This is a genomic window from Paenibacillus sp. BIC5C1, from assembly GCF_032399705.1.
Taxonomy (GTDB): Bacteria; Bacillota; Bacilli; order Paenibacillales; family Paenibacillaceae; genus Paenibacillus; species Paenibacillus taichungensis_A.
Window position 1 is genome coordinate 461374 of the sequence record NZ_CP135922.1, and the last position, 115343, is coordinate 576716.

The 115343-nt window shown below is 48.2% G+C and carries 107 protein-coding genes, 1 pseudogene and 3 riboswitches (2 of these 111 only partly in view); of the genes and pseudogenes, 87 read left to right on the plus strand and 21 right to left on the minus strand.

Annotated elements, in window-relative coordinates; all coding sequences use genetic code 11:
* The 7 genes from RS891_RS02225 to nfsA form a co-directional block, all read left to right on the plus strand.
* A protein-coding gene (locus RS891_RS02225; protein WP_315794305.1) for a GNAT family N-acetyltransferase crosses the window boundary here: on the plus strand, positions 1 to 385 show its 3' portion. 98 nt of this gene lie to the left of the window's left edge; only the last 385 of its 483 coding nucleotides appear in the window; its start codon lies beyond the left edge, outside the window; the stop codon is at positions 383 to 385.
* Positions 386 to 539: 154 nt separating this feature from the next.
* On the plus strand, positions 540 to 941 hold the full coding sequence (locus RS891_RS02230; protein ID WP_315794306.1) for a metal-sensitive transcriptional regulator: 402 nt from the start codon (positions 540 to 542) through the stop codon (positions 939 to 941).
* Positions 942 to 989: 48 nt separating this feature from the next.
* On the plus strand, positions 990 to 1190 hold the full coding sequence (locus RS891_RS02235) for a copper ion binding protein (protein WP_113055216.1): 201 nt from the start codon (positions 990 to 992) through the stop codon (positions 1188 to 1190).
* Between the two features lie 182 nt (positions 1191 to 1372).
* Positions 1373 to 3883, plus strand: a complete 2511-nt coding sequence (locus tag RS891_RS02240; RefSeq protein ID WP_315796131.1) for a heavy metal translocating P-type ATPase — start codon at positions 1373 to 1375, stop codon at positions 3881 to 3883.
* Positions 3884 to 4222: 339 nt separating this feature from the next.
* A complete protein-coding gene (locus tag RS891_RS02245) occupies positions 4223 to 5383 on the plus strand; it encodes a YhgE/Pip domain-containing protein (protein ID WP_113055213.1) in 1161 nt (386 codons plus the stop codon).
* Between the two features lie 227 nt (positions 5384 to 5610).
* Positions 5611 to 6219: a TetR family transcriptional regulator gene (locus RS891_RS02250; RefSeq protein WP_063566247.1), complete on the plus strand. Its 609-nt coding sequence runs from the start codon at positions 5611 to 5613 to the stop codon at positions 6217 to 6219.
* Entirely contained in the window at positions 6203 to 6946 is a 744-nt protein-coding gene (gene nfsA, locus RS891_RS02255) for an oxygen-insensitive NADPH nitroreductase (RefSeq protein WP_315794307.1), read from the plus strand. The genes RS891_RS02250 and nfsA overlap by 17 nt, the downstream gene beginning before the upstream one ends.
* 117 nt (positions 6947 to 7063) lie before the next feature.
* On the opposite strand, the gene RS891_RS02260 is transcribed toward nfsA, so the two are convergent.
* From RS891_RS02260 to RS891_RS02290, 7 genes are all read right to left on the minus strand, one after another.
* Positions 7064 to 7870: a TatD family hydrolase gene (locus RS891_RS02260; protein ID WP_113055209.1), complete on the minus strand. Its 807-nt coding sequence runs from the start codon at positions 7868 to 7870 to the stop codon at positions 7064 to 7066.
* Between the two features lie 95 nt (positions 7871 to 7965).
* Entirely contained in the window at positions 7966 to 8865 is a 900-nt protein-coding gene (locus tag RS891_RS02265; RefSeq protein ID WP_315794308.1) for an ABC transporter ATP-binding protein, read from the minus strand.
* Positions 8866 to 8908: 43 nt separating this feature from the next.
* On the minus strand, positions 8909 to 9667 hold the full coding sequence (locus RS891_RS02270) for an ABC transporter permease (protein WP_063566244.1): 759 nt from the start codon (positions 9665 to 9667) through the stop codon (positions 8909 to 8911).
* Positions 9667 to 9957 carry an MTH1187 family thiamine-binding protein gene (locus RS891_RS02275; protein WP_113055206.1) on the minus strand — a complete coding sequence of 97 codons (291 nt, stop codon included), beginning with the start codon at positions 9955 to 9957 and terminating at the stop codon, positions 9667 to 9669. Before RS891_RS02275 ends, RS891_RS02270 begins: the two co-directional genes overlap by 1 nt.
* A 223-nt stretch (positions 9958 to 10180) precedes the next feature.
* Positions 10181 to 11221 carry an ABC transporter substrate-binding protein gene (locus RS891_RS02280; protein ID WP_315794309.1) on the minus strand — a complete coding sequence of 347 codons (1041 nt, stop codon included), beginning with the start codon at positions 11219 to 11221 and terminating at the stop codon, positions 10181 to 10183.
* Positions 11222 to 11441: 220 nt separating this feature from the next.
* A riboswitch (TPP riboswitch) is annotated at positions 11442 to 11554 on the minus strand.
* Between the two features lie 144 nt (positions 11555 to 11698).
* Complete coding sequence (locus RS891_RS02285) at positions 11699 to 12454, minus strand: NAD-dependent epimerase/dehydratase family protein (RefSeq protein ID WP_315794310.1); 756 nt, start codon at positions 12452 to 12454, stop codon at positions 11699 to 11701.
* A gap of 16 nt (positions 12455 to 12470) precedes the next feature.
* Positions 12471 to 12857 carry a VOC family protein gene (locus tag RS891_RS02290; protein WP_315796133.1) on the minus strand — a complete coding sequence of 129 codons (387 nt, stop codon included), beginning with the start codon at positions 12855 to 12857 and terminating at the stop codon, positions 12471 to 12473.
* Between the two features lie 186 nt (positions 12858 to 13043).
* On the opposite strand from RS891_RS02290, the gene RS891_RS02295 reads away from it, so the two are divergent.
* On the plus strand, positions 13044 to 13532 hold the full coding sequence (locus RS891_RS02295; protein ID WP_315794311.1) for a DUF2798 domain-containing protein: 489 nt from the start codon (positions 13044 to 13046) through the stop codon (positions 13530 to 13532).
* Between the two features lie 449 nt (positions 13533 to 13981).
* Here the strand turns inward: RS891_RS02295 and RS891_RS02300 are convergent, their stop codons facing one another.
* Positions 13982 to 15217, minus strand: a complete 1236-nt coding sequence (locus tag RS891_RS02300) for an MFS transporter (RefSeq protein ID WP_315794312.1) — start codon at positions 15215 to 15217, stop codon at positions 13982 to 13984.
* 584 nt (positions 15218 to 15801) lie between these two features.
* On the opposite strand from RS891_RS02300, the gene RS891_RS02305 reads away from it, so the two are divergent.
* From RS891_RS02305 to RS891_RS02475, 35 genes are all read left to right on the plus strand, one after another.
* The gene (locus tag RS891_RS02305) at positions 15802 to 16818 is read left to right on the plus strand and encodes a hypothetical protein (protein WP_315794313.1); all 1017 of its coding nucleotides are present in this window, start codon (positions 15802 to 15804) and stop codon (positions 16816 to 16818) included.
* A 68-nt stretch (positions 16819 to 16886) separates the two neighbouring features.
* Positions 16887 to 17798 carry a S8 family peptidase gene (locus tag RS891_RS02310; RefSeq protein ID WP_315794314.1) on the plus strand — a complete coding sequence of 304 codons (912 nt, stop codon included), beginning with the start codon at positions 16887 to 16889 and terminating at the stop codon, positions 17796 to 17798.
* 2 nt (positions 17799 to 17800) lie between these two features.
* Positions 17801 to 18421 (plus strand): hypothetical protein, encoded by a 621-nt coding sequence (locus tag RS891_RS02315; protein ID WP_315794315.1) that lies wholly within the window; start codon positions 17801 to 17803, stop codon positions 18419 to 18421.
* A 292-nt stretch (positions 18422 to 18713) separates the two neighbouring features.
* Positions 18714 to 20012 carry a serine--tRNA ligase gene (gene serS, locus RS891_RS02320; protein ID WP_315794316.1) on the plus strand — a complete coding sequence of 433 codons (1299 nt, stop codon included), beginning with the start codon at positions 18714 to 18716 and terminating at the stop codon, positions 20010 to 20012.
* A gap of 217 nt (positions 20013 to 20229) precedes the next feature.
* On the plus strand, positions 20230 to 20877 hold the full coding sequence (locus RS891_RS02325; protein WP_113055195.1) for a response regulator transcription factor: 648 nt from the start codon (positions 20230 to 20232) through the stop codon (positions 20875 to 20877).
* Positions 20870 to 22255: a sensor histidine kinase gene (locus tag RS891_RS02330; protein ID WP_315794317.1), complete on the plus strand. Its 1386-nt coding sequence runs from the start codon at positions 20870 to 20872 to the stop codon at positions 22253 to 22255. The genes RS891_RS02325 and RS891_RS02330 overlap by 8 nt, the downstream gene beginning before the upstream one ends.
* Before the next feature lie 168 nt (positions 22256 to 22423).
* On the plus strand, positions 22424 to 23449 hold the full coding sequence (locus RS891_RS02335) for a polysaccharide biosynthesis protein (protein ID WP_315794318.1): 1026 nt from the start codon (positions 22424 to 22426) through the stop codon (positions 23447 to 23449).
* Positions 23398 to 24495: an undecaprenyldiphospho-muramoylpentapeptide beta-N-acetylglucosaminyltransferase gene (locus tag RS891_RS02340; RefSeq protein ID WP_315794319.1), complete on the plus strand. Its 1098-nt coding sequence runs from the start codon at positions 23398 to 23400 to the stop codon at positions 24493 to 24495. Before RS891_RS02335 ends, RS891_RS02340 begins: the two co-directional genes overlap by 52 nt.
* 344 nt (positions 24496 to 24839) lie before the next feature.
* Positions 24840 to 25946, plus strand: a complete 1107-nt coding sequence (locus tag RS891_RS02345) for an Ig-like domain-containing protein (protein WP_315794320.1) — start codon at positions 24840 to 24842, stop codon at positions 25944 to 25946.
* A gap of 132 nt (positions 25947 to 26078) precedes the next feature.
* Complete coding sequence (locus tag RS891_RS02350; RefSeq protein WP_315794321.1) at positions 26079 to 26630, plus strand: GrpB family protein; 552 nt, start codon at positions 26079 to 26081, stop codon at positions 26628 to 26630.
* A gap of 3 nt (positions 26631 to 26633) precedes the next feature.
* Positions 26634 to 27035, plus strand: a complete 402-nt coding sequence (locus tag RS891_RS02355; protein WP_113055186.1) for a ribosomal maturation YjgA family protein — start codon at positions 26634 to 26636, stop codon at positions 27033 to 27035.
* Between the two features lie 18 nt (positions 27036 to 27053).
* On the plus strand, positions 27054 to 27611 hold the full coding sequence (locus RS891_RS02360; protein ID WP_315794322.1) for a GNAT family N-acetyltransferase: 558 nt from the start codon (positions 27054 to 27056) through the stop codon (positions 27609 to 27611).
* A 51-nt stretch (positions 27612 to 27662) separates the two neighbouring features.
* Positions 27663 to 27992 (plus strand): DUF952 domain-containing protein, encoded by a 330-nt coding sequence (locus tag RS891_RS02365; protein WP_064642662.1) that lies wholly within the window; start codon positions 27663 to 27665, stop codon positions 27990 to 27992.
* Positions 27993 to 28019: 27 nt separating this feature from the next.
* A complete protein-coding gene (locus RS891_RS02370) occupies positions 28020 to 28616 on the plus strand; it encodes a DUF1572 family protein (RefSeq protein ID WP_397386884.1) in 597 nt (198 codons plus the stop codon).
* Entirely contained in the window at positions 28613 to 29203 is a 591-nt protein-coding gene (locus tag RS891_RS02375) for a histidine phosphatase family protein (RefSeq protein WP_315794323.1), read from the plus strand. Before RS891_RS02370 ends, RS891_RS02375 begins: the two co-directional genes overlap by 4 nt.
* Positions 29204 to 29206: 3 nt before the next feature.
* Complete coding sequence (locus RS891_RS02380; RefSeq protein WP_315794324.1) at positions 29207 to 30037, plus strand: DUF2785 domain-containing protein; 831 nt, start codon at positions 29207 to 29209, stop codon at positions 30035 to 30037.
* Between the two features lie 39 nt (positions 30038 to 30076).
* Positions 30077 to 30787 carry a 5-oxoprolinase subunit PxpB gene (gene pxpB, locus RS891_RS02385; protein WP_113055179.1) on the plus strand — a complete coding sequence of 237 codons (711 nt, stop codon included), beginning with the start codon at positions 30077 to 30079 and terminating at the stop codon, positions 30785 to 30787.
* Positions 30784 to 31809 carry a 5-oxoprolinase subunit C family protein gene (locus tag RS891_RS02390; RefSeq protein ID WP_113055177.1) on the plus strand — a complete coding sequence of 342 codons (1026 nt, stop codon included), beginning with the start codon at positions 30784 to 30786 and terminating at the stop codon, positions 31807 to 31809. The genes pxpB and RS891_RS02390 overlap by 4 nt, the downstream gene beginning before the upstream one ends.
* Positions 31809 to 32576 (plus strand): 5-oxoprolinase subunit PxpA, encoded by a 768-nt coding sequence (locus tag RS891_RS02395; RefSeq protein WP_315794325.1) that lies wholly within the window; start codon positions 31809 to 31811, stop codon positions 32574 to 32576. The genes RS891_RS02390 and RS891_RS02395 overlap by 1 nt, the downstream gene beginning before the upstream one ends.
* A gap of 63 nt (positions 32577 to 32639) precedes the next feature.
* Positions 32640 to 33098 (plus strand): NUDIX domain-containing protein, encoded by a 459-nt coding sequence (locus RS891_RS02400; RefSeq protein WP_113055174.1) that lies wholly within the window; start codon positions 32640 to 32642, stop codon positions 33096 to 33098.
* A gap of 466 nt (positions 33099 to 33564) precedes the next feature.
* Complete coding sequence (locus RS891_RS02405; protein ID WP_113055173.1) at positions 33565 to 33981, plus strand: pyridoxamine 5'-phosphate oxidase family protein; 417 nt, start codon at positions 33565 to 33567, stop codon at positions 33979 to 33981.
* A 478-nt stretch (positions 33982 to 34459) separates the two neighbouring features.
* A complete protein-coding gene (locus tag RS891_RS02410; RefSeq protein ID WP_397386885.1) occupies positions 34460 to 36718 on the plus strand; it encodes a bifunctional 2',3'-cyclic-nucleotide 2'-phosphodiesterase/3'-nucleotidase in 2259 nt (752 codons plus the stop codon).
* 212 nt (positions 36719 to 36930) lie between these two features.
* Positions 36931 to 37974: an EAL domain-containing protein gene (locus RS891_RS02415; RefSeq protein WP_113055170.1), complete on the plus strand. Its 1044-nt coding sequence runs from the start codon at positions 36931 to 36933 to the stop codon at positions 37972 to 37974.
* A 217-nt stretch (positions 37975 to 38191) separates the two neighbouring features.
* The gene (locus RS891_RS02420) at positions 38192 to 40288 is read left to right on the plus strand and encodes a methyl-accepting chemotaxis protein (protein ID WP_315794326.1); all 2097 of its coding nucleotides are present in this window, start codon (positions 38192 to 38194) and stop codon (positions 40286 to 40288) included.
* Between the two features lie 188 nt (positions 40289 to 40476).
* The gene (locus tag RS891_RS02425) at positions 40477 to 41769 is read left to right on the plus strand and encodes an arsenic transporter (RefSeq protein WP_315794327.1); all 1293 of its coding nucleotides are present in this window, start codon (positions 40477 to 40479) and stop codon (positions 41767 to 41769) included.
* A 716-nt stretch (positions 41770 to 42485) separates the two neighbouring features.
* Complete coding sequence (locus RS891_RS02430; protein ID WP_113055165.1) at positions 42486 to 43409, plus strand: phosphate ABC transporter substrate-binding protein; 924 nt, start codon at positions 42486 to 42488, stop codon at positions 43407 to 43409.
* Between the two features lie 139 nt (positions 43410 to 43548).
* Entirely contained in the window at positions 43549 to 44457 is a 909-nt protein-coding gene (gene pstC / locus RS891_RS02435; protein ID WP_099858708.1) for a phosphate ABC transporter permease subunit PstC, read from the plus strand.
* A gap of 2 nt (positions 44458 to 44459) precedes the next feature.
* On the plus strand, positions 44460 to 45347 hold the full coding sequence (gene pstA / locus RS891_RS02440) for a phosphate ABC transporter permease PstA (protein WP_063566305.1): 888 nt from the start codon (positions 44460 to 44462) through the stop codon (positions 45345 to 45347).
* Between the two features lie 12 nt (positions 45348 to 45359).
* Positions 45360 to 46115 (plus strand): phosphate ABC transporter ATP-binding protein PstB, encoded by a 756-nt coding sequence (gene pstB, locus RS891_RS02445; RefSeq protein ID WP_113055163.1) that lies wholly within the window; start codon positions 45360 to 45362, stop codon positions 46113 to 46115.
* Between the two features lie 188 nt (positions 46116 to 46303).
* Positions 46304 to 47440, plus strand: a complete 1137-nt coding sequence (locus tag RS891_RS02450; RefSeq protein ID WP_315794328.1) for a phosphotransferase enzyme family protein — start codon at positions 46304 to 46306, stop codon at positions 47438 to 47440.
* Between the two features lie 29 nt (positions 47441 to 47469).
* Positions 47470 to 48747, plus strand: coding sequence for an MFS transporter (locus RS891_RS02455; protein ID WP_315794329.1), 1278 nt, complete (start codon positions 47470 to 47472; stop codon positions 48745 to 48747).
* Between the two features lie 337 nt (positions 48748 to 49084).
* Positions 49085 to 49208, plus strand: a riboswitch (glycine riboswitch).
* A gap of 4 nt (positions 49209 to 49212) precedes the next feature.
* A riboswitch (glycine riboswitch) is annotated at positions 49213 to 49354 on the plus strand.
* A gap of 111 nt (positions 49355 to 49465) precedes the next feature.
* Positions 49466 to 50155: an L-serine ammonia-lyase, iron-sulfur-dependent subunit beta gene (gene sdaAB / locus RS891_RS02460; RefSeq protein WP_024632230.1), complete on the plus strand. Its 690-nt coding sequence runs from the start codon at positions 49466 to 49468 to the stop codon at positions 50153 to 50155.
* The gene (gene sdaAA, locus RS891_RS02465) at positions 50145 to 51089 is read left to right on the plus strand and encodes an L-serine ammonia-lyase, iron-sulfur-dependent, subunit alpha (protein WP_113055159.1); all 945 of its coding nucleotides are present in this window, start codon (positions 50145 to 50147) and stop codon (positions 51087 to 51089) included. The genes sdaAB and sdaAA overlap by 11 nt, the downstream gene beginning before the upstream one ends.
* A 251-nt stretch (positions 51090 to 51340) precedes the next feature.
* Positions 51341 to 52558 carry a YhgE/Pip domain-containing protein gene (locus tag RS891_RS02470; protein ID WP_315794330.1) on the plus strand — a complete coding sequence of 406 codons (1218 nt, stop codon included), beginning with the start codon at positions 51341 to 51343 and terminating at the stop codon, positions 52556 to 52558.
* A gap of 122 nt (positions 52559 to 52680) precedes the next feature.
* A complete protein-coding gene (locus tag RS891_RS02475; RefSeq protein ID WP_113055155.1) occupies positions 52681 to 53193 on the plus strand; it encodes a PadR family transcriptional regulator in 513 nt (170 codons plus the stop codon).
* Positions 53194 to 53344: 151 nt separating this feature from the next.
* On the opposite strand, the gene RS891_RS02480 is transcribed toward RS891_RS02475, so the two are convergent.
* Positions 53345 to 55099, minus strand: coding sequence for an alpha-glycosidase (locus RS891_RS02480; protein WP_315794331.1), 1755 nt, complete (start codon positions 55097 to 55099; stop codon positions 53345 to 53347).
* 217 nt (positions 55100 to 55316) lie between these two features.
* Here RS891_RS02480 and RS891_RS02485 point away from each other — a divergent pair, with 217 nt between their 5' ends.
* The 6 genes from RS891_RS02485 (at position 55317) to RS891_RS02510 (ending at position 62968) form a co-directional block, all read left to right on the plus strand.
* Entirely contained in the window at positions 55317 to 56000 is a 684-nt protein-coding gene (locus tag RS891_RS02485) for a response regulator transcription factor (RefSeq protein WP_099858628.1), read from the plus strand.
* Positions 55997 to 57541, plus strand: coding sequence for a HAMP domain-containing sensor histidine kinase (locus RS891_RS02490; protein ID WP_315794332.1), 1545 nt, complete (start codon positions 55997 to 55999; stop codon positions 57539 to 57541). Before RS891_RS02485 ends, RS891_RS02490 begins: the two co-directional genes overlap by 4 nt.
* An 83-nt stretch (positions 57542 to 57624) precedes the next feature.
* Positions 57625 to 58539, plus strand: coding sequence for an ABC transporter ATP-binding protein (locus RS891_RS02495; protein WP_315794333.1), 915 nt, complete (start codon positions 57625 to 57627; stop codon positions 58537 to 58539).
* Positions 58536 to 59252 (plus strand): ABC transporter permease, encoded by a 717-nt coding sequence (locus RS891_RS02500; protein WP_315794334.1) that lies wholly within the window; start codon positions 58536 to 58538, stop codon positions 59250 to 59252. The genes RS891_RS02495 and RS891_RS02500 overlap by 4 nt, the downstream gene beginning before the upstream one ends.
* Position 59253: 1 nt before the next feature.
* Positions 59254 to 59988 carry an ABC transporter permease gene (locus RS891_RS02505; protein ID WP_113055148.1) on the plus strand — a complete coding sequence of 245 codons (735 nt, stop codon included), beginning with the start codon at positions 59254 to 59256 and terminating at the stop codon, positions 59986 to 59988.
* A 271-nt stretch (positions 59989 to 60259) separates the two neighbouring features.
* Positions 60260 to 62968 carry a PAS domain S-box protein gene (locus RS891_RS02510; RefSeq protein ID WP_315794335.1) on the plus strand — a complete coding sequence of 903 codons (2709 nt, stop codon included), beginning with the start codon at positions 60260 to 60262 and terminating at the stop codon, positions 62966 to 62968.
* A gap of 131 nt (positions 62969 to 63099) precedes the next feature.
* Here RS891_RS02510 and RS891_RS02515 read toward each other — a convergent pair whose 3' ends face one another.
* A complete protein-coding gene (locus RS891_RS02515) occupies positions 63100 to 64053 on the minus strand; it encodes an L-lactate dehydrogenase (RefSeq protein WP_064642616.1) in 954 nt (317 codons plus the stop codon).
* 500 nt (positions 64054 to 64553) lie between these two features.
* Here RS891_RS02515 and RS891_RS02520 point away from each other — a divergent pair, with 500 nt between their 5' ends.
* From RS891_RS02520 to RS891_RS02535, 4 genes are all read left to right on the plus strand, one after another.
* Positions 64554 to 65207: a MerR family transcriptional regulator gene (locus tag RS891_RS02520; protein ID WP_315794336.1), complete on the plus strand. Its 654-nt coding sequence runs from the start codon at positions 64554 to 64556 to the stop codon at positions 65205 to 65207.
* Positions 65208 to 65341: 134 nt separating this feature from the next.
* Complete coding sequence (locus tag RS891_RS02525) at positions 65342 to 66163, plus strand: serine/threonine protein kinase (RefSeq protein WP_315794337.1); 822 nt, start codon at positions 65342 to 65344, stop codon at positions 66161 to 66163.
* 546 nt (positions 66164 to 66709) lie between these two features.
* A complete protein-coding gene (gene map, locus RS891_RS02530) occupies positions 66710 to 67456 on the plus strand; it encodes a type I methionyl aminopeptidase (RefSeq protein WP_315794338.1) in 747 nt (248 codons plus the stop codon).
* 174 nt (positions 67457 to 67630) lie between these two features.
* The gene (locus RS891_RS02535) at positions 67631 to 68644 is read left to right on the plus strand and encodes an NADP-dependent oxidoreductase (RefSeq protein WP_113055138.1); all 1014 of its coding nucleotides are present in this window, start codon (positions 67631 to 67633) and stop codon (positions 68642 to 68644) included.
* 102 nt (positions 68645 to 68746) lie between these two features.
* On the opposite strand, the gene RS891_RS02540 is transcribed toward RS891_RS02535, so the two are convergent.
* Positions 68747 to 69232 (minus strand): CcdC family protein, encoded by a 486-nt coding sequence (locus tag RS891_RS02540; protein WP_175382111.1) that lies wholly within the window; start codon positions 69230 to 69232, stop codon positions 68747 to 68749.
* Positions 69233 to 69449: 217 nt separating this feature from the next.
* On the opposite strand from RS891_RS02540, the gene RS891_RS02545 reads away from it, so the two are divergent.
* The 3 genes from RS891_RS02545 to RS891_RS02555 are packed head-to-tail and all read left to right on the plus strand — an operon-like array spanning position 69450 to position 73205.
* A complete protein-coding gene (locus tag RS891_RS02545) occupies positions 69450 to 70610 on the plus strand; it encodes a HEAT repeat domain-containing protein (protein ID WP_315794339.1) in 1161 nt (386 codons plus the stop codon).
* A complete protein-coding gene (locus tag RS891_RS02550; RefSeq protein WP_315794340.1) occupies positions 70591 to 72024 on the plus strand; it encodes a glycosyltransferase family 2 protein in 1434 nt (477 codons plus the stop codon). Before RS891_RS02545 ends, RS891_RS02550 begins: the two co-directional genes overlap by 20 nt.
* A gap of 50 nt (positions 72025 to 72074) precedes the next feature.
* Complete coding sequence (locus RS891_RS02555; RefSeq protein ID WP_315794341.1) at positions 72075 to 73205, plus strand: hypothetical protein; 1131 nt, start codon at positions 72075 to 72077, stop codon at positions 73203 to 73205.
* 98 nt (positions 73206 to 73303) lie between these two features.
* On the opposite strand, the gene RS891_RS02560 is transcribed toward RS891_RS02555, so the two are convergent.
* From RS891_RS02560 to RS891_RS02570, 3 genes and pseudogenes are all read right to left on the minus strand, one after another.
* Positions 73304 to 73693: a TetR-like C-terminal domain-containing protein gene (locus RS891_RS02560; RefSeq protein WP_258530778.1), complete on the minus strand. Its 390-nt coding sequence runs from the start codon at positions 73691 to 73693 to the stop codon at positions 73304 to 73306.
* Positions 73694 to 73744: 51 nt separating this feature from the next.
* Positions 73745 to 73873: pseudogene (locus tag RS891_RS02565) on the minus strand (TetR family transcriptional regulator); the annotation flags it as partial.
* The gene (locus RS891_RS02570) at positions 73870 to 74595 is read right to left on the minus strand and encodes an MBL fold metallo-hydrolase (protein ID WP_181586703.1); all 726 of its coding nucleotides are present in this window, start codon (positions 74593 to 74595) and stop codon (positions 73870 to 73872) included. The pseudogene RS891_RS02565 and the gene RS891_RS02570, both read right to left, overlap by 4 nt.
* Before the next feature lie 435 nt (positions 74596 to 75030).
* On the opposite strand from RS891_RS02570, the gene RS891_RS02575 reads away from it, so the two are divergent.
* The gene (locus RS891_RS02575) at positions 75031 to 75495 is read left to right on the plus strand and encodes an Rrf2 family transcriptional regulator (protein ID WP_113055130.1); all 465 of its coding nucleotides are present in this window, start codon (positions 75031 to 75033) and stop codon (positions 75493 to 75495) included.
* A 247-nt stretch (positions 75496 to 75742) separates the two neighbouring features.
* On the plus strand, positions 75743 to 76369 hold the full coding sequence (locus tag RS891_RS02580) for a nitroreductase family protein (RefSeq protein ID WP_113055128.1): 627 nt from the start codon (positions 75743 to 75745) through the stop codon (positions 76367 to 76369).
* 115 nt (positions 76370 to 76484) lie between these two features.
* On the opposite strand, the gene RS891_RS02585 is transcribed toward RS891_RS02580, so the two are convergent.
* Complete coding sequence (locus RS891_RS02585) at positions 76485 to 77168, minus strand: S-layer homology domain-containing protein (RefSeq protein WP_315794342.1); 684 nt, start codon at positions 77166 to 77168, stop codon at positions 76485 to 76487.
* Positions 77169 to 77494: 326 nt separating this feature from the next.
* Here RS891_RS02585 and RS891_RS02590 point away from each other — a divergent pair, with 326 nt between their 5' ends.
* The 6 genes from RS891_RS02590 (at position 77495) to RS891_RS02615 (ending at position 84533) form a co-directional block, all read left to right on the plus strand.
* Positions 77495 to 78550, plus strand: a complete 1056-nt coding sequence (locus RS891_RS02590; RefSeq protein WP_315794343.1) for a lactonase family protein — start codon at positions 77495 to 77497, stop codon at positions 78548 to 78550.
* 248 nt (positions 78551 to 78798) lie between these two features.
* On the plus strand, positions 78799 to 80673 hold the full coding sequence (locus RS891_RS02595) for a rhamnogalacturonan lyase (RefSeq protein ID WP_315794344.1): 1875 nt from the start codon (positions 78799 to 78801) through the stop codon (positions 80671 to 80673).
* Between the two features lie 479 nt (positions 80674 to 81152).
* Positions 81153 to 82232 carry a sulfate ABC transporter substrate-binding protein gene (locus RS891_RS02600; RefSeq protein ID WP_113055121.1) on the plus strand — a complete coding sequence of 360 codons (1080 nt, stop codon included), beginning with the start codon at positions 81153 to 81155 and terminating at the stop codon, positions 82230 to 82232.
* A gap of 82 nt (positions 82233 to 82314) precedes the next feature.
* On the plus strand, positions 82315 to 83151 hold the full coding sequence (cysT, locus tag RS891_RS02605; protein WP_063566191.1) for a sulfate ABC transporter permease subunit CysT: 837 nt from the start codon (positions 82315 to 82317) through the stop codon (positions 83149 to 83151).
* A 40-nt stretch (positions 83152 to 83191) separates the two neighbouring features.
* Complete coding sequence (gene cysW, locus RS891_RS02610) at positions 83192 to 84067, plus strand: sulfate ABC transporter permease subunit CysW (RefSeq protein ID WP_315794345.1); 876 nt, start codon at positions 83192 to 83194, stop codon at positions 84065 to 84067.
* A gap of 226 nt (positions 84068 to 84293) precedes the next feature.
* Positions 84294 to 84533, plus strand: coding sequence for a YezD family protein (locus RS891_RS02615; protein WP_113055120.1), 240 nt, complete (start codon positions 84294 to 84296; stop codon positions 84531 to 84533).
* Positions 84534 to 84681: 148 nt separating this feature from the next.
* Here RS891_RS02615 and RS891_RS02620 read toward each other — a convergent pair whose 3' ends face one another.
* Positions 84682 to 85602, minus strand: a complete 921-nt coding sequence (locus RS891_RS02620) for a hypothetical protein (RefSeq protein WP_315794346.1) — start codon at positions 85600 to 85602, stop codon at positions 84682 to 84684.
* 216 nt (positions 85603 to 85818) lie between these two features.
* Between RS891_RS02620 and RS891_RS02625 the strand changes: the two genes are divergently transcribed.
* The 4 genes from RS891_RS02625 (at position 85819) to RS891_RS02640 (ending at position 89209) form a co-directional block, all read left to right on the plus strand.
* On the plus strand, positions 85819 to 86232 hold the full coding sequence (locus RS891_RS02625; RefSeq protein ID WP_090999435.1) for a GNAT family N-acetyltransferase: 414 nt from the start codon (positions 85819 to 85821) through the stop codon (positions 86230 to 86232).
* A 265-nt stretch (positions 86233 to 86497) separates the two neighbouring features.
* Positions 86498 to 87130, plus strand: a complete 633-nt coding sequence (locus RS891_RS02630; protein ID WP_113055118.1) for an NAD(P)-dependent oxidoreductase — start codon at positions 86498 to 86500, stop codon at positions 87128 to 87130.
* A gap of 141 nt (positions 87131 to 87271) precedes the next feature.
* The gene (locus RS891_RS02635) at positions 87272 to 88942 is read left to right on the plus strand and encodes an NAD(P)H-hydrate dehydratase (protein ID WP_315794347.1); all 1671 of its coding nucleotides are present in this window, start codon (positions 87272 to 87274) and stop codon (positions 88940 to 88942) included.
* 21 nt (positions 88943 to 88963) lie between these two features.
* Positions 88964 to 89209: a hypothetical protein gene (locus RS891_RS02640; protein WP_315794348.1), complete on the plus strand. Its 246-nt coding sequence runs from the start codon at positions 88964 to 88966 to the stop codon at positions 89207 to 89209.
* Positions 89210 to 89580: 371 nt separating this feature from the next.
* Here the strand turns inward: RS891_RS02640 and RS891_RS02645 are convergent, their stop codons facing one another.
* The 4 genes from RS891_RS02645 to RS891_RS02660 form a co-directional block, all read right to left on the minus strand.
* Positions 89581 to 91233, minus strand: a complete 1653-nt coding sequence (locus RS891_RS02645) for a methyl-accepting chemotaxis protein (RefSeq protein ID WP_113055117.1) — start codon at positions 91231 to 91233, stop codon at positions 89581 to 89583.
* Positions 91234 to 91260: 27 nt separating this feature from the next.
* Positions 91261 to 92268 (minus strand): BMP family lipoprotein, encoded by a 1008-nt coding sequence (locus tag RS891_RS02650; protein ID WP_315794349.1) that lies wholly within the window; start codon positions 92266 to 92268, stop codon positions 91261 to 91263.
* A 422-nt stretch (positions 92269 to 92690) separates the two neighbouring features.
* Positions 92691 to 94301 (minus strand): gamma-glutamyltransferase family protein, encoded by a 1611-nt coding sequence (locus RS891_RS02655; protein ID WP_315794350.1) that lies wholly within the window; start codon positions 94299 to 94301, stop codon positions 92691 to 92693.
* Positions 94302 to 94503: 202 nt separating this feature from the next.
* Positions 94504 to 95403 (minus strand): glucose 1-dehydrogenase, encoded by a 900-nt coding sequence (locus tag RS891_RS02660; RefSeq protein ID WP_113055114.1) that lies wholly within the window; start codon positions 95401 to 95403, stop codon positions 94504 to 94506.
* A 170-nt stretch (positions 95404 to 95573) separates the two neighbouring features.
* Here RS891_RS02660 and fosB point away from each other — a divergent pair, with 170 nt between their 5' ends.
* Both fosB and RS891_RS02670 read left to right on the plus strand, forming a co-directional pair.
* On the plus strand, positions 95574 to 95993 hold the full coding sequence (gene fosB, locus RS891_RS02665) for a metallothiol transferase FosB (protein WP_315794351.1): 420 nt from the start codon (positions 95574 to 95576) through the stop codon (positions 95991 to 95993).
* Between the two features lie 102 nt (positions 95994 to 96095).
* Positions 96096 to 96323, plus strand: coding sequence for a hypothetical protein (locus tag RS891_RS02670; RefSeq protein ID WP_315794352.1), 228 nt, complete (start codon positions 96096 to 96098; stop codon positions 96321 to 96323).
* 85 nt (positions 96324 to 96408) lie between these two features.
* Here the strand turns inward: RS891_RS02670 and RS891_RS02675 are convergent, their stop codons facing one another.
* Positions 96409 to 97659 (minus strand): helix-turn-helix domain-containing protein, encoded by a 1251-nt coding sequence (locus tag RS891_RS02675; RefSeq protein ID WP_181586701.1) that lies wholly within the window; start codon positions 97657 to 97659, stop codon positions 96409 to 96411.
* Positions 97660 to 97842: 183 nt separating this feature from the next.
* On the opposite strand from RS891_RS02675, the gene RS891_RS02680 reads away from it, so the two are divergent.
* The 17 genes from RS891_RS02680 to RS891_RS02760 form a co-directional block, all read left to right on the plus strand.
* Positions 97843 to 98109 carry a hypothetical protein gene (locus RS891_RS02680; protein WP_315794353.1) on the plus strand — a complete coding sequence of 89 codons (267 nt, stop codon included), beginning with the start codon at positions 97843 to 97845 and terminating at the stop codon, positions 98107 to 98109.
* 112 nt (positions 98110 to 98221) lie between these two features.
* A complete protein-coding gene (locus tag RS891_RS02685) occupies positions 98222 to 99232 on the plus strand; it encodes a 3-oxoacyl-[acyl-carrier-protein] synthase III C-terminal domain-containing protein (RefSeq protein WP_113055107.1) in 1011 nt (336 codons plus the stop codon).
* Positions 99171 to 100559 (plus strand): preATP grasp domain-containing protein, encoded by a 1389-nt coding sequence (locus tag RS891_RS02690; RefSeq protein ID WP_315794354.1) that lies wholly within the window; start codon positions 99171 to 99173, stop codon positions 100557 to 100559. Before RS891_RS02685 ends, RS891_RS02690 begins: the two co-directional genes overlap by 62 nt.
* Entirely contained in the window at positions 100560 to 101846 is a 1287-nt protein-coding gene (gene lysA / locus RS891_RS02695; protein ID WP_315794355.1) for a diaminopimelate decarboxylase, read from the plus strand.
* Positions 101847 to 101864: 18 nt separating this feature from the next.
* Positions 101865 to 102125, plus strand: coding sequence for an acyl carrier protein (locus tag RS891_RS02700; RefSeq protein ID WP_068964052.1), 261 nt, complete (start codon positions 101865 to 101867; stop codon positions 102123 to 102125).
* A gap of 44 nt (positions 102126 to 102169) precedes the next feature.
* The gene (locus RS891_RS02705; protein WP_315794356.1) at positions 102170 to 103003 is read left to right on the plus strand and encodes a hypothetical protein; all 834 of its coding nucleotides are present in this window, start codon (positions 102170 to 102172) and stop codon (positions 103001 to 103003) included.
* Between the two features lie 18 nt (positions 103004 to 103021).
* Positions 103022 to 103966 carry a 3-oxoacyl-[acyl-carrier-protein] synthase III C-terminal domain-containing protein gene (locus RS891_RS02710; RefSeq protein WP_113055101.1) on the plus strand — a complete coding sequence of 315 codons (945 nt, stop codon included), beginning with the start codon at positions 103022 to 103024 and terminating at the stop codon, positions 103964 to 103966.
* 28 nt (positions 103967 to 103994) lie between these two features.
* Positions 103995 to 104726: a hypothetical protein gene (locus RS891_RS02715; RefSeq protein ID WP_315794357.1), complete on the plus strand. Its 732-nt coding sequence runs from the start codon at positions 103995 to 103997 to the stop codon at positions 104724 to 104726.
* Positions 104726 to 105883, plus strand: coding sequence for an acyl-CoA dehydrogenase family protein (locus RS891_RS02720; RefSeq protein ID WP_315794358.1), 1158 nt, complete (start codon positions 104726 to 104728; stop codon positions 105881 to 105883). Before RS891_RS02715 ends, RS891_RS02720 begins: the two co-directional genes overlap by 1 nt.
* Complete coding sequence (locus RS891_RS02725) at positions 105876 to 106844, plus strand: hypothetical protein (RefSeq protein ID WP_113055097.1); 969 nt, start codon at positions 105876 to 105878, stop codon at positions 106842 to 106844. The genes RS891_RS02720 and RS891_RS02725 overlap by 8 nt, the downstream gene beginning before the upstream one ends.
* A gap of 19 nt (positions 106845 to 106863) precedes the next feature.
* A complete protein-coding gene (locus RS891_RS02730; protein ID WP_315794359.1) occupies positions 106864 to 108249 on the plus strand; it encodes an MATE family efflux transporter in 1386 nt (461 codons plus the stop codon).
* 27 nt (positions 108250 to 108276) lie between these two features.
* Positions 108277 to 109458, plus strand: coding sequence for an arginase family protein (locus RS891_RS02735; RefSeq protein ID WP_315794360.1), 1182 nt, complete (start codon positions 108277 to 108279; stop codon positions 109456 to 109458).
* Positions 109455 to 110435, plus strand: coding sequence for an LpxL/LpxP family acyltransferase (locus RS891_RS02740; protein ID WP_113055094.1), 981 nt, complete (start codon positions 109455 to 109457; stop codon positions 110433 to 110435). Before RS891_RS02735 ends, RS891_RS02740 begins: the two co-directional genes overlap by 4 nt.
* A 22-nt stretch (positions 110436 to 110457) precedes the next feature.
* Positions 110458 to 111756: a M16 family metallopeptidase gene (locus RS891_RS02745; RefSeq protein ID WP_315794361.1), complete on the plus strand. Its 1299-nt coding sequence runs from the start codon at positions 110458 to 110460 to the stop codon at positions 111754 to 111756.
* Between the two features lie 16 nt (positions 111757 to 111772).
* Complete coding sequence (locus tag RS891_RS02750) at positions 111773 to 112996, plus strand: M16 family metallopeptidase (protein ID WP_315794362.1); 1224 nt, start codon at positions 111773 to 111775, stop codon at positions 112994 to 112996.
* Positions 112997 to 113106: 110 nt separating this feature from the next.
* The gene (locus RS891_RS02755; RefSeq protein WP_315794363.1) at positions 113107 to 113805 is read left to right on the plus strand and encodes a 4'-phosphopantetheinyl transferase family protein; all 699 of its coding nucleotides are present in this window, start codon (positions 113107 to 113109) and stop codon (positions 113803 to 113805) included.
* Between the two features lie 129 nt (positions 113806 to 113934).
* Positions 113935 to 115343, plus strand: the 5' portion of a protein-coding gene (locus RS891_RS02760; protein ID WP_315794364.1) for a S9 family peptidase. Its footprint extends 403 nt past the window's final position; the window shows 1409 of its 1812 coding nt (coding positions 1-1409); the start codon lies at positions 113935 to 113937; its stop codon lies beyond the right edge, outside the window.

Below are 115343 nucleotides of genomic sequence, written 5' to 3' on the forward strand. Positions count from 1 at the left end.
AGACGTATACAGAGAATTGCAGACGAGAATGAGCCATAAGGAATATGAACAACTGCTGAAAGAGGATCATCGTTTTCTCTATGTTGCGGAATGGCTCGATCAGGGTGAGATTGTTGGATATGCGAGCGCTCAGTTGAATGTTATTCAGAATGTGGATTTGTTAAAGGATCGGAAGATGTTATACATCAATGAGATCATCGTTGGCAGCAAACATCGCGGACATGGGACAGGCAAACTGTTGATGCAGGAGTTAATCGAACTTGGCAAAGGAATACAGATCGACAGTGTTGAACTGACCGTATCTACATTTAATACCGGTGCTCAGGCTTTCTATGAGCAGTTAGGTCTGGCTGTACGCAGCAGTAGAATGGAATACATACTATAGAGCGCCTGTACAAAGACTAATAGGATGTCTGGCGCAGTAATCAGCTCAAGAAGTATGGTAAACATCCATTTTGAGAAAAATAATAAATCACCCTTGCATACCCCCATGGGGTATGTTACTCTTATAACAGAACGAAAGAAAAGGGGTGTTCGCAATGGAACATCAGAGCCATCCCAAGGAACCTTTGGAGTCATCCGAAACAGAGGTGAACGAAGTCTCGCAGATTGATGATCAGCAAGCCGATTCATGTCATACGGCAGGCAGTGACGGGAAGCATGTGCGGAAGAGCCATCACTCCCAAGAGATGAAGGGCAACCTGATATCTCGCTTGAACCGTGTTGAAGGACAGATTCGCGGAATCAAGGGATTGATCGAGAAGGATACTTACTGTGATGATGTGCTGACGCAGATCGCGGCGGCTCAGTCTGCTCTTAATTCGGTAGGCAAGCTATTGCTGGAAGGTCATATGAAGAGCTGTATCGTTGAACGCATTCAGGCCGGAGAGCATGAGGTTGTGGATGAATTATTGGTAACGGTAAGGAAGTTAATGAAGTAATTATTTTTGAATGAACTCATCATTTATATATCCAAGGAGGAACTACACATGTCTAATATTACGTTGAACGTTACAGGAATGTCTTGCAATCACTGTGTGAAATCGGTTGAAGAAGCCGTGAAGAATGCGGGAGCGAATGGTCAAGTTGATCTGGCAGCAGGAACTGTCGCAATTGAATATGACGAGCAAAAAGTCAATGTGGATCAGATCAAAGCAGCCATCGAAGATCAAGGATATGACGTAGTCTAATTATTGCAGGCTTAAACTGAACTTCCCTTTGCATGGAAAGGAATGCAACAGATCTCTTTTCCAATAAATGAGTTCATTGTTTAAGCCTGATTTTTGGTCTTTTATATACCCCTTGGGGGTATTGGGATGAGAGCCAATATTTCATAGAGAAAGGAGCTAACAACATGGATAAGTCATCGACAATGGAAAACACAACAGCATCAGAACCCGTACCTTCACCGGAAGCGGCGGGATTACAGACAACACTGCAAATTACAGGCATGACCTGTGCTGCCTGCTCTACCCGGATTGAGAAGGGTTTGTCCCGAATGGAAGGGGTCAATCAGGCGAATGTTAACCTTGCTATAGAACAAGCAACGGTATCCTATGATCCGAAGACAACGAACATCAATGCTTTGCGGGATAAGGTGGAGGCGCTTGGTTATGGTACTGTAACGGAATCCGTGGATCTGGACATTACAGGCATGACCTGTGCTGCCTGTTCTGCTCGAATCGAAAAGGGTCTTTCCCGGTTACCAGGCGTATCCCGTGCAAACGTGAACCTGGCGCTGGAAACGGGACATGTGGAATTTGCAGCAGGAGCATTGAAGGCATCCGATATTACGGCGAAGATCAAGCAGCTCGGTTATGGCGCGGAATTGCAGCAGACACAGGAAGATACCCAATCGGTGCGTGAACGTGAACTACAGCGCAAAAAGTGGAAATGGATGATCTCCGCCCTGTTATCTTTGCCGCTGCTTTGGGCCATGGTGGGTCACTTCTCATTTACCTCGTGGATCTGGGTACCGGATCTGTTCATGAACCCATGGTTCCAACTGGTGTTGGCAACGCCGGTACAGTTTGTCATCGGATGGCAGTTCTATGTGGGAGCCTATAAAGCGCTCCGTAATGGCAGTGCCAATATGGATGTACTGGTTGCTTTGGGTACAAGTGCGGCGTTTTTCTACAGTCTGTATCTGACCCTGACCAGTGGCAATGCAGCTTCAACCATGATGGATCATGGTGGGACGGGAATGGCTGCAGCAGCCATGCCAACCGTGGAGCTTTATTATGAGACGAGTGCAATCCTGATTACGTTGATCCTATTGGGAAAATGGTTCGAAGCCGTAGCTAAAGGGCGCTCCTCTCAGGCGATTAAAAGCCTCATCGAACTGGCTCCGCGTGAAGCCAGAGTGATTCGTGATGGACAGGAAGTTATTGTACCGTCGGCATATGTTGCGGTTGGTGATCTGGTTCTGGTCAAACCCGGGGACAGCATTCCTGTCGATGGCATCGTGGAGGAGGGGCAGTCTTCTGTCGATGAATCCATGTTAAGCGGAGAGAGCCTGCCCGTGGATAAAAAACCAGGGGACGCCGTTACAGGCGCTACGTTGAACAAAAATGGAGTATTAAGACTGCGTGCGACCCGAGTAGGATCGGACACGGCGTTATCGCAAATTATTAAAGTGGTTGAGCAAGCACAGGGCTCCAAAGCACCCATTCAGCGGATTGCAGATGTAATATCAGGTATCTTTGTTCCGATTGTTGTAGGGATTGCGGCAGTGACGTTCCTGATCTGGTACCTGTTCGCCAGTCCCGGTGACTTTGCCGGTTCGCTGGAGAAGGCCATTGCTGTACTTGTCATTGCCTGTCCTTGTGCGCTTGGACTTGCAACCCCAACGTCCATTATGGCTGGATCCGGACGTGCGGCAGAATACGGTGTGTTGTTCAAAGGCGGCGAACATTTGGAATCGGCGCAGCAGATCCAGACGGTTGTACTGGACAAAACAGGTACAGTTACCCAAGGCAAGCCCGTGCTTACGGATGTGGTGACGGCTCCGGAATGGACGGAAGCAGAGCTGCTGCAGCGGGTGGGAGCGGCAGAGCAGAGTTCGGAGCATCCTTTGGCTGAGGCCATTGTAGAAGGAATCCGAGGTAAAGGTCTGGAGTTAACCCCATCAGAGCAATTTGAGAACATACCGGGATATGGCGTGCGAGCTCGAGTCCAGGGACAAGAAATCCTGGTCGGGACACGCCGGCTGCTTACGGATGCGAAGGTGAATGTCTCCGAGGAAACCATGCAGCAGATGAATAACCTTGAAGAACAAGGACGCACAGCGATGCTGGTCGCGGTGGACGGTCAGTGGGCTGGGGTTGTTGCTGTAGCTGACACCATCAAGGATACTTCACGGGAAGCCATTCAGCGGCTTCATGCTATGGGAATCGATGTCATCATGATTACGGGAGACAATGAGCGGACAGCACGCGCCGTAGCGGAGCAAGCCGGAATTAATAAAGTTCTGGCTGAGGTACTGCCTGAGGGTAAAGCGGCAGAAGTGAAAAAACTTCAGGAGAGTGGCCTCAAGGTAGCGATGGTTGGAGATGGAATCAACGATGCTCCGGCCCTTGCTACAGCCGATATTGGAATGGCGATTGGAACCGGAACCGATGTAGCGATGGAAGCAGCGGATATTACGCTAATGCGCGGCGATCTGAACAGTATTGCAGACGCAATCGAGATGAGCCGGCGCACGATGGGCAATATCAAGCAGAACCTGTTCTGGGCACTTGGTTATAACGTGATTGGTATTCCAATTGCAGCAGTGGGCTTCCTGGCTCCTTGGTTGGCAGGTGCGGCCATGGCGTTCAGCTCCGTGTCGGTTGTACTGAATTCGCTGCGTCTGCAACGAATGAAACTGAAAAGCAATGACTGATGTCCATTGAGGGACGTGAATCAACTTTTCATTTTGCTCAAAAGTAAGTATAGGGTGCGGTCCGCTACGGCGGATCGTGCTTTTTTTTTTTTGTTGGGGGGAAGGTGGTTGAGATATGTTAAAGGTGCTGTCCTTTCCTTGTTAACAGAGGTGAGGATGTGAAGTGATGTTCTCTTATGAAATGGAATTCATTGTTTGCGAAACACATCTTTATCTTTCTGAAGCTTTCAGAAATAGATTGACAATATAGACATATAGACTTAAAATTTAAAACGATCGTTTGATTTAAACAATCGTTTACATCAAATTCGAACTAATAAGTAATGGAGGACATCATTTATGTTGCAGGCTTTACGTATATTGTTGAAAAAACCGCCAGTAATTGTGGGGATCGTGACGGCGCTTATGTTCCAAGTGATCTTCAGCGTGATCTGGATGACAGCATATTCCGGAGTGAATGACCGGATGAATGAATTGACGGTTGCCGTTGTCAATGAGGATGGAGAGCAGTCCAAGGGGATCGCAGATCGCATGGCTGAGACGCTTCCTTTTCATACCGTAACGAATCTGAGTGCTGCTGAAGCACTTGACCAGTTAAATCACCGCAAGATTCATATGGTACTGAATATCCCGGCAGGGTTTAACGAGCTGATTCAGACAGCCGGTTCCACTGCCGAAATCAAGTACACCATTAACGAGGCGAACCCGGTTACGATCAAAAGCATGATGCAAGGTGTATCGCAAAGTGTGACGAACACGATTAACAAGCAAGCAACCGCTCAAGGTGTGCAAGCTGTGTTGACGGCTTCCGGAGCGCCTGCAGATCAGGCAGCTGAAGCTGCTGCCAACCTGACTACCCGCGTGGAAGGTAAAACGACTTCCATTAATCCGGTTAACGGCATGAACAACCAGATGGTGCCGATGATGATGGTACTCGCTTCTTATGTGGGAGCCATGATTATGGGGATGAACCTGCAGACAGCGATGGGTATGCTGTCCGCTACTCACTCCCGCTGGACGTTGTTTGGTGCCAGAGTAGTCATTAATCTGGGGTCTGCTCTAGTGGTTTCCCTGCTGGGATCATCACTAATTGTTTCGCTTGGCGGACAGATCGAGCAAGGATTTATCGCATTCTGGTTGTTCCAGGCGTTATTCCTCTGCACGTTCATGTTCTTCTCCCAGTTCTTCCTGATCTGCTTTGGACCGGCAGGAAGCTTGTTCAACATCATTTCACTGTCGCTGCAACTGGTATCTTCCGGTGCAATGGTGCCACGTGAACTGCTGAACAGTTTCTACAGTGGTATTGGTCAGTATCTGCCAGCCACATATGCCGTTCAAGGTGTTCTGAGTGCTCAACTGGGCGGACCTGGAGTTCAAGCCGCTGCTGGCTCGATTGTTATCGTATTGCTGGTTGCTGTAGCCCTCTCCCTGGTGGTGACGTTGTTGAAAAAACAACGCATGCCAGCTGGGGCACCAAGCCCGGCTCAAATGAACAGCTAATATTTCAGACATCATGGTTGTTCTTCATAGGTTATGATCAAGCGCCCCGGTGATTTTCACCGGGGTGCTTGGTTTAATAGTAGGTTGAGGTGGATAGCTTTGAAGGAACACAGGCTGCACACCTTGCGCTTTGATGCACAAACTTTCATAATGAAACGATAGAGTAGTCTCGCTGCAGCCCGGTGAGCTGGAGCAAATGAATAGAACGGACAAGAGGAGCGGACGGAATGACGGAACCGGAATTGGATATAAAAACGAGGATTTTGCTTGCAGCCAAGAAACTTTTTGCACAGCAGGGGTATGACGGGACGAGTGTTCGTCAAATCTGTGATGAGGCGGGGGCGAATGTATCGCTGGTCTCGTATCATTTTGGCGGAAAAGAAAAGGTGTTCGAAGCATTATTTGAGCACTTTTTTCCTGATCATATGATGAATGAGTTGGCTGAAGAGTCCATGTCCTCCCCCGTGGAGGGTATCCGACGAATCATAGGTGAAGTTGTAAAGTTCACAATGACGGACCGGGAGATGAGCGATATTGTGCAGCTTGAAATCACGCTGCGTACCCATCGCACAGCTACCGTATTTCGTTTTTTGGACCCCGTCTGGACCAGAGTGAGAGAACTGCTGCAAGAAGGCAAGGAGCAGGGAGTATTCCAGATCGAGTCCGTATCTTATGCAATGCTTCAGGTCATGGGTGTGGCTTTGGCACACAAACGGGCCAAGAACTCACGATTTAGCTTTGACTATCAGGATATGAACACAGATGAGCTGGCCGAGCAGACCATTGAATTCGTACTACGAGGATTGGGAGTGAATAGCAATGAACGAAACCATTGAATTGATGATGAAGCACCGCTCTGTGCGGAAATTCAAGCCAGACCCGGTAAGTGAAGTGCAGCTGGCAGCAATCGTGGCGGCCGGGCAGATGGCTTCTTCTTCAAGTAGTGTGCAGGCCTATACTGTAATTGCTGTTACCGAACAGGAGCAAAAGGACAAATTGGCTGAATTGGCAGGCAATCAGTCTTACATCAACGAATGCCCTGTATTTCTCGTATGGTGTGCTGACCTATATCGCCTGAGTAATGCTGCGAAGCGTCATTTACCTGAAAAGGAATCCTATGAGGATTCCACTGAAAACTTTATGGTGGCCACAATTGATGTTGCACTCGCATCGCAAAATGCTGCGCTTGCAGCAGAGTCACTAGGTTTCGGAATTGTATATATTGGCGGGCTGCGCAACCGCATTGGGGAAGTTAGCGATGTATTGGGCTTGCCTGACGGCGTCTATCCAGTATATGGCATGTGCATTGGTGTTGCTGATCAGGAGACGGGGATTCGTCCGCGTCTACCTCTGGATGCGGTCTTACACCATGGCCGCTATAACGCCGAGCAGACCCTCAAAGGCGTCGAGAGCTATGACGAAACGACTGCTGCATACATGAAGGAGCGCACCCAAGGGGAACGTACTACACCGTGGTCCGAAATGATGGCGAAACGCCTCACAGAACCGGTACGTCTACAGATGAAGCCATTCCTCGAAGGCAAAGGATTCTTGAAACGTTAAGCGTAAATCCAAAAGAAGTCAGTTCGGCGGATGCCGACTGACTTCTTTTTTTGATACTCTGCAGTGCCTACTTAGTGGAGAAAGTGAACCAGAACAAGACTGAACGCCAATTCCAATCTAAGGAAGACCGTAGAAGCGTTTTGTATTCTGATAGAAGAGACGCGCTGCCCGCTCCGTTCCCATACCTGTCACTTCACTCCACGCCTGAATAACCTGTCTTGTCATGGCTGGATGCGTCATTCTTCCCTGGAAAGGTCCCTCGAAAGGCCAAGGTCCATCGGTCTCTGCCATAACCTGCTCGGAAGGATACTGACGGGCCAGTTCGCGTATTTCCTCTTCGTATATGATATCAGGTGTAAATGAGACGAAGTATCCGTTGTCAGCCATTCGCTGGACGGTCCGCTTGGAGCCTTTGAACCAGTGAAAGTGAGCCCGGCGATGATGATATTGCTCCAGCAGATCACAGGCGATATCGGCATCCTCATATACAGCGTGCAGTACAATCGGTTTACCGTGCCGTTTCGCCAGCTGGATAAATCGCTCCAACAGATCGATATAACCGCTCTGATCAAAGCGTTGCCCTGCCAGTTCGGCTTCCTGTCGGTTGTAATAGGGCAACCCAACTTCCCCAATGGCTGTAGCTTGTCCCATATGCTTTTCGATCCAGTCAAAGAACAGATCCTGCTCTGCCAGGGACGGCAGGGGCTGCTCGGGATGGAACCCAAAGGCTGGATATACGGTGCGGGGGTATTGTGAAGCTAGCTCCAGGTTGGTCTGGGCTGATGCCAGATTCATGGAAACGGCAATGACGGCTTCAACCTGCTGGGATGGGAAGGAATGCAGCATCTCACGTTGTTCTTCGGTTGTATATTTGTCCAGGTGAAGATGAGCATCGATCAAGGGTGCAAAAGCGGTTGATTGCATGGATGGACCCCTCCTTTTTATCTTTTACCAATGATACGCAATATTGTATATCTCGGATCACCCATTTTAGGGAAATAATAACTTAAAAACCCGCACTATTTAGATAGGCGGGTTTTCTGCTGTTCTTCTCTCATCCACTGGGAAATCTGCCGTTTGCGTTCAAGAAAAGCGGATTCCTCCGTGATCGCTTCGCGACGTGGACGATCAAAGGGAACATCGACTTCGTGAAGTACAGCTGCAGGCCGATTCGATAAAACATAGATACGGTCAGCGAGCAATAACGCTTCCTCAATATTATGCGTGATGAACAGCACCGAGCGGCGGTTCTGTTCCCAGATATCGAGCAGCCAGCGCTGCATGTCGCTGCGGGTCAATGCATCAAGTGCACTAAATGGCTCGTCCAGCAGCATCAGCTCCTGCGGACTGAGCAGCGCGCGCAGAAAGGCAACCCGCTGCTGCATGCCACCCGATAACATATGCGGATAGGCTTGTTCAAATCCGGCCAGTCCGACACTGCTCAGCCACTTCCGGGCATCTGCAAGCGCTTCTGCTCGGGGTGGTGCATCTGCAGACACTTCACCAGCAAGCAGCACATTGTCCTCAATGGTACGCCATGGGAAGAGGGCAGGCTGCTGCGGCATATAGCTAATCTTGCCGCGTTGTCCGGTAACATCCTGACCATTCATCAGGATTTGGCCCCCCTGTGGTTTCAGCAGACCGCCGATGATGTGAAACAGGGTGCTTTTGCCACAGCCGGAAGGGCCAACGATGGCTACGAATTCTCCTTGCTCCACGGTCAGTGACAGGCCATCCAGAACGGGCAATGTGCTGCGTCGCTCGCGGAACGAAGCATGCACGTTCAGAACTTCGAGCGCTGGTGATAAATGATGTGCAGGTAAGGCCGCGGCTCCATTCTCAGAAAGTCCACTACCTTTTGGAATGGTTGCACCTTCATTCGGTGCAGCAGCTATCTGCTCGTTGTGTTCGGGTGTCATCTTTTCATCACTTCCTAACCGTTATATGGTGCATATTTCAAAGTTATCGTTTTTGTGGCCGCCAGCGTACGAGCAGCTTCTCCAATAGCGCAATGAGCAGGAAGAGCAGCAGGCTCAGTGCCACAATAATCATGATTGCCACGAAAAGACGATCCGTCCGATAGGCCGATTTTTGCAGCATCATATAATAACCGATACCCTTATCTGCACCGATCCATTCGGCGATAATCGCACCCATGACGCTGTACGTAGCGGCAATTTTAATCCCCGAGAACACTGAGGGTAATGCATGTGGGAGTTCGAGCTTCCAGAAAATTTGGCCGCGTTTTGCACCAGCCATGCGCATATAGTTCATCATCGCTGCATCGGTGCGGGTCAACCCGTCCATGGCAGCTACAGCCACCGGGAAGAAGCAGACCAGGATGATGGTAATCAGTTTGGGCAGCAGCCCAAATCCGAACCAGATCAGCAAGAGCGGCGCAAGCGCGATGGTCGGTATATTTTGACTAAGAATAAGTAATGGATAGAGTGCAGATTTCAAAAAGGGAATTAAATGCAGCACCATCGCAATCAGTAATCCCACAAGTGTACCTGCTGCAAACCCTATCAAAGTCAACTGGATTGTTGCCCATGCATGCATGCCAAGTCGCTCGGCCTGGGACGCTGCTTCATGGGCGATGTCCGAAGGTGCAGGCAGCATCCATTTCTCAATATGGAACAGGGAGACGGCTCCCTGCCATATCGCTATAAAGAGAATAACCGCCACAAAGGGCGGCCAAACGCTTTTCCAATAGGCATGCATTAGCGATATTTCTCCGTCAGGGTGTCCATGCTGAAGCCACTTGGGCTATGGGCGATCTTGATCTGTGAGATGATGCTCGGACTGCCGGCTTCCACAAGAACTTCGTGCATTTTGCGAACAACCTCCAACAGCTCATCCAGTTCTCCTTCCATCGTGGTATCCAGTGGATTAACCTGATATTTCAAACCAGACTGCTGAATAACTTCGATGGCACGATCAACGTAAGGATAGGAATTTTCGCCATTGGGCGTTTTGGGAATGACTTGAATGCTAAGTAGTGTGCTTGCCATGAGAGATCACTTTTCCTTTCGAAATATATAAAACGAACTAATGACTGTTACACTTGCCACTTCGATGACAGAATAACCTTCCAATCGCTGTTATCCCCAGATTTTTTTGATTCCCTTCTCCAAAGGGAAAATCCGGTGATAAAGGCGAACGCTTCGCTTTTTCACGTTATTTCTGTCCTCTTCGTTCTCGTGTAAATACTAAGTTCATTTTATATGGATAATTTTATTGGGGTAAGAACTCGTTCGTATATGCTTTGGATACATCTACCTGCTCGTCGAGCAGTTTTTTGCTAAACATCCAGTCCGTGTAGTTCTGCCATACTTCCTGCTTTTGCTCACCCCAGCGCGGTGCGTCATCCTGATATTTCGGACTCAGCCACTTCTGGCTTGCGAGTACAAGGTCCTTATCCAGATCCGGTACGGCCATGATCAGAATGTTGGCAGCGTCTTCGGGATGTTCAATCGCATATTGATATCCTTCGGAAGTCGCTTTCAAGAACGCTTTAACCAGCTCGGGATCGTTCTGAATCGTCTTTTCATTGGTAACAAGTACTGGAGTGTAGTAGTCCAGTGCCTCGGAATAATCCTTCACATATAGCATGTCGATCGGTTCGCCGCGCAGTTCGGCTTCAATGCCCGTCCATGCGTAGAAAATCCAGGCAAAGTCGATATCGCGTTTCACAGCGGTGAAGAAATCTGCATCGCCCATGCTGATATTTTTTACTTTGGATACATCGGCGCCTTCGCCTTCCATAATGGACTGCATCACAGCTTCTTCTACCGGGGAGCCCCAGCCACCATAAGTTTTGCCTTCAAAATCTTTGGGGGACTTGATGTTCCGATCCGCCGGAGCGGCAAATCCGGACGTGTTATGCTGAATAACCGCAGCGATGGACACGAGTGGTACGCCTTGTGTGCGGGCCTGGGTCACACTCTCCTGATAACTTACGCCAAAAGGCACTTCGTTCGAAGCTACCATGGTATCCGCGCCTCCGGCACCTGGCTGTACAATCTCGACATTCAAGCCTTCGGCTTTGTAAAAACCTTGATCTACGGCCGCATACAGGCCGGTATGATTCGTATTTGGTGTCCAGTCCAGCACCACTTTAACGTCCTTGAGGGCTGCATTGTCACCTTCATTGCTGTTTTCGGTGTTGCTGCTACCATTTTCTCCTGAAGGTGCAGCTTCTTTGCCGCCACATGCAGCCACAGCCACTAGTAGTACGCACAAGAGCATTAGGCCCATCATTTTACGCCATCTCATCTTTATTTCTCTCCTTCATGTTGTCCGGCCAGTGGCGCGGGGTACTCCTTGGCTTCATATCCAAGCTTCTTGCATAAATCGACAGATTTATACCAGCTATGATCCGGATGACGTCACTTTTTTAGCTCTCTGGCTATATAAAAGAACATTAAAAAAGCGCCCCGTTAATCCGGGACGCGTGCAGGCGTTAGAGATGTGGCACTCAGCAAAGAGGCTGGGCCAATTCGATATACTCCGATTCCTACGCTGGCATGATCCAGATCAGGTCTAAGGGTCAGTATCTTGGTGGGATACACTCTCAGCCGGCCTATTCCGACTCCCCTGGGAAACTATGAAGTTACGGGCATTACTAGGTGTAATTATAGGCCAGAGGCCCATGCATGTCCAGTCAGGAACTGGATAGGGGCACGTATGAAATAGTCAAAAGGCCGTTATACATGCGTATAACGACCTCTCTAGATGTGTTATTTTCAATAATTATCGTGGCGAATCATATAAGGAAATCTGACTGAGTGCAAAAGCATCGGATTTCGGGTCATAGCCTACCTGTTTCTGAGTGGTTTCCAGATTCAATCGTTTAAACCGATTATTCGAGATTCCATGCAGTATGGTGAAGGGTTCCAGATCTGGAGCTGTAATTGCTTTGAACATCAAATCACACAAGTCAGCCGGACTAATATACGCGCTCATATCCCTTGCCTCCAGCGCGGGTCCATCCGGTTGAAAATCATCATATGCCCCTATACGTATTGCAACACTTTGTAAACCTTCGGTATACGCAAAATAGGAAGCGAGCGATTCTCCAAAACATTTGCTAACCCCGTACAAATTCCGTGGGCGTGTCGGCATGTCCGGATAGATTTGAGCATCAATGGGATAACCCTCAATCGTCTGTGCACTGCTTGCCAGAATGACTCTCTGCACACCTTGGTCTTGAGCTGCACGGAATACATTAAATGTACCCTTGATATTGATATCCAACAACGATTCATAAAACCCTGCATGTGGGGAAGGGTCTCCCGCCAGATGTACAACCACATCCATGCCTTCGCAAGCGTGCTGACAGGCTTCGGGATCTGTCACATCCAGTGTCATGATCTCATGGCTTGTCCCTTGATACGTATGCAGTCTGTCGATACTCAAATCCGTAAGTCGCAGGTGAAATGCTTCTGACAAGTGATGGGACAAGTCACGTCCAATTTTTCCGGCTGCGCCGGTAATTAAAATGTTCATAAATCAGCTCCAATTCTTAGCGCTGGAAGAACTCGATCCATTCCTTTTCAGGTCCATAGATGAAGAAATAACGGTAACCGTTAGGCAGTGTAATCATCTCTCCATCAATAAACTCGGCCTCGGTTTCCTTAATGCGGTTGTACTCAGACTCAAGGTCATCGACATGGATGGCAAAATGGTGCACCGTACCTTCGGCAGGCAGCTTGTCGCTGTATCCCTGAATCAACTCAATCTCGGTCTCATGGCTTCCGTTGAAGCCGAGAAAAGCGAGCTGAATGACACCGTTGGTATGAGTTACCCGGTCTTTCAATTCAAGACCAACAATCTCCGTATAGAAACGCAGCGTGGTCTCCAGATCACGAACGGCAATGCCGACGTGGTCAATGCGCTTTTGAAAACTCATCATCCAAATCCTCCTTATATGTAGCGAATATTCCCTACCATTTTAAGGGATATGATAGGGCTCTAATACGAGGTTGTCAAATCCGATTTTAATTTGGAAATATTATATTTGTTCACAGAATGTTCACTTATGTAGAGGGGTTTGTCATCTCTATAATTACGAAGGTAAACAGAGAGGATGAGAGAATTGCCAACAACGAAAAAAGAACAGATTGTTTTTGGAATAATGATGTGTACAGGGATGGTTGTCGTCATGATGACTTTCAATTTATGGCACAATGGGTTATTGAGCAAGATGTCCGCGTTTGAGATACTGCTTCAGTTCATATTGTGCTTTATCATTGCGTTCCTGGTGGAGTCCTTCATTGTGGGGCCTGTAGCGAGAAAAATTGCCTTTGCCTTACCTTTTGACAAGTCCAACAAAATCCTGGGTGTGCTCGCCATGTCATTTTTCATGGTTATTGGGATGGTTCTGATCATGTCCTTGTATGGAATGATTTCCGCTTATCTTGCAAATCAGTTAAATGGAGCATCTGTACTAAGTACGTATCTTCATACAATTGCTCGTAATTTCAGCCTGGCGCTACCTTACCAAATTATTATTCTGGGACCACTCGTTCGATATGTATTCGGTAAATTCATTAAGGATAAGGGGAATGTAGTCCCTTCAACCTAAATAATGTTAGTTCCGATTCAAAGCACCTGAAAGTATTTCCTGGGCAATCTTGTGTAAATAAATAGATCGTATGATCACCTTTAATGAAAGGTGATCTGAGGCAAAGATAGGACACTTTCTGCCATGATTACAGCGCTAACGAATCGGGAACATCTTATTAGGCCGGTTTTTAAGGAATGAAAAATCTAACGAATCTCAGCGGCGTTATTATGCTAAGAAACTGCAACGAGACCTTGATTTGGAGCTAATTATCTAGAATAACGTCTCTAGGATTCGTTAGATTTCAAACATGCAGAAATGGGGATGAATAGCGTGTACCAGGTTCGTTAGAACAGAATAACGCTACAACAAAATGTCCACCGCCAATTCATGGCGATGGACATCTCAATCTCTATAATAGGTATTCTATTTCTGATTCTAATTCTCAGGTCTGCCTCGACACATAACTGTTAAGTCACTGTATCGACCACATGTTTGTTCTGCCATTGATAGGTGATCACGCTGATAATCAGCAGACCAACTGCAAAAATGGCAAGCATCCATGCGGACTGGTTAACCTCCAGATGATCCAGGCTCCAGCCTGTAACCAAAGGCAGAATGGCACCGCCAACACCACCTGATGCAATCAGGATGCTGGGCGTCGATTCTTCTGTTCCAGGCAGCATTTTGCTGGCGAAGACGAGGGCGATGGAGAATACGCCCGATAATGCGAGCCCGAGCAACAGAATGATCAGAAATGCCGACCAGATCTGGTTGGTAAAAGGAAAGATCATCAGCAGCACAACTGCCGCAAGGCAGCTGTAGAGAACGTAGACGCGATATTGGAATTTCTCGGCGATATATCCGGCAAACAGTCGTCCAACAGACATGGCGATCCAGAAGCAGGTAACACTAAGCGCGGCACCTGCTTCCTTCATGTTCATTTTCTCAATCAGAATGGCTGGCATGAAGTTGGCAAGGCTCATTTCGGTGCCGACATAAAGAAAGAAAAATAGAACAAATAAAGACAGAAGAGCCAAATTACGGCCGTAATAGGTTGAACGAGTTGGCTTGATGTCTGCAGGGTTCGTTCCCATTGGCGACTCAGCAGCGTGAGTGTGTACAGGAGTCTGGCCTGAGCTGCTTCGACTAAGCTCGCTGTCCAGCTCACCGAATGAACTTTTGGCCCAGAAGATAAAAGTCATCGCTGCACAGACGGCTACCACGAGGAACGACATACGCCAGTACTCGGCAGAAATCAGACCGCTGGCAATGAGCGGCATGACCATGGCTCCGATACCAAATAACACTTCAAGTCGGCTCATGGCAACCGCCGTATTATCTTTAATTGCAGCAATGATGATTGTACCGATGACGGCCTCAATCATGCCGAATCCGAATCCGGCTGCAGGTGCAATGACGAACATCCAGCCCCAAGGAGGCAGCAGCATATAGGATAACTCTGCAATGCAGAGCAGAGCTGCGGCAATTAATAGGCCGCCTCGCTTACCAAAGCGTTTATTCAACCACGGAGATAACAGTACACCGCCCAGGAACCCCGCAAATTGGGCAAAGATCAGTGTGCCTCCCTGACTATAATCCTTGCCATAATATTCAAGGGCAACGGGCAGGATCGAACCGAGAACGACGTGGGCAAGCCCGATGAGGAAATAGGATAGACATCCGATCCAAAGCAATTTTTTCATGAAGAAAAACTCCTTCTAGATATTATGTTATGTAATAAGTCTGCCATTCAGGAGTATTTCCTAAAAACAAACAATCTCTATCATAACAGGACATGTAAGGGTGTGCACGGATAACTTGCAATGGGGGCTAAAGTTCGTATATACTGAAAAACAACAATTACAGATCGGACCATGCCGTTGAAGAGCATCCAACTCGGAGGCGTTTTCGCCAGGGGAGCGAACATTCCCCAAGTTAACCGGAACCGCCCGTTATCGCGGACCAAGAGGCTGAACCAGAATATTCTGGTTTGGCAAGTTGGGTGGCACCGCGAGCAGAGCGCTCCTCGTCCCAAGGGATGAGGGCGCTCTTTGTATTTTTACAGCCTCTTGAAGTTAGATTGCAATATACGTTAGTTGAGATCTAATATCTTAATTTAGAATTACTGTGTTTTCATAGAGTTTCAAAAATTATACTCTGATGTTTTTTTTGAAAAAAAGAAGATTGTTATTAACCAAAAAAGGAAATCTATTGAAATAATAATTATTATATTGTATAATATACATATGTTGTCGACATACATAATTTTCTTAAGGAGGATATATTTATGAAAAGAAAACTAATAACACTTTTATGCACTGCTTCACTTGTTGCTACACTTGCATCTCCAGCATATGCATCGGACCAAAAGACTGAAGAAGATTTTCAGATTAATTACGACGTTGAAAAAGGTCATAATAATAAATCGAAATCTCAGTTAATGGATGAAATGATTGCTAACGGACTAACTATTGAAGAAGCGAATTATTATTCTGATTTTGATATTTTGATTGCTAGTATGGAAAGAAGAGGAGAGAAGATTGATTTAAATGAAATTTCCTCATATCCAAGTGACTATGTGGCGCTGAATGAATTGGATGTAAAAGAAAAGGCCCTTAATAATGATAAACGTGCAATAAAGAGTCTGCTGGAGCGAAGTTCTAGCCTAGTCCGTGGTAGTGGAGATATGGAAGAGCTAAATAGACGTGATTCTATCAATAAAGGAGATAAAATCACAATAAAATATCCGGATGGAAGTTCTGTAACAAAGGAAGCTAAAACCATTCTTGAAAGTTCAGATGACGAATACACTCTCGATACAGCAATCGGAGGACCTTGGAATTCATCAAGGGGAGAAGATGATATGTTCAAACAAGAGAATTTGTCTTCGTCAGGTACATACTCATCTTATACAGATGTGACATTTAAGTCTGCTACACATTATGCTGCAGTTAATGATACTTTTCGTTTTAAAATTTTAAATAATGGTACAACAGATAAATCTAAATGGTCAGTTGAATATATAAGTGACCAAGGCTCATCAGGAGGATCAGGAATAGTAACTGCAGAAGAAAGCCCCTCAAATCACAATGGAGAAAAGGCAACTGGAAGTAACGGCTTTATTCAAGGATTTACAGATGTGAAATTTACTTTAAGCTCGACTGTTACCGGTAGCATATCGTTTTTTCATGATATAGCTGGTATTTCGTTTTCAGTAACAGCGGGAACGTGGTGGCACGAATATGCTATTACTGAGGTTTCCGGCAGTGGTTCGGTGCTACATTGGTTAGCATATTATAAATAATAGAACTTATCTAAGAGCGTGGAAATAGTTTGAATTTTCCACGTTCTTTTTTCAAAGAAGAGGGGATTATGAAACGGTTATTTACTGTAATATTAGTCTTTATTTTTTTAGTCTTTTCTCAGTCTAAGTCTCAGGGCACTTCCATGTTCATTTTAAATAATCAATTCAACAGTAAATCTCTTCTCATGATGGGAACAGACCGCATTAAAACAAATGTGTACCTAGATGATCTCAAAAAAGTTAAAATAGGTATAATTGATAATGGTATTAAGTCAATTCCTAACCTTAACGCTATCAATTTATCTCAAATTATGAGTCAAAAAATTGGTCATGGAACTATAGTAACAGCAATAATTAATTCTAATCGCACAGTCGATAATAGCTTCTACGGACTCATCCCTGGAATCCCTATATACGCTTACAATCTAGAGAGAGATTTCTCTACAGAGGACTTGGTGGAAGGAATACATGCCTTAATTAATGAAAATGTCGAAATTATAAGTATTTCGGTAAGTAACAAAATACCAAATAGCATTTTAAATGATGCTATGCGAAAAGCTATAGAAGAGCATAATGTTATTTTCATAGTTTCAGCTGGTAACACCGGCCAACAAGAAGAAACCTATCCTGCTTCATATGGGATAGAGGGTATAGTATCAGTAGGATCATTGGATGGTTTTTTTAATATTTCTGATTTTTCAACTTATAATCCGAATATAACATTTTTCGTCCGTGGAGAAGGTATTGTATCTCTTGGACCTGAAGTTGATCAAATAACAAGCTATGATGGAACTTCAGTTGCAGTTCCTTTTGTTACCACTATCTTTGCTATATTAAAAGTTCGCTATCCACATTTAGATAATCTCGAATTAATAAGTCTCTTAAAGGAAAATAGTGAATACTATATAGCTAATTGGCGCAATACTAAAAGGCCTATCAACATTCTTAATATAAAGCACATTTTTGAGGAGGAATTGTAGGAATGAAAAAAATTGTTATTATTTTTACTGCACTTACGTTATTTACTGGATGTAGTGTTCAAAAAAATCAAGGTGGTCAGGTTTCTTCCTCTCCTAATGATTATAGTACTAGTACCACAAAAGTAGATGAATCAACAGCAATTAAAGCAGGGAATTTACAAGATCTGGTTATTGAAGGATTGGAGAAAAGAATGCAAATAAAAGAGGGAGCAAAAGAGGTTAAAATTGATATTATTTCTTATGAAGGTAACTCCATATTTGCTACAATATATAACGATAAAAGTAAAACCGCTGAGGTTGGGGTGATCTATGCTGAGAAACTTGACGATGAATATATTCTGCAGTATATAGACATTAACCCTATTGATGAGAAAGCTCCGTTCTGGTTAGTCAAATCTTCAGGTACTATGATTGATGGGAAAAGAAATTTCAAGATTAATTATGGATATATTAATAATGATTCAATAGATGAGATTAGAATACAGTATTCAAATAGTATAACTAACTCGTTAAAAGTAGATCACCGAAAAACTTTCCTTGATGTAATAACGGGGCAAAAAATCACTGAGAAATTAGTTGAGGGTAGAGATAGTGATGATAAGGTGATTTTTAGCTATAAGTAAAAGGATAGTAGCGCATTTTCTTATAACTTGCAATGCAGGCTAAAGTTCGTATATACTGAAAAACAACAATTACAGATCGGACCATGCCGTTGAAGAGCATCCAACTCGGAGGCGTTTTCGCCAGGGGAGCGAACATTCCCCAAGTTAACCGGAACCGCCCGTTATCGCGGACCAAGAGGCTGAACCAGAATATTCTGGTTTGGCAAGTTGGGTGGCACCGCGAGCAGAGCGCTCCTCGTCCCAAGGGATGAGGGCGCTCTTTGTATTTTTACAGCCAAAGGAGACGGTGACCATGTTGGAAATGAAGTGGATTCGGGAGCATGCAGAAGAGGTGCAGGCTGCGGCAGTCGGCAAGAGAATGGATATCAGTATTCGCGAATTGTTGGAACGGGACGAAGAGCGCAGAGCTCTTTTACTGGAAACGGAAGAAGGGCGTAGAGTACGTAATTCGTTATCTGCTGATATCGGTAGACTGATGCAAGCTGGTGAGCGTGAACAGGCCGAAGGTTTAAGGGAACAGGTGAAACAGCTGAATGGTCAGTTAGAACAAGTTGAAGCCAAGCTTGCTGTTGTGCAAGAGGAAGTGACACGGCTGCAATGGTTGGTACCCAATGTTGTATCGCCGGATACGCCAATGGGCGCATCGGATGAGGATAATGTGGAGCTGAGACGTGTGGGTGAGCTGCCGGTATTCAATTATGAGCCCAAGGATCACGTGGAGCTGGGTGAACGGTATGATCTAATCGATATCCCGCGTGGGGTAAAAATCGGCGGCACACGAAGCTATGTGCTCAAAGGAGCAGGGTTGCTCCTGCACCGGGCTGTACAGCAACTTGCGCTTGATCTGCTAATGAAGCATGGATTTACGCCAATGGAAGTTCCTTTGATGGTGAGAGAGAATACACTCTTGAACACGGGGTTCTTCCCAACAGGACGGGATCAGGTCTATGAATTGCAAGGTGAGAATAAATGGCTGGTGGGAACATCGGAAGTGCCGCTGGTTTCGTATTATGCGGATGAGATAGTGGATGTGCAGGAGCCGATCAAGCTGGCTGCCGTATCGACGTGTTTTCGCAGTGAGGTCGGCTCGGGCGGTCGGGATGTGCGCGGGTTGTACCGGGTGCATCAATTTGCCAAAGTGGAGCAAGTCATTCTCTGTGCACCGGATGCGGAAGAATCGGAGCGAATGCTGCAGGAAATTACGGGACACGCCGAGGAATTACTGCAATTGCTGGAACTGCCTTATCGCGTGGTGGCTGTCTGTACAGGGGATATGTCGCAGAAAACGTACAAACAGTACGATATTGAGACCTGGATGCCAAGCCGCAATGCTTACGGGGAGACACATTCGTCGTCGAATCTGCATAATTTCCAGGCTCGGCGTTCGAATATTCGTTGTCGCGATGCCCAAGGCAAGCTTGCATACTGTCATACGTTGAACAATACGGCTGTGGCTTCGCCACGCATTCTGATTCCATTGCTGGAGAATCACCAGCAGGCGGATGGAAGCATTCGCATTCCAGCCGCACTTCAGCCTTATATGGGCGGTGCCGAATTTTTGGTTTTGCCGCATCAGGACGAAGAAAATTAAAAGGACTAGAAGCTGTGTTGAGAAACAAAAGGGAACTCTGCTCCGGGGTTCCTTTTTGTTTTGCCTGTGATGTTGGGAGCAGTTAAGAGTGTTCAGCGCTTCTATGGTATGGGTGGCGCAGTACAGGGATGTGGGAATGGCCAAACCAGCGGGTATGTCACACAGCTGTAACGTACAGATTGTATAGTAGAATCCAGTTTGGAAAGGAGGCGCAGATATGAACCTGCTGCTCGCGGATGATGAGCCGTTGATGCTGCAAATATTAAAAGCCTATTTCGTTAAAGAGGGCTTTCAGGTATTTTTAGCCGAGGATGGGGAAGCAGCCCTGAATCTCTTTTATACTAATCAAATCGATTTGGCGGTTTTGGATTGGATGATGCCAGGACGCAGCGGTGTCGAGGTATGCCGGGAAATCAAGCGTACGAGTCGGGCGAAGGTATTGCTGCTGACAGCCAAAGGGGAATCGGATGATGAATTTCTTGCCTTGAAGGCCGGGGCGGATGATTATCTGCGCAAGCCATTTGATTCGCGTATCCTGCTATTGCGTGTAAAAAAGCTGCTGCAACTTTCCGCCAAAATTATTGTGGGAGAACTGACTGTCGATCTGGAAGGCCAGAAGGTCTACCGTGGTGGAGTGGATGTAGGGGCTACCCATAAGGAATTCGAATTAATGAAAGTTCTGGGAATGAATAAGGGGCAGATTGTAACCCGTAAAATTTTGCTGGATCAGGTGTGGGGTTTCGATTATTTCGGCGAGGAACGCACCGTAGACACTCATATCCGCAGACTGCGTGAGAAAATTGGAGAAGATTCGATCAAAACGTACCGGGGAATGGGCTATTGCCTAGAGGATCAAAATGAGTAAACTGACCCGAAAACTGCTCGTGCGTATTATCGGTGCATTGTGTGTTGTCTTTTTCCTATCCTTTATCGTCAATACGTTTTTCCTGCCCAGCTATTTTTTGTATCAGAAAAAGCAGAAGCTGGCCGAGTTAACGACTGAAATCTCTGCTTCAGAACATGACGTTCCAATACAACGAATTGAGAGCCTTGAGACGCAGTACGAGGTCGCTATCGCTTATGCTTCGTTGAAGGATAGTGTAAATGATATTAACGATCAATTGTTATGGCAATATAACCGCAAGGGGATTGCCCTCAGTAAATTTTGGCTCACAGAAGAGAGTATCTCTGCGCTGCGTGAGGGTGCCCGGGTTAATAAATTCTATGATCAGACCAAGCTGAAATCCAGCTTTCTCGTGAACTTTGTTATGGTGGGGGATTCCGTGTTTGCAGTCGGCGAATCCATCTCCCATTCATCGGAGACGATTCGAATTATTAATCAATTCAATGCGTACATATGGCTCGGTATGCTGCTGATGCTTATCCTGCTTTCCGTGCTGTATACCGCCCGGATCGTTAAACCGCTCGCAAAACTAAGCGAAACGGCTGAAGCCATTTCCAATTTATCGTTTGCGAAGGTTGATATAAAGACAGGAGATGAGATTGAGTCTTTAGGACACAGCATCAATGTGATGAGCGACAAATTGCAGCAGGCGCAACATTCGTTGGAAATGAAAAATGCCAATCTGCGAACGTTCATCTCGGACATCTCGCATGAATTAAAAACACCGCTCTCCCTCATTCGTGTCTATGCCTCTGGCATTCAGGATGGCCTGGATGATGGAACTTACGCCGGGGTTATCCAGCAACAGAGCGAAGAGCTGGCTGGTTTAATTGACCGTCTGTTGGAGTTATCCCGTCTGCAGGCCGAAGTATACGATTTTGAACCCGTTGATCTTCGTCAATTGCTCACAGAGACCCTTCATACCTATGAAACCGTATTTCAGCAGCATGGCTTGCATGTGGAAGTGGAGGATGGATGGACTGCAGAGACCTGGGTGCTGGCTGATCGACGGAAGCTGGAGTCTGTTCTGCACAATTGGATGACCAACGCGGTGAAATATACAAGCGGTGACCGAATAACCATTACACTTGAATTGAAAGGGGAAACGGCATATTTCGGTATCACCAATGAAACGGATAAGGAAGAGCACGAACAGTGGGATCAGGTATGGGAGCCCTTCTATGTAATGGATAGTTCGCGCAGCAAAAAGTTTAGCGGGACGGGATTGGGCTTATCTATCGCCCGGACGATTCTTGAGAACCACCATGCCGACTATGGCCTTAGCGTAGCCGATGGAAAAGTAAAGTTTTCTTTTTCTTTACCTTTAATACAACGTTAACTAAGGATGCCACCATGCAAATGGTGGTTTTTTTGTGTGAGAAGCAACCTGATTAAAGCATGTACACGTTGGAAAAAGCCGGTTGTTCCCTTGTCATACTGATGTAACACAATTGCCTTAGGATAGGCCTATCACCAAAGCAGAACTTAATTGATGGAGGGATATCCGATGTTCAATAAAACCTTTTTAATAACGGGAGGCACAGGCTCATGGGGAGAAGAGTTGGTCAAACGATTGCTCGTTCAGGAACCGAAAGAAATTCGTATTTTTTCACGAAATGAATCGCTTCAGGCTCAAATGAGACAAACCGTCTCTGACCTGAGAGTGAAGTTTGTACTTGGAGATATCAGAGATCGGTGGGAGCTGGCTGGCGCCTGTAAGGGTGTAGACTATGTCTTTCATCTTGCGGCGCTTAAACATGTTCCGGTCTGCGAGGACCAACCGGATTGTGCGGTCAAAACCAATATTGTCGGAACGCAGAACGTCATTGATGCTGCAATCGAGAACGGCGTGCGGAAGGTGATATATATATCTACGGACAAAGCTGCGAATCCTTCCAGCATGTACGGGATGACCAAAGCCATCGGGGAAAAATTGATTTTATTAGCTGACAGTCGTTCCGCTACAAGCTTTGCTTGTGTACGAAGCGGAAATGTTCTTGGATCCACGGGCAGCGTAGTACCGTTATTCAAACGCCAGCTTGCGTTGGGGCAGCCACTCAGCATTACCGATTCCAGAATGACACGTTTTTTTCTTCCCCTTGGAGACGCCGTGGAAATTCTTCTATCGGCCATGGAACAATGCGAGGGCGGCGAGATTATTGTCCCCCGAATGCCATCCTGCAAAATAACGGATATCGCGCAGGTATTGGCAGAGGATGCTGGACAAAAGGATGTCCCGATACATTTTATCGGTGCCCGTCCGGGTGAACGGCTTTATGAAACGTTGATTTCAAATTGGGAAAACGTTTGGGAAGTGGAAGAAGAGAAGTCCTACTTTGTTGTCACCGCCTCCTCTGCACCCAAATTAGCGGATAAAGAGGGTTGTGAGACTTTTGCTCTTCCTGGCAGAGGATATCATTCGGAGGATGTCATCATGACCAAGGCGGAAGTACGCGATATGCTGTGGAGAGGGGGATTTCTGTGTTCAAAAAGAGGATCATATTTACAGGAGGCGGCTCCGCCGGTCATGTGACAGCCAATCTCATTCTGATCTCCAGATTGCTTCAGGAGCAATGGGAGATTCATTATATCGGTTCCAAGCAGGGCATCGAGCGTCAATTAATTGGCAAAATTCCGGCAGTTCACTACCATGCGATTGCAACAGGCAAGCTGAGAAGGTATTGGGCGTGGGCAAACATTTCCGATGTGTTCAAAATTATGCTTGGAGTGCTGCAGGCTTATCTACTCATTTTACGAATTAAACCTCATGTTTGCTTTTCGTTAGGGGGATTCGTGGCTGTTCCTGCTGTAGTGGGTGCCAGGTGGAACCGGGTGCCGGTGCTGATTCTGGAGCCGGATCTACATCCGGGTCTGGCCAACAGGCTGTCACGGCGATACGCTCAAATGATGTGTACCACGTTTATGGATACCACGACATTCGTCTCCTCTAAGGCGTCAGACAAGACAGTATACGTGGGACCTGTAATCAGGGAGGAGTTGAAACTTGGCAGCCGAGCACGGGGGATTCATTTTTGCCGATTTGTCTCCGACAGGCCTATTCTGTTGATTATGGGTGGCAGTCAGGGTTCGGAAAAGCTCAATCGTATGGTACTTGAAACACTGCCGGAACTGCTCAAGCGTTATCAAATCATTCATATATGTGGCACAGGTAAATTGAACTCAGCTTTTCCGCGGTTTGCAGGCTACAAGGCATTTGAATACGTGCATGAAGAACTTGCCGATTTAATGGCTATGGCGGATATGGTTGTGTCACGTGCCGGCTCCAATGCGATCCATGAGTGGCTGCTGCTGCGCAAGCCGATGCTCCTGATTCCCCATGCCAACGGCGGGTCTCTTGTTGGACAGACGCTGAATGCAAAGTATTTTCAGGAGCGAGGTTATGCGAGGGTTCTCCAGGAAGAGGATTTAACTGCTCAGACATTCCTGCGAGATATTGACCTTGTATATAAGGAGAGGGATCATATGGTGGGCCATATGAAGGCGAGTGGAACGGACAACGCCGTTGACAAGGTTCTGCAGCTTATTCATACAACGGTTTCTTCGGTGGAAATGAGCTGAACATGAATAAAAGATTTCCCGAACTGCTGCTGGTCATGTTCTTTTTGCTCATCGTATCTATCCTGATTATCTCAAAACGTTTATTGTATTAAACAATATAATCTTCCAATCGCTGTTATCCCCAGATTTTTCTGAATATAGAGGCATTCTTCAGTCACTTCTTAATGACTTGGAGAATGCCTCTGCTTATTTTGGGAATATAGGGGGAGGGCCGTAGCATGTAACAAATGTCGAATGTTCCTCTTATCCGCGATTCTGCTCCAACAGGATTCATTTTTATGTAATGAGTTTCCGATATAATATAATAGAAGTAAAATATTGGATTACAGGAGATGAAGATTGCAATGAATGGAATGAAATTAGCAATACGAGGCGCCTTGGCCTTTATTTTAGTATTGGCAGTACTGGGTCCTTCCTTTGCCCTGGCAGCCACGGGTGACGTGACATCCATCGAGATTACCAACAGTAGTCCGCAGCAGATGAGTGTGTCCCAGACAACGACGCTTCAAGTGATGGCGGTTATTGAAGGGTTTGATAACAAGCAGGATGTTACGGGTGGCGCCACATGGTCCACGAGTAACGAAGCTGTTGCCACCATTATTAAAGGCAAAGTGAAGGCTGTGGCAGCAGGAGAAGCAACGATATATGCACAGGTAGATGGCGCCAAAGCGCAATTGCTGGTTAAGGTTCAGGATAAAATTAAAAGCATCAAAGCTTCGCCAAGTTCCTATAATTTTGTCAAAGGTAGTGAAAGTACGCTCCCCAAAGTAAGCATTGTACGCGCTAATGGCAAGGAAGAAGACGTCACATCTGAGATCGTATGGACCGTATCGAGTGCCTCCGCGGTGCTGGAGAGTGGTAAAATTAAAGGAATTACGACTGGCAGAGTGCTGTTACAAGGCAAATATGGCTCAGAGACGGTTAAAGTCCCCGTAGCGATTACAGACGAGATTACCAAAGTCGAAGTAACACCTGCTGTCATGCAGCTGAATATTAAGAAATCGAAAGCGTTGAAGGTAATCGGTACATATGCCAATGGGAAAACAATTAATCTTTCAAAACAGGTGATATGGACCTCTTCCAACAATAATGTAGCAACCGTCAAAAATGGTACAGTCAAAACACTGACGGAAGGACAAGCCACCTTGACAGGAACTTATCAAAATCAGACAATAAAGGCAGAGGTTACCGTTGTTCCTTTGCTCAAAAAGCTGATCACAGGCCAGAAAACACTCGTCTTATCGCCACAAGCAAGTACAACACTGAGTGTGATGGCGCAGTATGATACAGGCAAAACCACGATTGTAACGAGCAGTGCTGTATGGAGCAGCACCAAACCAAGTGTAGCCACAGTATCGGGCGGCAAGATTGTGGCCGTGGGTAAAGGCAAGACATCCATCACCGCCAAGTGGGGTAATAAAAAAGTTACTATACCGGTAACGGTAAAATAAAGTTTCAACAATGAAACATATCAATTAAGATAAATTCATCATCGTGAACAGAAACAGATGGGGCGTAGACATACGCCCCTTTTAAGTATAAAAAATTCTATATAGTAATTACATAAAGGAGGGAGCATCTGAATGACAGATCATCTGCAACCGGAAAACTGGCCTGCGTGGGCGACAGAATCGATAGAGATTGTAGAGGCCAATCCCATGTGGGACTCGCAGGCTCAGGAAGAAATTCGACAACTCAAAGAACTATTACAGGAGCTCAATATTCATAAATTTGAACATATCGGAAGCACATCGATTCCGGGATTGCCGGCAAAGCCCATTATTGATTTGATGGGAGAGGTGAAGTCGTGGGAGGACATGGACTTAATTGCCAATCAGCTGAATCCGGCAGGCTGGAACTACGTTCCACCTGAACTGGATGGTCGGGAATACAGACGATTCTGGGTCAGAGTGAAGGATGGCAAGAGGGCTGTACATCTTCATCTGATGCGCCCAGGCGAGGAACGTTGGGGTCGCCAAATCCAGTTCCGGGATGTGCTGAGACAGCGCCCGGATCTGGTAGAGGTTTATTCGGCCTTGAAAGCTAAACTTGCGGATGAGAATAAGGACGACAGGGAAGCGTATACCGCTGCCAAAACGGAATTTATTATACAAGTGCTTGATGAAGGCATTTGATCCATGAGGAAGGCATTTTTCAAAGACAGATTGATTTATTTCATTGCAGTGATCATAACCATGGCGGCAGGACTGGCGTCCAGACACTTTGGTGAACTTTTACCGGATTTTGTACGTGAGCATTTTGGTGATGCCTTGTGGGCAGCGATGATTTATTTTGGGGTACGCATGGTTTGGATGAATCGCAGCAAAGAGTTGGCGCTGATCGTAAGCCTGCTTTTTAGCTGGGCCGTCGAATGTTCGCAAATGATTCAGATCGCTTGGCTGAACGAAGTGCGTTCAACGATGCTGGGTGCGCTTATTTTGGGACGTGGATTTCTGGTGATGGATCTGTTGAGGTATGCTGTCGGCATTCTGTGCGTCTATGGGATCGATCGTTATTTCCTGAGCAATAAGAAGGCTTGATAATGGGGAGGGACTTAAGTGAATGTAGAGAAGCTTTTTACGGAATCACCCGAATTTGAGACAGAGCGTTTGATACTGAGACGTCTTACGCTCAACGACCTCGATGATTATTTTATGTTTGCCTCTGATCCGAAAGTGAGTCAGCAAAGTTTGTGGAACTGCCATGAGACGTTGGATGATTCCGTTCAATATATTCAAAGAGTGTTAGACAATTATGAGAAGAAAACGGTCTATATATGGGCCTTTATTCTGAAAGAAACGGGGAAACTGATCGGGCGAGGTGGCATTTTTCATCTAAATGAATCCATGCAAAGTGCGGAACTGGGGTACGCGATTGCCAGCAGTTGTTGGGGCAAAGGCCTTGCAGCAGAAGCGATGCAGCCGATTGTTGAATACTGTTTTCAGGAACTGGACTGCAATCGGCTGGAGGGGAAATGCAATGCAGGCAACATCGGTTCTGCACGAGTGATGGAGAAGCTGGGCATGTCATATGAAGGTTTGATGCGTAAACAATTGAAGATCAAAGGTGTGTTTACGGATCAAAAATTGTACTCCCGTATCCGGGATGATCTATAATACTTCCAATGACTTGCACGATACATAGAAGAAATTGAAGGAGGCGGAACAATGATCTACAGTATTATTTCCCGAGCGGTATGGGAGCAGGTATCCAAGCAGAGCGTGTATGCACCGGATAGCCTGGAGACGGACGGTTTCATTCATTGTTCCACTAAAGAACAGATTCCATGGGTAGCGGCTCAATTTTATCAAGGGCGTACGGATTTGTTATTGATTGGCATTGATGAGAGGGCCTTGAAGCCGGAACTGGTGTATGAGGACCTGTATGAGTTGAATGAACTGTTTCCACATATCTATGGTGAACTTAATTTGGATGCTGTACGGAAAGTCATTTCTTTTGAACCGAATGAAGACGGGACGTTTTCTTTTCCTGAATAAAAACATTTTGTGAAGGGTTGTGAACGTGTGGATATGAATCAGGTATTTCTGGATACAGCCGAGAAGCAATTTTTGTATTACAAACAGCTTGGGGAAAAGGCCATGGAGCAATTGGAATCCGAGCAACTGTTTCAATCCTGGAATGAAGATGCCAACAGCATTGCGGTTATTGTGAAGCATCTATGGGGCAATATGCTGTCCCGTTGGACGGATGTGCTGACAACCGATGGAGAAAAGCCGTGGCGTGAACGTGATGCGGAATTTGTGAATGATATTTCGACCCGGGAAGAGCTGCTCGCCAAATGGGAGGAAGGCTGGAACTGTTTGCTTGGAGCCATTCGTTCTTTTACACCGGAGCAACTGTCTCATATTATATATATTCGCAATGAAGGACATACCGTCATGGAGGCAATCATCCGGCAATTGGCGCATTACCCTTATCATGTGGGGCAGATTATCTATGCAGCCAAAATGCTCAAAGAAACCGCGTGGAACAGTCTTTCCATTCCGAGAAATGGTTCGGACCGATATAATGGCGGCAAATTTGCCAAGCCGAAGGCACGAAAACATTTTACAGATGATGAATTACGCATAGAAAAAGGTAAAGGTGAGGAACAGCAATGACACAGATCGCATTGATTCGCCATGGAAGCACGGCGTGGAATAAGGAGAAACGTTCGCAAGGCCAAACGGATAATCCGTTGGATCGGGAAGGAAGAGAACAGGCACTATTGCTTGCTGCAAGACTGAGTGAGGAAACGTGGGATGCCATCTATGCAAGTGATCTGGAGCGTGCAAGTGAGACGGCTCGCATCATTGGAGATCGTTTGGGAATACAAGAGATTCATTTGGACCCGAGGTTGCGTGAAATGGGCGGTGGGCAGGTGGAGGGTACGACCGAAGCTGAGCGTCTAGCCAAATGGGGAGCGGATTGGAATACTCTGGATTTAGGGCGGGAACTTGCGGATGCAGGTACGAGTCGGGGCAGTGCCGCGATAGAAGATATTGTACGACAGCATCCCAATGGAAGAGTGATCGTTGTCAGCCATGGCGCTATTCTTCGTAATACACTGCGAGGGTTGGTTCCTGAACTTGATGTGAGCGCAAAGCTGTCCAACACGTCGATCACCCGGATTTCTTGGGAAGCTGAGTCTTGGCAATGTGATCTATACAATTGCAGCGTGCATCTGAATTCCTCCAAGGAGTTGTGATAGATGGATGCTCTGGCATTAAAACAGAAATTGCGGCAGATTGATTCGGCTAATTTATCCGCCCATGAAGTAGAACATCCTTACGAATTGGCTCTGCATATGATGCAGCATATTGGCAGTCCAGACCCGGTTTTGCGGGATGAATTGATCTATGTTACGTTTGCGACCTGGATTGGACAGGGTGTATTTTCGGAAGAACAGCTCAGTCAGCTGTTACATATGGCGCTGGATGATCAGCATCTTTTTCATGGTATTGGAGAACAAGGCACGGACAGTGTGTTTACCCGAACCTTCTCTGTGCTGCTCCTGCCTCCAATTCTGAGTGTAGATCGTCAACGGCCTTTTCTGAAAAAGGAAGAGATAGAGGTTATTCATCATCGGTTGACTACGTATCTGGAACGTGAAAAAGATGTTCGCGGCTATGTCGATGATAAGGGCTGGGCGCACGCTCCGGCACACGCGGCAGATGCAGTTGAAGATCTTGCACAGTCGCCTTATATGGAGCGGGTAGCCTTACGGGAGCTTTTGCATGCACTCACTGTGAAAATTACCGAATCGAGTGTGGTCTACATCCATGATGAGGATCAGCGGATTGCTCATGCAGTGGTCACCATCCTTTGTCGCAATCTGCTGGAGCAAAACGATATTTCGTCTTGGATCGATTCACTGCATCCAAACGATAAGACGGAGGGGAAATCGCTTCTGGAGATCAGCCAGATGAGCTTGAATTTGCGCGTCTTTCTGCAGACGCTCTATCTTGCCATACGGACAGAAGACGTAGAGCCCTTTCCCGCTGTGCGTTCATTTATTTTGCAGGCTTTGGAGAAAAAATGATCAAGGGATTATAAACTTGTGAACAAGGAGGGGGATAGCATGACTGAACTGCCGTATTCATGGACTGAGGATGTGCTGTCTCCTCTGGGAGAAACAGGGGTTATGATCCGGTGTGGGGACAACATATCCGAAGCGGTGCACCGGAGGGTGATGTCGATATGTACTTTGCTGGAAAAGAGGCAACTATCGGGCATCTTGGAGTGGTTACCTTCATTTGCATCGGTCACGCTGTTCTATGATCCGTTGATTTCCTCGTACGACGAGGTATGCGGAAGGCTGCTTCATGAATTGAACAAGATGGAAGAGGCAACGCTGGGTGAACCCAGAACGATCATTATTCCCGTATGTTATGGTGGTGAACTGGGTCCTGATCTGGAATATGTCGCTACTGAACATGGGCTTACGCCGGATGAGGTCATAGCTATTCATACATCCGGCGATTACCTGGTTCACATGATTGGATTTGCACCAGGTTTTCCTTATCTGGGCGGGCTATCGGAGAAGATCGCTACACCCAGACGATTCACACCTCGGCTTCGTGTAGAAGCGGGAACAGTGGGTATTGGTGGCAAACAAACGGGAGTTTACCCGGTGACGACTCCTGGCGGATGGCAATGTATCGGCCGAACACCACTGGAGCTATTTCGTCCGACGGAAAATCCGCCAAGCCTGCTGGCAGCAGGTGATCGGGTTCGTTTTGCAGCGATATCACTGCAGGAGTATCTGGAACAAAAGGAGGGCGAAGGATGAGTATTGAAGTTATTCGCCCAGGTTTGTTATCCACCGTTCAGGACGAAGGAAGGACGGGATTTCGTCGGTATGGAATTCATCCGGGCGGGGTTATGGATTCCTTTGCAGCCAGAGCAGCCAATGCATTGGTTGGCAATTCCCGTGATGCAGCTGTGCTGGAGATGACGATGACGGGACCGGAGCTTCGTTTTCATGACAATCGGCTGATCTCTTTATGTGGCGCGGATCTGACGGGAACGGTGGATGGCCTGCCTGTTCCGCTATGGCGTCCGGTCATGCTACTTGCTGGAAGTGTACTGAGATTTGGACGATGCCGTTCCGGTTTGAGGTCTTATATGGCGATTGCTGGTGGAATCGCAGTACCTGAGATGATGGGCAGCCGCAGTACGGATCTTAAGACAGGTTTTGGTGGGGTTGAAGGACGTGCCCTGAAGGTGAGTGACAGGTTGTTTGTGGGGGAAGCTTCTTATGAAGCGCAATCGGCGTTGCATGGATGGAGTGTGGAAGCTGGAAAGAATAATCGGCGGATGCACGCACCTGCATGGTACTTGTCCAGCAGGGAATGGCCCGCCTACCATGCTGAACCTGTTATTCGTGTCATGCCGGGCAAAGACAGTACAGCGTTTGATGAAGACAGCCTGGAACGATTCCACAAAGAACGATATGTAATCTCTCCTCAATCGGATCGGATGGGTTATCGATTGGAAGGTGCAAAGTTGGAACTCGTTCAACCCATGGATCGGCTGTCCGAAGCCGTCACCTATGGCACAGTTCAGGTGCCAGCAGATGGTCAGCCCATTATATTGATGGCCGATCATCAAACCATTGGGGGCTATCCTGTGATCGCACAAGTAGCGCGGGTAGATTTGCCGATACTGGCACAGGCAAGGCCAGGGGCGCGGGTTACTTTTGAACGGATTACGTATGAAGAAGCACAGCAATTATTCCTTGAACAGGAGTTGGAGTGGCGGCTAACCGATCAGTTGATTCGCAGGAAATTGGCAGAAATGGGGAACCTTTAATGAACACGGTGGATATCAATTGTGACCTTGGCGAGAGTTACGGAGTATACCGTATGGCGTCGGATGAGGCAATTCTGCCGCTGATCACTTCAGCCAACATCGCTTGTGGATTTCATGCGGGTGATCCGGCAACGATGCGGCAAACGGTGCTACAAGCATTGGAGCATCATGTCGCGATTGGCGCCCATCCCGGCTTGCCCGATTTGCAGGGATTTGGCAGAAGACGTATGGATATTTCACCACGAGAAGCCTATGACATGGTTGTGTATCAAATGGGTGCGTTGGATGCTTTTGTCCGTTCATACGGGGGGCGCATGCACCATGTGAAACCCCATGGAGCCTTGTATAACATGGCTGCTGAAGATGATCAGCTCGCTGAGGGAATCGCCGAGGCTATCTATAAAGTACAACCGGAACTGTATCTCTATGGCCTGGCCGGCAGTGCAATGATACAGGCAGCGGATCGCATTGGGCTGCGCAGTATCGGTGAAGTTTTTGCAGATCGAACCTACGGACCAGATGGGAGACTAACCCCACGCAGTCATCCGGGGGCTGTCATTCAGAAGACGGAACAAGCTCTTGCTCAAGTACTGCGTATGGTGAAAGAGGGCATTGTTGTGTCGACGGAAGGTTCACCTGTATCCATAAAGGCAGAGACAATTTGCATCCACGGCGACGGAGCGCATGCTCTTGTATTTGCTCAAGAGATACGTTCGTTGCTTGAATCTGAGGGAGTTAACCTGACTGCACCTGGAGTTGCTAGATGATTGCTACAGTAACCGAGGGTCAGAGGTCGAACTATACGAGTTTGTAAGGAGTGAAAGTAGAACATGAAACCGATACGTAATTCGGCGAAGGCTGTTATTGTACAGGATGGACGTTTGCTAGTGATCCGGTTGGAGGATCAATATGGTGACGCTTATGTTTTCCCTGGCGGAGGACAGGAGAAAGGCGAAGAACTAAAGGATGCCGTTGCCCGTGAATGTCTGGAGGAAATTGGACAGGCGGTGACTGTGGGAGATTTGCTGCATATCCGGGAGTATATCGGAAAAAACCATGAATTTGCCGATTGGGATGCCGATGTCCACCAGGTTGAATTTTATTTTGAATGCAAGTTAGTTGATCCGAATGCGACGATTTTTGAAGGCTCCAGCCCGGACGATCATCAGGTAGCCGTAGAATGGATTCCTCTCGAAGCGCTGTCACAGATACGTCTATATCCGAAAACCATTGGTGAACTGTTACTGGATCAGGCGTCTTCACGTATTTATCTTGGGGATTTGAATTAAAAATTAATCCATATGGTCACGAAATGCTTCCTTTATGTACACATTTTTATAAATAACTTTTCCAAAACTGTCACGTTTACGAACCGGTTCATGGATTCACCATAGATGAGGTGGGTACACTATAAGTACAGGCTTATTACACCTAACGTAAGCTGACTGTACTTATACACGGCAGCGGAGTGGATAAAAACCTAAGGAAGCAAAACCTGCAAAGTTGAGGCGTCAACAGGTTTTGATTTGAACTTTAGCTTACCCACTCCTCAATTTGAAAGAACAGTAGACGTAGTGAAGGGGACGGAATCGATTCTGTAGAAGCGAAGCGTTCGCCTTCATCCCCAGATTTTATCCTATGAGATAGGATTTCAAAAAAATCTGGGGATAACAGCGATCGAAAGAACGATCCGTACCCGTAACGGCCGCCTACAAGGCTCTTCAAATATCCCCTAAATCGAAAGGAGCATTTCCCATGAACCAGACTGAATTGGAACAAAACATTGTAAAAGCATTGGAAAACAACCCTTTTTGCAGTTTCTCCACGGTGGAGAACGGTAAACCGAAATCACGCTACATGGCGCTTTTCAACGATGGAATGAACATTCATCTGGCGACAAACCGCCGTACGCACAAGGTAGAGGAGCTGGAGAATAATCCGAATGTCAGCCTTTTGCTAGGTTATGAAGCGGGTGGCTCCAAGGAAGTGGTCGAGATTGAAGGAACATGCGAAGTGACGAAAAATGAAGGTTTGCGCGAACAGGTATGGAATGATGAACTAAAAGCATGGTTTGACGGCCCAAACGATCCCAATTATGTCATTCTGGACATTACCCCAAATCGGATTGAATACATCGGCAAAGATCATGAGCATCAGGTGTGGGAGCAGTAATTTCGCATATTGAAAATCACCTTTTCTGAGTGGGAGGCCATGCCAACGATTTGGAAAAGATATAGCCAACCGTGAACGCCAGAAGGCGTCACGGTTTTTTGATATGGGTCGATTCAGCTAATATGGATATAGATGTAAGCCACATGTAATATACGTTTTTAACAGCGTGAGTAAACTATTTTCATCCAAAAACATGCAAAAGATGTCGAAATCACGCATGTTATTGTAAACTGGGCCATGTATGTGCGGATAACGTAAAAAATAATGCTTTTCAATGGTTGAACATTGCGTTATGATTTGGAATGTAAACGATACGCACAGATATGAATAGATGTTCATGTGAGATAAACTAACCTGAGATTCTGAACCATACGATCGGAATATCAGTACGCACAACCCATGAGATCTTTCGCATTTCTGCGCTTATTCGTTTGCTCACTAATGCATGATTCAATGTACATAACCGGGAGGGGTTATTTTGAGAAAGAGTAAAAAAGTATTATCAAGCCTGACTGCCGCTTTGGTTGCATTAAACGTGCTTGCGGTATTTCCGGTACCTGTATCGGCTGCGGACGCTACCAAGGTTAAATTGCGGATCATGGAAACAACGGACATTCACGACAACCTGATTAACTATGACTACTATTCCGACAAAGAGACAGACCAGTATGGTCTGGCGAAAACAGCTACGCTGATCAAAAAAGCCCGTGACGAAGCGAAGAACAGCTTGCTGTTCGACAACGGTGACCTGATCCAGGGTAACCCACTCGGGGATTATGTAGCGAAGATTGATCCACTCAAAAAGGGCGAAACTCACCCTGTATATAAAGCGATGAACCTGCTCGATTATGATGCAGGAAACATCGGTAACCATGAGTTTAACTATGGTTTGGATTTCCTTGACATGACACTGGAAGGTGCGAACTTCCCTTACATCAATGCCAACGTATATGTAGATGACGGTGACGACGATGAGACGAATGACAAGAACTACTTTACCCCATATAAAATTTTAGACAAAAAAGTTACTGATGAGAGTGGCAAAGAGCACACCATCAAGGTGGGTGTCATCGGATTTGTACCGCCACAAGTTATGCAGTGGGACAGTGCTAATCTGGAAGGCAAAGTCATTGCCAAAGACATTATCGCTACTGCGAAGAAATTCGTTCCTAAAATGAAGGCTGAAGGTGCCGACATTATTGTAGCTATTCCTCACTCCGGTTTTGAAGATATTCCTCAAACGGATCTGATGGAAAACTCGGTATTGTACCTGAGCCAGGTTGAAGGCATTAATGCCATCCTGTTTGGACATGCCCATAAAGTATTCCCGAGCGCTGATTTTGCCGGTAAAAAAGGTGTAGACCTTGAAAAAGGTACAATCAATGGTGTTCCTGCTGTAGAGCCAGGCTTCTGGGGTGACCACCTTGGAATTATCGATTTGGATCTGGAACTGGTAGACGGAAAATGGAAAGTGGCAGACTCCAAAGTAGAGGCACGCCCTATCTATGACACAGCTAACAAAAAGGCTCTGGTAGATGCTGATCAAGAGATCGTTGATGCTGTTCATGACGAACATGAAGGTACGCTTGAGTATGTGCGTGGCCCAGTCGGCGAAACGACGGCTCCAATCAACAGTTTCTTTGCACTTGTTCAGGATGATCCATCCATTCAGATCGTAACAAATGCACAGAAATGGTATGTTGAAAAACATATGCAAGGAACAGAATATGAAGATATTCCTGTATTGTCTGCAGGCGCTCCGTTCAAAGCAGGCGGACGTTCAGGAGCTTCGTATTATACGAATATCCCTAAAGGCACCATTGCGATCAAAAACGTAGCTGACTTGTACGTGTATCCAAATACGGTACATGCCGTGTTGGTTAATGGCGCTGAGCTGAAAGAATGGTTGGAATGGTCTGCTGGCCAATTTAACCAGATCGATCCGGCAAAAGGTGGACAACAACAATTGGTCAATATGGACTTCCCAACGTATAACTTCGACGTTATCGATGGTGTCACGTACCAAATTGATGTAACTCAACCAGCGAAATATGATGGCAAAGCTACGATCGTAAATGCTTCAGCTAACCGGATTAAAGACCTGAGTTTCAATGGTAAACCAGTTGATCCAGCTCAAAAATTCATCGTGGCAACGAATAACTATCGTGCTTCTTCATCCAAACTGGCTAACCCGGACGGTAAACGCATCGTCTTGGCTGCACCGGATGAGAACCGTCAAGTTATCATTGATTACATCCGTGAGAACAAAACGATTAACCCGACAGCTGATGGTAACTGGTCGCTTGCACCAATTAAGCCTTCTGCAGGTGTAACGGCAGCTGCACTCAACGATCTTGAAGTCGTGTTCGCGTCTTCCCCGGATGCCAAAGCATTGGTTGAAGCGAACCCGGCGATGTCCTTTATTGGGACAAACAAAGACGGCTTTGCTGAGTATGGCTTGAAATTGACAGGAGAAGCAACAACGACTCCAGAAACAGGTACGGAGCCTGCTCCAACGCCTACGAAGCCAGACCCAACTCCAACTAAACCTACAACCAAGCCACAACCTGAGAAACCAACAGGCGGCAAAGTGGTACATGTAGTGAAAAAAGGAGATAACCTCTACCGCATCGGCTTGAAATATGGTGTGGACTGGCGCAAGCTGGTTTCCGTAAATAAAATTACAAATGTGCACAATCTTAAAGTTGGACAGAAAATCGTAATTCCCGCGTCTTAAGATTAATTAGCGGTAAATGAAGACCGACAGTCAGCAGACTGTCGGTCTTTTTTATGCTATGACAATGCGAACGTATGCCGGAACCATTATCATTAAAGTCATCAAAACAGTAGAGATAAATTTCAATACCCATGCTATAATATTTACAAACTTTGGGTATATACCAGTAAACATTAATGAGATAGAATCACAAACTGGCAAGGGGGTTCTACATGAATTGCAGTGGCTGCAGTCCAATTCATCCTATAGAGGATCAAGGTACCCTGTATATGCGTCCCATCTCCCCCGCTTTGCTGGAAGCACTGCAGATGCAGGGAAGACATGTCGAACATTCGGATGAACTCATCTGGATGCATTTTTTGAACCTTGAATCTGCACAGCAATGTATAGAGGATATTCTGAACATTGAAGCGACCCTGCCGGATAAGGTAACGGTACAGGTCACTCCACTGTATGGGCAGGTAAATGCGGATAGTTGGATTAGTCTCTCCATGCAGGAAGCTCGACTCAAACATGCGGATCTGGTTTCCATTATCCTGGAGCATCAATTTAGCAGTCATATGCAGCCAATCGTAGATGCATCGGAGCAGATTATCGGATTTGAATTTTTACTTCGTCCTGCTGAACAGGGTAGACCCTTCAGTGCGTATGAATTATTTGAAGTTGCACGGGATACCGGATTGCATTCTTTTCTAGATCGGACAGCACGTATTGCTGCCATTGAGACGAGTGCCGTTCTTTTACCGCATGGTGTCAAACGTTTTGTGAATTTCCTGCCTTCCTCCATCTATAACCCCGAATATTGTCTGACACACACATTTGAGACGATTGAACGCCTTTCGCTAGACCCTAAGGATTTTGTGTTTGAAGTGGTGGAAACGGAACAGATTCAGCATATGTCCATCTTGCAGCATATTTTTGAGGTGTATCGTTCTCATGGAATGTCAGTTGCCTTGGATGACGTGGGGGCCGGATTCTCAACGATCGAAGTAATGAATCGGCTGAAGCCGGATTTTGTCAAAATAGATCGGAGTCTCATTGATCATTGTGATCATGATTTGAACAAACAGCAGCAAATTATTGATATTGTTGAGATGTCGCGTCGTTTTAGCGGGCGGGTACTTGCTGAGGGCATTGAGCGAATCGAGGAATTTGAATTCTGTCGATCCGTGGGTATTGATTTGGCACAAGGGTATTATTTTGGTAAGCCAACCGCCTATCCGCCACAAGGTCCCTACGGAAAAACCTCTGCGTGAATGCAATAAAATATAGTCGTACCACAAGTCACTTCGCTTGATCGGAGTGGCTTGTTTGACATGCCATGAAAACTTTTCATTCAAATAAATAAGCTTATTCAGCCGATATATAGGGTAGGCCTTTGAATAAATTGTTGTCTATATGGCACCTTATTTAATCGGGTCGGAGGGGTCTTACATAAAAAGGTAGATTTAAATTTAGAGGGGGAGAAGCAAGATGGGTAACATTCGGGGGAATGAGCAAGAAAAGGCAGCAACCGAGCCAGCCAAACCAAAAGATAATAAACCTAAAAAGAAAAACAGAAAGAAAAAAGGCTTCGTTTGGAGCATAAGGAACAAATTATTGGTATCCTTCCTGGCTGTTCTACTCTTACCGAGTCTAACCATTGGGATCGTTACGCTAATTATCGCTGATGATACGGTGGAAGACCAGCTGATGGATAGTGCGAAACAAAGTGTAGACACAACGAATTCAATTATTGGAACACATGTGGATGCGAAGATCCATGATATCAATTATTTTGCCAGTTTGATTGTGACTGACATGATTAAAGGACAGGATGAAAGCCCTGAGCTTGAGACGAAATTGAAAGAGTATCTTGGGCTACATCCGGATGCTATAAATATCTTTGTGGGGACCAAAGAGGGAGTCATGGTTCGTGGCAAGGAATCTGCGGGAAGCTCACAAGGGTCCGCTTATGATCCTCGGGAACGAGAATGGTACAAGCTCGCGATGGAGAAGCCAGGTACTCCAGTAGTTTCACCTGTTTCCAAGAATACAGACGGCATTGCTGTTGTCTTTGTCTCCAAAACGCTTGAGGATCAATCGGGTGTCATTGGTTTGTCCATGGATCTAACAGAGTTGCAAAAGCAGGCATCTATTAAGGTTGGCAAGGAAGGGTATGTCGTCATCTTGGATGCAGACAAAAATTATGTCGTATCCCCAGTCGTGGAAGCCGGCACACAAGAACAAACAACAACGCTCGATCCAATGTTCGAGAGCAAAGAAGGCGAATTTAGCTATATCTATCATGACGATCCCAAAACCATGATCTTCTCTACTAACGAGGAAACCGGATGGAAGATTGGCGGCACTTTGTTTAGAAGTGAAGTATCCAATGCAAGTAAAGACATTCGGATGGCAACCCTGTTGGTCATTCTGGCAGCAACCTTCTTAACGTTGATATTTATTATCTGGTTTACACGTTCAATGCTGCGTCCGATCAAACGTCTACAGGAATCCGCTAGAGCCGTAAGTAAAGGCGACCTGACGGTGAAAATGGAAACAGGACGCAAAGATGAGGTAGGCGACCTGGCGAAGTACTTCGAACGGATGGTCGATAATCTGCGCATGATGATTCTGGGTGTGCAGGAAACGGCAGAGCAGGTCTCTGCTTCCTCACAGGAATTGTCCGCAAGTGCGGATCAAACAACCAAGGCCATTGAGCATTCAACGATGGCGATTCAGGAGCTTGCCGAGGGTGCCGAACAGCAAGTGAAGAGTGTGACGGATGGATCAGGGCAAATGAGCCAAATGGCGGAAGATGTTCGTATGATGTCTGAGCGTGTGCAATCCATTACAACAAACATGCGGCATACATCCGGTGCAGCATATTCAGGCAATGAGGCTGCTGGTCAGGCGGTAGAGCAGATGAATAGCATTCAGGAAACGGTAGAACAGCTGGCAACGGTGGTTCAGTCACTGAATGCACGGTCCGTTGAGATTGGCAGCATGGTAGATGTGATTGCCACGATCTCAAAACAGACCAATCTGCTTGCTCTGAACGCCTCCATTGAAGCGGCAAGAGCGGGAGATGCTGGCCGTGGATTCGCCGTCGTAGCGGGAGAGGTGCGGAAGCTTGCTGAGGAATCGGGAAGCTCGGCTGCGCAGATCGGTGAACTCGTTCATAATATCCGTCAGGATATGGATGCGGCCCTGAACGCTATGAATGCAGCCCAGACTCGGGTTGGAGATGGGATTCAGGCTGTAAATACCTCGGGACAATCCTTTGCACAAATTCGGGAGGCTGTAGAGGATGCTGTTCATACGCTGGACGATTTGTCCGAAACAACGAAACAGCTGGAGAGTGGTGCTTCCCATGTTGCCAAAGCAATGAACGATATTTCAATTGTGACCCAAGAATCTGCGGCAAATACGGAATCCGTCTCAGCCTCTTCTCAGGAACAGCTGGCATCTGTGGAGGAGATCGCTTCTTCTTCAGCACATCTGAACAGTATGGCGGAGCAATTACAAGGGTTGTTGGGTATGTTCAAAATGGTAGGGGACTCGCCGAAGGATGGGAATAAATCCTAATCATTAGGTCATATTTTTTACCGCAGTTCCTATAGAATTAGAAAGAAATAAAGATAGACAATTCTCCTGCAGCCATGTATAACTATAGCGTCTGGTTTATCCGCAAGAATTGCGGTGTAATCATATCTGGCAAACCATTCTCATATCATGCCTCAAAACATGATGAATATATCGGCGCAGGAGGCTTTATGACATATGTAGCAATTCTGATTTTTGTACTGACCATCACATTGGTTATCTGGCAACCACGCGGATTAGGCATTGGTTGGTCCGCCATGGGCGGGGCCTTGCTAGCATTGATGTGTGGTGTCGTCAGTCTGAACGATGCTTCTGATGTGGCATCCATTGTATGGAATGCAACGCTCGCTTTTGTCGGCATTATTATGATTTCATTAATACTCGATGAGACAGGTTTCTTCGAATGGGCTGCCCTTCATATGGCGAGGTTGGCAGGAGGAAATGGGCGCAGGCTGTTTATCTATTCCATTTTGCTCGGGGCGGCGGTGTCGGCGCTCTTCGCCAATGATGGTGCAGCGCTCATTCTTACCCCAATTGTGCTCGCGATGGTACGTGCATTGAAGTTCGATGAGCGCATGGTGCTTGCCTTTGTCATGGCTAGTGGATTTATCGCCGATACAACATCGTTGCCGCTGGTCGTAAGCAACCTGGTAAATATCGTATCTGCGGATTATTTTGGTATTACATTTGTGGAGTATGCGGTGCGGATGATCGTACCCAATCTCTTTTCCATCGTGGCGAGTACAGGGATGTTGTTCTTGTTTTATCGCAAAAGTATCCCGCTTCGCTATGATATCTCTGCAGCACGTGATCCAAGGGAAGCTATTCGTGATCCGCGGATGTTTCGCATCGCCTGGTTCATGCTGGTGCTGCTGCTCGTGGCCTATGCTTCCAGTGAGTTTTTGCCAATTCCCGTATCGGTTATCGTTGGTGCCGTAGCTCTTTTGTTCGCCATATTGGCAAGAAAGAGCGAAGCAGTGGACTTGAAACGCGTGATCAAGGAAGCCCCATGGTCCATTGTCGTGTTCTCGGTGGGCATGTACATCGTGGTGTATGGACTGCGTAATGCCGGTTTAACCGATCACTTGAGCCGCTGGCTTGATACTATCGCAGACCATGGTCTGTTGGCCGCCTCAGTGGGAATGGGCATGATCGCAGCGATATTGTCATCAGTAATGAACAATCTGCCCACCGTGTTAATTAACGCACTCGCGATTCAGGGTGCACACACCGAAGGTATAGTGCGTGAGGCGCTGATCTACGCGAATGTGATTGGTTCCGATCTGGGTCCCAAAATGACGCCAATTGGTTCACTTGCCACATTACTGTGGCTGCATGTGCTGTCCCGTAAAGGTGTAAAAATTACTTGGGGATATTATTTCAAGGCAGGCATAATCTTAACCATTCCCACACTATTAATTACCTTGGCCGGATTAGCGTTATGGCTATGGATTCTGGGTTAGTAAAATCGTATTTGTACATTAACAATTATCGTATGATCCAACTTATTGTAAAAAGCTGCTCTTACACGCTGGTGCTACATACCAGCGATGAGGCAGTTTTTTTATTTCTTCTATAGAAGAAACAAATTCTCTTTCTACATTAAGCATGTACACAAAGGCCAGCATCTATAGTGCTGGCCTTCTTTTTTTACCTTCCCTCAGGCTGAGGATTAAAATGCCTGAGACCCCACCAGCGCTGACACAGCGCAGGGAACGGAACGATTGTGTAAAGTCAAAGCGTATTCTGTTTAAGAATTGTTTATGAATTTTAAACACCGAACGTAGTGGAGGGGACGGAATCGATTCTGAAGAAGCGAAGCGTTCGCCTTTGTCTCCGAGTTTTAACATTATACATATCAAATCAAAAAAAATGGAGACAACAGCGATCGGAAGAACGATCCGTAACCGGAACGGCCACTCGAAAGTATTATCGACTTATTCATTATGTGATTAAAATCTGGACACAATACGGATTGAAACAACGTCCGTTCCCGGAGCGGTCAATTCAGCGAAGCTTTTCTCAAATTCATTTCAATTCACAGCCCAACATTTTTAACATTGCGTTTACAAAACATTGATTTTGAGATGACATAACGAAACTACAATGAATAAAGAGTTGATGGTGAACAAAAATAAAAGCAAATCACCGTCACTAAATTGGGGGAGGAAAACAAAACATGTTTAAAAAGTTGCCGTTCATTTTGATGACCTTAACATTCGTACTGGTACTCGCAGCATGCGGATCGAAAAATGACGCTGGTACAGAGGGAAGCAACAATTCCACAGGAGAAACTGCTACTGAACTTAGCGGTAACATTCTGGCTGTTGGTTCAACAGCACTACAACCTCTGGTAGAGCAAGCTGGACAAAAATTTATGGCAGTTGATGAATATAAGAACGTAACAGTACAAGTGCAAGGCGGCGGTAGTGGTACTGGTTTGACACAAGTATCCGACGGACAAGCTACAATCGGTAACTCTGACGTATTTGCAGAAGAGAAAATCGATGATGCAGCAAAAGTAAGCGAACTGAAAGATCACCAAGTGGCTGTTGTAGCCATCGCTCCAGTAAGCAACAAAGATGCAGGTGTGCAAGATTTGACGAAGCAACAACTGATCGACATTTTCTCTGGTAAAATCACAAACTGGAAAGATGTTGGCGGTGCAGATCAAGCGATTGTTATCGTAAACCGTCCTAGCAGCTCCGGTACTCGTGCAACATTCGAGAACTTTGCTCTGGGAACAAAAGTAGAAGATATCCAAGGTTCTATTCAGGAAGATTCCTCTGGTACAGTTAAAAAGCTCGTAGCTGAAACGCCGGGCGCAATTGGTTACCTGGCTCTGTCCTACCTGGATGACAGCCTGCAAGTTTTGAAATACGAAGGTGTAGAAGCAACGGTTGAGAACGTAGAAGCAGGAACATATCCGGTATGGGCTTATGAGCACATGTACACTAAAGGTGATCCGGATGCAGCAACACAAGCATTCCTCGACTACATCCTGAGTGATGAAATTCAACAAAACGACGTGACGGAGCTTGGTTACATCCCGGTATCCGGCATGAAAGTAAAACGTGACGCAGCAGGCACTGTGACTCAATAATCTTTGAACTTGCGCATACAGCGAGAGAGGCGGACCCAGGTCCTGCCTCTTTGCGCGGTTTGCTCTGGAATAATCCCATATTTATGAATTCTACTATAGAAGGATGGTTGTTATGGAACAGACCGAAGGGGGAACGGTAATGAACAACAAGTTGAAACCACGCCGGCCCTTGAGAGAGAAGCATTATTGGGAAGAGTGGACGGGACGGATCTATACGTCGATTTGTGTCGTTTTCCTGATCGTTGTCATGTTTTCCATCGTTTATTTTGTAGCGTCCAAAGGCTTGTCGACCTTTTTCCAGAATGGCGTAAGTTTACGCGAATTTTTATCTGGAAAAACGTGGAATCCAACGGGGGAACCCGCTGCCTACGGAGCGTTGCCGTTCATTACCGGTTCATTCATAACAACTTTGCTTGCAGCTCTGATTGCAAGTCCGCTTAGCTTGTGTGCAGCGCTCTTCATGACCGAGATTGTACCAGGTAAAGGTAAAAAGATATTGCAACCTGCGATTGAGTTGCTGTCCGGTATTCCTTCCGTAGTGTACGGGTTTATCGGTCTCAGTGTGATCGTTCCTTTATTGCGCAGCATGTTTGGCGGAGCCGGCGTCGGGATTGCAGCCGGATGTTTGGTTCTGTCTGTTATGATTTTGCCTACCGTAACAAGCATTATGGCAGATGCACTGTCTGCACTGCCGAAAGGTCTGCGTGAATCATCCTACGCACTGGGTGCAACCCGCTGGCAAACAATCTACCGTGTCATTATCCCGACGGTTCTTCCAGCTTTACTGACAGGGATTGTACTGGGTATGGCTCGCGCATTTGGTGAAGCTCTTGCTGTACAGATGGTCATCGGGAATGCACCGCACGTACCGACATCACTGCTCGAATCGGCTTCAACGTTAACGAGTGTAATCACCCTGAGTATGGGGAACACCACGATGGGATCTGTTCATAATAATGCACTGTGGAGTATGGCGCTTGTCCTGCTGGTGATGACCTTTGTCTTCGTCATTCTGGTTCGCCTGCTTGAAAGGAGGAACCGGGTATGAAAATGAAGGCTAAAACGGTAGATAAAGTTGCCACATCCGTTATCGTTGTTCTGGCACTGTTCATTGTTGTTCTCTTGCTCGGTTTGCTTGGCTTCATTCTGGTACGTGGAATCGGACAGATTAACTGGCACTTCCTGACCAGTGCACCACAGTTGCTCAAAGGTGGAGGCGGGATTGGACCGCAATTATTCAACTCGATCTTCCTGCTTGTCCTGACATTGATTATTACGATTCCGCTCGGATGGGGCGGCGGTATTTATATGGCCGAGTACGCCAAGCCGGGCCGGATCACAAGTTTTATTCGACTGGTTGTCGAAGTGTTATCCTCGTTCCCGTCTATCGTTATTGGTTTGTTCGGACTCTTGTTAATTGTTAATACATTTGGTCTTGGATTCTCCTTATTATCAGGTGCCATGGCCTTGGCAATATTCAATCTTCCACTCATGGTGCGGACAACGGAGCAGGCGTTCCGGGCCGTTCCGAAAGAGCAGAAGGAAGCGGGTCTTGCTCTCGGGTTGTCCAAATGGAAAATTATCACTTCCATTCTGCTGCCTGTGGCATTGCCAAGCTTAATCACGGGTACGATCCTGGCATCGGGCCGGATCTTCGGCGAAGCAGCAGCCCTGATGTTCACAGCGGGTATGAGTAGTCCACCGCTGGACTTCACGGACTGGAATCCAACGAGTCCAAGATCGCCAATCAATCCATTGCGTCCGGCAGAGACACTGGCCGTGCACATCTGGAAAGTAAACAGTGAAGGCATTGGCCCGGATTCCAAAGAAGTAGCCGCTGGCGCTTCAGCCGTGCTTGTACTTCTCGTACTGGCGTTCAATCTGAGTGCACGCTGGATCGGTCGGGTGGTTTACCGCCGCATGACAGCTTCGAAATAAGGAGGAACCAACATGGCCATACCTTTTGGTACGGAACAGTTAAGCATATATTATGGACATTTTCAGGCCGTCAAACAGATCAGCCTGACGTTTCCCGAAGCCAGTGTGACCGCACTCATTGGACCATCCGGCTGTGGTAAATCCACGTTCCTGCGGTCGCTCAACCGGATGAATGACGAGATTGCCGGTTCCCGCACCGAGGGACATATCTGGATGGATGGCAATGATCTGAACGAGCCGGGCACAGACGTAATCAAGCTTCGTCAGAAGATTGGCATGGTGTGGCAGAAGCCGAACCCTTTCCACAAGTCTATCTACAACAATATCGCGTTTGGCCCCCGCTACCGCGGTATCAAGAACAAGAAGGCACTGGATGAAATTGTGGAAAAAAGCTTGCGCCGCGCTGCGCTCTGGGACGAAGTGAAGGACAGACTGAATGAGTCTGCCCTGGCCCTCTCGGGTGGACAACAGCAGCGGCTCTGTATCGCCCGCGCGTTGTCGGTTGATCCGCAGATTTTGCTGCTCGATGAGCCGGCATCTGCGCTTGACCCGGTATCTACGGGTAAAGTGGAGGAGTTGATCTCGGAGCTTAAGAAAGAGCTGCGGATCGTAATTGTTACCCACAATATGCAGCAGGCGGCACGCATCTCGGATTATACGGCTTATTTTTATCTGGGAAGCATGGTTGAGCACGGAGATACGGAGCATATTTTCACCAATCCGGACAATCGTCTGACTCAGGAATATATTATGGGACGTTTCGGTTAATTGTTATATTGGATGGAGTATGAGATCGAGATAGATTTATAGAGATACAAGGAAGCATAACACTCGGGCGAGGTCGTTCGGGGGTTATGCTTTTTTACATCTTCGTACATATGGAATAGTTTGCCAAAGCAAAAACAATCATGCTACGATATTTGTAAATACTGCCTTTAATTTGATAAGAGAAGGAGATGTGGATCATAACTATTCATAAGATTGCCCATGACACCATGGCAACTGAAATTATCTCGCATTATTCCATAGCGAAGCCTTCGGTTTCCTTTATCCGACATAATGAAAATCTAACGTATCAGGTGGTTGATGAATCGACCGGACAGAAGTATCTATTGCGAATACATAAGGCCGCTTTTGCAAGCATGACGGGCATCCAGCATACACGACCTGCACTTGAAGCAGAGATGAATTTACTTCATGAATTACGAGCTACCAGCCCATTGCGGGTGCAGATACCTGTACGCAATACATTGAATGAGTGGGTCACTGTCTATTTGGACGAAACAGGAGAAGAGATCTGTTGTACTGTTCTGGAATGGATTGAGGGCAGGGATATCAAGCAGGGAGAACGTCTGACAACAGCGCAGATTCATGATTTGGGTGTACAGTTGCAGATATTGCATCAATATGGACGACGACCTAAGGAAACTCCCAAGCCACTTGAGGGTTCACAGGTGTCTGAAAGCGGACAGCAGATGAATGACCGTGATCAGCATGCTGATAAGGCGATCATCGCAGAGATGTATACCGATAGCGACAGCCCTGCCTTGGAGCATACAGAAGTAAGACCAGCCTACGGCTCGATCAAAGAGAATCTGGTCATGCTGAAGCAATTGGAGGAAGGCGTTAGACGTGGCATCTTTACTCCTGCAGATTTCGATATGATTCGTGAGACGTTTGAGAACATTAACGGTCAACTCGAAACGTATCCGCACAATGCCGAGACATGGGGAGTGATTCACGGGGACATCACCCGCGGCAATCTGTTAGTGACGGAACAGGGGATATCCATGATTGATTTTTGTTTATACGGTTATGGCTACTATCTATTTGATGCCGGAGGTGCGGCTCTTATTTTCAATCGGGAGGAACGGGATGTCTTCTTATCGGGTTATAGTGAGAAGACAGGACCACTAACGAAGCGTGATATTCGTTTAATGGAAGGATTCATGCTGATCTTTACGTTCGGCTATTTTGCATTCCAGATGGAGAATGAATCCAGGTACGAATGGATGAAAGAGCGAATGCCTCTTATATGCAGCAAATTTTGCAAACCATATGTACAGAATGAGAGTATTTTCTATGAGTTATAATTTGTGATTTCTAGTGGGTGGGTAGCGCTATGAAGAACATTCGTGCAAAGAGAGTTGCATCGAAGGGGCAGTCTGGTGGCTGGAAGCATGCCGGATTGCTACTTAGCGGAGTGGGCATATCCAATCTGGGTGATTTCATATATATTGTGGCGATTAACCTGATGGTATTGAATATGACACAGTCTCCAGCGGCAGTCGCAGGGTTGTGGATTATCTCGCCGATTGCTTCGGTGTGCACTAAGTTTTGGTCAGGCAGCCTGATTGATCGTTATGATCAGCGACAGCTGATGATTGGTGCTGATATGCTACGGGCATTGTTGGTGGCGGCGCTCCCACTGATGTCCAGCCTATGGATGATGTATGCAGTGATGTTTTTGATCAGCATGTCTTCATCTATATTTGTCCCTTCCTCTCAGGTATACATTACCCGGTTGGTACCTGCTGAACGGCGCAAGCGCTTCAATTCCCTACAAGCCCTGATCAGCTCAGGGGCATTTATTACCGGCCCAGCAGTTGCAGGAGTGATGCTGATTTATCTATCTCCGGCGGCAGCCATTTATGCCAATGCGATTTCCTTTGCTGCTTCTGCGTTGATTCTAATGTTTCTTCCCAAACTGGGCATTGGAGAACAGAATATAGGGACGGGAAGCAGACTGACACCTCGGATGATTGCCCAGGATTGGAGAGCTGTACTGAGCTTCAGCCGAAAGTCGGGCTACGTGGTCGGTATATATGCCCTGTTCCAGATTATTCTGGTGGTCGGCATGTCGCTGGATGCTCAGGAAGTGGTGTTTATCCGTCAGGTGATGAACCTGCCTGAATCACAGTACGGAGCATTAATGAGTATCACCGGAATCGGTTATTTGGCAGGTTCCATGCTGGTTTGGATGTTCGCCAAACATTTGCCGATCCGTCACATGATGGGTGGCGGTGTACTTCTGGTCGCGCTGGGTTATTTTCTGTTCGCCCGTTCATTCTCGTTTGAGCTGGCGGCGGTTGCCTTTATTCTGCTCGGTCTGTGCTCCGCACTGGCGAATACGGGCCTGGTTACCTTTTATCAAAATAATATCCCTGTCGATCTGATGGGGCGAATGAGTAGTGTACTTGGACTTGTGTTAAGTGTGTTGCAAGTAGCTTCCATTTTGATTGCAGGGGTAATAGCAGAGCAGTTGTCGCTTCGTATGGTATATACAGTTGTTTCTGGGGTCATGCTGTTAGCTGCGTTGGGATTGTGGGTGACGAGCATGTTTCCTTCCCGAAGCAGGTATTACGATGAACCGGCGAAGCCCAAGGCGATGGTGGGGTGACAGGCAGAAATACGGCAATTCTAGTACAGAATAAAGGTTGCCTGAATACCCGAACCGTTCACTGGAACATAACATAAATAGTATTAAACACAGATATTGGCTAATAGAAAATGAAAAATGTATACGCTTTCGAGATGAAACGCATTAACACATTCATGTGATGAAAGTTTACAGTTTATTCGTTTATCTTGTGTATAAAATGGGAATAAGCAAATATTCGCAAAGAAATCGTTAAGTTTGTTGACACTGATCTTCCGGTCGATTAATCTTAATGAGAAAGTATTAAAAACTTCAATTATCGTTCTGGTACAAGATCAGAATGGTTCCATACAGCGAATGATAGCGAGCGGGAGAGACCTGAGCTTGTCGAGTAAAATGGCAGCTGTCGGGCACCGAAGGAGCAAGCTGCTACGCACCCGGCGCAGCGGTTAATCTCTCAGGTAAATGTACCATCGTTGGACGCAACTCTGGAGAGTGCGCGAACTGCGCCACCCAAGGGGTATATGGTCAAGCAGCACAGTGTGCAGGGTGACATCACCTGTGAATACAGGAATGCATCGATCCGCCGCGCTGCTTATCATGAAACTCTCAGGTATCGAGGACAGAGAGAGGGCCTAGAGCCTTCTTCTGTCCTTTTCTCATGTCATCATTCAGTAATAAAGGAACATTATGGGTGTACGTCTGGATGAAAATGACGATTATAAATGGAGGGTTTGCGATGCGTTTTAAAGACGTTTTTTCAATTATTGGTCCGTCCATGACAGGTCCATCAAGTTCACATACGGCTGGAGCGGCAAGATTGGGGCGAATTGCCCGTCAGTGGCTGGGATGCACGCCTGAACGCGCCCGATTAACTCTATACGGCTCGTTTGCTGATACGTATCAGGGGCATGGTACGGATCTTGCGTTGATTGGTGGCCTGCTTGATTATGTGACTGATGATCCACGTATACCGGATGCAGAACAATATGCAGAGGAAGCGGGTATGGAAGTAGAGTTTTTCACAAGCGGCCTGCCTGCTCCTCATCCCAATACGGTTAAGATTGAGCTGTGGCACGGAGACCGTGAATGCTCATTAATTGGTGCTTCCATCGGCGGGGGCAGTGTTTCCGTGCATGCATTGAATGATTTTCGTGTACAGATCAGCGGAGAGTTCCCCACACTTGTACTGCGACATTCGGACAAAGCAGGGGTTCTCGCTTCGGTAACCTCCACCATCAGTTCGTCCGGGGTGAACATCGGGTACATGCAAGTGGATCGGAAAGCCCGGGATGGTGAAGCACTGACAGCGATGGAGATGGATGGTGTGCCGAATCCTGAGATGTTGAACCGCCTACGGTCGCTGGATCATATGCTGGACATTCGCGTGATTGATTTGAAGAGAGGGGTCGAGCCTGATGCGGTTTAAACATCTACATGAACTAAATACCATCTGTACAGCAGAGTCCAAGACCATTGCCCAGCTGATGATCGAAGAGCAGGTTCAGGAGACGAATATCCCGGAAGCGGATGTTGTGCGGCAGATGTCGGATTACTACCAGGTGATGAAGGAAGCTGTACACAAAGGGCTGACAGAAGATACGACATCACGCAGCGGCTTGACTGGTGGAGATGGCAAAAAAATGGCTGAGTACATTCGTAAAGGTGAGACTTGTTCTGGAGATGCCTCTGCACTGGCCATGGCGTATGCCCTTTGTGTATCGGAAGTGAATGCCTCCATGGGTCGGATCGTTGCGACACCGACAGCCGGTTCCTGCGGCATCATTCCGGGTGTATTTATCAGCTCCCAGGAGCGTTTTGGCTGGAGTGACGAGCACCTGGTGAACGGTCTGTTCTGCGCGGGAGCGATCGGTTATGTCATTGCCAACAATTCATTTATCTCCGGTGCAGAGGGTGGCTGTCAGGCTGAAGTGGGTTCTGCTATCGGTATGGCCGCTGGAGCCATGGTGGAGCTGCGTGGAGGGACGCCGGAGCAAGTGGTTCATGCGGTTGGTCTCGCGTTAAAAAATACATTAGGCCTTATCTGCGATCCGGTCGCAGGCCTCGTGGAAATTCCGTGCATCGTCCGTAACGGACTGGGTGCGGTAACCGCTTTGGCTGCGGCCGATATGGCGCTTGCCGGGGTGCGTAGTGCCATTCCGTCTGACGAAGTCATTGATGTCATGCTGGAAGTGGGCAGTGCGATGCCAAGCAGGCACCGTGAAACGGCCCAAGGTGGGCTTGCTCAAACGCCGACAGGACGGAAAATGATGGAGAAGCTTGCCAAACCAAAGGCGAAGCGTGCTGAGCCTGAGGCTGAAGCCGAGACTCCTGCTGAAAATAAACCAGAAGCCAAGGCATAGTACCCATCAAAATGAACTGAATTTAACTCGTGGAGCCTGAATCATTAACGGTAATGATCTGCTCTCTCATGATATGAAAGCCGATATGAATTCTTCTTGGTGAAGAAGCGTATCGGCTTTTTGTTGTTCCAACAAAGAAAAATAAAAAGGTATTGACGTTTATATATCGTATTGATATATTACTTATTGTTATATATCGAAACGATATATATGACCGAGAATAAGTTATACAACTTAAGGAGATGGATAATATGAAAAGTGTTTTTCAAACGAGTATTCTGTTTTTGAAAAATGGAGCTACAGTGGTCGGGTTAATTACAGCCGTACTGTTCCAGGTTTTTTTTAATACCATTTGGCTTAGTGGATATGATCAGGTAAATGCACGGATGAATCAGCTTGCAGTAACTATCGTAAATGAAGATGGGGCTGCGGCGGAGCCTGTGGCAAAGTCTCTTGCAGAGGGCCTTAATTTCGCGATCAAACCCTCGGCAACTATGGAAGAAGCAAGGCGGATGTTGACGGACCGGGATGTATACATGATTATCGAGATTCCATCCGGTTTCATGCAGCAGGCGGGAGACTTGTCGAGCCCGGTGGCGGTGAAGTATGTGATGAATGAATCCAATGTAGCTACCGTAAAAAGTGTGATGCAGACCGTATCCGCACAAGTTACAGCGACGTTGAACCGTGAAGTACAGCAAAACAGCATTCGGGGAGTGCTGAATCAATCAGGTATGGCTGACGATCAGGCGAATGTTATGGCAGCGGGGTTATCTTCCCGGGTGGAGGCAGAAGTGGAACGGCTGAATCCAGTTCATAATTTTGCTTTTTCCATGGTACCGATGTTGATTGTGACGGCTACGTTTACAGGTGCAATGCTGCTTGGCATGAATCTGCAAAAGGTTTCTGGTGAACTCAGTAGCAGGGCAGGGAAATGGGAACGTTTCTGGGCACGAAATATCATCAATGTTGGTGCTGCATTTATCGTATCGCTCGTTGGAGCAGGAATGATGCATGTGATGGGTGTATCATCAGCAGACGGATGGTGGATGTTATGGTTATTTCAGTTGTTGATTACTTTATCTTTTCTATTCGTGGCGCAATTGAGCTTGCTGCTGCTTGGAAATGCTGGGGCATGGTTAAATAGTGCCTTGTTGCCTCTGCTGATGTTGTCATCAGGCGCAACCATTCCTCGCGATGTCATGCCTGATTTCTATCAACAGATCGGACATTATCTGCCGGCAACCTACGCGGTGGAGGGGATGATGAATCTGGTGCTTGGCGGCAACGGGATTAGTCGTGATGTTATGCTTCTGGTGGTGATTGGAGCGGCGACGTTGGTTCTGGGAGTGATATGCACGTGGATCAAACGTTCAGGTCCTGCACAATCCGGCATTCCTTTGGAGTCCAAGTCTGCACCGACACCTGTCGCTCTGACTGGGAACCTGCCATCACCTGATCGTGGATAACATGGATGATAATGATACACCCCCGTTTAACCAGATAAACTAATCCGTGAGCGGCTTATGATGTTGAACGTATAAGGGAGGATGTGATACGTTAAGAGGAATTGGAAAGGAGCGGTACACCGATGAACACGCAGCAGGTCATCCTCGGAATACTGCACAATCAGCCATGTTCCGGATATGAGATTAAGCAGTACTTTGAACAATACTTTTCATTTTTCTTCGATGCCAGCTTTGGCACCATATATCCTACACTTGCCAAGATGGAAAAGTCAGGGTTGTTAACCAAGGAATCCGTTAGACAAGAAGGGAAACCTGACAAAAATGTGTATACCTTAACAGCGGAAGGGTCTGCGGAGTTCAATACCTATTTGATGAGTCCCCTGGAAGCCGAGGTGTTCCGTTCTGATTTTCTGATGCGTCTGTATTTCGGAGAGCTGGCGGATGAAGATACTGTCACAGGCTGGGTACGGTCAGAGTTGAATCGTAAAGAATTGCTGTATGCTGAGCTGCAGCGCCAGATGAAGCAATTTGGCGAACAGATCTCACCTGCACAGCGTTTATGTATGCAAGTGGGGCTTGTGCAATACGAAGCTACCATCCGATTGCTCAAGGAGCAGTTAGCCTCGCCACAATAGTTTTCAATAGTATCCATCCATGTCTCAAATCAATTGACGATCCATCCATAACGCAGAAAAGCGCTTTACAGATCAATAACAGGTCTGTGAGCGCTTATTCGGCATTGCTTTCAGTACGTTGGAATTGCAAGGGTATAACAAAATTAAGAAGCTACGCGATATCTGTACTTAGTACAGCATATCCATATGCGGGCAGCTCAACGGCCAAGATTCCCTCTTCCTTGGCTGTGCGATAATTCTCGCCAAATAACTCCGTCCATTCTCCGGCGCCTGCCTCCAGCTCGACAATAGCAGTTTCTTCCGAACGATTGAACAGGATCAGAATGCGCTCTTTCTCATCCTGTCGTTCCATCACAAGCTGGCTTCCGCCTTCGCGGGCCTGCAGGAAGCGAATGCTGCCTTCTGCACGCAGGGCAGGGTGGGCATGGCGAAGTGCGATTAGCTTCTGATAAAAGGTGAACAGCTCGCGGTCCTGCTTCGTCTCGTCCCACTCCATACATTTCCGACAACCGGGATCATGATCCCCGTCCAGCCCAATCTCGTCTCCATAATAAATGCACGGAGTGCCCATATAAGTGAATTGGAACAGCGCGGCCAGTTTCATCTTCCGCTGGTCGCCCTCACATAAGGTGAGCAATCGTGGTGTATCGTGGCTGTCCAACAGATTAAACGCCACTTCGCTGGCTTGCAGCGCATAGCGGGACAGCTGTCGACCGATCGAGTTCGCGAACTGTTCGGCGTGCATGATATCTTTTACAAAAAAACGATTCACGGCTTCCGTAAATGGATAGTTCATCGAGGCATCGAACTGATCGCCTTGCAGCCAGGAGGAGGACTCATTCCATACCTCACCCAAGATATAGGCATCCGGATTCGCAGCCTTGACCACACGGCGGAAGTCACGCCAGAACGCATTATCCACTTCATCCGCGACATCCAGCCGCCAGCCGTCGGTACCCACTTCCTTGATCCAGTATTCGGCCACCTCCAGCAAATATGCCTTCACCTCAGGATTTTCCGTGTTTAGCTTCGGCATGTGGGCTTCGAATCCGAAGGTTTCATACGTAGGAACGCCATCCTTCACGTCCAGCGGAAATTCATGTACATGGAACCAGTCCTTGTATTTGGACTTCTCCCCGTTTTTTTGTACATCCACAAACGGCGCAAACGTCTTCCCGGAATGATTGAACACCGCATCCAATAGCACCCGGATTCCGCGCGCATGGCACAGCTCAACAAGCCGTTTGGCTGTATCTGCATCACCAAAATGCCGATCTACTCGCAGATAATCTTCGGTATCGTATTTGTGATTGGTTGTTGCCTCGAAGATCGGTGTAAAATAAATGGCGTTGATGCCCAACTCTTCAAGGTAATCCAGATGGTCGATGACGCCCTGGAGATCACCACCGAAAAAGTTAAATGGGGTCGGCTCACCACCCCACGCTTCCACATTTTCTGGATCAAGGTCAGGGTTGCCATTGGCGAATCGTTCAGGGAAGATCTGATAGAAAATCGCATCCTTCACCCATGCAGGCGGTGTAAATACAGCTCCGGGGTGGATATACGGGAACTGGAACATGTGACCAGGATCGTCTGGTTCATGCGTTTGGAAATCCGTTTCGGTCATCCAGATCTGTTCTGTGCCACTTTTTAGCAGGAAGGAGTACTTCAGACGGTGATACGGAGGCTTTACTTGCCCCTCATAATAATCAAACATGGAATCGGATGTATATTTGGTTAAAGGAACCAGTTCTTTGGTACGATCCCAGGCGTATTTGTCCCCAGTCAGGGCATGTACCTCGGTGAGATCATTCTTTTTGGCACGCAGACGAAGACGAATGGTATCCTTATCGTAGGCATAGGCCCAGTTCCGTTTCGGTTGATGAAAGATGGCTTCCAGCAGCATGTTGAATTTCCTCCCGTCGTATACACATGTATTATGTGAGCAAGTCGCAACATTCGATGCAGAATCATGCGAGGCGGATAATTAAGGTATAATTTAAAATAAAAGGACATCAATGATCGCGAGATCACCATTCGTACATTTTATATAAGTAAGATACTTCATTATGTTTCAAATATATAATTAACCCAAAGGGTGGAGAAAGGAAACGGATGCGGGCATGAAAACGAAACTGTTATACATTGAAGACGATACGGAAATTGCTACATGGGTTAGGGCCGACTTGGAGGAGCGCGGATATGAAGTGGTATGGCTGGGAAGTGGTGAAGGTGCGGCTGAAGCTGCCGGGGGCTGTTCGTTGGTTATTCTGGATGTCATGCTGCCGGGACTGGATGGATTTACGGTAGGACAACGACTCAAAAAGGAACATCCTGAAGTGCCCATTGTTATGCTTTCGGCCAGAACGTCCATTGACGACAAGCTGCACGGGCTTGATTTTGCCGATGATTATGTAACCAAGCCATTCCATCCCGATGAACTCGCCGCACGGATTGAAGTCCAGCTTCGGAAGGCAGGTACTGCAATCTCAGCTGATACGGTGGTGAAACTGGACCACTTGTCCATCTATGAGAAGGATCACCGGATTGTGAATGAGGAGACGGGGGAAGAGATTATTTTATCAGGCAAACAGTTTCATATCTTCGCCTACCTGCTCAGGCATATGGGCATGATTCGAACCAAGGAACAGATCTACGAAGCCGTTTGGAACGAGCCTTACCTGGACGGTGATAAGACATTAATGGTACATATTCGGCATCTGCGCGAGAAGCTGGAGCGTGACCCGGCGAACCCGACCATCATTCAAACCGTTCGTGGTGTCGGGTATCGTGTGAAGAAGCCATGAGCAAAAAGGCGATGATGCCCGATCCATCCAATAGAGACAGAGGAGTGAAACGGAGCTTTTCGGGTAAACGTAAAATGCGTTTTGGACGTACCTTGATGTCCCGGTATATTCTCCTGATCCTGGCGGCAGTTTTGTTTGTGCCAGTCGTTCTCCCGATTACATCCATCATCTATGTGGTGGTGGTGAACAATACGAATACGGGGAATACGGCACCTTATGGGGATGTCACAAAAATCAGCAACCTGTGGACGCGAGAATCCGAGAAGCTGGGTGGGGCGACCTCTGACGAAATTAATCAACGTATGGCACAGCTGCACCACAAATATCCCAAATCTTCGATGTACCGTGTGGACCAAAACGGTGAAACGGCATTTATTCTCGCTGGAGAGGACGTTGATGTATCGGAATCCACCGTGGATGGAACAAGGATGACGACATTGAAGTGGACGTTGAATCATCAGAGAACAGAGACCCAGATTCCAGCGATATGGAATTCAAACACTACCCTGGAATTTATGAAGGAAGCGTCTTATCGTGATCCGCTAACAGTGGTTTCTTTTGTAGGGGGAGATAGCGAAGACAAGGGACAAGGGTTTATGGTAATTGAGGTTCCAAGGTATCTTTTGCAAAAGCCGCAGAACAACTGGCCTATGGAACTCTTGTATTTGGGTGGATTGATGATGATTATCTTCCTTTTATTTATCATCATGTCTATCCTGTTCTTTGCGCGAATTCGCAAGCGGCTTATCCGGCTCCAGACGGCGATGATCACTCCGGGCAAGGAAGGAATCCCACTTCCAGTCGAAATCCGCAGATCGGACGAGATCGGACAGCTGGAGGAATCGTTTAATGAAATGGTGCATCAGTTAACAGACAGCCGCCACCGGGAGCGGGAGGAGGAACAGCTGCGCAAACGTCTAGTTGCGGGATTGTCACATGATCTCCGTACACCGCTGACGGTCATTCGCGGGCATATGCATTCCCTTCACAAAGAACCATTAAGCATGGCTGCGGATACCTCATTGCGTCGTATGGAAGCCAAGATGGATGACTTGAGCGGACTGATCGATAACATGTTATCGTACAACCTGCTCACCAGCGGGAAATATACATTGAAGCTGGAACAGAAGGACGTCCTGCGAATCGTTAGAGAAACAGCGGCGGCCTGGTATCCCGTATGGGAGAAAGAGCAGTTTGAGATCGATATCGATCTGCCGGAAGAACCGTTGATCTGGCAGGTGGATGAGCAGGGATTACGTCGTGTTCTCGATAACCTGTTTCAGAATGTCATCCGTCATGCAGTGAGTGGAAAATATATTGGCATATCAACAGAACAGATCCATGGGGAGACAGCTCTTGTTATTCATGATAGGGGCCCAGGATTGCAGGAAGATTCGGATACCAAAGGAACGGGTCTGGGGTTATCCATCGTGGATCTGCTGATTCGTGAGATGGGACTGCGGAAGAGGGTGCACAGCTCCGAGAATGGATTGCGGGTGTTTCTCTATAGCGGCGGGGAAGCTGGCAAACCGAGGCCCTAACCTTTTTTTAAACTAAACTTAAACTTCAGGCAGCTTCAGCTTTAACCTTGGAAGGTTACGATGATATCCGAGGTGATCAAACAGTGAGTGATAACATTATTCAAACCGCTAACTTATGGAAAACATACCGGGACCGTGCGGCGGTCCGTGAACTTGATCTGCATATTAAAAAGGGAGACATCTACGGCTTCCTTGGTCCCAACGGGGCTGGTAAAACAACAACCATTCGTATGCTCCTTGGCTTAATCAAGCCGACCAAAGGAGTCATCCGTATCTTCGACAAGGATATCCGCAAGGATCGCATGGACATTCTGCGACGTGTAGGGTCATTGGTTGAGTATCCTTCATACTATGGTCATCTGAACGCGGTGGAGAATCTGGAAACCTTGCGCCGGATATTAAATGTACCCAAATCGAGGATTGCCGAAGTGCTATCCATCGTGGATCTGACCCGGGATGCCAAACGTTCCGTAAAAGGTTACTCGCTTGGCATGAAACAGCGTCTGGGGATTGCAAGTGCCTTGTTGGGTCAGCCGGAGCTGCTGATTTTGGACGAGCCGACGAACGGTCTTGATCCAGCGGGCATCCAGGAGATTCGGGAATTAATCAAACGCATGCCCCTGGAACACGGCATTACCGTCCTAGTGTCCAGCCATTTGCTGAGTGAAGTGGAACAGATGGCGAGCCGGGTCGGCATTATCCGTGAGGGGAAAATGGTACTTCAGGATACAATCGCCAATCTGCATAGCCAGACGGGTAGCTCCATTCGATTGACGGTTTCCGAGCCCGAAGAGGCGATGAAGCTGGCAAGAGAGCAGGGACAGTTCGGTCAACGTGAAGGAGCCGCGCTCACGTTCCCGTACATGGATAATAGCGCCATTGCCTTGCTGGTCCGTCGATTGGTTGAGCAGGACCATGCGGTCTATCGTGTGGAAGAGCACCGTCAATCTCTGGAAGACTTGTTCATGCGGGTTATCGGCGAGGGGGCGGCGATATGACGGGCCGTGCGTTATCGTCTGACTGGCTCAAAATTCGTGGTAAAGGCATCTGGTTTCTCGTTTTTCTGGCACCCATTGGACTGACAGTAATGCAGGCTCTGAACTTCGGGCTTCGTTTGGGCTATCTGAAAGAACAGTATGGGGATCATTTGTGGGAGGGTTTGCTGGACAATGTGGTTGTTTTTGTACCACTTGCCTTGATGCTGGGGGCGACGATTCTCAGTTCGATGATCGCAAATGTTGAACATGAGCAGGGATCATGGAAGCAATTGCTGGCGATGCCAATCCCAAGACCTGCGGTGTACCTGGCCAAGTTCCTGCTCGCTTGTATGCTGCTCATCATCTCCTGTTTGTTATTAACAACAGGCATTATTGGTCTGGGACTGGTGCTTGGATTCAACGCGGGTGAGATTCCCTGGATACATGCAATCAAGCTGGGCTTACTGCCACTGGCTGGAGCACTTCCAGTGTTATCACTGGAGCTATGGCTGACGATGGTAAGCAAAAATCAGGCTCTTCCGGTCACTCTCGGTATTGTACTCGCGGTAATGGGCATGTTCGCACTCAGTATCTCACCATACTTTCCGCTTGCATGGGCACAGATGGCTTGGGTCAGCCCAAAACCATTTTTGTACGTCGGTTTGGGCATAGGTTCGGGTCTCCTGATCATGTTGCTGGGGATGATGCATTTTAGCCGGAAGGATGTGGCCTAAGATGAGTTTTGCAACAACCTATTTCCGAATCCTGTCCTCTGAGCGACTCAAAATGGGCAAATCACCTGTCTGGCTTCTGATTCTGCTGAGTCCGTTAATTGCGCTGCTGATTGGGCTATTATCCACACCTTCAGATCAATGGAGTGTGCTTATGGGCTCAATGGTCTTTCTGCACGGTTTGTTATTGCTGCCCATCCTGACCGGCGTATTTACGTCTTTCGTCTGTCGTTTCGAGCATGCGGGTGGAGGCTGGAAGCAAATGCTGGTGCTGCCGCTCACCCGTACGGGCGTATATGCGGGCAAATTGACCATCGTGATTCTGCTTCTGGCAGGTACACAATTGCTGTTGCTCGGGTCCATCCTGCTGGCAGGTATGATCCAGGGCATGACGGATCCTATCCCATGGGGATTCCTTACAGGAAAGCTGCTGCTGGGGCTATTCGCTTGTGTGCCGCTCGCTGCTCTTCAAATGTTCGTTTCCTTGGTATGGAGCAGCTTTGCAGCACCGCTAGCATTGAACTTTGCGTTAACCGTACCGAACATTCTGATCGTGAACTCGGCTACGTTTGGCCCGTATTACCCTTGGGCGCAACCAATGATTTTAATGACACCGCTTGAAGGTGGAGGATTCGGAGCGTACAATGTTCCGCTTGGGACTATGCTGGCAGTGGTTGGGGGTAGTGCAGTTCTCTTCATTTTAATCGGAGTGTTATATTTTAGAAAAAAAGAAATTTAATTTTCGCAATTAAGTTGTCTAATAAATTCCTTTTAAGCAAACATAGACCTCAGTTATTGACGAGCTATGTCGCTTAAAGGGGATTTTTTTGTCGTTTATACATGGTTTTTGGTGAAGAGATTGTAAGCAAATTTGAACTGGAATCTGGTAAAATAAAAAAAGCTGTTTCTAGGAAGGCTTACATGGTTATTCGAGGGTAGGCCCATTTCTCCGAAAATTATATTTTTTGGTTGTTAGATGAAGATATAGGCTAAGAAAAGAGGGGTAAGCCTTGGATATTAATAAAACGGAAACCCTAAAGCGCATTATTTCTGAGGGAAGTTCTTACCAATCATTGTTTTTTAATCACCCGGATGCCATATATGTGATGGACATCCATGGAAATTATATTGATGCCAATCCCTCGATTGAGAGGATCTCAGGGTATACTTTTGAAGAACTCCGTAGCTTGAATCGAGATAGAATATGCCCTCCCGAGAGTGAGGAGTCACGTAAAGAATACATTCGCGAGGTACTGGCTGGACATTCAGTCAGTAAATCGATCACGTTTTATCATAGAGACGGTTCTCTGAAACAGGCCGAGATTACCTATGTACCCATAACGGAACAAGAAGTTATCGTGGGGATATACGGTATTGCCAGGGATGTAACCGAGATCGTAGAAGTCGAACGTAAGTTGCATGAAACGCAGGAGAAATATCAGATACTGGCGGATCATGCCCAGGACCTGATCACCACGACGTCCATGGATGGCAAGTTGCTTTATGTTTCACCTTCTGTCTATCCTTTGCTCGGATATCGTCCGGAGGAAGTCACAGGCAAGCTCCTGAAGGATTACTGTTACCCCGGGGATTACCCTGAACTTCTGGAGATGTCGTCGAGTGGGAATGGCTGCAAGATGCGGGTGCTTCATAAGAAGGGGCACTACATCTGGATGGAAACACTGGCAAAGCCTGTGGCCGGAGAAGAGGGTAAGAATACGCAGATTGTAAGCGTCAGCCGGGATATTACCCAGCATAAAAACGCAGAAAGACGTCTTAGAGAGAGCCGTCAACGATACAAATCTCTGTTTGAACATAATCCAGCAGCGGTATACTCGCTGAATCTCGAAGGCAAATATACTGCAGTGAACCGGAATCTGGTCAAAATGCTGGATGTACCTCGAAGCAAATTGATCGGGCAGTCCTTTCTTTCGCATTTGGATAAATGTGAAGTACACGGCGGGCAGGCATATTTCGAACTGGTGAAGCAGGGGAAACCTCAACATTATGAAACGCGGATCGTGAATTCCAGTGGCCGGAAGGTAGATGTATCTATCATTAATGTTCCCATCATTGTGGAACAGGAACTTGTGGGTGTGTATGGAATCTTGTCTGATATTACGGAGCGTAAGGACTATACGGAACAGATTCAGGAGCTTAGCAAACAGCATGCCCTGATTCTTAACACGGTTACAGAGGGCATCTACGGATTGGACGCAGATGGCATCACCCGATTTATGAATCCGGCTGCTGCTTCCATGTTCGGCTACGAAGCGGAAGAGTTTGTCGGCAAAAGCTCGCATCCTATCATTCATCATTCACGTGCAGACGGCAGCTATTTCCCAAAAAATGAATGTCCTATTCATATGACAGTGATGGATGGGCAGCGCCGTACAGTGAAGGAGGATGTGTTCTGGCGCAAAGACGGAACCAGCTTTCTGGTGGAATACCAGGTTACACCGATTATCGATGAGGGTCAGATTCGTGGCGCCGTTATCGTGTTCAATGATGTGACTGGTGATCGCGAAATTGTGCGCGCCAAGGAAACCGCTGAACTTGCAGCACAGGCCAAGTCGGAATTCCTGTCCATGGTCAGTCATGAAATTCGGACACCAATGAATGGAATCGTAGGCATGACTGAATTGCTGATTGGCACGGATTTATCAGAGGAACAGCGAGAATACGCCGAGATCATCCGTGAGAGCGGCGATGCACTCTTGAATATCTTGAATGACATCCTTGATTTCAGTAAATTGGAATCCGGGAAAATGGCTTTGGCCTATGAACCGTTCTCGCTGAGGATCATGTTGGAGCAGGTTGCGGAACTTTTCTCCCCTAAAGCGGAAGAGAAGCAGTTGAAGATCCGATATCGTCTCAATCCCGACATTCCTGAGTTTATGGTGGGCGATGCGATGCGTATTCGGCAAATTCTCGTCAATCTGGTGAGCAATGCCATGAAGTTTACGGATCAGGGGAGCATTGATGTTACTGTGGATATTATTCGCGGCAGCAGACCGGAAGCGAGTGTGTTGGATTTTGCGGTGAAGGATACAGGGATCGGTATTCCAGAGGATAAGCTGGATCAGTTGTTCCAGTCATTCTCTCAACTGCATCCTGTCATTAACCGCAAATATGGCGGGACAGGTCTTGGATTGGTCATCTCGAAGCGGCTCGTGGAGATTATGGGTGGCAGTATCAGTGTGGAGAGTGAAGATGGAAAAGGATCAACCTTCCGCTTCGCTGTGCCTGCTACAAGTGTAGATGCGACTGCAGAGCAATCTGCACGTCAATTCAGCCATGATCGAACACGCCAAGGGGATAAAGTGGCTATGCGTATTCTTGTTGCCGAGGACCACCCGGTAAACCGGAAGATTTTGACAGAGTATCTGGAGAAGCTTGGTTACCAAGCAGATGTATGTTCGAATGGAGTCGAGGCTATCGAAGCCATTTCACAGAATGCCTATGATATTGTTCTCATGGATCTTCAGATGCCTGTTATGGATGGACTCAAAGCGACAGATCTTGTACACCGATTAATTCCGCAGGAGCGTATTCCAGCTATTATAGCGGTAACCGGAAATGCCAAACGTGAAGACAAGGAAGCTTGTCTGGAGATTGGGATGCGTGACTTTATCAGCAAACCCGTTATGCTGAGTGAACTGAAACGGGTGCTTCAGCAGTGGGGGCCGACGGATGAACCTCAGCTTGCACCAAGCTGAAATCGTACTCCCAAGGTGGATTAAAACAAACAAACACAAAAATGCCAATGACACTTCTGAATCAGGAGGTTATTGGCGTTTTTGTGTTTCTGATTATTTTGTTATGGACCATCCTTGAATAGCTGAACTGGTCAAACCAGGGTAAGACGATTGATGTTGCCTGACAAAACCTCACAGGAGCGCTCAAATTTCTCGCGTTCAGATGCATCCAGGTTTAATTCGATAATCTCTTGGATCCCATCCCCGCCAATAATGGCTGGAACACCTGCACATACGTTGCTCTGTCCATACTCTCCATCAAGGATCGCGGACACGGCAATAATCTTGTGTTCATCATTGAGAATCGAACGGGTAATATGTGCGAGTGCGTTACCGATTCCGAATTGAGTGGAACCTTTACGAGTGAATATTTCCCAACCGGCATCTTTCGTTTTGCGGGCGATATCTTCCAGATCCAGATGTTTGAAACGTTCCTTGTGCTGCTCCATAATGTGCATAATCGGTTTGCCTCCGATGGTAACATGCGACCATGCGACGAACTGGGATTCCCCATGCTCCCCGAGAGCATATCCGTGCACGCTGCGAGGATCGATGGAGAAGACTTCGGACAACAGCGTTTTGAGCCGTGAGGAATCAATAGACGTACCTGTCCCAATGACTCGTTCACGCGGAAGACCGGACAGCTTCCATACCATATAAGTTACTATGTCAACCGGATTGGCTGCGACGACAAAAATCCCTCGGAATCCGCTATTCATGATGGGAACAACGATGTCTTTGGCGATGGACTCCGCTTCTTCCAGGATATCCAAACGAGTCTGCCCTGGCTTCGGATTCGCTCCGGCAGTCAGGACAATGACGTCCATACTGCCGCAATCTGCATAAGTGCCAGCGTATACCTTTGTGCGGTTATGCGTGAAGTCCATACAATGGGAAAAATCCAGCGCCTGTGCAACCGCGCGATCATACGTCCGGTCAACCATCATAATTTCTCTGCATATCGATTGATTAATCATGGAATACGCACAACTTGAACCGACAAGTCCCGCCCCGATCACCGCTACTTTACCTGATTTGCCTAACACTGCCGTTCAGCCCCCATTACCATTTGATTTATCCGTTCACAATGATACATATGTTAAGTATAGTCCTTTATTTTATGCTAATAATTGCTTCTACGTTACATAAGATAACACATGGAAAAGCTGTGCAGCAATGATTTCCTCTGTCGCGGGAGCGTATTGGAGTGATGGAGTTAACAAAATTGACATGAATAATTCATTTTCATAAAAAGTGACGGCGTTTGCATCAGCATATTTCGACATGACAGCATTCATGTTCATTGTCGGATGAAGGGTTATTTTTACGAATGAGGCAACTGACAAAAGTTCTTATGAATCCGCAGAAACAGAAGAAAAGCGTCAAAGGGATCAGCAAAGAGACTGACGAATACATACGGACAAGCAAATGAAAAATGCGTACTTGATCTATGAGACAGGTCGACCCGATCCGATGACAGTTCCAGAAGGGAACGCTGAAGCCACTACCTTGTACCAAAAAGACTTCATTCCGGGAGGGAATAATAATGATTGCAGAAGCAGGAGCAACGACGGAAACGGCCAAGAGCCTGGGCATTGGTGCCAGTACTCTTCGTAAATATGCGGCAGCACTTGAGGAACAGGGATACCGATTTGAACGTTCCGCCAACAAATCCAGACTGTTCAAGTCGGACGATATCGAGTGCATTGAACGCTTGATGACAGAGCTTAGGGAACATAACCTGCCGCTTTCGGATGCTGTAGTCACCGTACTGGCTCCAGAAGTGCCTGTGATGACAGTGAAGGATGCTTCGGAGATGGAATGTGCGGCTACGGTGATGCCCGCAATATTTCCTGAGGCACCTGAACCGACTGGAGCCCTAAGATCTTATGAAGGTCTGGGACAACTCGTGAGTGAAGTGACATACGGTGCTGTCGGACAGCAGGATGATCAGGTCCAACTACTGCAGCATCGGGTGGACGAACTGGAGTTAACGCTGCAGCATCTGGCGGATACCCATCTTGCTCTTCAGGAGCAGATGGAGAAGCAGCGTCTTTGGATGAATGAGAAGCTGGAAGAGGAGCGGGATCGTGAACTGGTCACCAATCTGCGCAGCTTCCAGGGAAGAAAACGCAAACCCAAAGGAACATCGCTCCGAATGTTGTTTGGGCTGCTGCCCAAAAAGCACAAAGAAGCCTGAGAACTCGGCCCATGCTCGTCGTGATTTTACACAGATAGCTTGATATAATGAGCCCATACAACAACAAGACTGGCTGCTGATCTGCTCTTTTTAAACGGAAAACAGAAGATTAGATGGCTGGCGTGGGAGGATCTGTGGAGCTGCGACGAAGCTGGCAAAGACTGCTCGGCCTATGGACTGATCGTCCCCGGCGGAAAGGTACGAAGATCGCCGGGCGTTATACGATATATGACTTGCTCGGCATGGGAAGTTATGGACTGACGTACCTGTGTACTGATGAACAGACTGGCAAGGATGTGGCGTTAAAAGAGTCCAAACCCAGCAAAGGTAGACTCGCTGTACGGTTGCTGGACAGGGAGGCGGATGTGGTGAATCGGATGGATCATCCGGCTATCCCTAAGTTGCTGGATGTGTTCACATATCGTGCGCGTAGTTACATTGTTACCGAGTACATCCTTGGTGAGACACTGGAACAGTGTATATTCGAGCAAGGCCGCAAATATACGGAACAGGATTGTCTGGAGCTGGCAAAGCAACTGCTGGCTCCCATTATGCATGTTCATGAGCAGGGATATATTCATGGAGATGTGCGTATTCCAAATGTCATTTTACGTGACGGGCAGGTGCGTTTAATTGATTTTGGCCTGGCGCGGCGCATGGGGGAGCCGTTGTGGCCTGAGCTGAAACGCCGGATGCGTGAATTACCTGAACCTGAAGATGAACTGGCTGCACCTGACCAGGATTTGCAGGATCTCGGTCATTTTCTTTTGTTCATGCTGTATTCCGCTTACGAGCCAGAGAAGGGCCGCAAACCGGCCAGCTGGCAGGAAGAACTCAAGCTCACGAAGGAAGTTCGCGACATCCTGGAACGACTGCTTGGACTTCGTCCAGGCTATGAAGGTGAAGCACTGAAGTTACAGGCAGATATTGACCGTGTGCTGATAAAATTGCGATGAAGAAATAAATAAGGGTTGTTTTGCTAACCGTGAAGACGGCAAGCAGAACAACCCTTTTAATACATATACGATGATTTAACGCCAGTCTAAATGAAACGAACATTTCTGTTTGGAAATCGTAATACCAGCTTAGCTGGAGCTGTATTTTCTGCTTTTATAGTAACCGGAGCCATGGCGGTTATCCCGGTGTTTTGCATCCGAAGATGAATATCGTCTGTAGTTGCGTTTGCCAGAGGAACTGCTGTGACGTTTATATGAGTGTCTATCCGATGAGCTGTTACGCCTATGATGAGATGAAGATTTAGAATCGAGGAGTTTGCCGATAATCTTTTTGAACATGAACGTTCATCCTTTCGTCTTCAACCGTTTTAAGCATATACGGAGCTTTGTTAGACGGGTTTCGAATTTTTTTAAGGGGAATTGTATTTATTGGACAGGGGCGAGGTGTATAATAGAATGTTGAGGATTACACGGAATTTTTTATTTTGAGCATTTCGCGTTACAATAGAAGACAGGATGAGATTTTAACGGACAGGAGTAGTTGTAATGATTACGTTGAAAACCAAAGAACAAATCGAACTTATGAAGAAGGCCGGAGAAATTCTTGCCGCATGCCATAGAGAAATCGCCGGAATGATCCGTCCAGGGATCACGACACAGGAAATTGATCAGTTTGCCGAAGCTTTTATGAAGAAAAATGGCACTACGCCGGAACAAAAGGGATACAACGGGTATCAATATGCGACATGTGCGTCGGTTAATGATGTGATCTGTCATGGATTTCCGGGAAAATATGTACTGCAGGATGGGGACATCGTTACGATTGATATGGTCGTGAATCTGAACGGCTGGCTGGCTGATTCCGCGTGGTCGTATGCGGTGGGTCAGGTGACTCCAGAAGCACAACATCTATTAGACGTGACCAAAACATCCCTCTACAAAGGGATTGAACTGGCTGTGATCGGCAACCGGATCGGTGATATCTCCAATGCGATTCAGACGTATGCGGAAGGAGAAGGCTTATCGGTTGTCCGTGAATTTATCGGTCACGGAATTGGCGAGAAAATGCATGAGGAACCACAGGTGCCTCACTACGGCCCACCACACCGTGGTCCACGTCTCAAGGAAGGCATGGTTATTACGATTGAGCCGATGCTGAACATTGGTACGTACCGTAGCAAGCTCGACTCGGATGGTTGGACAGCGCGTACTCAGGATGGAAGCCTGTCTGCCCAATATGAGCATACGATTGCCATTACAGCAGATGGTCCTGTTATTCTGACTGCTCAATAATGGCTCCCAATGTCTCCAATGTGATGATATTTGCATATTTCAAGGCGGCCCACGTTTGTGATCCGCCTGTTTCGGTTTAAACTATTTAGAGGCGATACACATAGAGCCGGTGGTTAATAATATCAGCTGACAGAGGTTTAACCCCTGTCCACTGGCAAGAAGGAGGTCATTTTGGTGTCTGAAAATAAACAGATCGTACTTGCGTCTCGTCCCGAAGGTGCCCCATCCAGAGAAGACTTTAAATTCATTGATGCACCGCTTCCTGTACCGGATGCAGGACAAGTTCTGGTACGTACGCTATATTTGTCTGTAGATCCATACATGCGGGGCCGCATGAAAGATACAAAATCCTATGCTCCCCCCTATGCGTTGAATGAAGTGATCAAGGGCGGAACGATTGGGCAGGTGGTGGATTCTTCGGAACCCAATCTGCGCAAAGGGGATTTAGTATCCGGCATGTGGGGCTGGCAGCAGTATGCAGCCGTAAATACGGGAGATATTTCCCTGATTGATACAGAAGAGGCTCCAATTACGGCTTACCTGGGTGCGTTGGGCATGACCGGTTTGACCGCTTATTTTGGCATGGAAGACATCGGTAAGCCGAAGGATGGCGAAACGGTGGTCGTATCGGGAGCCGCCGGAGCGGTAGGCATGATTGCGGGCCAGATCGCCAAGATTGTAGGTGCGCGTGTAATCGGGATTGCAGGTTCTGACGAAAAATGTGAGTATCTGAAAGAAAAACTGGGATTCGATGTGGTGTTGAACTATAAGCACGAAGAGGATATGTCTGCTGCCATTGAACGGGCTTGCCCGGCTGGCGTAGACGTCTATTTCGACAATGTTGGCGGTGAAATCTCGGATGCGGTACTGCGCCATATTAATCGGAATGCACGTATTCCACTCTGTGGACAGATTTCGTCATATAATCTGGAGAAACCGGATATCGGCATGCGCCCACAGACGTTATTGTTAACCAATACAGCGTTGATGAAAGGTTTTCTGGTGGGTGACTATGCCAAGTCCTTCAAGGAAGGCCGAGCCAAGCTAGCAAAATGGATCAAGGAAGGCCACATTCAGTTTGAAGAAAACATTGTGGAAGGTTTTGACCAGACGCCTGAAGCATTTATGGGCCTCTTCTCAGGAGATAACTTGGGTAAACAGCTTGTAAAGGTTGCGGACCCCGAATAGATATAGAATCCCTAGAACATATGCCAGCACAAGAAAAGACACGTTCCGCACGATGAAGTGCACAGAACGTGTCTTTTTAGTTGTTAGGATGTTGCGATGAAGCTAAGATTCGGCAGCAACAACTTCCTTATAGTGTTTGTACATATATACCCGCCAGCGTACGATCATACCGAAGGCCAGAAGGAAGAACAATCCACCCGTTTGAGGAATGCTTACATAACGCTGAATGACTTCATGCAGGATTAGGCGTATTGCCAGCAATCCAAGCAGAATGAACGCGAAGCTTCGTGAACGGGTGGCAAAAATTTCTTCGTTAACTCGTTCAAAGCGAGTACTGCGAATGAGGGGATACGAGAATATAAACCAGCCCACCAACAGCGCGATAAGTGCCCATAGAAGCGGAACATGTGTCTCAGGTACAACAAACATGAGAAAACCCGTACTCATTCCCAGCGGGGGAATAAGTATTTTGCGAATGGTTACCGGACGGTGGCTGGCTTTCATTCGAATAAAAATGGCAAGTAGGGCCATGACGAGCATACCCAGAGTTGCACCGATCTGAAGGTAAGACGGACTGATTTGAGCCACGTAAAACTCCCTCTTTCTGGAATAATATGTTATCCGGACATCCGGAACATGATGCGAATTACCGGAATTTTCTGTTTCTATTATATCACAAACGAAGAAAGCCGATAGAATGCTTAGTGTATCATTTACCCGGATTGTATATAGAGGGTTCATTTGAAAAATTTGTATTATTGTACCCAGTGTGAGGCGGTTTATTCGAGTAAGGGGAAATCAGGAAATGAACGATCATGTACGGATGAATGTCCACCTTATCGGTGGGCAAAATGCTGGGTGGTTTGAAGGGAAAACCGTTTTGTTACTACAGTTGTCCAGTATCATATGTGGAAGTGTGCTTGTGCTCCTGCTATGCGCGTATGGCTACATCCTATGGGATAAGCATGCAGCGAGGCGAAGGGTGGTCGTGCAAGCAAAATGGTTGCATGAGTTTAATGCAGAAGGTGAAGGTTCCGCCCTAAGGAATTATTTTGACACAGGAGAACTTGACTCCGCTTTGCTTAATATGTCGGGAGATCAACAGGCTGTGTTGCAGGGCATCTTGTTACAACGACTGTCTCAAGGGCCCCGAGAAATGGAGCTTGCACGTATTCGCTTCTTGTCTTGGAGAGTCTTTGAAAGTTCATACAGAACAAGGCTTGGATCGAGGAAGTGGAGCGTTAGGGTTAACACTTTGTTATACGTCGAGCAATTTCATATGATAGAACTATTGCCCAAGCTTGAGGACATCCTTCGTTCTGCTTCATGTACGCCGCTTGAGCGGTTCATCATCTTACGCATGTATGCCAGAACAGGGTATATGAGAGTTTTGAAGGAATTACTGCGAAAGGATACGTTGCTTTCCGATTCACAGTATTTGCAGATCTTGTTACCGCTCACAGATGAGATGTGGTTGAAACTAATGGAACATTTCAAGGAACTATCTTATCAGGTCCAGTGTACGTTCATTGATGCTCTGCGAATCCGTGATGAACAGACAGATAACGCTATTTCATTGCTGGAGGCACTGATCCTTGGAGGGGATGCTGAACTTCGCACCCGCTCGTTACAGGCGCTCGCCCATGTTGAAAAGAAGGATAAGCGTTTGCTGAGACAGTTGTTGCTGGTATGGAATGAGCAGGGTGACGAAAGGCCACGCTCGGAGCGTTTAGTTGTGGCCCGATTGATGGGCAGCATTCGTGAAGAAGCTTTTGTCCCGCTACTGAAAAGGTTGATGGGAGACCCTTCTTTTCAAATCAGGCAGGAGGCAGCGAATTCACTTGCTCGATACGAGCAGGCGGTTGAGGAACTGCGCTATACAGCCTCAGAACACCCGGATAAATACGCAAGGCAGATAGCGGAGGAAACGCTGGAAAGGAAGCAGTATGGACGAAAGATGGATTAATATGCTGCGGAGTTTGATTGTGGCGTGGCACGAGGGGATTTTGATATACCTTATACTCGCCATTGTGATGTTCAGTGTACTGTTTCTCGCTGCTGTCCGGATGCTGATCCGGCAGAGGGATGTGGACTCGCTTCAATATGATGAGATGCTGAATGAGGAGCTGGCTCCGCCGGTATCACTTCTTGTCCCAGTGTACAACAGCGAGAACATGATTGTTGACCGTGTCGAACGTTTGTTGGAAACGCAATATGCTCTCTATGAAATTATCATCATCAATGATGGTTCCCAAGATGGAACCATGCAGCAGCTAATGGATACGTATGATTTGTTGCCTATTCAGAGTAAAGTTCATTATTCGGGTCTGGAACGGGAGATTGGACAGATCAGGGCAGTGTACCGATCTATGGTGCACTGCCATCTCCTCGTGATTGATAAGGAGTATGGTGGCCATATGGATTCACTGAATGTGGGGATCAACATGTCTCAATATCCCTATGTTGCATCGATTGGACAGGCGACTGTGTTAGAAAGGGATGCGTTGGTGAAGATCATGAAACCAGTTATGAGCGCTCTTCCGGGTGAAGAGATCGTCGCTTGCAGCGGCAGGGTAGATATGGCCAATGGGAAGTACCCATTTACTTCGATTCAAGGCATTACATCGTCAGAACGGGAATTAAGCCCCCTGCTTATAATGCAATATATTGAATATGTGCGAGCTTTTTTGATCAGTGGCATAGGACTTGTACGATATAACATCAATATTCTGTTGTTTACATCACAAGCTTTCGGTGTTTTTAAAAAAAATAGGATCATGGAAATCGGCGGTTACAACACGGATTCTCATGTAGGTCACATTGAGCTTGTCATGCGGTTGCACAAACATATGAAACAGATGAAAGAGCCTGGACGTATTATATACATTCCCGATCCGATCTGCAGTGTCAACGTACCGGAGTCCTGGAGCCAACTGCTGAAGCAGCGTGCTGGCTGGCATAGACAGCTCGCGGGCAGCCTATGGGAACAGCGCAGCATGATTGGAAATCCGCACTATGGGTGGATGGGGATGGTATCGATTCCTTATTTTATCCTTGTTGAACTGATGGGACCGGTTCTGGAGATTGCGACGATAATTTTTCTGATCTCGGGAATGTGGTTACAAATTGTGGATGTCAAGCTATGTCTGGTCCTTGCTCTGCTTCTGGTGCTCTACGGTTCCCTGTTGTCGGCTTGCGCGGTGATGTTTGAAATATGGTCCTCCCGCAGAGCATATACGTTTCGTGAGGTGACACGACTGTTTTTGTACGCATGCTCAGAGACATTTTGGTTTAGACCTATGAACAATGTATTCCGTATTTACGGACTGTTGCAGGTCGTGGGATACGGGAAGAAGGACAGTAAGCACGGAAAGGGGTAGTTTGCCGATCATCGTAATACCTTGGAACAGAGCAAGGAGGAATACGCTTCATGAATAGAAATCACAGGCCGCTCACGGTATGGACATTGGCTTGCTTGACCGTGGTATCAGTGGTCCTGGTTATTCCCTGGATTTTGTGGCAATCACAGGCACCGATACCGCTTAACATCATGATTGTTGACAAAGGTAAACCGGACTTGTCCTATGTAGGGCATAAGGGACTGGTGTGGATTTTGAATCAACAGAAGATTGTCCAACAGACAGGGGAGCATTATACGTATGAAGAAGACTACTACGGATATGATATACAGAACGGAATCTCCCGTATTGAACGGAAATTGCCGGATGAGGTAACCGACACGGACCTGATCTATCTGACGGCTAATCATCATCTTTCATCTACAGATACGAATGAGCGTATACAAGACAAAGCCTATGAAGGTCTCACGATCTATGATGCGCACAAAATCCGTGAAGCCGCAACCAAAGGTGTAACGATTGTTGCTGAGTTTAGCGCCTTGTCGAATGCTGTTTCGAACATGACAAAAGAGCAATTGTATCCGATTCTGGGTATGAAAAGCAGTGGATGGCAGGGGAGATCGGTATCGGATCTGCAGAGCCTGGATGAAGTGCCGCAGAGAGTCCGAATGAACTACGAGCTTAGAGAGAAAAGGGATTGGCCCTATCACGGAGCAGGTATTTTATTGGTTCATGAGGATGGACGGGTGATTGTACTGAAGAAAGGCCGGGATGTAAAGAGCGGTGACGTAAAGCTCTCCTTTACACAGGAAGGTGAGGAATGGAGTGGAATTACCCGGGATATCCATTACAGCGAATGGTTCGACATTATTGTGCCTCAACAACAGGCTGATGTACTGGCCTGGTATAAGACGGATCTGACGGAGAATGGTCAGCAGAAACTGATGGACGCAGGTATTCCGGTGGAATTCGCTGCTCTTATCCGGAATGAGGGCTATAATCGGACGTATTATATGGCAGGGTCCTTCGGAGAGCTGGAGCATTATTCGTTCTGGCGCCGTATCAAGGGATGGGATGTAGTAAAAACGAAGCTTACACCGGATCAAAAGGGTGTCCCTGATCGGTTTTACTGGAAGGTATACGTACCCGTAATGAAGAAGATTTTGCAGGAAGTCCAATCAGGGCAAGCACCCTGGCAATAGAAAAACCGTTCCTTTGGTTGCGGGACGGTAGGATACATAAGGAGGGCTGCAGATCATCTGCAGCCCTCCTCTATTTGGCATCAAAGATATATCGGGTTTTATGAATGAAGATGTTGCAATCCATTCAGGAAAGCGGCCACGGAAAGTTGCAGACTCTCATCCGGGTCAAAGTTCATACCGAAGCCGCCTTTTTCACCCATGGAGGCGAAGCCATGGCAAAGACTGCGTAATCCGCGAACGGCATGGAGCGTTTCCGCTTCACTTAGTGTATAGGGCTGCAACAGGCGGAGCAACAGATTTAGGGCAGCTGTACTCTCCACAACGAGCTGTGGTTCCTGACGGTCCGGGGCGTGGAAGAAGGCTTCGTACAGCCCTGGATGCTTGCGGACGAAGCCGATATATGCAGCAGCGACCTCCTGAATGGCTTCGTCGCCGGAACGGCCGGCGGAAGCCTCAGTTAATGCAAGCCTGAGCTGCTGTGCGGACATCAACGCCAATTCCTGGCGAAGCCCGGGAAGACCGTTGATGTGGTTGTAGAGCGACGGGGAGCGCACATCCAGCCGCTGGGCCAGAGCGGCCAGTGTTAGCGAATGGAATCCGTCGCTGTCGGCAAGCTGGACGGCGGCGCTTAACAGAACGCCGCGATCCAGCCCTTGGCGGGGGCTCACAGATGCCCCCCGGCAGGGCGCAGCCGCTGCTCCGCGTCTGCTGTAGCTGCTCGCATAGCCGCAGCGGGCTGACGCAGCATTCGTCCGTGCCCTACAGCGAGCACGGACGGCTCCAGCTCAGCCAAGCGCTTGGCGCTGGCAAGAGCAAGTTCACGGTTCCACGTCGCCAGCGCGGGGAACGGAAAGAGCGGGCGCAGCCGGCCGGATACGGCGAGACCGCCGTGCAGCTGATACGCGTCGCCAGCGATGAGCACGCGGCTGCGCGTATCCATGAAGGCCATATGGCCCGGCGTATGGCCTGGGGTAGCAATGGCGACCAGGGATCCGATCCGGTCGCCATCATCGAGCAAGCGATCCGGCCGGGTGCGGATCGCTTTGGGTACACTACCGCGTACCGGAGTCTGCGGCTCGCCGGGAAGCAGGGAAGCGTCTCCGGCCAGCAGCGGGGCATCTCTTCTTGAGATGCAGACCTCGGCTTCAGGCAGCGCATCCTTAAGACCGTCCAGTGCACCAACATGGTCGCCATGGGCGTGAGTCAGAATGATTCTGGTAATCGGTTTACCCAGGGATTGTGCAGTAGATAGAATCCCCTTCAGACTGAATGGCATTCCGGCATCAATAAGGGTAAACCCATCTTTTTCTTCAACAAGATATACGTTCACGGGGAAGAGGCGTGGAAGGAATGAAACCTGGACAACATCATGCTCACGTGTAATTCGCATCATTGAACCCTCCTTAAAACTAATGTTGTTAGTAATATAACTAATATCATTAGTTTTTGCAATACCCTATGAAGATATGCTTAAAAAATAGGATATTTTAAGCCGTAAAATCACTTTACAAAAAAAGCGTTTTCAAAATGAGAATAACCGATTATAATAATCTCGTAAGCCCTTTCATATGTCTATCTTATTGGAGCCTTTCGCGAAGCGATAGGCTCACTTTTTTTGTTCTTTCCCCCATAAAAACGGTTAGAACTCAACCTTTTTACTTAGTCTATGAAGAGCCTGTATATACTGATATGACAGGGGAATCGGGTTTTCTAACCCCTAAGTTGAGAGTGTTGACAAACATAACTGTTATTCCTATAATAACAGTTATACTTACCTTGGATTGAATGTTCATCGGTGAACGATATGCCGGGAAGGGAGTAAGTAATGAACAGTGAATTTACCATTGCTGTACACTGTCTGGTCTTTCTGTCCATGAAGGATGAGTGTATGGCCAATAGTGAAGACTTGTCTCAAAGTGTGGGTACGCATCCAGCCAGAGTACGCAAGGTGCTTAGTGTGCTGCGGAAGCACGGATACCTGACCACCAAGGAAGGTGCTCACGGTGGATATCTGCTCAGCCGTCCGAGTGGAGAAATAAAGCTTGGAGAATTGTACAGACTGGTAGCCGGTGGATCACTGGGTCCCAGTTGGTGCTCGGGAGAAACTGGTTCAACGTGCGTTGTTTCTTCCAATATGCAGGATGTAATGGGAAGCATCTACGATGGAGGCGAAGAAGCATTAAGCGCTTATTTTGACCGTATATCCATTGAGGATGTGAAGCATCGTATCGGTAATGGGAAAGAATGTTCTTTGTCTATGGAACCCTTGTCCATGAAGGATAGGTCATGACAGATCTGATCGTTAACAGCTCTTCATGATCTGGCCTTGGACTGCTGCTGTCAGGCATAGTGGACAGGCTATACAAGGGCGTTTGCTCCGGGTGTAAGATCCGTTGATGTTTCAGGCGATTCCGGGCATAACGTGAACACAGATGGAAGCGATCGTCTGCGCTGATGTTATTTTCGGAAGGTGAGAACTCGGTAGAGTTGGGCCTTACGAACGTAAAAAAATAAAAAGAACTTGGGGAGTGGAACGCATGTCCAGCATTGAAAACAATGAAACACTTCGCGTGATTAACGAACGTCACGCTGTCAAAAAGTACGAAAGTGGTTTTGTTATGCCTGAAGCAGATTTGAACGCTATCCTGACTGCCGCTTCCGAAGCACCGTCTTCATGGAACCTGCAACACTGGAAATTCCTCGTGATCGAATCCGAAGCAGACAAAGCCAAGTTGCTGCCAATCGCTTACGGCCAAAGTCAAATCACAGACAGTTCCGTTACGATCGCTGTACTCGGGGATCTGGAAGCGAACCGCAACGCCGTGATTTATGATCAGGCTGTTGAAGCAGGTGCAATCCCTTCTGAAGTTCGTGACGCATTGGTTGGACAGATCAATGGTGCTTACAAAAATCCGCAAATCGCTCGCGATGAAGCGATCCGTAATGCATCGTTTGCTTCACAGAACATTATGCTTGCTGCACGTTCCCTGGGATATGATACTTGCCCAATGGGTGGTTACAACCCGCAACAATTGATCGAAACGTTCAACATCCCTGCGCGTTATTTGCCAACGTTGTTGATCACTGTAGGTAAAGCTGCAGTTCCAGCTCGTCCGTCAGGTCGTTTCCCGTTGTCAGAAGTTGTAGTTAAAGGTTCTTTCTAAGACTGATTTTAGATCAGTTATCGCTATAGATATCAATAGATATAACATAAACAGCCGCATGTCCCCACTAGAGGGAAACATGCGGCTGTTTGGTATTTAAAATGACAGTGGATCATTATTTCTCTGGTGTTTCCGGGATTTTCGGTGCATTGAAATCTTCCAGGTACTCAATTGCGTTATACATCATAACCGCAGCTTCGGCGCGGGTAATCGTTTCCTTCGGATTGAAGTTGCCCTCGGTATCGAGCGTATTAATCTTCAAGACAAGGGAGCGTTGAACCGCACCTTGAAATTCTGGCGTAAGCTCTTTCTCATCCGTGATATCTACAGGCTTGATGTTAATCATCGGCAGGCCGCCTTTAGCTTCAATGCCTTGCATCAAGAAAAGGGTGTACTGTTCACGGGTTAGCGGCTTGGAAGGGTCGATGTCGTTGGACATCTTAATACCATTAAACTGAGCACGGACAAAAGCATCACTGTACCATACGCCATCTTTTACGTTGGAGAAGTAGTCACTTGGCAGAGGTTGCTTGACAAAACGAATCGTGTCCAAATTCAGATGGAGACCATCAGCAATAAGCTGTATTCCCTGAGCTGTGTTGAGTTCTTGTTCCGGTTTAAATAAGCTATCACTCACGCCTTTGATTAAGCCATCCTGATGAAGGGATTCAATCTTGTCTGCCCCCGTAATACCTTGAATATCAGTAAATTCTGCTTGAGCTGCATGAATCGGACCCGCGCTCAGAGAAAGGGAGAGTATTGCTCCGGCTGTTAATGCAGCCAATATGTTTTTTTTCATGACAGGTTCGCCTCACTTTTCCAGGGAGTATCCCTTTGTATAAAAGCTATTTGTCCCTATAGACGACCCTATTCCTCAAAAGGTTGCTGTAATTTTCCATTGGTTTTCTACAAGAAATGCCGTTGGAATATGTACAAAGGGAATGGACTATTGTAAGGCCGTACACTTTGTATTATGGTGAGGAAAGATAACCACTGAAGCAAAAGTCTGTGATTTGGGTAAGTACATAACAAGTGGAATCAACTATTCGGGATACAACTTCTTATAATTGCATGTAATTAGAGTGTGAGATCAATCATTTGAATCAATAAGGAGAGAATGAAACGATGGAAACAACAGCAACGAATGAAGCTTTTTTCTATACAGGTACTTATGCATCCGCAGATCAACCGGGAATATTTCTCTGTGCGTTGAACAAGGATACAGGCGAGTTGCGGATTGTAAATCATATGGATGGAGTAGAAAATCCATCGTATCTGGCCTTATCTCCGGATGGGAACTCTCTGTACGTGGTAAGTGAGACAGATGAGGGAGAGGTGCTGGTCTATCGCAGGGATGCTGCAACGGGTGAGCTGCATTTGATGTATCGCAAATTGACGAAGGGCGCATCGCCTTGTTATATATCTGTCACGGAGGATGGCAAGTGGGTGCTGACTTCGAACTACAGCAGTGGCAGTGTGAACGTATTCCCGGTAGGGGATCAAGGCACGCTTGAAGAGATGAGTGCGCTGATTGAGCATACGGGAAGAGGGCAGAATGACGACCGTCAGGAAGGGCCGCACGCCCACTCCATTCAACCAGACCCTTCGGGTCAATATGCCATTGTCTGTGATCTGGGTCTGGATCAGATTATTGTGTATCGTCAGGAAGAAGGCCGCTTGGTAACGCACCGTGAGATGAATCAGCCTCCAGGCTCCGGACCGAGACATCTCGTCTTCCACCCCAACTCGAAATGGGCCTATGTGATTAATGAATTGAGTAACACCATTACGGCGTTCATGTATGATCAGCGTCGAGGTGAGTTCACTACGTTACAGCATATCACCACACTGCCTGAAGGGCATTCTGGTGAAGGGACGGGAGCGGATATCCGTGTATCCCCGTGTGGCCGTTTCCTCTATGCTTCCAATCGTGGGGACGACAGCATTGTGCTGTATCATATTGACCAGGAATCCGGTAAGTTGGAGGCTATAGAGTGGACTTCCACTATTGGTCAGACTCCGCGTAACTTTAACTTGCTGCCAGGTGGCATTCTGCTGGTCGCCAATCAGGACAGCAACAATCTCGTTGCTTTTCAGATCAATGGTGAAGATGGACGTCTGACACACAACGGATTCAAATTGGAGATACCACGTCCAGTGTGTATTGCTCCAGTAGTATAAGGTGAGATGACACAACATTCTTTGTTACGTCCGGGTTAAGATCGAGTGTGCGAGAATGAAGCATCCAAGTCGAAAGATTCATCTTTCGGCTTTTTTCCTTTTTATCATACATAAAATTACTAAATTAGACCTATAGATGGAATTATATGTTTAATTTAAAATGAGTATATTAAAGCGCTTACATTGATATGAGATGGCGCTACCAAGGGCATCGGGCTTACCAATTCGATTGGGGAGGCAATGGCTTTATGGGAAAACGATCGTTATGGAAGCGTACATTGCGGACCGCAGGTGTGTCCCTGCTGAGTTCTGCGCTACTGGTTACTTCGCTGGGTCTTGGAGACACTTCGGTCACTCATGCTGCGGGTGCCCGTCAGATGGAGTTTCTGGACCGCGGTGTAGTTGCAGTGAAGACGGGCACAGGTGTGTTCGTCAGTTGGCGGCTTCTAGGTACGGAAGGGTCGAATGTATCGTTTAATGTCTATCGGGATGGAACCAAGGTAAACGCATCGCCCATAACGAACAGTACCAATCTCCAGGATACAAGCGGGACAAGCAGTTCCAAATATACGGTTCGAGCCGTAGTCAGTGGAACCGAACAGGTTGCTTCGGCGGTAGCGAGCGTATGGGGCAATAATTATTTGTCCGTACCTCTTAATGTACCCGCAGGGGGTACAACGCCGGATGGGGTGGCCTATACGTATAGTGCCAATGATGCGAGTGCAGGGGATGTGGATGGAGATGGGGAGTATGAACTGATCGTGAAGTGGGACCCATCCAACTCTAAAGACAATTCCCAAAGCGGCTACACGGGTGAAGTATTTATCGATGCCTACAAATTGAATGGAACACGCCTGTGGCGAATCAGTCTGGGCAAAAATATCCGTGCGGGTGCCCATTACACCCAGCTCATGGTGTACGATCTGGACGGAGACGGCAAGGCCGAAGTGGCGATGAAAACGGCTGATGGTACGAAGGATGGAACAGGAGCGGTAATCGGGGATGCCAGCAAAGATTATCGTAATTCCAGCGGATACGTTCTGTCCGGGCCGGAGTTTCTTACGATCTTCAATGGACAGACCGGCAAAGCACTTTCCACGGTGAACTACGAACCGGCGCGCGGCAATGTGTCCGATTGGGGAGACAACTACGGCAACCGGGTCGATCGATTTCTTGCAGCAATTGCGTATTTGGATGGAGAGCGGCCAAGTCTGGTCATGGCGCGTGGATACTATACCCGGACCGTGCTGGTGGCGTACAACTGGCGGGATGGACAATTGACGAAACAATGGACTTTTGATTCCAATACATCAGGTAATTCCGGTTATGCTGGACAAGGCAATCATAATCTGAGCGTGGCGGACGTGGATGGCGATGGCAAAGATGAGATCGTATATGGCGCGATGGCGGTAGATGATAACGGTAAGGGACTCTACACGACAGGGCTTCATCATGGGGATGCCATGCATCTCAGTGATCTGGACCCGGATCGTGCGGGACTTGAAGTATTCCAGGTGCATGAGACCCCGTCCAATGCCGGAGTGGAATTCCGTGATGCGCGTACAGGTCAGTTGATCTGGGGCATACCTACGACAAAAGATATTGGACGCGGCATGGCAGCTGATATTGATCCGCGTTACAAGGGTGCCGAAGTGTGGGCAGATGGTGGGTTGTATACAGCCAAAGGGCAGAAAATTGGGACAACCTTGCCTTCGTCCACGAATTTTGGCATCTGGTGGGACGGTGACCTGCTCCGGGAATTGCTGGATAGCAACCGGATCGATAAATGGGACTACACCAATAGCAAAACGGTTAATCTGTTGACGGCATCCGGTGTTTCTTCCAATAATGGAACAAAATCCACACCGAATCTGCAGGCTGACCTGTTCGGCGACTGGAGAGAAGAAGTGGTATGGCGGACCAATGATAGTTCTGCGCTACGCATCTATACGACAACAGCCGTTACGGACAAACGGATCTACACCCTGATGCATGATCCGGTATACCGTCTGGGCGTAGCTTGGCAAAATGTAGCCTATAACCAACCGCCACACACGGGCTTTTATTTGGGAGATGGCATGAGCACACCTCCCGTACCGAATATCCGGTATGCAGGCAAATAAGAGCGAAAGGGCTTGAACTCAAGCCAACCCCCGGGATGATGTTACAGCGAATAAAACTTATCGCTGACAAGGGAACAACGGACTTTGGTCCGTTGTTCTTCTTTTCTGCCATTTACACAGATATCCGGTAGAAATCGGAAAAAAAACGTTTGACAGTCATATGTACTGCCCTTATGATACGTATATAACTCACTAAACAGGTAGGAATAATAAAAATGGCTATGATCTTTTTGCGGAAGAAGTCATTTACAGTCACATGAGAGATCGTAACGTGAACAGAATAACGTTCTCACCGTATAGACGGAGGAACACCGCAGCGTATCAATCCTGGATGAAGCATACACGGCCTTTGGGCCGGCATGACTTTATGAGGGAGAAGTGCGCGGGGGTTCCTCCGTTTTTTGTTTTTTTTCGGTGCGTTCCGTGCTGTTCAGCCTGCTGAGGTAATCTTGCAAATCCATTCGGGGGGAGTGTTATCTATGAAAAAGAGAATTCATAAGGGTATTCTGGTTGGTCTGGCATTGGTGTTAACAGGGGTACTGGCGGCATGCGGATCGGAAAGCGGTGGCACGAATGCGGCAGGAACATCGGGTGGAACGGAAGGCGGCAAAGAAGGGGCAAAAGCGATCGAGTTGCTGAATGTATCCTATGATCCGACACGTGAACTCTATGAGCAATATAACAAGGCGTTTGCGGCCTATTGGCTGAAAGAGAAAGGTCAGGAAGTAACGGTTAAGCAGTCTCATGGTGGGTCAGGTAAACAAAGTCGTTCCGTCATTGATGGTCTGGACGCGGATGTGGTTACGTTGGCATTGGGATACGATATCGATGCTATTGAAGATAAAGGTCTGATTAATGCGGGGTGGCAGGACAAATACGAGCACAACAGCTCCCCGTATACATCAACGATCGTATTTTTGGTACGCAAAGGCAATCCGAAAGGCATTAAGGACTGGGATGATCTCATCAAGGGAGATACCCAGGTCATTACCCCAAATCCGAAAACGTCCGGCGGGGCACGCTGGAACTATCTGGCGGCATGGGGATATGCGCTCAAACATAACAACAATGATGAAGAGAAGGCCAAAGCATTTGTTGCAGAGCTCTTCAAACATGCGCCTGTCCTTGACTCTGGAGCACGTGGAGCGACAACTACGTTTGTAGAGCGTGGTATTGGTGATGTACTGCTTGCATGGGAGAACGAGGCTTTCTTGTCAGTTAAAGAGCTGGGTCCAGACAAATTCGACATTGTTGTGCCTTCGGTCAGTATTTTGGCTGAACCACCTGTAGCAATTGTAGATAAAAATGCAGACAAAAAAGGCAGCCGCGAAGTGGCGGACGCCTATCTGAAATATTTGTACAGTGAAGAGGGGCAAACCATTGCTGCTGAAAATTATTACCGCCCAACCCTGGACAGTGTGAAGGAAAAGTTCAAGGATCAGTTCCCGCAGCTTGAGCTGTTCACATTGAACGATGTATTTGGCACATGGCGCGATACCCAGGCCAAGCATTTTAATGATGGCGGTATCTTTGACCAGATTTATGTTCCGGGCAGCTAATGCATCTGACGTCGATATTGTTGCGTGACCATGTAAGCGGCCAACCAGTCCGACCGACTGAAGGCAGAGAGGATGAACGTGCATGAGCAAGGTGATGGTGGCCCGGAGTCGCACACTGCCGGGATTCGGATTAACGATGGGTTACAGTGTGCTATACCTGAGCCTGGTTGTACTTATTCCACTGGCAGCGCTCTTGTTTAACTCCACAGGGCTGACCTGGTCCACATTGATTGAGGTGGCGACCAATCCCCGGGTACTGGCTTCTTTCCAGGTGAGTTTTCTGACTGCAGGTGCAGCGGCCCTGATTGATCTGGTCCTCGGGCTGCTCCTGGCTTGGGTACTCGTCCGGTATGAGTTCCCGGGAAAACGACTGTTTGATGCCGTCATTGACCTGCCTTTTGCCTTGCCGACGGCAGTGGCAGGGGTTGCCTTAACGGCGCTGTATGCCGGAAATGGCTGGATTGGGCAGTTTGTGGAGCCATTGGGCATCAAGCTGGCCTATTCACAGGCGGGCATTACGCTCGCGCTGATGTTTATCGGGATTCCGTTTGTGGTGCGCACAGTGCAGCCAGTATTACAGGAACTGGAGACGGAGGTGGAGGAAGCTGCGGCTACGCTGGGAGCGGGAAGATGGCGGATATTCCGGAAGATTCTGCTTCCGGATCTGATCCCGCCGCTGCTGACAGGTTTTGCTTTGGCCTTTGCCCGAGGTATTGGCGAATATGGCTCAGTGGTGTTTATTTCAGGCAATATGCCAATGAAAACGGAGATTGCGCCCTTGCTGATCATGGCGAAGCTGGAGCAGTTCGATTATGCGGGAGCTACGGCGGTAGCCTTGCTGCTGCTGCTGGTCTCTTTTGTCCTGCTCTTGATCATTAATTCACTTCAACGCTGGAGCCGGAAGGCAGGCAGAGCTTAGTGAGCAGTGAACCAACCTAAACCAAAAGGAGGTACAGAATATGGCGGGTTCCGTTCCATTGACGCCTGCTTCCCGTGTGCGAACCGGGCCTGGGCCAAACCGTGCAACTACGGAAGCACCATGGGTTAAATGGTTGTTGATTGGATTGGCAAGTCTGGTGCTGCTCTGGCTTCTCATCTTGCCGCTGGTGATCGTGCTGATGGAGGCGTTAAAGCAAGGCTGGGGTGTCTACATCGCTGCGCTTACCGAGCCGGACGCGATGTCGGCATTGAAACTTACGCTGCTGGTTGCCGGAATTACCGTACCGCTCAATACGATATTCGGTGTGACGGCAGCGTGGGTTATTACCAAGTTCCAATTCAGGGGCAAAGGACTCATGATCACCCTGATCGATCTACCTTTTTCGATCTCGCCTGTCGTAGGCGGGTTAATCTTTGTCCTCGTCTTTGGTTCGAATGGATGGTTTGGACCTTGGCTGGCCGAGCATGATATCAAAATTATTTTTGCCCTGCCCGGCATTGTCATCGCAACATTGTTCATTACGTTTCCTTTTGTCGCCAGAGAACTGATTCCGTTGATGGAGGATCAAGGCACGAGGGAAGAAGAAGCGGCAGTTACGCTTGGGGCCTCCGGGTGGCGGATCTTCTGGAACGTGACCCTTCCCAACATCAAGTGGGGACTGCTGTATGGCATTATTCTGTGTAATGCACGGGCGATGGGCGAGTTCGGGGCCGTGTCTGTTGTATCGGGACATATTCGCGGGGAGACCAACACCTTGCCGCTGCATGTCGAGATTCTGTATAACGAATATCAATTCTCTGCTTCGTTTGCCGTCGCCTCCTTGCTGCTGATTTTGGCTCTAGCAACGTTGCTGCTCAAGAGCTGGTTGGGTCATAAAACGATTCCCGAAAAATGATGTACGACTCCTGTATCCGTGCCGATCATCTTGGTTTTGAAGAGGGTTCCGAATGAAAATGGATTTTGTTTAAACTTCATGAAAATTCGGATTGACAGCTACTGGAAGCCCTGCTAATGTATAAACCAAGTATATAGGTTGGATAAGAATGAATTATAAGTCGGGTTGGATGACAGCGCACTTGAGGAATATAGCGGGCAGTAGCCCGAGAAGAGGAGGCGGCTCTATGGCTAAGCCGTTAAAAGTGGATGAGGTATGGATGGATCGAATTGCCGGACAACTGAATGACATGGAGTTTGGCTCGTTACACATCGTTGTGCACGAAGGCCAGATTGTGCAGATGGAGCGGACCGAACGTAAACGTTTTGAAAATACGTCCTCCGGCAGCGCCTCCAAATCCGGCAGCACTGCACGAGGCAGCTCACCCCGTTCATTGCGCTCATCGAATGCAAGCGCGAAGGGATAGGCTTCATGTAATTCATGATTGGATTAGGCATAATGCAAAAAAATAGTAGAAACCAAAAAAGAGAAGCCGCCGATTTTCCGGGCTTCTCTTTTTTGGTTTTGAATGAACTGATTTTGATGATGCAGGCGAATCAAGTTAACAGAGAGGTTCACTTTTCAGAAATGGCTCCAGATGTGCGCGGTTTATAGAGGTTTAGCTCCATATCCAGGTTCTCATCCTCATGTGCTTCTGTACTGCTATTCAATTCCTTATCCGAATCGGTGTGTCCCGCGTACGGGCGATCACTGCGAGAAGGCGTTCCTGTCAGGCTGAAGCCAGAGATGAACAGGATGAGTTGCAATCCCAATGCGTAGGGAGCAGCAGCAAGTCCGATCAGATGAAGCAGCGAGCACAGCGCAATTAGAGTAACGAGTGCTTTGGTTACTGTCCCCGATGAACCCTGTCTTGGGCTGGACCAGAGCAGATAACCATAGAACACCGTGATGATTAAGGAAACAAAGCGTATCCATGGCAAAGCATTGAACCAGGAATGCCAGAAAGGATACAACAGACCTTGTTGACGAAACACAAAATCAGCAATTAGGTACAGTACAGCCGCGACAGCGGTGGGCTCGGCAGCTGGACGAATGACATTCCAGATTGATTTTCCCCAATGGTCTAGATGTACGTAACGATTCAATTCATCGGACAAGGCTGCACTCTCTCGTTCCAGAGCCCTGTGCATCAATGCGAGCCTGGCGGGATCCACATCGATGATACAGCTGCGGATCTGATCCTGAAGCTGTGGAGACAGATGTACTGCGGTTCTGCAGGACAGCATGGCAGTTATCAGTTCATGATGCTCATGTTCCGTTATAGCAACATTCCGATGTTCTTTGGCTGTGAGTTGTCCAAGTAGGGTTGTACTTATGTATAGTGTGTCTCGTATCGCGTGCATTCGCCTATCACGGCTTCGTCTGACCTCAGTTGCTGACCACACGTAGAGACCAAGCAGCACAGCGATCATTCCGAGTAATACCGCCACGAAGCCCGGATATGAGAATAGAGCAAGCATCCAGCGTTGAAGCACAATGGTTCCTCCTTTGCAAAAACTGTAGCGTAGCATGAAACACGGTCCACATAAGCTTTCTCTCACTATTACACAGGAATTGCGTGAATTCAAGCAGGAACAGTAGGAATTTACTGTTATAAGAAGGACATGAGCACCCAAGCAAAGAAGATGTAATTTCCATAATTTTTTTATTCTACACATAATCATTGGTTTAATAGGAAGGGAGCATGAGCTATGGACCAGATCAACATTGAACATACACCGCCCTCAGCGGCAGAATACCTAGCGTTACGGAAAAGCGCAGGTCTTAGTGCGATGAGCAAGGAGGGAGCGGAGATTGGGCTGCCCAATAGTCTTTTTGCCGTATGTCTGCGTGAAGAAAATGAAATCGTAGGCATGGGCCGGGTCATCGGGGACGGTGGTTGTTTCTTTCAGGTGGTGGATATCGCTGTGCGCCCTGATCAGCAGGGAAGAGGATATGGCAAATTGATCATGAGCGAGATCATGAATTATTTGCGTGAACATGTGCCTGCTCGTGGCTTGGTTAGCCTGCTGGCAGATGTTCCTGCCGATCGTCTGTACGCTCAATTTGGCTTCACCTACACCAGTCCGAAATCGGAAGGTATGTGGTGGAGACAAGGGGAATAGGAAGCGAAATAAAGCTGCAGGTTGTCAAAAAGTGAAGAGGAATGACCCACAACCTCATTTTAATATGAGGGAATTGATGTTGAGCCGCATATTGCGGCTTTTTTCATTTGAATTGGGGAATAGAAGAGATTTGTTGGCGATGGTTTACAAGTAGATGAAGAGGGTTTAAGATGGCGTGAGCCGTTTAAGGTATATAACAATGGGATTAAGTATTAAAATAACGGTAAGTTGACAAGATGATATCTACTGAAAAGAGGGATTTGATATGAAAGTTGCCATTTTTGGAGCAACCGGAGCGATTGGAAAGACGATACTGTGGGAGTTAATGGACCGCGGACATGAGGTAACGGCGATTGTTCGTGATCCTTCGAAGGTTGAGATGGAGCATGAGCGTTTGCGTGTGTTACAGGGGGATTTGCTTAACCCGGACCAGGTTGCCGATTTTACAGCCGGACAAGAAGCTGTTGTGAGTGCCTATGGACCGAAGTTTGGTGCGGAGGAAGAGATGCTGGAAGTTACACGTTCATTAATTGAGGGTGTTCGTCGTGGAAAAGCAGGACGTTTGGTTGTCGTGGGTGGAGCAGGAAGCTTGCTTACGGATTCTGGAGAAATGCTGATGGACACACCTGGATTCCCAGAGGAAGTCAAACCACTGGCGAAGGCTCATGTTGATGCGTATAACCTGATTGAGGCATCGGATATCAACTGGACCTACATGAGTCCTGCGGCTACGATCACAACAGGAAGACGGACAGGTCTGTTCCGGGTGGGCATGAGTCGTGTGATCACCGATGATCTGGGTGAGAGTTCGATTTCCGTTGGCGATTTTGCAGCGGCTTTGGTGGATGAGCTGGATGATCCGCAATTTATTCAATCCCGGTTTACGGTGGGGTACTAAGGGTCACAGAGTAAAGGACAGGAAAAAACAGATGCGAATATTAGAATGAAGCGAAGCAGCTTGGAAAACGAAAGAGGCATCGCGACATTAACCTATTCGAAGATGTAAATTTCCGTGAATTTCGCCGGGGAGGGATGAACGTTGTTTATCGTAACCGCTGAACAGATGAGAGCTGTGGATGAGCATACGATTCACAAGCTAGGCATTCCTGCTGCCAGTCTGATGGAGAACGCAGGCAGAGCCATCGCCGAGGAAGTTATCCGGCTGTGCCGGGAAAAGGACGTTGGCCTCAGTTCGGAGCAGCAGGATCGCTTGAGCGATGGTAACCGGAAGCGGGCGCACACCGGGCCCGGGGATCGGGAAGGTCATGGTGGCGACATCATCGCCGATCCGGCGTTCGTGATGGAGCAACCCGGAGATCAGCAGTGGTACATGCTGATCGGCAAGGGTAATAATGGCGGCGACGGGCTGGTTGCGGCGCGCCATTTGGTTGAGGCGGGGCTCGGCGTGACTTTGGTTTACGCCGATGCGCCGGATGCGTTGCGGGGCGAAGCCGCAGTGCAGCGGGATGCCGCAGCGCAGCTCGGCATCCCAGCCCTTGTGCACGGGCGCGATGCCGTGGACTTCAGCCGGTGCACAGGCATCGTGGATGCGCTGCTGGGCACCGGCTCGCGGGGGGCGCCGCGCGGAGCATACGCGGCGCTGATTGCGGCGGCAAACGACAGCGGCAAGCCAGTCGTGTCCGCCGATGTGCCAAGTGGGCTGAATGCCGACACCGGAGAGGTATACGAGCCTTGCATTCAGGCCCGGGTGACCGTATGTCTCGCGCTGCTTAAGCGCGGGCTGGTGCAGTACCCGGGCGCATCTGCCGCGGGGCGCATCGTGGTGCGCTCCATCGGCATTCCCGCGCGGCTTGCGCCGGAGCACGGCCCCTCGGTCCGTCTGCTGACGGAAGAGGTGCTGCGAAGTGCGCTGCGCGTGGATACGGGCCGCCTCCGGGCACCGGACGGCCATAAGGGCACTTACGGCCACGTGCTGCTGGCCGCAGGCAGTCTGCCGATGAGCGGCGCAGGCCTGCTCTCGGCCAAGGCCGCGCTGCGCGCTGGCTGCGGGCTCGCCACATGGGCGCTGCCCGCGGCACTGCTGCCGCATGTCATCGGCACCGTGCCCGAGCTCATGCTCGCTGCCGCCGCAGGTGGCGACAGCGGCGAGTGGAACGCGGCTTCCGCCGACGCCCTGCTGCGTCTCGCGGAAAGCCGCGACGTGCTCGCAACCGGCCCGGGCCTCGGCCGCTTCAAGGGCGACACAGACTGGCTGCGCCGTCTGTGGCAGCATTCGGATCGCCCGCTCGTCATCGACGCGGACGCCCTCAACATGCTGGCAGACGCTGGCCCAACGGGGCCACGCGACTGGGGCAAACGAAGTGCGGCGACCATCCTGACGCCGCACCCCGGAGAGATGGGCCGACTGCTGGGCATGTCGACCCCCGAAGTACAGCGTGACCGAATTGGACACGCTGCACGGTACGCCCGCGAGCAGGGCGTGATCCTTGTGCTCAAGGGAGCACGAACGGTCATCGCAACGCCATCCGGCGAGGCGTATATCAACACCACCGGGCACGCCGGCATGGCAACCGGCGGTGCGGGAGACGTATTGACCGGCATTATCGCCGGTCTGCTTGCCCAAGGGCTCAGCGCGGAGCAGGCTGCTACCTTTGGCGTGTTTCTACACGGCCAGGCAGGAGAGAGGGCCGCGCTGCTGCGCGGTGATCCGGCATCCTTACTGGCCGGGGATATCATGGATGCACTGTAACTAGGGGCATGAGTGAAGACCGTGTGTAACACGCAAGAAGAACGGCAAGGAAGAACGGCAAGGAAGAACCGCAAGAAGGACACACAGGAAGTACTCGCAAGAAGAACGTGCACCGAAGTATGCACAGGAAGTGCTCGCAAGAAGGAACGCCAGGAAGAACACAAAAGAGGTATACGCAAAAAGTACAAGCAAGAAGTACAAGCAAGAAGTACAAGCAAGAAGTACAAGCAAGAAGTACATGTGCCCCTTCATTCCTCCTGCGCATAACAGAAACAACTAAACCATGCATAACATCATGAAAGGGATGTCCCATAGTCATTAACATGACGTGGACATCCCTTTTTAGTGCCATTAACGTTTAACGAACCGGACACACGCTATTGGCTTCATTTTCCATTGATCTGGGGTTTAACGAATCACAGCAACGTTATTATCCTACATCGGCAGGTTTTGGCCCGAATTTACACCCGTATAACAGGAATAGCGTGCCTGGAATTCGTTAAACTGTGTATTCGACCCAAATCCGCCAATTAAGGTGTGTTCGATTCGTTAGAATGGGTTATCGCTTCGTAAACCCAAGAAGTGAATTCCCTTTCAGCCTTTTTATGCATCCGCTTCTTTCTTCATTCATGGTTCAGCTACAACCGGAACCGTAGAAGCTCCTGATGCATCTCCGCACTGATATCCCGCAGGCTTTTCACCTTGGTGCTTGCTTCGGCAAACGAACGTTGCTGCTCAGCCGTTGAAGCTGTAATTTCCTCGCTGCTTGCAGCGGATTGTTCGGTGATCGCACTTATATTTTCAATTGCCTGTTGAACCTGTGCGCTAAGTTCACTGGACTGCTGCATGTCCTCCGTAAGCTGATTAATACTTGTGCTGATTCGCTCTACACTGTGACGAATGCCGGAGAAGGATTCGCCGGTTTTTCCGGTAGCCTGCTCCTGTTCTGCAAAGAGCTGAATGCTCTGTGTCACAGAGTTTTTCACTTTGCCCATAGCCGCTGTGATTTCGCCGACAGCCGCAAAGATATGCTGTACCGATTGCTCTGATTGCTCGGCCAGTTTCTTCACTTCCCCCGCGACGACAGCAAAGCCGCGTCCCGCTTCACCTGCACGTGCCGCTTCGATGGAGGCGTTCAGAGAGAGAAGGGTTGTCTGCGTTGCGATACCTGATACATAGGCAGTCATAGTTGCGATCCGGGAGGCGCTCTCCTCCAATTCCTGGACAGTCTTTTCCACCTCAGACATCGCAACCCGGTTTACTTCAGCCAGTCGAAGCTGTTCCTGTACGGCAATGTGTCCCTCTCGCACGGAAGTCAGAACTTCGTTACCATAGATGGCCGATTGTGAAGTCGCCTGAAGATTGCTTTCAAACATATGCTGCATCTTGTCCACGACCATAACCGTGTCACTTAGATCCTCAGCAATTTTCTGACTGCCAATCGACAGTTCTTCGGTTGTTCGGGATACTTGCTGCACAATGGCCTGCACGGTATCATTGCCGCGATCAATGTCCTGCGCCATCCCATCCACACGGTTTCCTGCGGCACCGATGGATTGAATGATACTGCGTATGTTCCCCGTCATCAGACGGAAGGAGCGGTTTAAGTCATCCAGTTCATCTTTGCCTCGTGTCTCCGGAAGCTGCTGCGTAAGATCGCCGTTCGCAATTTGTCCTGCGGCTTCCTTCAAGCTGCGTATGCGTCTCGCCAATTTTCGTGAAGTGTACATGTTGAACAGCAGAACAGCGACAAGCAGGATGATGGCTCCGGCGAGAGCGATCTGCCAGGTCCGCTGAATGTCTTGTTCAAGATCTATTGTGTATTGGTCATATCGATCCCGGGTCACCTCATCCAGCATGTAGATATCATTTTGTATGCCTTTGACCCGGGAGCTGAAACGTTTGGCGTCCGAACTGTTCATGGCTGTAATGGCTTCGGTGGCGCCCGTGTCCAGAGCCGTTAATTTGGTTTGGATGGATTGGATCAGGCGAAGCTGTTCATCCGTTTCCAGCAAGCCTTCTGTGAGCTGCTTTACCATGGTTTTACCTTCATTCAGCAAGCGTGCTACATTATCCTGATTGCCAGCTGTCATGGAGAACGAGTACACATCGAGTGCCTGCTCGGTCTGTATCTGGTTAGCGTTCAGCTCCGTGACCTTCAGCATGGCAGGCACCAGATTTTGATTTTTGGCATTCATGTTCAGCAATTGAATAATGATATAGGCTACTAGCAAAAGGCATAACAGTAACGATACTATGGCATTCAATATCAGCTTTCCCTGCAATTTCATAAGCGTGCCTCCATATTAGCAATTGGTTTATTGATCTAGGGTAATTTTGGTTTTGCCGGAAGCGATCTGTGCTTTCAAATCTTCGAACGTTTGCTGTTGTTCGTCCGTGAGTGTGATGTTATGTAGGGCGGTTAAACCTACGCCATTTTCTGCCAGACCATAGAACATTTCTTTTTCGGGAAATGAATGTTGGTTCTGAATGAACGTATTAATGGCGTTATGAAGTGAGACATCTACATTTTTGAGCATGGAAGTGAGTACTGCTTTTTCTGCTAAAAAGAACTGATCCTGGTCCACGCCAATGGCGTATTTACCCAATCTCTGAATCTCTGAAAGTGAGCCTATACCTGTCAATCCTGCTGCGACGTAAATGACGTCAACATGCTGTTCCTGAATCATCTGTGCTGCGAGCTTTCCTCCAAGATCAGGATTGCCAAAATCCCCGGCGTACACGACATGAACTGTAGCATCCGGATTGGCTGCCTTTACACCTTGCTCAAAACCTTGCTGGAAATCGTGAAGCACCGGAATATCCATTCCACCCAAGAAGCCTACATGGTCTTCGGTTGTTGCAAAGCCAGCAATGATCCCTGCAAGATAGCTGCCTTCTTCTGCTTTGAAGGACATGGAAGTCACATTGGGGAGATCGGAATGCCCGTCAATGATGAGAAAGTGCTGATCGGGATACTTCTGAGCAACCTTCTCCAGATCTGTTTTTATCGTGTCGCTTAGACCAATAATCAGATCAACTTTATCCTTCGCAAATTGCTCAAAAGCTGCCTCGGATGTCAAATCCTTTCCCGGTTCCTTGTAATCAAAAACAATACTGTTCTCGTTTCTTGCCTGTACCAATCCCTCAAAAGATGCGTCACTGAAAGAATGATCACCCAAGCCGACATCCGTAAGAACGATTCCGACTTTGGTTCGCTGATCTGCGGGGGACGCCTTATCGGCTGCCGAACAAGCTCCCAGCATCAGAACAACCAGAACCATCATCATGGTGAACCCGAATTTGATTTTCCATTGTGTTTTCATGTGCGTATGCCCTCTTTTCTATAAGATGGAGATAACGTGTGAGGTGAGCAATTCCTCTATATGTATATCGGATGGGAGCAGAGTCTCCATAATGGGTAAGGATGAAAATTTACGAAAACTCAATGAAATTCCAATGAAACCCATGAATTATACATGGAATTTACATTAGAAGAGGCATGGATTCGATACAGGACCTGTAATACGTCTTGCTGGTTAACCGGAAAAAGAAAGATAAAAAAAGGACAAAGAAGAGACCGATTAGGTCTCCTCTTTGCCTTTTCCTGATACCAAACGAATGATGAATGACTACATATCATGAATCAAAAAATTCATATATATGAACGGTTTTCCCTGTTCACTCAGCATATGCAGTGTACCTGAACGCTATGTTCCCGCGCTTATTCAGCTGCACTTGCAGCGTATTACCACGCTGCTACCGAGCCATCGGCCCGGCTTTCCGTGCCGCCGCACAATACGCCATTGTCCGGGTTGCGCCAGATGATCTGGCCGCGTCCAAACATCGACGGGTCGAGGGCGATCTGTATATCATGCCCTTTGCGGGCAAGTGCCTGTGCAATATGCTGAGGGAATCCGGGCTCAACCAGGATCGTTTTGCCTTTGGTCCACTGCCACCGTGGAGAATCGAGCGCAGCCTGTGGATTGAGGTGGAAGTCCACCGTATTCATGACGACCTGCACGTGACCCTGGGGTTGCATGAAACCGCCCATGACCCCAAATGGTCCGACGGCTTCATCTCCCCGTGTGAGGAAACCCGGGATGATCGTATGATATGTCCGTTTACCCGGCTCCAGTGCGTTGGCATGATCCGCATCAAGCGAGAAATTATGTCCCCGGTTTTGCAGGGCAATGCCTGTACCCGGCACAACCAGCCCGGAGCCAAAGCCCATGTAATTGCTCTGAATGAAGGAAACCATGTTGCCCTCACCATCTGCCGTTGCAAGATACACCGTTCCGCTTGCCCTTGGGTCGCCTGCTTCAGGCGGAAGTGCCAGATCACCAATGAGTTTGCGCCGTTCGTCTGCATACGCTTCGGATAATAATTCCTGCACCGTTACGCCCATCTTGCGTTCCTCGGTAATATATTTCTCCCCATCGGCAAACGCCAGCTTCATGGCTTCCAGCTGCCTGTGGTATGCCAGGACGGATTCCTTTTCTTCAAAATCAAAGCCCTTCAGCAGATTGAGCGCTGCCAGAGCAATCAGCCCCTGACCGTTCGGTGGGATCTCCCAGACGTCATATCCGCGATAGGAGACCGAGATCGGATCAACCCATTCAGGCTGGAATGCAGCCAGATCTTCTTTGGTCAGGTAACCTCCGTGTTCTGCCATAAAAGAATGAATGCGCCCCGCGAGTTCCCCTTCATAGAAGTCTCTCGCTCCACTCTCGCCAATCCGGCGCAGGGTTGCCGCATGATCCGGCGAACGCCAAATCTCGCCTACAGCTGGAACACGCCCGCCTGGGGCAAATGTCTCAAACCATGCACGCCCGGCTTCCGCATCGCCTTGGCGTGCATAAATGTCGGCTGCCCTTGCCCAATGGCGGGCCAGCCCCGGCGCAAGCGGGTAACCTTCTTCCGCGTAGCGGACAGCCGGTTCCAGCGCTTCCTCCAGCGTAAGCCGCCCGAATCGGCGGCTCAGCTCAGCCCAACCCGCCGGTGCGCCAGGCACCGTCACCGGGATAACCCCAAGCTTCGGCATCTCCGAATGGCCTGCCGCTTTGAGCGCCTCAATCGATATACTCTGAGGCGCAGGCCCACTGGCATTCAGGCCATGCAGTTTGCCCTCGGTCCAGACGAGGGCAAAGGCATCGCCCCCAATGCCGTTGGACGTTGGCTCCAGCACGGTGAGCGCAGCAGCGGTGGCGATAGCGGCATCAATGGCGTTGCCGCCCTTTTTTAACACATCCAGACCCGCTTGTGCAGCCAAAGGCTGTGAAGTGGCGACCATGCCTTGTTTGGCATAAACGGGCACACGGTAAGACGGATACGGTTGGTAGAGTGGATCGTAGTTCATCAGGTTGTTCAGCTCCTTATCGCAAGATGTCAGGTTCCGGCTCGCCGGACAAATACTCCTAATCCTCTTCGGAACAGGTAACGTGATCTCCTGCTGCCAACGCGAAATCCAACCTGACATAGCCCGTGAATAGGGAGGATACAGTTGCATTCATATCAGTGCCATTATATTTTTTCAAAGATTTGCGGTGTTCTCCAGATGACTAGGTCGTTACCATGTCGCCGCCATTGACATGAATGCACTCACCGGTGACATAGGAGGAGTCGCGGGAAGCGAGATAGACGTAGGCAGCCGCAAGTTCATAAGGTTGGCCTGCCCGGCCCATCGGCGTCTCGGTTCCAAATACCTGCACATCTTCAGCGGAAAAGCTGGATGGAATGAGTGGGGTCCAGATGGGTCCCGGAGCCACGCAATTCACCCGGATTCCTTCGGATGCGAGTGATTTGGCGAGTACCCGTGTCAAAGAGACCACAGCCCCTTTGGTGGAGGAGTAATCAATCAGCTGCACGTTACCTTTATAGGCCGTAATGGAAGCTGTATTAATAATGGAAGCACCCTTACACATATGGGGGAGAGCCGCCTGAATAAGAAAGAAATAGGCAAAAACATTCGTCTGGAACGTATGGTACAGTTGTTCTTCCGTAATATCGACAATGCTTGGCTGTACGTACTGGACGCCATGATTGTTGACCAGGACGTCGATCTTTCCGAAGGTTTCCATGGTCGTACGGATGACAGCCTCGCAGTTTTTCTTCAACCGCAGATCAATCTCGATTAACAGACACCGTTGTCCCAGCTCTTCAATACGTTCACGTGTCCTTTCGGCGTCGGTCCGTTCATATAGATAAGCGATGGTGATATCTGCACCTTCCTTGGCAAAAGCAATAGCTGCAGCTCTGCCGATTCCACTGTCACCACCGGTAATAATCGCAACCTTGCCTTTCAGCTTGCAGCTGCCAATATAAGCAGGATCTTCGCTGATTGGTTCAGGTACCATTAGGGTTTCCAGACCTGGCTGCTGGTCCTGATGCTGGGGAGGGAAAGCCAGATTTTGTGGCTTGCACACCGTTTTCTCACCGTAAAAAGGATATACAGGATTCATTCGTTTTACTTCCTCCTCGCACACGTTAGTTCATACGGCTAATCTATGCATTCGCCCAGAAGAAGGTGCGGTAGGAGGAAGAAGGACATTTGTTTTTAACGCAAAATATACCATAATAAGGATGTAGCTATTGCAACAGTTTTATTAAATGTGGAGGTGTCAGGAGCCAAATGAATATTCAGGGGATTAATCATCTGTGCTTTTCCGTATCCAATCTGGAACGGTCCATTACTTTTTATGAGCAGGCTCTCGGTGCCCGCATTCAGGTAAAAGGCCGGAAGCTGGCGTATTTCGAACTTGCCGGACTATGGATTGCTTTGAATCAGGAAGACGTCATTCGCAACTACACGGAACGAACGTATACACATATTGCATTTACCGTAAAAGAAGAGGAATTCGACGAGTCTGTACAGCAGCTGCGAGCAGCCGGGGCTGACATTCTTCCCGGAAGACCTCGTGACCCGAGGGATGCGTTATCCGTATATTTTACCGATCCCGATGGTCATTTGTTCGAACTGCATACAGGCAACATGAAGCAGAGGCTGGATTTTTATCGTGAAGAGAAGATGCATATGACCTTTTATCCATAAGATGATGTGCAAATGGAGGTAAATGGTAATTAACGTGTTTAATGTCACTGCAATTATCCGTAAAATAAGTCTCAGGATCGCAGAGGATATAGGGTATATCTAATGCCAAACGATACAGAAGGAGAGATGGGCGTGGAGAGCAAAGGATGCAAATTACGGGTAATTGCAAGTAGACTCTGCATGGCCACAGTCATGCTGGTTTCCGTTTTTACGGGGGGGATTACCAATTCGGGGGAACGCACAGGGTTTGCTGAAATTTCGGTTCAGCAGAGTGACAAATTTCCACCTGTAACGCTGCTTGACTTGAATGATCCGGTTCCCCATAGATGAATGGGGGCCTCTTTCCAGAGACCCTGAATTTCATAAAACCTTTTCGGTTTGTTTTACAGTTGTTAGAAGAAGATAGGGTTTGTCTTTACTTGATAAATGATTTGTAGTCGCTATATTCCATTTTACGATCCTGTTTACTTAAGAGGAGTAATTGGTAGCTGATGTTCGCTTCACGCTCTGCATAAATTCGTTTTAGCAGATCGTGGCTCATTCGTAGAAAGTAATAACCTTCGTCCGGATTGTCTTTCTCGTGGAACACCACGCCGAGAAGACGATATAGTTTTGCCCGCAGTATCCCTTCATCTCGCTGATCCAGCAGTTGAAGAGCTTCTTTGATGGCAGCCTCTGCCTGCAGCGGTTCACGTTCCTCCAGATAGATTTTACTGATTTCCTCCAATATGGAAGCCTTTTTGTCGGGCAGTTTGCGTTTGTCGTATATTTCGGCGCATTCAGCCAGCAAAGGAAGGGCTTCTTTTTTTTGCCCCATATGGAGCTGAATGACGGCAAGGTTGTGGAGGGCCAGAACATAGGATTCACTCTTTGCTCGTTTATATGAATCTGCTGAGGTTTTGGTCCAATCTTGGCTTAATGACAAGTGGCCTTCCTGTTCGGAAATGTAGTAGGCTTTGCCCAGACCAAGCGTGATCTCACCATAAAGTTCATGCTGTCCTGTCATCCGGGCGTCTTTTTCTGCTTTATGATAGAAATCCAGGCCTTGATCGACATTCCCCAAGCGCAAATGAGTGGTTCCAAGATACATTAATGCACGAATATGATCATCCTGCAGGTACTTAAGCCTGCTGCTGTAGGTATACGCCTGTTCATAATATTTCCGCGCAGCATGGAATAGCTCTGCATGAAAAGCCGATCGTCCCATTTCCAGATAATATTGAACAATGCGCTCCCGATCTCCGGTGCGGGTTATCGTAAAGGCGGCGGCTTCTCCCTTATCCATCGCTTCCCGATGTTCTCCCATTCGGTTATGGCTGCGCATGATCAGGAGGTAGGCTTCTGTCTGGTCTAGTGTATCCTTGGTCAATGTGAGCACATTATGAGCCATGCGAATGCAAGCGTGGTCGTTGTTTTCCTCAAAATATGATTTTGCTTTATCCAGCACAGCCTCACCAATATCCGTATCTGTCTCTGTATTTCCTTCCAAAAAATACTCCATAGGTGTATTCAATCGTCTCGCAATGATCTTCAACATACGTTGGGAAGGAACGGCTCTGCCCTTTTCGATAAGACTGATATAAGAGCGTGTCATATCCTCTCCCGCCAGTTGCTTTTGCGAAAGTCCAAGCTGCTCCCGGATTTCCCGGATTTTGGGTCCGACCATGTTCATTCACCGTCCCTTAAATATAGTTGGATTTTACTAGAATTGTGGATTGTATGTTGAGTCCATGGAGTAGGCAAAAACAAGGGGTAAGGCGTGTAAGGGGCATTTACCTCCATTTACAGTTTAATTCCAATTTGGGAGATTATAGAATGATAGTATCCAAGATGAAAGGAGGAGAAATGAATGGTCCTTAAAGCGACTCCGATTACACTGGAACAACTGAAACGCAAAGAAATCGAAGCAGCACAATTGGAAGCAAACGTATTGGGTGAGACTCGTGAAGTCAGTGCCCGTGCGGTATCTGCCCGTGCAGTAGAAGCCCGTGCAGTAGAAGCTCGTGCAGTAGAAGCTCGTGCAGTAGCGGCTCGTGCAGTAGAAGCTCGCGCAGCAGCGGCTCGTGCAGTAGAAGCTCGTGCGGCAGCAGCTCGCGCAGCAGCAGCCCGTGCCTGATCTTACTTACTTATCGCATTACGTTAGATTCATAGATGGGAGCTTCCACGGAAGCTCTCTCCCTATATTCAGAGAGATTCGCACGTTGGTGATAACGAGGTGTCTTGAGCCGATGCATATTAGACAAATATGGTCCTATATTCCAGAACATATCGTACCCATCCGGGAACTGAACGATGCTCTGGGACTCAACACTGCCCAGACGAAAGTACTGGAAAAAATTCATGGTTTGAAACAGGTTCGGCAAGACAGGGACGGGGATCTGGCGGCCCTGCTCGGGCATGTGCTTACCCAGGTGGTTACCCATCAGGAGGTAGCTCCTGCTTCGATTAAGTATATCATTTATTGCCACACAATTCAGGAAAATTTCCCCTTTCCTATGAAAGTTTTGCAAGGCCTGAAACGGGCGTACGGATTGCAGCATGCCATTGCGTTTTCACTTACGCAGCAGAACTGTGCATCGGGTTTGGTTGCTCTAAATGTTGCCGAGACTTTGCTGCCTTCATTGGAAGCGGATGATCATATTTTAATTTTGACAGGGGAGAAAACGTTCAGCCCCGTTGTGCAACTGATTCCTAACACAACCGTGATGGGAGAGGCAGCCGCGGCTGTCCTGGTTGGCAATAACGGAGATGGAAGCCGTCTGGTTGGACTTACAAATATTACACTTGGTCAGTACTGCAATGTGCTGACGGGGAATCCCCGATTACAAAGGGAATTCCAGGAGATATACACGCCCCGGTTATGTGATGCCATTCTTGAAGCTGTGGAGCAGGCGGGTCTTGCATTGCAGGATATTCGATATATCGTACCGCACAATGTAAATCTATCCTCCTGGAAAAAAGTAGCCGCCCGATTATCGTATCCCCTTGAACGTATATATACATCGAATGTGCAGGAGATTGGTCATTGCTTCTGTTCCGATCCGTATATCAACCTTCAAGCCGTTCTGGAGCAGGAGCTTCTGCAACCGGATGATTATTATCTTCTTGTTACGGTTGGTCTTGGGGTTACCTTCAGCGTAGCGGTAATGCAATATGCAGGAATTGGAGGCGATGGTCGTGACGACAGTTTTGACCGATTTTTCGAGCAAGTTGAAGTGGGCGTTAACGGGTCGGCATAATGTTACTTTTGTTTATCTGAACAATTTTGAGGTTGAAGAGTATTGGAGTGAGCAGGGGGTTCTTAAGTTGCCCTCAATAAGTATCGGCTCGGCTGCAGACGTCGTAAACCGGATGGAAGAGTTGGGACTGTTCCTGGCCGGAGAGAACGATATCATTTTACTTAAAAGTCAGCCGGATCAAGCCTTCATGGCAGAGGCGCATTCCCTGGGCTTTGGTCAGTCGCGGTGCATTGCTGCGGAATACAATGAGCCCGCACTCAATATCACGGCTAATCTCCTCAATTGTCCCGACACGCTGGGCAAGCTGCGGGAGCTGTCCGAGGATTCCGAAACACGTGCTTATCTGGTCCCCTTCGGCACATCGGAGTACGAAGAAGAACTCTCCCGCCTTACCGGGATTCCTCTTGCTGTTCCCTCCGTGGAAGTGTTTCGCAAGGTGAATGACAAGGGTTATTCGCGCCGCCTTAATACAGAGCTGGGCATTCGTCAGATTCCAGGTGCAGAATGTACGTCCCTGGAAGAGCTTGCAGTTGGTTTCGAACGCCTGAAGCCTGTGCTCGAGCAGGGTGGACGCCTTGTGCTGAAGGATTCCATGGGTGTATCGGGCAAAGGCATCACTGTAATTTCTGATGAAAGCCGGTTTTACAAATGTATGAGCATGCTGGAAAAGCAGGCGAGCAAAAAGGACATTCGCCGGATCAATTACGTGCTGGAGCAATGGATTGACAAAATCTGTGACCTGAATTACCAGATCCTCATCGATCGGTCCGGTGGAGTCGAATTCCTCGGCGTAAAGGAATCGCTGGTAGAACAGGGCGTACATCAGGGACATCTCATGCCATCTCGTCTGGATGACATTCAACTTGGCATTATTCGGGAGGCAGCCTTGCAAATCGGTGCAGCCTTGCATCGGGATGGATATTACGGCATTGCCGGCATGGACGCGATTCTGGATGAGGAGGGCACAGTTTGGCCCAACCTTGAAATCAATGCAAGGTTTAACATGTCTACATATCAGACGAACATTCAGGAGCGCTGGCTCCTGGACGGCATGTTTGGTCTCGCCAAAAAATACACACTTCGTCTCAAGCATTGGCTGGATTACGGAGAGCTGCGCTCCAGACTGGGGGGGCTGATGTTCACACCGGAGAATGGCGAAGGGCTGTTGATCAACAACTTTGCCACGGTCAATGCGGCATTCAAAAGTGAGGGCAGCCTTTTTTCCGGACGTCTGTATGGCGTCATTATTGCGCCCTCTCCTGAACGGCTGCGAGCCATCGACGAATCGGTAGAAGCCGTATTAACTTCCATAAATGAGGTGATGTGAATGTCCGAAGAATATCAGATTCAGCAGCTGTCCATCTCGGATATAGCCGAGAAATTCGGAACACCCCTGTATGTTTATGACGGGGAAGTACTGCGAGAGGTGTATCAGGAACTAAGGGGTTCGCTTACTCCCTACGTGGAGCTGTTTTATTCATTAAAGGCTAATCCGAATGTTTCGATTGTACACATGCTGCAAGAAATGGGTGCGCAGGCAGAGGTGTGTTCCATGACGGAGTTGCACACGGCTCTAAAGGCAGGAGTCGCTCCGGAAAGTATTATTTTTCTTGGACCCGGAAAGAGCGATCAAGAGATTGCCGCCTGTATACGTTATGGCATCTATGCAATTGTGTGCGAATCATTCCAAGAGCTTGAGCGTATTGAGATGATTGCCGCCAGCGAAGGGAGAATTGTATCGGTTGCGTTGAGAGTAAATCCTTCCTTTTCCGTAAAAGGATCAAGGCTGACTATGGGCGGCAAACCGCGTCAGTTCGGCATGGATGAAGAGAGTGTGCTTCAGGGGAAGAAGCTGTTCGAGGGCTGTTCCCATGTTGAGATCATGGGACTTCACGTATACATGGGAACCCGCATGTTGGAGGTAGAACCGATTGCCGAGAATACTCGGCATATTCTGGATCTGGCTGAGCGCCTTGAACATGAGCTTGATATTACCTTGCGAATGGTGGATGTCGGTGGAGGATTAGGTGTGCCATATCATGAGGGTGAGCAGCCCCTGTCCATTGCATCCCTGACAGAACAGCTGAATCCGCAGTTCGAAGCTTTTCGCCTTGGGCACCCGGATACGCGGCTATTCATGGAGCTTGGACGTTATCTGGTAGGCACCTCGGGCATGTTGGTCAGCCGCGCCTTGTACGTCAAGCAATCGTACGGAGAGAACTTTGTCGTGACTGACGGAGGAACGAACTGTCATATGGCAGCGGTAGGCACGGGATCTTACGTGAAGCGCAACTTTCCGATAGCATCCCTGACGCGTTATGGAGAAGCCCCTGTAGCAGAGTACAATATCACGGGTCCATTGTGTACACCCAACGATGTTGTGGGCAAACGCGTTCAGCTTCCGCCCATCATGCAAGGCGATTTAATTGGTGTGTTCCATTCCGGAGCTTATGGACCAACAGCTTCTCCAACGCATTTTCTAAGTCACGGAAGTCCTGCTGAAGTTCTAATTGTTGGTGGAGAAGCCCATCTGATTCGGGATAGGGATACTCCGGAGGATCTGCTGGGCAAACAGCGTTTGATACAAGTGTCTCATACCGCAATAACCAATTGATAAGGAGAGATGATGAACATGACAACTGCATTGCTGCTTGAAGAGATTAAGGGTGCTATTGCTGAAGTGTTGAATACGGAAGCCAGGCAGGATATCCAACTGAGCACTTCTTTATTTGACGAACTCTATCTGGATTCGACGTCGGTACTGGAACTGCTCATGACCCTCGAAGACCGGATTGAGGGTCTGGAGATCGACCCGGACGAGCTGGAGCCGGATGTTTTCGATACGGTAGGCTCTCTGGCTGCTTATATTGAGAAGCAGCTGATCGCGGCTTGATGGCTTCGCCTGTTGCCATTCGTGAGATGGGGGTCAGGCTTTTCTTGGACAGCCATCCTCCATTCGAACATCCTGATCTATTGCGCTTGCACCGGGATATGTTTGCCAATACTCCGGTAAAGTATGATGTTCATCTTTTGCAGGAGCGTAACAACAATGCCTATCACGATATGAGCGTGGAGCTATTGGAAGCGACAGGGCTTGATCAGGTTATGCAGGATGTGGATGTGTTGCTGCTTGCGTACAATTTCCCTAATATTCGCCCCGATATTTCGATCGTGAATTATTTGATGGATCGTTATCAAGCGTGCTTCATCAGCTTTGCGGTAAATGATCTTGGTTTTGGTGCTCCCTTTGCAGCACTCCATATGCTTCAGCATTATTTGAACCGGGAGGGATTCAGTAAGGGTATGCTGCTGATCATGGATCAAACGGCTCTCCCCTATGAAACGATGGAATTGAATGAGTCGCCTGGACCGGATACAGCTGCAGTCATTTTACTCGAACGGATGACAGGCAAGGGGCCTTGCCTGCTGGGCGTGGAGATGCGATATGCCGACCAGTCCATATCCGATACAGCTGCTCTGGTATTGGATCACTTGTGCAAGGAGGCTTCCATTTACCAGAATCAGATTACCTTGCTCATCCACCCTGATCTGGAGCAGGAATGTACGGGCACTTCATGGTACGAGGCGATTAAATGGAGGGGGTGTTACGATCCATCACGCTGGAGTGCGGCTCCGTTCTTCGCATTGCAGGAGCTTCTGGAAGAGAAGGATAGGAGCGAGTACATATGCCTTATGCATCTGGAGCAAACCGATTCATTTATTCATGCGTTGTTAATCCAGACTGGCGATGCAAGGGTGGACAGTCAGTAACAAGGAGGAGGGAGCACAGTGGCGTTCGGTATTGTGGATATTGGTGTCTACCTGCCTGAACAAATCCAGCAACCGGAGGAAGTTCTGGCTGCCTTGGAACTGGGAACGGGGGAACTTCAGTTTTTGCGTAAATGCCATCACTTGGAAGGTATACCTGTTACGGATCCCGGTCAGATGCTGGATGACACGATTGCGCAGGCTGTGGAACGTCTTCAGACCAGGCAATCTCTCGCCGGAATAGACCTTGTTCTTTATGTCCATTCCTTTCAGGTGCAGACACCCGGCGACTACAGGCTTGTGCAGCGTGTCTTACGACGCTTCGGAATGGAACAAGTACCTTTCTATGGCATATCCCAAATGAACTGTGCTTCGTCGATAGCGGCTCTTCAATGGCTTGAACGCCTATCACAAACACAGCCTCACATTCAGAAGGTGCTGCTTGTTTGCGCCGATCAATTCAATTTTCTTCCTTCTGAATGGCGCTATCTACGCAAGTCGGCAATCCTGGGTGATTCCGCTGTGGCTGTCCTGCTAAGCAGGGATAGTCGTCAGCACGTCGTTCAGGCGACGCATATTTTTCGAGATACCCGATTCCATACGGGCTATCATGCCACTGCTGATGAGATCACGGCCTTTAATCGATTGTATGTGGATTATATCATTCAAGGCATGGAAGAGCTGCTGTCCAAGGAAGGCTTGACTCTTCAGGATGTGGATCATATCTTTCCCCATAATGTCAACTGGACGACCTGGAGGGAATTCTCGCGAAGAACGGGGTTTGAGCAGGAACGAATCTATCTGGATAACATTCAGCGCATCGGTCATACCTTCTCCACGGATCCGTTTATTAATTTGAGCTCGGGACTGGAACAGGACTGGGTTTGCACGAAAGGACGCTCCGTCATGGTCAGCATCGGGCTGGGCAGCTTTTTTGGTTTTGCATTGGTGAGGCATGGAGAATAAGAAGAATGAGGGAACAGGAGGAGTGGCAATGCACGTCATCGAATTTCAGGGTGCGGGGGCGAGATCCGTGGGCCTGCAGGCGGCAGGTGATCCTGTTGCTTCAATTTCGAAATTGTTGGAAGATGCAACCGTGCGATGGAATAACCGTCCCGTGCTTTTGGCTGCGGGGGAATACATGCTGGCGACAACGGGTCTGATTGAACAAGAGCCTGTAGTTTGGCATGGAACTGCAAGAGGGCTGTATGGTTGGGACCAGTTACATGCTGTGCTTGTGCAGGATCGGATGCTTGAGCCTTCTGGCATTGAGCTATACCGTGTACGGTTCAATTCAGCTGAGGCGCTCCAGGAGCATGGCAATGACGAGGGAATAACTTGGGACGATGTTTTGAGAACAGGGTTACTCCAATTCCGAGCCGAATTGTGCAGGGCTGGATTGGAACAGATGCGCAGGCATCTGTCAGGTCGCATATCCGGAGGGCAGTCCACCCTTCAACATCAACTGGTGAAAGGAATGGTCGCGGATGTTTTGACAACGCTTTACATGACGGAAACGTTGCCTCAGAACCAATACCTGTCCGTTAAGCCAGACCTTCCGTTACGCCAGGTCCACACGTGGATTCATCGGGAAATGGATGAAGCTTTCAGACAAATTCAGCGTTTGGGTGGAGGTTTCGGATTTCTGAGACAGGGTGTATCTTCCTATATCTATACAGGCCAACTGGTGAAAAACATGCTGTTATCAGGCGAGGGGGATTATTGATGATCACACCGTCAACCATTGCAGTCTTTGAGCATGTCATGAAAGAGTTCGCTGCCGAGCTGCGCGAAATCGGTCTTGTAATCGATCGTGAGCCTGAACGAATTCATGAATTTTTGCATATGCCTTCCATGCAGGCCATCAATCATATGATGATTCCACCGGAGTATGGTGGTCAACCGATCATAACCATAGGCAATGAACGATATTACGGACTCTCCTCCTTGGAGAGGGTGATCACGATTGAGAAGTTGGCAGCAGGAGATGCTGGAGCTTTTCTTGGCGGCCCGGGTCCATCAATGTCCAGCATCGTCATGATGGATCTTGCCGATGAGGAGCAAAAGGAACGTTTTTATAGCCATTTTATGAAGGGCGCGTCATGGGCCTTTTTTGCCATGTCGGAGCCGGAGAAGGGCTCCGATGCCACGGATATTGGTACACGTATCACACGTCAGCCTGGCGGGGGGATCGAGCTGAACGGTCATAAAATCTATATTGGGAATGGAAGCCGTGCACGTGTCGGCCTAGTGTTTGCCCAGACCAACCGGACACCTCTCGGCATTCAGATCGCGCTTGTCGATCCCTCAATGAAAGGCTTTACGGCGACCCCACTGGATACGATGGGACTCTGCGCGCTCCAGATCAGTCATTTGAAGTTTGAAGGTTTCCCGCTGGAAGAGAAGGATATTATCGGCCGTCATCTTAGTCCTACCAAGCGGGGGTTATGGGGGGCACTGCGTACATTTCATCGCATGCGCCCAAGCGTAGCAGCATTGGCGCTCGGTGTTGCACAGGCTGCGTATGATTACGTACTGGAGCACAGATCCATTTTCAAAGAGCGGGAGAAGATGGAGCTGGAGAGAATGGAGATGCGGCTGCATTCGCTTCGTAGCATGATTCGTAATGCTGCAGCAGAGATTGATCATGATGCCCAAAAAGGGTACCTTGCTTCCCTTAGTAAAATTCGCGCGGCTGCGCTGGCTGAGGAAGCGACGGAATTGGCATTGGACATGATGGGTCCTGGCTCCATGATGGAACATCCCTTGTTGAACAAATGGTATCGCGATGCCAGAGCCTTCGAGTTTATGGAAGGTACAACGTCCATTCAGAAAATCAATGTGTTCCAAGCCTATGCCAACGGGAAGATGCAGCATGCCTGAACCATTTCACAATGCTGCCCTCGATCCTATTTACGTGGATCATATCTGCTGGTTAACCGCGGAGGATCATCTGTATACCCTCGACTGGCCAACACCGGATGATTATTTTTATGTATCCCCACACATATATATGGAAGATCATTATTATGGTCGTGTGGGAACGCTGACCCGTTCGCTCATGGCAGATGGGAAACGTCTGACTGCTGGTGATCTTGCGCTCATGGTGATGGAACGGTTATCTAATGAGGCGCACTGGGACTGGCTGATTTTCGCACAGACTTGCCCTGAACGTCATGCTCTGAATGCACCACTTGCCCGTATGCTTGAAATGGCTGCATGGCACGTTGATTATCCGCTTGGGTTATCACATATGGGTGCGCTGGCCGGTACGGAAGCCATCCAGGCGGCTCAGTGGAGCCTACGCCAGAGGGAGCGTGCTGCCATTGTATTGGTGGAACAGCGGGTATTCCATGACGATGGTCAGGCCGGATATGGACTGAAAACCAAGGAGCGTGGCGATACGGCCGATATGGCAGTTGCCCTTCAGGCGTGCACCAATCAAGGCGCATTGCAAGTACGCTATGTCGGCAAAAGGATCGTACAGTCGGACGAAGCCGACTCTTTTGCCTCCCAGGTACAGGATATTATCCGTGAACTGATGGATGGTTGCACAGCGGATCATATGATCCTTCAGTCAAGGCTGGGACTTCACATAAGCGACAATTCCATTTTGCATATAGGTCCTGACAAGACCGTATGCGTACCATATGCGGATTATCAGAGCGGGGATGTGTGGATTCAACTAGCAGAAAAACTGCAGCGAGGAATTATCAGGCCGAAAGAACGGGTAGTGATGATTTCGTGGGATGGGGACCGCATGATATCCGCTTGCTGTGTACACGTGATCCATCTGCCATTGCTAAGCAGTCTTGCGATGAATCAGGAAATCAAGACAACATGAATTGTGGAGGTGAGTCACCATGCAAGGGATCAATTATACGGTCGGTTCGATCCAGCGATTGCTGTTGCGAACAGCTGTCCCGATGCTGCTTGCTTCATTGGTCAATGTAATTACGCAACTGGCTAACGTATTTTTCATGGGACATACGAGCCAGAGCGTTCTATATGTCCTCTCGCTGTACATCCCGGTCTCCTTCGTTATGATTGCGATCATTGAAGCGATGCAGCTCTCGGTTCAGGTGGCAGTGGCTCGCAGTCGTGCCGGGGGTTCACGGGTGTTTACACAGTTATTTGTCCATATGATGGGAAGTGCAGCGCTGCTTGCTATCCTAACAGGCGGCATTGTAATGCTGCTGACTCCCGCGCTGACATGGTTTTATGCCGTACCTGCCGATATTGCTCCCATGTTTACGCTGTACGTTGGAGGCATGATGATCGCCGGTGTTCCGGCTGTTCTGGCAGCAGTAAGTGGTGCGGCGCTTCGGGGTCTGGGCCGGGCGCAAGCCGCTTCGTGGAACTCGGTGGGCATGGCTGTGCTGAACATTTCTCTTGTGTATGTTTTTGTATCAATGTTCGGGCTGGATCTGAAGGGGATCGTGTATGCCAACATGATCTCATCGACATTATCTTTGCTCATCTCCCTGATCATTCTTTTCGTTCGCAAAGAATTCCTTATGGAACACTTTGCTTTTGCAAAGAAACATTTTGTTGCCCTCAGACATGTAGGAATTCCCGTTTTCATCTCATACTGCATGATTTTTCTGAGCACCTTTTTCTTTAACAAAATCGTCAGCCACTTTGGTGAAGGTACCGTTGCCGGTTTTGGCGTCGGTTATCGAATTCAGACGATGGCGATTCTACCGGGCATTGTGATTGGTTCTGCTATCGGCATCATGATCAATCACAACTTGCAGTCGCCTCATCGACCAAGGGCCTACGCAAGTTATCGACAAGGTCTGCTGCAATCTTTCGCTCTCTACGCAATTATTGCTATTGTAATCTGGGTCTGGAGAGAACCGCTTACTGCATTCCTGATTGAAGACGCGGCATCTCGTGCGGAAGCCGCACGTTATCTCTCTGTAGTTGCTCTTTCCTATATTGGCATGGGCCCCATGATGACCACGCTGCTTACGATGGAACAGAGCGGGCGCGGGTATCAGGCCTTGTTCCTTAATGCAGTATACTTCCTGTTAATTATTTTATTGGGATGGGGAATGACTCGCCTGTTTAATCAGGTTATCTATTTCTATGGCGTTATTGCTGGTATGAACGTCATGGGCATTTCTTTCTTCCTGCCTTTCATGAGGAGGTTAAGGCGGGATTATGTAGAGCCGTCCGCATACGAGTCAGGAATAACAGAGGAAGAATCCACTCTTACCAATCAGGGATATTCCACACAGATTTGACTCTAACTAAGTACAGGAGGATCTTGCATGAAACATTCCGAGCCTGCTTATCTCGTGCGTCGTATCGGAGATACATGGATCGCTGCGGATGAAACGTTCGGTCAGTTCTATGAACTTGAGCCTGAGCACACGCTGGAGCCGCGTTTCCCTCCGGATTTGCCGGGAGTTGAACCCCCGGAGGTCCCCTTTTTTTTGTATGAGCCACTTAAAGAACAGGCACCTAAACTCTGTATCTTGGGCATTCCCTATTCCGGTGGAACAAGCCTGAAGAATTCCTCTGTATCCGGATTTGTGCAAGTGTTGCGTGAGGAATCGTATAAAAAAGTGTTGTATCCGTCATTAAAAGAAACAGGGAATTCGGGATTATATGATATTGGCAATGGAACGCGGTTGCTTGAAGACGTAATCATGCAGGATTGGGGTTCTTGCCTCATGGACGAAGCGGATAATCATGCAGAACTGCCCTATTCAAGAGGAATTACATCTGCTCTGGAGCATGCCAGAGCACATCAGGCATTGCTCTGTTGCTTGGGTGGCGATCATTCAATTACACAGGGCGTGCTTCAACAGATGCCAAAGGCCAAAGGGAGTCGCAGGATGCTGGTTCAGTTCGATGCCCATCATGATTGCGGCATAGATGCCATTCATCAGGAGCACCCCAGTCACTCCAATTTCGTAAGGCATCTGTTGGAAGATGGGACTGTTGAGGCTGTTGTGCAGATCGGTCTGCGCGGTCTTCGCTCAGCGGATCAAATGTACAAGCATCCGGGCTTGAGACAAATATCAGCGGAGCAAATGACACCAGAGAAGGTGGGCACCGTTCTGAATGAGGTTCGGGAGAGGTACGATATCGATTCGGCTTATCTGACTTTTGATCTGGATTGTCTTGATCCTGGGAGCTTTCCTTATGTTGATTTTCCCATTGGCGGAGGACCGACCTGGCAGAACATTCGGAACTGCGTTATTGCAGCGCTGGATGCCCCGCTTCCTTATCTCGGTATGGATATGGTTGAAGGGCAGGGTGTGTCATCAGACCGAAACATTCCTGGACAATACGAGCTGGCGCTTCGCATGCTGGCTTATATGCTGGACGGCATGGACCGGAATCGTCGCCAGTTTGCTTCGACTATCAACAGGGATGCACTTAAGGAAAGCATACTGTCGGGAACTGGAGCATTCCTGAAAAAGGGCACAAAGGAGACGCGATGATGAAGGATTTCCGATCATTATATACGTTTCACCGGGAACTGGTACAGGATCAGCTCTCCAAGGAAAGAACAGCCGGCATTCAACTCGGCTACTTTTATGCGTTGATGAATATTGTTAAGGAGCTTGCACCTCTTCAGCCGGCAATGTCTCCTGAGTCGATCTGGATGGATTATCTGGCATTTTTGCGTACGATTGATGAACACAAAAAAAGCCCGTTTTCCTTTATGGAGTGGGATGAGGTTGAGGGACGCGAGCATCTAAGGGCCACGCTTAAGGAAGGCGGAGCTTTGCTGACCTGGCACTACGGTTTTGTCAGACACAATATGATTACAATTGGACAAGAGATTCGAGCAGGACATGTTAATGCCAAACTCCCCTTTTATCTGGTGGCTGAGCAAGGGACTGTGAAGCAGGAGCAGAAGCTGGAGGCCTGGAATTCCATCCGGCAATATGCAGGAGCAGAATTGCTTAATGCAGAGGACGAAATGATTGGCATCCGATTATATTCCCATTTGCGGAAGGGAGGTTCATTTAATCTTTTTGTGGATGGACAGACCGGATTCAATACGGATAACCGTGCAGTAGAACTTCCTTTTCTTAGTTCACGGATTCGGACGAGGAGCGGTATATTTCGCATTTTAGCGAGGGCTCGCAAGCCTGTATGTCCCTATTTCATGACGTTGACTGAGGATTTTCGTTCGAAAATTGTTTTCCTGCCTCCTTTCACATTGGAAGAGGACATTCAGGTATCGGCAGAACGTGTATATGAGCCGTTTCGTGCTCAGCTGTGGAGGCAGCCTGCACTCTGGAGATTTTGGGACCGACACCATCAGCAGGTTATTCACTGGAAAGAGGACGAGATTCCCATTCGCTTGGATGAAGGCGAGAATCGGTTGGACTGGTTCTCCAGACCGCTGGATGGATTCGGTCAGCTTGGACTGAACACCGAGAGTGGCATGATTTACAATTTGGGTTAACCGCCTTATAAGGGGGAGCAGGATGAGGTCATTTATTACGGAGCAGCGCAATCAGCTGTCGGTTCACGTGATGTCAACACGCCAATATGCAAGTCGGTACATCCAGCTCAGTATCGTTAACGAGCAAGAGAGAATTCCGGCAGCAGTGTTTATGGTCATTGTTCGTTTACTGCTCAACCAATTTCAGAATCCGTTGGACGAGGCACACCCGCGGCGGCATCTATGGACCCTTTATGCGGACGAGCCTGGGTACAATTTCGAGTACAAGGGGGACGCCCAGCTTGCATCCATTCGTTTGCGTACTCCTGGGGAAGTACTGCCCCTACCAGAGGAGCGAACGAAGGAAGCGCTGGAGTTACTTGAGGAGCTAATGCTGTGGCCGGTGTCCAGTGATGATTTTGATTTTGATGAGGTGCAGGTACAGGAAGAGATCAAATGGGCAGAGAATCACGCTGGTTACGATGTCTCTGAATGGGACAAGGTGGTGCGGGGGCGCTGTCTGGAATGGCTGGGATATGCTGAACGAGGCAGAGCATCCGAGCTTGAGAAGATAGGGCATTGTGTGCAAGAGGGTGAACTGCTGAAATGGTATAGAGAGGTGCTCCGTTGTCCAATCCATATTCATGTTATCGGCGATTTCGAACCTGATCCCATGATAGCACTTGTCCTGTCTGCTTTTCGGACATTAACTGAAGCAGCGGGGGGAATGGATGACAAACGGACTGCAATCGTGACACGGAACCATCAGTCTGCTGTGCGGCGGGAAGAAGGCGAGTTGATGATGGAGCTGATGGATGTTCAGCAATGCAAAATTAATGTGGCCTTTGCGACTGGAGTGGATTACGGGGCCTCCAACTATCCTGCCTTGTTCCTTTTTCATTCGCTGTTTGGCGCCACGCCTGCCTCGAGGCTCCAGTATGGACTTCGCGAACAAAAGCAATGGGTATACCAGATCTACAGCACGCTGGACGATTATCGTGGAACGCTTCATGTGACAACGGGGACAAGCAGCGGATATGCAGCAGAGGTTCTTGAAGCGATAGATGAGGAATGGTTGAAATTATGCAATGGAGATATCCGGGACCAAGAGCTTCACAGAGCCATTCAGAATGTCATGCATTATGTGCAGGTGGGTTACGATCTGCCTGAGCAGGTAATAACCCTCCATATCGATCGGCTGCTCAATCGGGTCCAGATGACCACCCCGCAATTTCTGGACGCTATAAGGGCCGTGACCTCCGAACAAGTGGCAGAAGTAGCTTCCGGATTGAAAAAAGCAGTGACTTGGATTTTGTATCCCGATAGCGAATATTCAGCATAGCTGTAGGAGGAGAATCATGAATTTTGCTGTGAATGTCGCGCCCATCCAGCGGCGCTTGTCCAATGGTCTCAACGTCAGCATCTTCCCTGAGCCTGATTTCCAACATACCTTTGTTTCTTGGTCCGTATCTTATGGATCGATCCAAGATACCGCACTGCCCGGGAGGGCACATTTTCTTGAACACATGATGTTCTACAATCCGGATGAGCAACCTGTAAAGTCGCTATTTCATGCTCTTGGGGCTTCAACGTCCGCATTGACACGTTATGATGTAACAACATATCAGATAGCCTGCACAGGCCAGGTTAAGCAAAGTATGGAGCTATTTATGAGGATGCTGGCGACGCCGTATTTTACCCCGATACATATTGAAAAGGAACGAGCGGCCATCCATCAGGAACTGTCCATGTATGAAGATCAGCCGTCCTGGCGAGCTTTGCAGCAGCTGACTCGCATGATGTATGGGAATACTCACCCCATAACATCGGATGTTGCTGGTACACCGGACAGTCTGTGTCTAATGACGCCGGATGATCTGAATATTGCTTACAACCATTATTACTCCACGGGAAACATGGCGGTGTCTGTGGCAGGTCCAGTGGAACCGGAGGCCGTTATCGAAATATTGAAACAATATCCGGTGAGCGAGCACGGGTCAGCTTCTCTACCTGGTGCTGCTTCGTTGGATGGGAGGGGTAAGGAGTCCAGTGAACGTTATCTGGAACTTGAATGCGGGCTGCCCCTGTCTCTTGTGAGATTTGGATTCCGGGCTGAGAGTGGGATGGAATTAAAGGATCAGATCGCCTGTATGCTCGGGATCGAAGCACTTCTGGGTGAAACGTCCGATTTTCATGCGGAATGCGTCCAATTGGGTCTGCTCGGTAAAGGAACGACCTGGGATCATTACTACCGCCAGGAATTTGCGTTCTCGAATACTTGCGGTTATTCAACAGACCCGGGTTCATTGTATACCCGTATTGAGGAGCAGTGTGATCGTATTCAGGACAGTGTCATATCCCTGAACAATCTGGAGGTTGCACGATTGACATGGCTAAGTCGGTATTATACAGATATGGATTCGCTTAAACAGCGATGCATGAATGTTTCGGAGCATAAAGTGATAGGACTGGACTATATGCAGATCGGTACGTATGTATCTGAATTGACAGAGGAAGAGATTATAAGCGGTTTGAGAAAAGTGGTAACACCTGCTCATTTGCGAATGGTTGTTTTACGCTAACTGTAAAGTGGGCAGATGATAATTCAAGATAAATTAGATGATTTTTGGTGTTACAGAGGACAACATTTTCGTCTCACGTAGGAGTATGAAGGTGCAGGAGGGACAGACTGATGCTGGATGGCGGAAAAACGGAGATCCATCTCTGGAAGCAAGCCCTTCCCATAAGCGAGGATCAGATGCAGTCAGCTGCAACTATCGCTCAAGCTACACTTACTCCAGAGGAACAGCAGCGGATGTCCAGAATCGGGAAGTCCTCCTTGCTTGAGGCTCATGGCTGGATGACTTCAAGGCTCTTCCTGCGAAGTGTACTGGCTCACTACATGCAGCTGCAAGCACGAGATATTCAATTCAATTATGGTAGCTCTGGAAAGCCATATGTACAGGGCGGGCCCCGGTTCAGTCTATCGCATACGAAAGGTCTGTGTGTTCTGGCAGTTACGTCCAGTAGTGTCGAGCTTGGCATAGACATTGAATGGATGCGGCCTTTGCTGCGGCAGCAAGCCATCATCAACCGATTTTTGACCGTGAAAGAGCAGGATTATATTCTGAATGGCGTGTGGAAAGGGCATGAGCGTTCCCGTCTGTTGTGGGAGATACTTACACGCAAGGAGGCCTGGATCAAAGCCTCCGGTCAAGCTCTGTGCGGACAATGGAGAACGTTAAATACGGTGGATGAACATTCTGCTGAGATGAATCTGGTTGAACGCGAGGGACGGTCTTATATGATTCGGGAGCTGGATGTGGGTAGGGGGTATATTGGTGCGTTATGTTTGGAAGGGAAAGCACATGCCTCCATCCGATGGATGTGATGTATTTGAATTTAAATAGGAAATAGCTTACATATCTATTGTGCAAACAATGGATGTACATATAATATGGACAAATACACCCTTAATTTACCACTGTTTGATACTTCGTCATACTCAAGGAGGTTTGTCATGATTCAGTTTCCCAAACCGGATGTGGAACAATATTTCCAGACGTATCGTATTTCCCATTTTGCCGTATCAGCCGACGAGAAACGTTTGTTTTTTGACAGCAATCTGAATGGCCAGCCGAATATCTGGGCGATGGATCTGCCGGGTGGCTACCCGTATCCTTTGACGTATTTGAATCAGAGCAGCCAGTTCATCAAACCGGACCCGGAAGGACGTCATATTCTCACGGCGTTTGATCGGGATGGCGATGAGAATTATCATCTGTATGCCCTGCAACCGGAGGGTGGGGTGCCGTTTCCTGTTGTCCCCGCAGAGCCCGATGATCGTTGTTATTTCTCCCATCTGTCCGAGGATGGACAGCGTCTTTATTATATGACAAGCAGGGATAACCCGAGCTATCTCAATTCACGCCGAATTAACCTGGAAACGGGAGAGGATGAGCTTCTGCATCAGGGGGAAGAGGTAACAAGCAATCTGGCTGCTGTGAGCCCGGATGAACAAGCCTACGTAATCCTGAATGTATATTCCAATACCTACCAGACAGCATACGTGTACCGGAACGGTGAGTCAGAATCCATTATTCCGGTCTCCGAGCGGCAGAGTCAGGTCTCATATGTTCTGTTTGCAGACCATAATCGGCTGCTGATGATCACCAATGATAACGAGCCGTACACCTATGTGGCTGAATACCGGCTGGATACTCATGAATTTCGTCCGCTGTGCAAAGTGGAGGGAGAAGACGTGGATATCATCCGCTGGCACAAGGATTCCGAGACGTTATACTTCTGGACGTTTACAGGTCCCGAGAATCGGATGTATGCATTGGACAAAGGTGCGGAGCACCCTCGGCGTATGGACATGCCTCTGGATACGGTAGATCATGTAACGGTTACCAAGGCTGGCAACTTGTATATTTTGGGACGTGGAGCCGTACAGCCGGCTAACATTTATCGTCTGATGGCAGGGAGTAAGTCCTGGGTGCCGTTGACTGCCAATCGGGTCACAGGACTTGATCCGAGTAATCTCGTCTACCCTGATGTTATTCAATATAGCTCCTATGACGGACTGGAGATCGAAGCGCTTTTGTTCAAAGCAAAACCGGAACAGGCTAATGGTTACACGGTATTTTGGCCGCATGGCGGGCCACAGGCATCAGAAGCGAAATTCTTCCGTCCGATGTTCCAAATGATGCTGGCTCAGGGCTATCATATTTTTGCTCCTAATTTTCGGGGAAGCACTGGCTATGGCGCCGAATTTGGTAAAATGGTCGAAAGAGATTGGGGCGAGGGCCCGCGGTTGGATTGTGTTGCCGGTATTAACTGGCTGTTTGACGAGGGCATCTCCTCACCGGATCGCCTGTTCGTGGTGGGGGGCAGCTACGGCGGATATATGACCTTGCTGCTGGCAGG

What these genes read in the sequence shown, in the direction of transcription:
- RS891_RS02230 (WP_315794306.1), top strand. Translation starts at nt 540, where the DNA reads ATGGAACATCAGAGCCATCCCAAGGAACCTTTGGAGTCATCCGAAACA.
- RS891_RS02235 (WP_113055216.1), top strand. Translation starts at nt 990, where the DNA reads ATGTCTAATATTACGTTGAACGTTACAGGAATGTCTTGCAATCACTGT.
- RS891_RS02240 (WP_315796131.1), top strand. Translation starts at nt 1,373, where the DNA reads ATGGAAAACACAACAGCATCAGAACCCGTACCTTCACCGGAAGCGGCG.
- RS891_RS02245 (WP_113055213.1), top strand. Translation starts at nt 4,223, where the DNA reads ATGTTGCAGGCTTTACGTATATTGTTGAAAAAACCGCCAGTAATTGTG.
- RS891_RS02250 (WP_063566247.1), top strand. Translation starts at nt 5,611, where the DNA reads ATGACGGAACCGGAATTGGATATAAAAACGAGGATTTTGCTTGCAGCC.
- nfsA (WP_315794307.1), top strand. Translation starts at nt 6,203, where the DNA reads ATGAACGAAACCATTGAATTGATGATGAAGCACCGCTCTGTGCGGAAA.
- RS891_RS02260 (WP_113055209.1), bottom strand. Translation starts at nt 7,870, where the DNA reads ATGCAATCAACCGCTTTTGCACCCTTGATCGATGCTCATCTTCACCTG.
- RS891_RS02265 (WP_315794308.1), bottom strand. Translation starts at nt 8,865, where the DNA reads ATGACACCCGAACACAACGAGCAGATAGCTGCTGCACCGAATGAAGGT.
- RS891_RS02270 (WP_063566244.1), bottom strand. Translation starts at nt 9,667, where the DNA reads ATGCATGCCTATTGGAAAAGCGTTTGGCCGCCCTTTGTGGCGGTTATT.
- RS891_RS02275 (WP_113055206.1), bottom strand. Translation starts at nt 9,957, where the DNA reads ATGGCAAGCACACTACTTAGCATTCAAGTCATTCCCAAAACGCCCAAT.
- RS891_RS02280 (WP_315794309.1), bottom strand. Translation starts at nt 11,221, where the DNA reads ATGAGATGGCGTAAAATGATGGGCCTAATGCTCTTGTGCGTACTACTA.
- RS891_RS02285 (WP_315794310.1), bottom strand. Translation starts at nt 12,454, where the DNA reads ATGAACATTTTAATTACCGGCGCAGCCGGAAAAATTGGACGTGACTTG.
- RS891_RS02290 (WP_315796133.1), bottom strand. Translation starts at nt 12,857, where the DNA reads ATGAGTTTTCAAAAGCGCATTGACCACGTCGGCATTGCCGTTCGTGAT.
- RS891_RS02300 (WP_315794312.1), bottom strand. Translation starts at nt 15,217, where the DNA reads ATGAAAAAATTGCTTTGGATCGGATGTCTATCCTATTTCCTCATCGGG.
- RS891_RS02305 (WP_315794313.1), top strand. Translation starts at nt 15,802, where the DNA reads ATGAAAAGAAAACTAATAACACTTTTATGCACTGCTTCACTTGTTGCT.
- RS891_RS02310 (WP_315794314.1), top strand. Translation starts at nt 16,887, where the DNA reads ATGAAACGGTTATTTACTGTAATATTAGTCTTTATTTTTTTAGTCTTT.
- RS891_RS02315 (WP_315794315.1), top strand. Translation starts at nt 17,801, where the DNA reads ATGAAAAAAATTGTTATTATTTTTACTGCACTTACGTTATTTACTGGA.
- serS (WP_315794316.1), top strand. Translation starts at nt 18,714, where the DNA reads ATGTTGGAAATGAAGTGGATTCGGGAGCATGCAGAAGAGGTGCAGGCT.
- RS891_RS02325 (WP_113055195.1), top strand. Translation starts at nt 20,230, where the DNA reads ATGAACCTGCTGCTCGCGGATGATGAGCCGTTGATGCTGCAAATATTA.
- RS891_RS02330 (WP_315794317.1), top strand. Translation starts at nt 20,870, where the DNA reads ATGAGTAAACTGACCCGAAAACTGCTCGTGCGTATTATCGGTGCATTG.
- RS891_RS02335 (WP_315794318.1), top strand. Translation starts at nt 22,424, where the DNA reads ATGTTCAATAAAACCTTTTTAATAACGGGAGGCACAGGCTCATGGGGA.
- RS891_RS02345 (WP_315794320.1), top strand. Translation starts at nt 24,840, where the DNA reads ATGAATGGAATGAAATTAGCAATACGAGGCGCCTTGGCCTTTATTTTA.
- RS891_RS02350 (WP_315794321.1), top strand. Translation starts at nt 26,079, where the DNA reads ATGACAGATCATCTGCAACCGGAAAACTGGCCTGCGTGGGCGACAGAA.
- RS891_RS02355 (WP_113055186.1), top strand. Translation starts at nt 26,634, where the DNA reads ATGAGGAAGGCATTTTTCAAAGACAGATTGATTTATTTCATTGCAGTG.
- RS891_RS02365 (WP_064642662.1), top strand. Translation starts at nt 27,663, where the DNA reads ATGATCTACAGTATTATTTCCCGAGCGGTATGGGAGCAGGTATCCAAG.
- RS891_RS02375 (WP_315794323.1), top strand. Translation starts at nt 28,613, where the DNA reads ATGACACAGATCGCATTGATTCGCCATGGAAGCACGGCGTGGAATAAG.
- RS891_RS02380 (WP_315794324.1), top strand. Translation starts at nt 29,207, where the DNA reads ATGGATGCTCTGGCATTAAAACAGAAATTGCGGCAGATTGATTCGGCT.
- pxpB (WP_113055179.1), top strand. Translation starts at nt 30,077, where the DNA reads ATGACTGAACTGCCGTATTCATGGACTGAGGATGTGCTGTCTCCTCTG.
- RS891_RS02390 (WP_113055177.1), top strand. Translation starts at nt 30,784, where the DNA reads ATGAGTATTGAAGTTATTCGCCCAGGTTTGTTATCCACCGTTCAGGAC.
- RS891_RS02395 (WP_315794325.1), top strand. Translation starts at nt 31,809, where the DNA reads ATGAACACGGTGGATATCAATTGTGACCTTGGCGAGAGTTACGGAGTA.
- RS891_RS02400 (WP_113055174.1), top strand. Translation starts at nt 32,640, where the DNA reads ATGAAACCGATACGTAATTCGGCGAAGGCTGTTATTGTACAGGATGGA.
- RS891_RS02405 (WP_113055173.1), top strand. Translation starts at nt 33,565, where the DNA reads ATGAACCAGACTGAATTGGAACAAAACATTGTAAAAGCATTGGAAAAC.
- RS891_RS02415 (WP_113055170.1), top strand. Translation starts at nt 36,931, where the DNA reads ATGAATTGCAGTGGCTGCAGTCCAATTCATCCTATAGAGGATCAAGGT.
- RS891_RS02420 (WP_315794326.1), top strand. Translation starts at nt 38,192, where the DNA reads ATGGGTAACATTCGGGGGAATGAGCAAGAAAAGGCAGCAACCGAGCCA.
- RS891_RS02425 (WP_315794327.1), top strand. Translation starts at nt 40,477, where the DNA reads ATGACATATGTAGCAATTCTGATTTTTGTACTGACCATCACATTGGTT.
- RS891_RS02430 (WP_113055165.1), top strand. Translation starts at nt 42,486, where the DNA reads ATGTTTAAAAAGTTGCCGTTCATTTTGATGACCTTAACATTCGTACTG.
- pstC (WP_099858708.1), top strand. Translation starts at nt 43,549, where the DNA reads ATGAACAACAAGTTGAAACCACGCCGGCCCTTGAGAGAGAAGCATTAT.
- pstA (WP_063566305.1), top strand. Translation starts at nt 44,460, where the DNA reads ATGAAGGCTAAAACGGTAGATAAAGTTGCCACATCCGTTATCGTTGTT.
- pstB (WP_113055163.1), top strand. Translation starts at nt 45,360, where the DNA reads ATGGCCATACCTTTTGGTACGGAACAGTTAAGCATATATTATGGACAT.
- RS891_RS02450 (WP_315794328.1), top strand. Translation starts at nt 46,304, where the DNA reads ATGTGGATCATAACTATTCATAAGATTGCCCATGACACCATGGCAACT.
- RS891_RS02455 (WP_315794329.1), top strand. Translation starts at nt 47,470, where the DNA reads ATGAAGAACATTCGTGCAAAGAGAGTTGCATCGAAGGGGCAGTCTGGT.
- sdaAB (WP_024632230.1), top strand. Translation starts at nt 49,466, where the DNA reads ATGCGTTTTAAAGACGTTTTTTCAATTATTGGTCCGTCCATGACAGGT.
- sdaAA (WP_113055159.1), top strand. Translation starts at nt 50,145, where the DNA reads ATGCGGTTTAAACATCTACATGAACTAAATACCATCTGTACAGCAGAG.
- RS891_RS02470 (WP_315794330.1), top strand. Translation starts at nt 51,341, where the DNA reads ATGAAAAGTGTTTTTCAAACGAGTATTCTGTTTTTGAAAAATGGAGCT.
- RS891_RS02475 (WP_113055155.1), top strand. Translation starts at nt 52,681, where the DNA reads ATGAACACGCAGCAGGTCATCCTCGGAATACTGCACAATCAGCCATGT.
- RS891_RS02480 (WP_315794331.1), bottom strand. Translation starts at nt 55,099, where the DNA reads ATGCTGCTGGAAGCCATCTTTCATCAACCGAAACGGAACTGGGCCTAT.
- RS891_RS02485 (WP_099858628.1), top strand. Translation starts at nt 55,317, where the DNA reads ATGAAAACGAAACTGTTATACATTGAAGACGATACGGAAATTGCTACA.
- RS891_RS02490 (WP_315794332.1), top strand. Translation starts at nt 55,997, where the DNA reads ATGAGCAAAAAGGCGATGATGCCCGATCCATCCAATAGAGACAGAGGA.
- RS891_RS02500 (WP_315794334.1), top strand. Translation starts at nt 58,536, where the DNA reads ATGACGGGCCGTGCGTTATCGTCTGACTGGCTCAAAATTCGTGGTAAA.
- RS891_RS02505 (WP_113055148.1), top strand. Translation starts at nt 59,254, where the DNA reads ATGAGTTTTGCAACAACCTATTTCCGAATCCTGTCCTCTGAGCGACTC.
- RS891_RS02520 (WP_315794336.1), top strand. Translation starts at nt 64,554, where the DNA reads ATGATTGCAGAAGCAGGAGCAACGACGGAAACGGCCAAGAGCCTGGGC.
- map (WP_315794338.1), top strand. Translation starts at nt 66,710, where the DNA reads ATGATTACGTTGAAAACCAAAGAACAAATCGAACTTATGAAGAAGGCC.
- RS891_RS02545 (WP_315794339.1), top strand. Translation starts at nt 69,450, where the DNA reads ATGAACGATCATGTACGGATGAATGTCCACCTTATCGGTGGGCAAAAT.
- RS891_RS02550 (WP_315794340.1), top strand. Translation starts at nt 70,591, where the DNA reads ATGGACGAAAGATGGATTAATATGCTGCGGAGTTTGATTGTGGCGTGG.
- RS891_RS02555 (WP_315794341.1), top strand. Translation starts at nt 72,075, where the DNA reads ATGAATAGAAATCACAGGCCGCTCACGGTATGGACATTGGCTTGCTTG.
- RS891_RS02560 (WP_258530778.1), bottom strand. Translation starts at nt 73,693, where the DNA reads ATGTCCGCACAGCAGCTCAGGCTTGCATTAACTGAGGCTTCCGCCGGC.
- RS891_RS02570 (WP_181586703.1), bottom strand. Translation starts at nt 74,595, where the DNA reads ATGCGAATTACACGTGAGCATGATGTTGTCCAGGTTTCATTCCTTCCA.
- RS891_RS02575 (WP_113055130.1), top strand. Translation starts at nt 75,031, where the DNA reads ATGAACAGTGAATTTACCATTGCTGTACACTGTCTGGTCTTTCTGTCC.
- RS891_RS02580 (WP_113055128.1), top strand. Translation starts at nt 75,743, where the DNA reads ATGTCCAGCATTGAAAACAATGAAACACTTCGCGTGATTAACGAACGT.
- RS891_RS02585 (WP_315794342.1), bottom strand. Translation starts at nt 77,168, where the DNA reads ATGAAAAAAAACATATTGGCTGCATTAACAGCCGGAGCAATACTCTCC.
- RS891_RS02590 (WP_315794343.1), top strand. Translation starts at nt 77,495, where the DNA reads ATGGAAACAACAGCAACGAATGAAGCTTTTTTCTATACAGGTACTTAT.
- RS891_RS02595 (WP_315794344.1), top strand. Translation starts at nt 78,799, where the DNA reads ATGGGAAAACGATCGTTATGGAAGCGTACATTGCGGACCGCAGGTGTG.
- RS891_RS02600 (WP_113055121.1), top strand. Translation starts at nt 81,153, where the DNA reads ATGAAAAAGAGAATTCATAAGGGTATTCTGGTTGGTCTGGCATTGGTG.
- cysT (WP_063566191.1), top strand. Translation starts at nt 82,315, where the DNA reads ATGAGCAAGGTGATGGTGGCCCGGAGTCGCACACTGCCGGGATTCGGA.
- cysW (WP_315794345.1), top strand. Translation starts at nt 83,192, where the DNA reads ATGGCGGGTTCCGTTCCATTGACGCCTGCTTCCCGTGTGCGAACCGGG.
- RS891_RS02615 (WP_113055120.1), top strand. Translation starts at nt 84,294, where the DNA reads ATGGCTAAGCCGTTAAAAGTGGATGAGGTATGGATGGATCGAATTGCC.
- RS891_RS02625 (WP_090999435.1), top strand. Translation starts at nt 85,819, where the DNA reads ATGGACCAGATCAACATTGAACATACACCGCCCTCAGCGGCAGAATAC.
- RS891_RS02630 (WP_113055118.1), top strand. Translation starts at nt 86,498, where the DNA reads ATGAAAGTTGCCATTTTTGGAGCAACCGGAGCGATTGGAAAGACGATA.
- RS891_RS02645 (WP_113055117.1), bottom strand. Translation starts at nt 91,233, where the DNA reads ATGAAATTGCAGGGAAAGCTGATATTGAATGCCATAGTATCGTTACTG.
- RS891_RS02650 (WP_315794349.1), bottom strand. Translation starts at nt 92,268, where the DNA reads ATGAAAACACAATGGAAAATCAAATTCGGGTTCACCATGATGATGGTT.
- RS891_RS02655 (WP_315794350.1), bottom strand. Translation starts at nt 94,301, where the DNA reads ATGAACTACGATCCACTCTACCAACCGTATCCGTCTTACCGTGTGCCC.
- RS891_RS02660 (WP_113055114.1), bottom strand. Translation starts at nt 95,403, where the DNA reads ATGAATCCTGTATATCCTTTTTACGGTGAGAAAACGGTGTGCAAGCCA.
- fosB (WP_315794351.1), top strand. Translation starts at nt 95,574, where the DNA reads ATGAATATTCAGGGGATTAATCATCTGTGCTTTTCCGTATCCAATCTG.
- RS891_RS02670 (WP_315794352.1), top strand. Translation starts at nt 96,096, where the DNA reads ATGCCAAACGATACAGAAGGAGAGATGGGCGTGGAGAGCAAAGGATGC.
- RS891_RS02675 (WP_181586701.1), bottom strand. Translation starts at nt 97,659, where the DNA reads ATGGTCGGACCCAAAATCCGGGAAATCCGGGAGCAGCTTGGACTTTCG.
- RS891_RS02680 (WP_315794353.1), top strand. Translation starts at nt 97,843, where the DNA reads ATGGTCCTTAAAGCGACTCCGATTACACTGGAACAACTGAAACGCAAA.
- RS891_RS02685 (WP_113055107.1), top strand. Translation starts at nt 98,222, where the DNA reads ATGCATATTAGACAAATATGGTCCTATATTCCAGAACATATCGTACCC.
- lysA (WP_315794355.1), top strand. Translation starts at nt 100,560, where the DNA reads ATGTCCGAAGAATATCAGATTCAGCAGCTGTCCATCTCGGATATAGCC.
- RS891_RS02700 (WP_068964052.1), top strand. Translation starts at nt 101,865, where the DNA reads ATGACAACTGCATTGCTGCTTGAAGAGATTAAGGGTGCTATTGCTGAA.
- RS891_RS02715 (WP_315794357.1), top strand. Translation starts at nt 103,995, where the DNA reads ATGCACGTCATCGAATTTCAGGGTGCGGGGGCGAGATCCGTGGGCCTG.
- RS891_RS02720 (WP_315794358.1), top strand. Translation starts at nt 104,726, where the DNA reads ATGATCACACCGTCAACCATTGCAGTCTTTGAGCATGTCATGAAAGAG.
- RS891_RS02725 (WP_113055097.1), top strand. Translation starts at nt 105,876, where the DNA reads ATGCCTGAACCATTTCACAATGCTGCCCTCGATCCTATTTACGTGGAT.
- RS891_RS02730 (WP_315794359.1), top strand. Translation starts at nt 106,864, where the DNA reads ATGCAAGGGATCAATTATACGGTCGGTTCGATCCAGCGATTGCTGTTG.
- RS891_RS02735 (WP_315794360.1), top strand. Translation starts at nt 108,277, where the DNA reads ATGAAACATTCCGAGCCTGCTTATCTCGTGCGTCGTATCGGAGATACA.
- RS891_RS02740 (WP_113055094.1), top strand. Translation starts at nt 109,455, where the DNA reads ATGATGAAGGATTTCCGATCATTATATACGTTTCACCGGGAACTGGTA.
- RS891_RS02745 (WP_315794361.1), top strand. Translation starts at nt 110,458, where the DNA reads ATGAGGTCATTTATTACGGAGCAGCGCAATCAGCTGTCGGTTCACGTG.
- RS891_RS02750 (WP_315794362.1), top strand. Translation starts at nt 111,773, where the DNA reads ATGAATTTTGCTGTGAATGTCGCGCCCATCCAGCGGCGCTTGTCCAAT.
- RS891_RS02755 (WP_315794363.1), top strand. Translation starts at nt 113,107, where the DNA reads ATGCTGGATGGCGGAAAAACGGAGATCCATCTCTGGAAGCAAGCCCTT.